Raw genomic sequence first — 87,694 nt, 5'->3', positions numbered from 1 at the left:
TCGGTACGCAGCGGGTTGATCTCCGAGACGGCGCCGACGAACGTGGTCTTGCCCACGCCGAAGCCGCCCGCCACCACGATCTTCGCGCTGGTGGTCGACCGGGCCGAGCCGCCGCTAGAGCTTGCGAAGTCCACTGAGCACCCTTTCGAGCAGAGTCACGTCCGGCGTGCCGCCGGTCTCTCCGTTGCCCGGCTGGTGGATCGCCACCATGCCGGCCTCCGCCAGGTCGGCGACGAGGATCCTGGCGACACCGAGCGGCATCGACAGCAGTGCCGACACCTCGGCGACCGACTTGACCTCGCGGCACAGGTGGCAGATCCGCTGGTGCTCCGGGAGCAGCGTGGCGAGGTGCGCCGGGTCGGCCGTGGTGCTGACCAGCGCCTCGATGGCGAGCTGGTAGCGCGGCCGGGTCCGGCCGCCGGTCATCGCGTAAGGACGCACCAGCGGCTGGTCGCCCTCATGTCCGTACTCGTCGACTGAGGCGCCGTACGGATCGTGAGAGGCGGGGGGCGGGGTCATGAATCCTCCGGGCGTGACAGCAAACCTTCTGCCGTCTGATGGGGCCGGTGGGGGGCCGGGTGGGGCGGCCGGACGGTGAACAGTGCCCAGAGCGGTACGGAGGGGCGTACCGCCCTGTGGGTCAGTCGGTCGGTTCGGATGGGTGTCCGGGTAAGGAACCGGCTAGTGGAGCAGGCTGCCCTGGAGCTCCGCACGGAGATCCGGGGTGAGGACGCTGCCGGCCCGGTCGACCAGCAGCGCCATCTCATAGCCGACGAGGCCGATGTCGCACTCGGGGTGGGCGAGCACGGCAAGCGAGGAACCGTCGGAGACCGACATGAGGAAGAGGAAGCCGCGCTCCATCTCCACCACCGTCTGCGCGACGGGACCGCCCTCGAAGATCCGGGACGCGCCCGCGGTCAGCGAGGTCAGTCCGGATGCGACCGCCGCCAGCTGGTCGGCGCGGTCACGGGGGAATCCTTCGGACATGGCCAGCAGGAGTCCGTCGGCGGAGACCACCACCGTGTGCGACACCCCAGGGGTGTTGTCCACGAAGTTGGTGATCAACCAGTTCAGATTCTGCGCCGCCTGGCTCATCGCGTTCAACTAACGCTCCTGCTGGTGGTTCGGACCGAGGTCGAAGCTACCCGTGGTCGAGTTGTTCGCCTGTCGGCCCTGCTGGATGCCGCGGCGCAGATTGGTCAGCCGGCCGCGGACGTCGTCGGGTGCACGCGAGACCTGGGGGCCGGCCGTGTGGGCCTGCTCCTGTGCGGTCCCGGGTACGAGGTTGGCCTTCGGCACGCGCCGGGGAAGACCGGAGGTGGTGACACCGCCGGCCGCGGGCTTGCGCACCCGCTCGGCCTGGCGCACCAGCTCGTCGTTGGGCGAGGTCCGCCAGGCGGCCCCGCCGTTCTGCCGACCGCCGTCGGCGGGCGCGGACGGCTGGGGGACGACCGGGGTCTGCGTCGTCTGGGCCACGTCCTGCTGCGCCTGCTGCTGCGCCTGCTGCTGCGCCTGCTGCTGGGCCTGGTCCTGGTGGAACCAGTTGGTCTCCAGCGTGTCGTACAGCGGCGTGCGGCCGTCACCGGCACCGGCCGGCGGCAGGGCCTCCGGACGGCGCGGCTGCCCGAGCGCGGGCTGCTGCCGGCCGGGGTCGCCGCCGGTCCGCTGCCGCGGAGCCGACGCCTGCTGAGGAGCCTGCTGCGGGGCCTGCTGCTGGGCCTGCGGTACGAACGGCTGGCGGCCGAACTGCTGCTGCTGGCCGCCCTGGTACGCCTGCGGGGCCTGGTGCTGCGGGGCCTGCTGCTGGGCCTGCGGGGCGCCGAAGTCGGGCCGCGGGAACTGGCCCGTGGAGCCCGGACCCTGCGGGGCACCGAAGTCGGGGCGCGGGAACTGCGCCGTCGACGCCGGGTCCTGGACGCCGCCCTGGTACGCCTGCGGCTGCTGGGCCTGCTGCGGACGACCCTGCTGCGGAGCCTGCGGGGCACCGAAGTCCGGGCGCGGGAACTGGCCGGTGGAGCCGGGACCCTGCGGAGCCGCCGGAGCCCCGAACAGGCCCGCCGCCTCCGGGTCCTCGTGGCCGCGCGGGGCGTCCAGCGGGGACATCTCCTGCTGCGGGCGCCGGACCGGCTGCTGCGCCGGGTCGTTGCCCCAGCTCGCGGCCTGCGGGCGCTGCGGCTGCGGGTTCCCGCCCGGCAGCTCGGCACGCGGGAAGTCGTAACCGCCGGGCTGGCCGCCCTGCGGGGCCTGGCCCTGCGGGGCGTGCTGCGGCGCACCGGGCCCGGCCTGCTGGGCGGACTGGTTGCTCTGGTTGCCCCACACGTCCGTACGGGAGGGGATGGCGCTCGCCGCGCCGCCGATGAGACCGCCGCCGCCGGGACCCGGGCGCAGCGCGTCCGGCCCCTGCGGGGCCTGCGGCAGCTGGCCGGTCTGGTCGAACTGCGCGTTCTGCGGCTGCGGGGTGCGCGACTGCGGGGCGCCCTGCGGGGCACCGTCACGGGCGGGCAGCGCGGCCCGGGGGCTGCTCGTACCGACCTGACCGCGCGGGGCGGCGGCACCGATCCGTCCGGCCGCCGAGGACGGCGCACCGCCCGGACCCGCCGGAGCGCCCGGACGTCCACCGCCGGGGCCGCCGGCCGCACCGGGGCCGCCGGGAAGACGGCCGCCCGGGGCGGAGGCACCCTGGGGCATCGCGCCCTGGCCGCCGGCGCCCGGCTTGGGCATCGGCTTCTTGCCGCCCTGGGCGACGTCGACCGGGAGCATGACGAGCGCGGTGGTGCCGCCCGAGTCGGACGGGCGCAGCTGGATGCGGATGCCGTGTCGCAGGGACAGGCGGCCGACCACGAAGAGACCCATGCGGCGGGAGACCGAGACGTCCACGGTGGGCGGCGACGCGAGCCGCTCGTTGATCGCGGCGAGGTCCTCGGGGGAGAGGCCGATGCCGGTGTCGTGGATCTCGACGAGCACCCGGCCGTCGGGCAGGGCGTGACCGGTGACCCGGACCTTGGTCTGCGGGGAGGAGAACGAGGTGGCGTTCTCCAGCAGCTCGGCGAGGAGGTGCACGAGGTCGTTGACGACCCGGCCGGCGACCTCGGTCGCCGGGACCGCGGCCAGTTCGATGCGCTCGTACTGCTCCACCTCGGAGGCGGCGGCACGGAGCACGTCGACCAGCGGGACCGGGCGGGTCCAGCGGCGGCCCGGCTCCTCGCCGGCGAGGACGAGGAGGTTCTCGCCGTTCCGGCGCATACGGGTCGCGAGGTGGTCGAGCTTGAAGAGCGAGGACAGCTGGTCCGGGTCGGCCTCGCGCGACTCCAGTTCGGAGATGAGCGACAGCTGACGCTGGATGAGGCCCTGGGAACGGCGCGAGAGGTTGGTGAACATCGCGTTGACGTTGCCCCGGAGGAGGGCCTGCTCGGCGGCGAGGCGGACGGCCTCGCGGTGCACGTCGTCGAAGGCCGCGGCCACCTGGCCGATCTCGTCCCGGGAGTGCACACCGACGGACTCGACGGAGGTGTCGACGTCCTGCGGGTCGGACTCGGAGAGCTGCTTGACGAGCTCGGGCAGACGGTCCTGGGCGACCTTGGTCGCGGTGTCCTGGAGCCGGCGCAGCGAGCGGATCATGGACCGGGCCACGACGAAGGCGCCGATGAGCGAGACGCCGAGGACGAGGAGGATCAGCGCACCGTTGATGATGGCCTCGCGCTGCGACTCCTGCCGCAGCTCACGGGCCATCGTCTCCATGTCGCCGAGGAGACCGTCCTCGATGACGTTCATGGCGTTGATCTTGATGCCGTACTCGTCGGTGAAGTTCAGGTGACCGCGACGGGTGCCGCCGGGCATCGCGTCGTCCGCGTTCAGCACGCGCTCGGCGTACTTGTCGGCGGCGACGATCGACGGGTTGGCGCCGGTGAGGGACGCGGTCCGGTCGGCGGCGTCGCCGCCGGTCGACTCGTAGATCGCCTGGAACGACTTGAACTCGACGCCCTCACTGTTGAGCGCGGCGTCGGCGTACAGGCGGTCACCCTGCTGGATGCGGCCCGGGGTCTTGTCGTTCGGCGGGAGCGCGGCGGCGATGATCGCCTGCTGGATGGAGGCGTACTCCTTGGCGGACGAGAACGCGGCGAGCGCGCGGGTCCGCTTGATCATCTCGGGGTTGCTGGTCGCCTGCGCCATGTCCTGGGACAGGCTGAGCAGCGAGCGGATGAGACGGCTGTACGCCTCGACCGTCACCGAGTGGGCGACGCCCTTCTCGTAGGCGTTGCCGCGGATCGTGTTGAGCTGGATGACCTGGGAGGCGATCTGGCTGACGTTCTGGCGGATGCTCCGCAGCGCCTCGTCGCCCTCGGTGGTCGGGATGTCCTCGGTGGCGTCGAGGAACGCCTTGTACTCGCGGTCCGTCTTCCGGCGCGGGTTGGCGACCTGGTAGTCGCTGACCGGGCGGCCGTTGGCGAGCGGACCGGCGGACAGGTCGCGCTCGGACTGCAGCGCCTGCGCGAGGTCGGTCGCCTCTCGGGTCAGCTTGGTGAGCAGCTGCATGTGGTCGAGCTGCTCCATGTCCTGGAGCGACTCGCTGATGCGGATGCCGCCCAGGGTGGTCGCCGCCACCACGGGGAGGGTGAGGAGGGCCACGAGGCGCGTCGAGATGCGCCAGTTGCGCAGGGCTATTCGCGGGCCGACCTCGTTCTCGGCCCGCGGCTTGGCAGCCGTCGCCGACGGCTCGGCCGGAGCGGCCTTGCCGCCCGTGCGCTTGCCGTCGCCGCCGTCGCCGGACGGGCCCTGACCCTGGTTCGGGGTGTGCGGGGCCGAGGGACCGCGGTCGGTCCCGGCACGCGGTTCCTGCTCCGCCGGAGCATCCGCTCGGCTCTGGCGGGCCTGGGGAGAACCCGAGCCATCCCTCTTGAAACGTCCCTGCACTAGCGTCGCAACCTTTTGACCAGGCGTCCTTCCGGGTGAACGGAACGGACGGTGTCGGCGTCAGTCGAGGTACCGGAGTACCCCAGGTGGTCATCGGTGACCGGCGCAGTTCCCCCTTCCCCGCCACTCGGCCGGCGCTGCGTTGCGCCCTCCTGCGCGCCGGCTTGAAACCCGCGGCGGTGCGTGGAATTCCAGCACAGTGCCGGATCTCCAACAAGGGCCCCGTGTCGCGCTGTGAGGGGAATGACAACCCGTGCACGAAGTGTCACCCCATGTAGAAGATGATCACGGAGGATTCGGACTTTTACCCTCCAATGGCCCGGTCCGTCCGTGTGTCCCAGTCGGCATGATCAGGAGCGGAATAGAGCATTCAGTGGCGGAATGTCCCTTTCCGTGACGACCGGCCACCATCCGTAATGCCTGGAATGTCCCCCAGGTGGTGAGCAAACTCACACACAAATCGATGTCTGAGCCATGCATTCGAAGGGAATCGCATGTTTAGCCTGACGCTTTACACCCCTTCGCGCCCGCACGGGGCGCCCGTACCGGAACAAGGTCAGATCACCGCGATGAAGACGACGACGCCCGGCACCACGGCCAACCCCCGCCGTTCCACCCTCGTCCACCTCACGGACGCCGCAGAGCTCGGCCGGGGCGCCCAGCCGGAGTACGCGGTCGAGCTGCCCGGCCGCACGGCCAACCCCCGCCGCACGATCCTCATGCAGCCCCCGGCGCCCTACGAGCCGCAGCCGTACGCCACCGCGTCCCGCTGACCCGGCGCGGGCCCGACCCGCGTCACGCCGCTCGTCACCCTTGTCATCGGCCCGGCTGATATCGCCGGTCGACCGCCCCCGCGCCGCGTTAGCCTGGAGCGTCAGACTCCAGCCAGCACCAAGTGAGGGGCGACAGCACTCGTGCGCATCGCCAGATTCTCGATCGACGGCAATGTGGCCTTCGGCGCCGTCGAGGGCGAGGGAACCGTCGAGTCCGGCGGCCTCGTCCTCGACATCATCAAGGGCATCCCGTACACCGACTTCGAGCTCAGCGGCACCAAGGTCCCGCTGAGCAAGGTACGGCTCCTGCCGCCCGTGCTCCCCAACAAGGTCGTGGCCATCGGCCGCAACTACGCGGAGCACGCCGCCGAACTCGGCAACGAGGTCCCCGACGTCCCCGTCGCCTTCTTCAAGCCCACCACCTCGGTGATCGGCTCCGGCGACGCCATCGAGTACCCCTCCTTCTCCAACGAGCTGCACCACGAGGCCGAACTGGCCGTGGTCATCGGCCGCATGTGCCGAGAGGTGCCCCGCGAGCGCGTGAAGGACGTCGTCTTCGGCTACACCTGCGCCAACGACGTCACCGCCCGCGACGCCCAGCAGCGCGAGAAGCAGTGGGCCCGCGCCAAGGGCTTCGACACCTCCTGCCCGCTGGGCCCCTGGGTGGAGACCGACCTCGACCCGAGCGACCTGACCATCCAGGCCACGGTCAACGGCGAACAACGCCAGCTGGGTCGCACGAGCGACATGATCCGCTCCATCGAGGACCTGGTCGTCCACATCACCGAGGCCATGACGCTGCTCCCCGGCGACGTCATCCTCACCGGCACCCCCGCCGGGGTCGGCCCCCTCAACGTCGGCGACGAGGTCGCCGTCACCATCGAAGGCATCGGCACTCTCACCAATAGGGTGATCAAGCGTGGCTAACGCGAACATCCGCGTCCGTTTCTGTCCCTCGCCGACCGGCAACCCCCACGTGGGCCTGGTCCGCACCGCTCTCTTCAACTGGGCCTTCGCCCGGCACAACGAGGGCACCATGGTCTTCCGCATCGAGGACACCGACGCTGCGCGCGACTCCGAGGAGTCGTACAACCAGCTGCTCGACTCGCTGCGCTGGCTCGGCCTCGACTGGGACGAGGGCCCGGAGATCGGCGGCCCGCACGCGCCGTACCGCCAGTCGCAGCGGATGGACATCTACAAGGACGTCGCCGAGAAGCTGATCGCCGGCGGCTACGCGTACCCCTGCTACTGCACCACCGAGGAGCTCGACGAGCGCCGCGAGGCCGCCCGTGCCGCCGGCCGCCCCTCCGGCTACGACGGCCACTGCCGCGACCTCACCGACGAGCAGAAGGCGGCGTACGAGGCCGAGGGCCGCGCGTCGATCGTCCGCTTCCGGATGCCCGACGAGCCGATCACCTTCACCGACCTGGTCCGCGGCGAGCTCACCTTCACCCCGGAGAACGTGCCGGACTACGGCATCCTCCGGGCCAACGGCGCCCCGCTGTACACCCTGGTCAACCCGGTCGACGACGCCCTGATGGAGATCACCCACGTCCTGCGCGGCGAGGACCTGCTCTCCTCCACCCCGCGCCAGGTCGCGCTCTACAAGGCGCTGATCGAGCTCGGCATCGCCAAGGAGATCCCCTCCTTCGGCCACCTGCCGTACGTGATGGGCGAGGGCAACAAGAAGCTCTCCAAGCGCGACCCGCAGGCGTCCCTCAACCTCTACCGGGAGCGCGGCTTCCTCCCCGAGGGGCTGCTGAACTACCTGTCGCTCCTCGGCTGGTCGTTCTCGGCCGACCAGGACATCTTCACCATCCCCGAGATGGTGGCGAAGTTCGACATCGCCGACGTCAACGCCAACCCGGCGCGCTTCGACCTCAAGAAGGCCGAGTCGATCAACGCCGACCACATCCGGATGCTCGACGTGAAGACCTTCGCCGCGGCCTGCGAGCCCTGGCTCCAGGCGCCGCACGCCAACTGGGCGCCCGAGGACTTCGACCGGGCCGCCTGGGAGGCCATCGCGCCGCACGCCCAGACCCGGATGACCGTCCTCTCGGAGATCACGGCCAACGTGGACTTCCTCTTCCTGTCCGAGCCGGTCTTCGACCAGCCCTCGTGGGACAAGGCGATGAAGGGCGAGCCCGCGGCCCTGCTCACCACCGCCCGCGAGAAGCTCGTGGACGCCGACTGGAACGACCCCGAGTCGCTCAAGAACGCCGTCCTGGCCGCCGGCGAGGCCCACGGCCTCAAGCTCGGCAAGGCCCAGGCGCCGGTCCGCGTCGCGGTCACCGGCCGCACGGTCGGCCTGCCCCTCTTCGAGTCCCTGGAGATCCTGGGCAAGGAGAAGTCCCTGGCCCGCATCGACGCGGCCCTGGCGAAGCTCGCCGCGTAAGGGATTTCGCCGTCGGGGTCCCCGCGCACGGACCGCGCGCTACGGTCGTTCCATGACCATCCGCGCGGTCCTCTGGGACGTGGACGACACGATCTTCGACTATGCCCGCGCCGACCGCGCCGGCATGAGCGCGCACCTGACGGCCGAGGGCCTGGTGGACGGATACGACTCCGTCGACCAGGCCCTCCGTCGTTGGCAGGAGCTGACCGCGCTCCACTGGCGCCGCTTCGAGGCCGGCGGCGTCGACTTCCTGGACCAGCGCAGGGACCGCGTCCGGGACTTCCTGGGGCAGCCGCTGACCGCCGCCGAGGCCGACGACTGGTTCGGGCGGTACGTGGCGCGCTACGAGGCCGCATGGGAGCTCTTCCCCGACGCCGTCCCCGTACTGGACCTGCTGGCCCGTGACTACCGTCACGGGATCCTGTCGAACTCCAGCATCCACAACCAGGAGCGCAAGCTCCGCGTCCTGGGCGTGCGCGACCGTTTCGAGGCCGTCCTGTGCGCCGCCGAGCTCGGTGTCGCCAAGCCCGCCCCGGAGGCGTTCCGGGCCGCCTGCACCGCCCTTGACCTGCCCCCGCACCAGGTGGCGTACGTGGGGGACCAGCCGGACATCGACGCGCGCGGCGCCGTGGAGGCCGGGCTGCTGGGCGTCTGGCTGGACCGCGCGGACACCGGCGGCAGGCCCGAGCTGAACCGGATCACGGGCCTCCACCAGCTCCCGGCCCTGCTCGGCGGGCATACCCGTTTTGGAGCACCGTCCACCTTCGGGTAATGTTCTTCCTGCGCCGAGGGGAACAAGCCGAAAGGCAAGAACCCGGAAAGCGCAAGCCGAGCAAGATCCTCCCTGGTGGGGACGTTGCCCCGGTGGCCTATGGTGTAATTGGCAGCACGACGGTTTCTGGTTCCGTTAGTCTTGGTTCGAGTCCAGGTAGGCCAGCTCGCAGAGCTTTATCTGCAATCGTGGATGGCATCCACAAAGCCCCCGTTGTGTAGCGGCCTAGCACGCCGCCCTCTCAAGGCGGTAGCGCCGGTTCGAATCCGGTCGGGGGTACAGATCCATCCTGTAGGTCACTTGGGTAGCTCCCAGTGGATCTACGGTGACATCACCCGGTTCCGGCCGGGTGGGATCGCTAGGGCCCCCGTTGTGTAGCGGCCTAGCACGCCGCCCTCTCAAGGCGGTAGCGCCGGTTCGAATCCGGTCGGGGGTACGGTGTAACCACCATGGCCTATGGTGTAATTGGCAACACTACGGTTTCTGGTACCGTCATTCTTGGTTCGAGTCCAGGTAGGCCAGCTCGCAGAGCTCATCTGCACCGCGGATCTGATCCGCAAGGCCCCCGTTGTGTAGCGGCCTAGCACGCCGCCCTCTCAAGGCGGTAGCGCCGGTTCGAATCCGGTCGGGGGTACAGAAAGAAGAAGCCCTTCCCTTCGGGGGAGGGCTTCTTCGCTGTTCGGTGCCGTGGGCACAACTCCGGCCCACCGCTGCGGCGTTGAAGCGGTGGGCCGGGTACGAACAGAGGGCGGGGGAACGTCAGCCGGTGCGGCGGAGCGCCTCGGAGAGACGGGCGGCGGCGTCGATGACCGCCTGCGCGTGCATACGGCCCGGGTGGCGCGTCAGGCGCTCGATCGGACCCGAGACCGACACGGCGGCCACCACGCGGTTCGAGGGACCCCGTACGGGCGCGGAGACGGACGCGACGCCCGGCTCCCGCTCACCGATCGACTGGGCCCAGCCGCGGCGCCGCACGCCCGACAGGGCGGTCGCCGTGAAGCGGGCACCCTGGAGGCCGCGGTGCAGCCGCTCGGGCTCCTCCCAGGCCATCAGGATCTGCGCCGAGGAGCCGGCCTTCATGGTCAGCGTCGAGCCGACCGGCACGGTGTCCCGCAGTCCCGAGAGCCGCTCGGCGGCCGCCACGCAGATGCGCATGTCGCCCTGCCGGCGGTAGAGCTGGGCGCTCTCGCCGGTGACGTCGCGCAGATGCGTCAGCACCGGGCCCGCGGTCGCGAGCAGGCGGTCCTCGCCGGCCGCGGCCGCGAGCTCCGACAGGCGCGGTCCGAGGATGAACCGGCCCTGCATGTCACGGGCCACCATCCGGTGGTGTTCCAGTGCCACGGCGAGACGATGTGCCGTGGGTCGTGCGAGTCCCGTCGCCGCGACCAGTCCTGCGAGGGTGGCCGGACCGGACTCCAGGGCGCTCAGGACAAGGGCTGCCTTGTCGAGAACGCCTACGCCGCTAGAGTTGTCCATGCAACGATATTCGCGTCTCACTCTGTGAAACGCAAGTTCAATTTTCCGAGGAACTTGTCACTCTGGTGAGGCGGCCGCACAACGGCCCGCGAAACGGGTCTCTAGTTGTGCCGGCGTAGACGTCGGCCGGAGGGAAAGCGATGGGTAGGACACTCGCGGAGAAGGTCTGGGACGACCATGTCGTCCGGCGCGCCGAGGGCGAGCCCGACCTCCTCTTCATCGATCTGCACCTGCTGCACGAGGTGACCAGCCCCCAGGCGTTCGACGGCCTGCGCCAGAACGGCCGGCAGGTGCGGCGCCTCGACCTCACCATCGCCACCGAGGACCACAACACCCCGACCCTCGACATCGACAAGCCGATCGCGGACCCGGTCTCCCGCGCCCAGCTGGAGACCCTGCGCAAGAACTGCGCCGAGTTCGGCGTCCGCCTGCACCCGCTGGGCGACGTCGAGCAGGGCGTCGTCCACGTCGTGGGACCGCAGCTGGGGCTGACCCAGCCCGGCACCACGGTCGTCTGCGGCGACTCGCACACCTCCACGCACGGTGCCTTCGGCGCCCTGGCGTTCGGCATCGGCACCAGCCAGGTCGAGCACGTGCTCGCCACCCAGACGCTGCCGCTGGCCCGGCCCAAGACCATGGCCATCACGATCGACGGCGAACTGCCCGAGGACGTCACCGCCAAGGACCTCATCCTGGCGATCATCGCCAAGATCGGCACCGGCGGCGGCCAGGGCTACATCCTGGAGTACCGCGGCTCCGCCATCGAGAAGCTCTCGATGGAGTCCCGGATGACCATCTGCAACATGTCGATCGAGGCCGGTGCCCGCGCGGGCATGATCGCCCCCGACGAGACCACCTTCGCGTACCTGAAGGGCCGCGCCCACGCCCCCGAGGGCGAGGACTGGGACGCCGCCGTCGCGTACTGGAAGACCCTGAGGTCCGACGAGGACGCGGTCTTCGACGCCGAGGTCGTCATCGAGGCCGCCTCGCTGGCGCCGTTCGTCACCTGGGGCACCAACCCCGGCCAGGGTGCCCCGCTTTCGGCGCACGTCCCCGACCCGGCTTCGTACGAAGACGCTTCGGAGCGCCTCGCCGCCGAAAAGGCCCTGGAGTACATGGGGTTGACCGCCGGACAGCCGCTGCGCGACATCAGGGTCGACACCGTCTTCGTAGGCTCCTGCACCAACGGCCGCATCGAGGACCTGCGCAACGCCGCGGACCTCCTCAAGGGCCGCCAGGTCGCCGACGGCGTCCGGATGCTGGTCGTCCCCGGCTCGGTCCGGGTCGCCCTGCAGGCCGTCGAGGAGGGCCTGGACAAGGTCTTCAAGGAGGCCGGCGCCGAATGGCGGCACGCGGGCTGCTCGATGTGCCTGGGCATGAACCCCGACCAACTGGCTCCGGGTGAGCGCTCCGCGTCCACCTCCAACCGCAACTTCGAGGGCCGGCAGGGCAAGGGCGGCCGGACCCACCTGGTCTCGCCCCAGGTCGCCGCCGCCACCGCCGTCCTGGGCCACCTGGCCTCCCCGGCCGATCTGTCCGACGTCGCCACCACCGCGGGGGTCTGAGGAACCATGGAAGCTTTCACCACGCACACCGGCCGGGCCGTCCCGCTGCGCCGCAGCAACGTCGACACCGACCAGATCATCCCGGCGCACTGGCTGAAGAAGGTGACCCGCGACGGCTTCGAGGACGGGCTCTTCGAGGCATGGCGCAAGGACTCCGAGTTCGTCCTCAACCGCCCCGAGCGGCAGGGTGCCTCGGTCCTGGTCGCCGGCCCCGACTTCGGCACCGGCTCCTCCCGTGAGCACGCCGTCTGGGCGCTCCAGAACTACGGCTTCCAGACGGTCATCTCCGCCCGCTTCGCCGACATCTTCCGCGGCAACTCGCTGAAGAACGGGCTGCTGACCGTCGTCCTGCCGCAGGAGACGGTGGACGCGCTCTGGGAGCTGACCGAGGCCGACCCGACCGCCGAGATCACCGTCGACCTGGAGCAGCGGAAGGTCCTGGCCGCCGGGATCGACGCCGACTTCGAGCTGGACGAGAACGCCCGCTGGCGTCTGCTGAACGGCCTGGACGACATCAGCCTCACCCTTCAGAACGAAGCCGACATCGCGGCGTACGAGGCGGCCAGGCCGTCCTTCAAGCCCCGTACAATTACGGTCTGAGCAGCGCTTTTCCAAGACTGCGCCCCCCACCTCAAGGTGGGGGGCGCAGTCGCTTGTTGGGACCCTGTCGGGCGACAACTCGCCCTAGATGGCACAATCGGTGCATGGAACGCGACAGCCAACTCGAGCTCTACGAGTCAGTCGCCGCCCGATTGAAGGAAGCGCACACAAGGGTGCGCTCACTGCAAGTCCCGGAGGGCGTAAGGATGGCGCTGTCCCGGAAGCTGCTGGTCGTGACGGCCGCGGCGAAGCACGATCTCAAGGACGCGGCTACGCGTCTGGACCGGTTGATGAAGGACCTCGACGAGGGCCGATTCCCAGAGGACGACTGACACCAGGAACTCCGTAGCGGCTCTTCCGCGTTGCGGCACTAGGGTGATTAGCCCGTTTCGTGTTTGATTTGCGGTATATACATGCCTAACGTGCGAAAAAGCTTGAACACTTTCGTTCTGGCAATGTCTCCGAAGGGGAAGACGTGAACAAGGCGCAGCTCGTAGAAGCGATTGCCGACAAGATGGGCGGTCGTCAGCAGGCCGCCGAAGCCGTCGACCACGTGCTCGACGCCATCGTGCGTGCCGTGGTCGGGGGCGACCGGGTCTCGGTCACGGGCTTCGGCTCGTTCGAGAAGGTCGACCGTCCGGCCCGCTACGCCCGCAACCCCCAGACGGGTGAGCGCGTGCGGGTCAAGAAGACCTCGGTTCCCCGCTTCCGCGCTGGTCAGGGCTTCAAGGACCTGGTCAGCGGCTCGAAGAAGCTCCCCAAGGGCGGCGAGGTCTCCGTCAAGAAGGCCCCCAAGGGCAGCCTCACCGGTGGCGCCTCCGCCACGGTGAAGAAGGCCGCCGCGAAGAGGGCCACCACCGCCAAGAAGGCCGCCGCGAAGAAGGCGACCCCGGCGAAGAAGGCCACGACGGCGGCCGCCAAGAAGGCGACGCCGGCGAAGAAGACCACCACCGCGGCCGCCAAGAAGGCGACCCCCGCGAAGAAGACCACCACCGCCGCGAAGAAGACCGCGAGCAGCGCCGCCAAGAAGGCGACCACGGCCGCCGCCGCCAAGAAGGCGACCAAGGCCGCGGCGAAGAAGACCGCGCCGGCCGCGAAGAAGGCCACGGCGACGAAGGCGCCCGCCAAGAAGACGACGGCGCGCACGACGACCGCCATCATGACCCCCGCCTACAAGCTGGCCGAGCGGAACCGCCCCGGGGGCCGGGGCTCCCACCGTGGGAGCCCGGCCCGCGGCGCGTCCCGGGGAAAGAAAAGGCCCTGGTCGGGGACGTCAGAAGGTCTGGAGCGTCACCAGGGTGATCAGCGGACCGGCCCCGGGGGCGCCGGGCTCCGTCTCGATCCGCACCCGCTGGCCCGGCCGCAGCAGCCGCAGCCCGCCCGCCTCGAAGGCATCCGCCCCGAATTCCACGGGGGTGCCGTCGTCGAGCAGCACACTGCCGCTGCGGGTCTCGGGGTCGTACGTGAACGCGGTCGCCTGCATGAACGGCAGCCTATCCGGCCACCGGCAGCCACCGGGCGGCCGTCCGGGGACCGAGCCCCAGGGCCCGGGCCTCCGCGAGATCGTCCCCGGTGTCCACGTCCCGGCGTACGGAATCCACCCCCGCGAGCCGGATTTCCACCGCCCCCGAAGACAAATGCCGCAACCTCGACGCACCCCCGAATGCCGGTTCCAATTCCACCCCCGGACCCGCCGAGAGGAATGTCGTACCTATTTCGGCGGCATCCGCGAGAAATGCCCTCGGAAAATTCCGGGCCGCGTCCAGTACCCGGGTCAGCTCCGCGGGCCGCAGCGCCGGCAGGTCCGCGTTGAGCGCGGCCACGCGCGCGTACGGCCGCCCGTCCCGTAACGCGCGGACCCCGTGAGCGAGGGCCGCGTTGAGCCCCGCCGCCGGAGTGTCCGGCACGATCCGGGCTCCCAGGGCCGCGAGCGCCGCCCCGGCCGCCGGATCGTCCGTGACGACCACCACATCCCGTACGCGCACGCAGTTCAGCACCGCCCCCACGGTGTCCTCGGCGAACGCCAGCGCGAGCCGGGGGCGCAACCGGGCTCCGGCCGCCGCGGCCAGTCTGCTCTTCGCCAGGGCAAGGGGCTTCAGGGGTACGACCAGCGACCAGTCGTCGTCCGCATCCGTGTTCATCGCGGCCTATTCTGTCCCGCCCACGCGGTCCGCCGCGGGTTCCGGGGCGTACGGTGTCACTCGACAGACCAGGAGCACGGGGCGACACTTGACCCCCTGCCAGCCAGTCCCGGAGAAAGGTGTCCGAGTGTCCCGCCGCAGAATCGGCTTCTGGTACCGCCTCGCGGCGGTCATCGCCAAACCCCCCCTGGTGGTTCTGTTCAAGCGGGACTGGCGCGGTATGGAGCACATTCCGGCCGACGGCGGATTCATCACCGCGGTCAACCACAACTCCTACCTGGACCCGCTGTCGTACGCGCACTACCAGTACAACACCGGCCGTGTCCCGCGCCTCCTGGCCAAGGCGGCCCTGTTCAAGGCCCCCTTCGTCGGCATGATGCTCCGCGGCACCGGCCAGATCCCCGTCTACCGCGAGACGACCAACGCGCTCGACGCGTTCCGCGCCGCCGTCGACGCCATCGAGCGCGGCGAGTGCGTCGCCTTCTACCCCGAGGGCACCCTCACCCGCGACCCCGACATGTGGCCGATGGCCGGCAAGACCGGCGCCGCCCGCGTCGCGCTGCTCACCCGGGCCCCCGTCATCCCGGTGGCCCAGTGGGGCGCCAACCTCGCGATGCCGCCGTACGCCAAGGAGAACAAGCTCAGCCTGTTCCCCCGCAAGACGCTGATCGTGCAGGCCGGTCCGCCGGTCGACCTCTCCCGCTTCGACGGCCTGGAGCCGACCCCCGAAGTGCTCCGCGAGGCCACCGAGACCATCATGGCCGCCGTCACCGCCCTCCTGGAGGAGGTCCGCGGCGAGAAGGCGCCGGCCGAGCCGTACGACCACCGCAGGGCCCGTCTGGACCAGCGCCGCAAGGCCGCCGAGGAGGGCGCCAAGTGACCAGGGCAGCCGTCTTCGGCAACGGATCCTGGGGCACCGCCTTCGCCATGGTGCTCGCCGACGCGGGGTGCGAGGTGAGCCTCTGGGGCCGCCGCCCCGAACTGGCCAAGGAGATCAACGCCACCCGCACCAACCCCGACTACCTGCCGGGCGTCGAGCTCCCCGCGGCGATCACGGCCACCGCGGACCCCGCCGAGGCCGCCCGCGACGCCGACTTCACCGTCCTCGTCGTCCCCTCCCAGACCCTGCGCGGCAACCTCGCCGCCTGGAAGCCGCTGCTCGCTCCGGACACCGTCCTCGTCTCCCTCATGAAGGGCGTCGAACTCGGCACCGCCAAGCTGATGAGCGAGGTCATCATGGAGGTCGCCGACGTCCCCGCCGAGCGCGTGGCCGTCCTCACCGGCCCCAACCTGGCCAAGGAGATCGCCACCCGGCAGCCCGCCGCCGCCGTCGCCGCCTGCGTCGACGAGACGGTCGCCCAGCGGCTCCAGACCGCCTGCATGACCCCGTACTTCCGCCCGTACACCAACACCGACGTGGTGGGCTGCGAACTCGGCGGCGCCGTGAAGAACGTCATCGGCCTCGCCGTCGGCATCGCCAACGGCATGGGCCTCGGCGACAACTCCAAGGCCACGCTCATCACCCGCGGCCTCGCCGAGACCACCCGCCTCGGCCTCGCGATGGGCGCCGACCCGCTCACCTTCTCCGGCCTCGCGGGCCTCGGCGACCTGGTCGCCACCTGCTCCTCGCCGCTCTCCCGGAACAACACCTTCGGCACCAACCTCGGCCGCGGGATGACCCTCCAGGAGACCATCGCGGCCACCAAGCAGACCGCCGAAGGCGTCAAGTCCTGCGAGTCCGTGCTCGATCTGGGCCGCCGCCACGGCGTCGACATGCCCATCACCGAGACCGTCGTCTCGATCGTCCACGACGGCAAGCCGCCGGTCGTCGCGCTCAAGGAACTGATGTCGCGATCGGCCAAGCCCGAACGCCGCTGACCCGCCGCCGACCCGCCTTAGCCCCGCCGCCGGGCCGTCGGCGACCCGCCCGCTGCGCCGTACGCGCGCGGCGGCAGCGGGGCGCTCAGGAGTTCGGGAGTCGCAAGGTACGCTCATCGCGATATGAGCGAGAACACCCAGAGCCCCCGCAAGCCGCGCGTGGCCGTCGTCTTCGGCGGCCGCAGCTCCGAGCACGCCATCTCCGTCGTCACGGCGGGCGCCGTCCTGAGCGCCATCGACCGGGACAAGTACGACGTGCTGCCCATCGGCATCACGACGGACGGGCGCTGGGCGCTCACCGCCGACGCCCCCGAGCGCATGGCCATCGCCGACCGCGCCCTGCCGAACGTCGCCGACCTGGCCGAGTCCGAGGAGGGCGGCGTCGTCCTCTCCGTCGACCCCGCCAACCGCGAGGTCGTCCTCACCGAGCCCGGCGCCGTGCCGAAGGCCCTCGGCGAGGTCGACGTGGTCTTCCCGATGCTCCACGGCCCGTACGGCGAGGACGGCACCCTCCAGGGCCTCCTGGAGCTCTCCGGCGTCCCCTACGTCGGCGCGGGCGTCCTCGCCTCCGCCGTCGGCCAGGACAAGGAGTACATGAAGCGGGTCTTCGTCTCCTTCGGCCTCCCGGTCGGCCCGTACGAGGTCATCCGGCCGCGCGAGTGGGAGCAGAACCCGGCCGCCGCCCGCAAGAAGATCGTCGAGTTCGCCGCCGACCACGGCTGGCCGCTCTTCGTGAAGCCCGCCCGCGGCGGTTCGTCGATGGGCATCACCAAGGTCGACGACCTCTCCGGCCTGGACGAGGCCATCGAGGAGGCCCGCCGCCACGACCCCAAGATCCTCGTCGAGTCGCTGCTGCGCGGCCGCGAGATCGAGTGCGGCGTCCTGGAGTTCGAGGACGGCCCGCGCGCCAGCGTGCCGGCCGAGATCCCGCCGGTCACGAACCACGACTTCTACGACTTCGAGGCCAAGTACATCGACTCGGCCTCCGGCATCGTGCCCGCGCCGATCGGCGACGAGGCCACCGCCGAGGTCCAGCGCCTGGCCGTCGCCGCCTACGAGGCCGTCTCCTGCGAGGGCCTGGTCCGCGCCGACTTCTTCCTCACCGAGGACGGCGAGTTCGTCATCAACGAGATCAACACCATGCCGGGCTTCACGCCGATCTCCATGTACCCGCGCATGTGGCAGGAGAGCGGCGTCGGCTACTCCGAGCTCGTCGACCGGCTGATCCAGGCCGCGCTGAACCGCTCCACGGGCCTGCGCTGACCGGGACGCACCAGAAGACCGTGCCGCCGCCTCTCAGAGGCTCGGGGGCACGGTCTTCCGTACGGGGGCGGCGAGATCCGCGAGCGGCGTGACGTCGTGCGCGTACCGCTCGTCGAGCGTCACCTCGATGTACGTCTTCCGGTACACCGAGGTGAATCGGGGCCCGCTGCCCTCGGGGCGCTCCAGCATCCAGTTCACCTCGTTGGCCTCGATGCCCTGCGCCGTCGGATCGCTCATCTTTTCGGGCCGGGGGACCCCGCAGCGCAGTACGATCGCACCGTCACCCCACCCGGCGGTCAGCTCGGAGCCGGGTTCCGGATCACTCCGTTCCAGCCCCGCCACGGTGTCGGGAAGCTCCTTCGCCAGGGCCTGGCAGAAGGCGGCCTCCGCCGCCGGGGGGCTGGGAACCTCGACGGACGCCGCGGCGCCCGAAGAGGAGCAGCCGACGGCGGCCAGCAGCAGAACACCCGCGGTGGCGGCGGGCAGGCCGAAGGGCCGGTGGGAAGACGTCACCGGCCAAGCGTAGACGGGGGCTACAGATGAACGACCGGGCAGGTGAGGGTGCGCGTGATGCCGTCCACTTGCTGGACCTTGGCGACCACCATGCGGCCGAGATCGTCGACCGTGTCCGCCTGCGCGCGCACGATGACGTCGTACGGACCGGTCACGTCTTCGGCCTGGAGCACCCCCGGGATCTTGGAGATGGTGTCGGCGACGATCGACGCCTTGCCCACCTCGGTCTGAATAAGGATGTACGCCTGAACCACGGAACCTCCAGGGCGACCACGAGGATCTTGTGGGAGAAAGGGACGCCACGGTACCGCGTCGCCGCGGGCCGCGGGGAGACCCGCGCGTTCCGGGGCGCTCGCGGTGTGGCGTACGCAGGACAGAAGTTGACGGTCTACTTGACGGTACCCAGCACGGTGACGGCCCGCGACCCGCGGCGCGCCCAGACGCGCCCCCGCCCGCCGGCCGGCACGAAGACACGAGGTGAGACGCGGTGAAGGGCACAGTCGGAGAACTGGGCGAGTTCGGGCTCATCAGAGAGCTCACGTCCCGGCTCACCTCCACCCCCGCGGTGCGGATCGGGCCCGGCGACGACGCCGCGGTCGTCTCCGCCCCCGACCGGCGGGTGGTGGCCAGCACGGACATCCTCCTCGAAGGACGTCATTTCCGCCGCGACTGGTCGACGGCGTACGACGTCGGCCGCAAGGCCGCCGCGCAGAACCTCGCCGACATCGCCGCCATGGGCGCGGTCCCCACCGCGCTCCTCCTCGGCCTCGTCGTCCCCGCGGAACTGCCCGTCACCTGGGCCACCGAACTCATGGACGGACTCCGCGACGAATGTCAGGTCGCGGGCGCGGCAGTGGTCGGCGGGGACGTCGTCCGCGGCGACACGATCATGGTCTCCATCACCGCCCTCGGCGACCTGCGCAACCACGACCCGGTCACCCGGGGCGGGGCCCAGCCCGGCGACGTCGTCGCCTACACCGGCTGGCTCGGCTGGTCCGCCGCCGGATACGCGGTCCTCTCCCGAGGCTTCCGCTCCCCGCGCGCCTTCGTGGAGGCCCACCGCAGGCCGGAGCCGCCGTACCACGCCGGTCCGGCCGCCGCCGGACTCGGTGCCACCGCCATGTGCGACGTCAGCGACGGCCTCATCGCCGACCTCGGCCACATCGCCGAGGCCAGCAAGGTCCGCATCGACCTGCGCTCCGGGCTCATCGACATCCCCACCCAGATGAACGACATCGGCCAGGCCGTCGGCGTCGACCCCATGCAGTGGGTGCTCACCGGGGGAGAGGACCACGCCATCGTGGCCACCTTCCCGCCCGACGTGAAGCTCCCCGCCCGCTGGAAGGTCATCGGCGAGGTCCTCCACCCCTCGGCGCTGCCCCAGGTCACCGTCGACGGGGCGCCCTGGCACAGCGCCGGAGGCTGGGACCACTTCGGGGAGACGGAGTGACCTCCCGGCCCCCGCTCGTCCTCACCGTCGCCGGATCCGACTCCGGCGGCGGCGCCGGCATCCAGGCCGACCTGAAGACCATGCTGGCCCTCGGCGTCCACGGCATGAGCGTCCTCACCGCCGTCACCGCCCAGAACTCGCGGGGCGTCCACGGGGCCTGGGAGCTGCCCGAGGAGGCCGTACGGGCCCAGTACCGGGCCGTCGTCGACGACATCGGCGTCCAGGCGGTCAAGACGGGCATGCTCGCCTCCGCCGCCCTCGTCGAGACGGTGGCCGAGCTGCTCGCCGGGACGGACGCGCCGGTCGTCGTCGACCCGGTGGGCGTCTCCAAGCACGGGGACCCGCTCCTCGCCGAGAACGCCCTCGGCTCCGTCCGCACGCGGCTGCTGCCCCGCGCCACCGTCGCCACCCCGAACCTGGACGAGGTGACGCAGCTCACCGGCGTCCACGTCGTGCACGAGAGCGACATGCGGACCGCCGCCGAGGCGATCCTGTCGTACGGACCCGAGTGGGTCCTGATCAAGGGCGGGCACCTGCCCACCGGCCGGGACGCCGTCGACCTGCTCACGGACGGCTCCGAGGAGCACTGGCTGCGCGCCCCGCGCCACGACAACGGCCACACCCACGGGACGGGCTGCACGCTCGCCTCGGCCATCGCCTCGGGGCTCGCCAAGGGGCTGCCCGTGCCGGAGGCGGTACGGCAGGCGAAGGAGTACGTGACGGGCGCCATAGCCGCCGGCTTCGCCCTGGGCGCGGGCATCGGCCCGGTCGACCACGGCTGGCGGTTCAGGGACTGAGGGGCCCGTCGGTGGCCACACCGGCGGCCCTTCCGTCTCCGGGCATGGCAAAAGGCCGGTTCACCTAGGTGAACCGGCCTTTCAAGGCAACCGCAGGGGCTGCGCTACGACAGAACGTCGCAATTAGCGCGAGACCTTGCCGGCCTTGATGCACGAGGTGCAGACGTTGAGCCGCTTCGGCGTCCGACCGACCACGGCACGCACACGCTGGATGTTCGGGTTCCAGCGACGAGGCGTACGGCGGTGCGAGTGCGAAATGTTGTTGCCGAAGCCCGGCCCCTTGCCGCAGACGTCGCAGTTGGCAGCCACGGGTCACTCCAAAGACTTCAGATTTACAGTGAAATCCGGCGCACCGGAATCAGGAGTCTGAAGTGGCTTGCCGGGGGATGGCCCGGTGTGAACCAGGCAACCGAAGCAGCATACAACGGCTGGCTCGGTGGAACGAAACTACCACGGTCTCGGCGGACCTCGCCCCGGGCCCAGGTCACGAGCGGGACACCTCGGGTCTACCCTGCGGTGAGCTCACCGCAGAAGGAGGACCCCCCGTTGTCGCGAGCCCTTCAGCCTTTCGAGGAGCTCGTCGAGCTCGACGCCGAAGCGCTCCGGACCTGGTGCGCACGGGCGCTGGACGCCCTCGGCCGGGAGCGCGCGGAGATCGACGCGATCAACGTCTACCCGGTCGCCGACGGGGACACCGGCACCAACCTGTACCTGACGGCGGAAGCCGCCCACCAGGCCGTCGAAGCGGTCTTCGCCGCCTCCGAGCCCGACACCGCCGAGACCGTACGGGTCATGGCGCACGGCGCCCTGCTCGGCGCCCGCGGCAACTCCGGGACCATCCTGTCCCAGATCCTGCGCGGCATGGCCGGGGTCCTCGCCGACGGATGTGACGGTGATCACCTCGCCCGCGCCCTCGCCGAGGCCGCCGCCTCCGCCCGGCAGGCCGTCGCCCACCCCGTGGAGGGCACCATCCTCACGGTCGCGGCCGCCGCGGCCCGGGCCTGCGCGACGGGCGGCCCGCTCGTGGACGTGGCCAGGAACGCCTACGACGGCGCCAGGACGGCCCTGGCGGCCACCTCCGGGCAACTCGACGTCCTCGAACGCGCCGGAGTCGTGGACGCCGGCGGGCAGGGCCTGGTGACGGTCCTCGGCGCGCTCCTGGAGACCGTGACCGGCCGGACGCCGCCCGACCCCTCGACGGCACCCGGCCGCCCCGTCGCACCCCACCCCGGCGAGGAGTGCGCCACCGAAGGCGGACCCGCCTACGAGGTGATCTACCTCCTGGAGGCCGACGACACCGCCGTCGAACTCCTCCGCGGCCGGCTCGACGCCCTGGGGGAGTCCCTCGTCGTCGTCGGCGGCGACGGGCTCTGGAACGTCCACGTCCACGTCGACGACGCGGGCGCCGCCGTCGAGGCCGGCGTCGAGGCCGGACGCCCGCACCGCATCCGCATCACCCACTTCGCGGCCGACTCCGCCGCCGCGGCCGGACCGGCCGAGCGCGCCCAGCGCGCCGTCGTCGCCGTCGTCCCCGGCGCCGGCCTCGCCGGACTCTGCGCCGAGGCCGGCGCGACCACCGTCCAGACCCGGCCCGGCGAACCGCCCGCCCGCGACGAACTCGTCGACGCGATCCGCCGGGCACACGCGCGCGAGGTCGTCCTCCTGCCCAACGACACCGACCTGCGGCAGACCGCCGCGGCCGCCGCCGAACACGTCAGGGCCGAAGGCATCCGCGTCGCCCTCATCCCCACCCGCGCCGCCGTCCAGGGCATCGCCGCCCTCGCCGTCCACGAACCCGACCGGCGCTTCGACGAGGACGTCGTCGCCATGACCGCCGCCGCCGGAGCCACCCGGTACGCCGAACTCGCCGTCGCCGAACGCCAGTCCTTCACCTCGGCCGGCGTCTGCCAGGCCGGCGACGTCCTCGGCCTCATCGAGGGCGACGTCGCCGTCATCGGCCAGGACCTCACCGAGACCGCCCGCACCGTCCTGGACCGGATGCTCTCGGCCGGCGGCGAACTCGTCACCCTCGTCGTCGCCGACGACACCCCGCCCGGCCTCGCCCCCGACCTGGAACGCCACGTCCGCCGCGGCTACCTCGCCGTCGACACCACCACGTACCACGCGGGCGCGGGGGCCCCGCCCCTGCTCATCGGCGTGGAGTGAACCCCGGCCCGGGGGCCGACCCGGGCCGGCGCCGGCCGCGGCCTGGACGCGACTGTCGGTCCCTTGGTGTGGAATGGAACGCGTGCCCGCGCTCGACGAACCACTCAAGAAGTCCCTCGGCCCCGCCACCGCCAAGGTCATGGCCGAGGCACTCGACCTGCACACGGTCGGCGACCTGCTCCACCACTACCCCCGCCGGTACGCCGAGCGGGGGGAGCTGACCACCCTCGCCGACCTGCCCCTCGACGAGCACGTCACCGTGGTCGCCCAGGTCGCCGACGCCCGTGTGCTCACCTTCAACGGCTCCAAGGGACGCGGCCAGCGCCTCGAAGTGACCATCACCGACGGCAGCGGCCGGCTGCAACTGGTCTTCTTCGGCAAGGGCGTCCACAAGCCGCACAAGGACCTGCTCCCCGGCACCCGGGCGATGTTCGCCGGCAAGGTCTCGCTCTTCAACCGCCGCCTCCAGCTCGCCCACCCCTCGTACGAACTCCTCCGCGGCGACAGCGGGGAGGCCGTGGACACCTGGGCCGGGGCCCTCATCCCGATCTACCCGGCCACCACCAAGCTGGAGTCCTGGAAGATCGCCAAGGCCGTCGACGCCGTCCTGCCCAGCGCCGTCGACGCCGTCGACCCGCTCCCCGACGCCCTGCGCGAGGGCCGCGGACTCGCCGAGCTCCCCGACGCCCTGCGGAAGATCCACCGGCCCCGCACCAAGGCCGACATCGCCGACGCCCGCGAACGCCTGAAGTGGGACGAGGCATTCGTCCTCCAGGTCGCCCTCGCCCGCCGCCGGCACGCCGACACCCAGCTGCCCGCCGTACCCCGCCGGCCCACCCCCGACGGCATCCTCGACGCCTTCGACGCCAAGCTCCCCTTCACCCTCACCGACGGCCAGTCGAAGGTCTCCCGCGAGATCTTCGACGACCTCGCCACCGACCACCCCATGCACCGCCTCCTCCAGGGCGAGGTGGGCAGCGGAAAGACGATGGTCGCGCTGCGCGCCATGCTCGCCGTCGTCGACGCCGGGGGGCAGGCGGCGATGCTCGCCCCCACCGAGGTCCTCGCCCAGCAGCACCACCGGTCGGTCACCGAGATGATGGGCGAACTCGCCGAGGGCGGGATGCTCGGCGGCGCCGAGCGCGCCACCAAGGTCGTCCTGCTCACCGGCTCCATGGGCGTCGCCGCCCGCCGGCAGGCCCTGCTCGACCTGGTCACCGGGGAGGCGGGGCTCGTCATCGGCACGCACGCGCTGATCGAGGACAAGGTCCAGTTCCACGACCTGGGCCTGGTCGTCGTCGACGAGCAGCACCGCTTCGGCGTCGAGCAGCGCGACGCCCTGCGCGGCAAGGGCAAGCAGCCCCCGCACCTCCTGGTCATGACGGCCACGCCCATCCCGCGCACGGTCGCCATGACCGTCTTCGGCGACCTGGAGACCTCCGTCCTCGACCAGCTGCCCGCCGGACGCTCCCCGATCGCCAGCCACGTCGTCCCCGCCGCCGACAAACCGCACTTCCTGGCGCGCGCGTGGGAACGGGTCCGCGAGGAGGTCGGGAACGGCCACCAGGCGTACGTCGTCTGCCCCCGCATCGGCGACGAGGAGGACAGGAAGAAGTCCAAGGCGTCCCCGGAGGACGAGGCCGAGAAGCGCCCGCCGCTCGCCGTCCTCGACGTCGCCGAGCAGCTCCGCACCGGCCCCCTCGCCGGCCTGCGGATCGCCGTCCTGCACGGCCGCATGCACCCCGACGACAAGGACGACGTGATGCGCCGCTTCGCCGCCGGCGCGCTCGACGTCCTGGTCGCCACCACCGTCATCGAGGTCGGCGTCAACGTCCCCAACGCCACCGCCATGGTGATCATGGACGCCGACCGCTTCGGCGTCTCCCAGCTCCACCAGCTCCGCGGCCGCGTCGGCCGAGGCTCCGCCCCCGGCCTCTGCCTCCTCGTCAGCGAGATGCCCGAGGCCACCCCCGCCCGGCAGCGGCTCGGCGCCGTCGCCGCCACCCTCGACGGCTTCGAGCTCTCCCGTATCGACCTCGAACAGCGGCGCGAGGGCGACGTCCTCGGGCAGGCCCAGTCCGGCGTCCGCTCCTCGCTGCGGGTCCTCACCGTCATCGACGACGAGGAGGTCATCACCGCCGCCCGCGAGGAGGCCACCACCCTCGTCCTCGCCGACCCCGACCTCACCGCCCACCCGGGCCTGCGCACCGCGCTCGACGCCCTGCTCAGCGAGGAGCGGGAGGAGTACCTGGAGAAGGGCTGACCACCGGCCGCCATAAGCTAGGGGTGCACGCAATGGCTTACGCAGAACGAGGACACCGATGACCCGCGTGATCGCCGGCACGGCCGGCGGGCGCCGCCTGGCCGTGCCGCCAGGCAACGGCACCCGCCCCACCTCCGACCGGGCGCGCGAGGGCCTCTTCTCCACCTGGGAGGCTTTCCACGGCCTCGCCGGGGCCCGGGTCGCCGACCTGTACGCGGGCTCCGGCGCCGTCGGCCTGGAGGCGCTGTCCCGGGGCGCCGCCCACGCCCTCCTCGTCGAGGCCGAGCCCCGCGCCGCCAGGACCGTCCGCGAGAACATCGCCTCGCTCGGCCTGCCCGGCGCCGAACTCCGCACCGGCAAGGCGGAGCAGATCGTGACGGGACCGGCCCCGGCCGATCCGTACGACCTGGTCTTCCTCGACCCGCCGTACGCGGTCGGGGACGCCGAACTCCGCGAGATTCTCCTCACACTGCGCTCGGGGGGCTGGCTGAGCGAGGATGCCCTCGTCACCGTGGAGCGCAGCACCCGAGGCGGTGAATTCGGCTGGCCGGCCGGTTTCGAGCCCATGCGGTCCCGTCGTTACGGCGAGGGAACGTTTTGGTACGGTCGCGCCGCCTCTACGTGCGAAGACGCACGATGACCGGACCGGAGAGCGAGGAACCCACGTTGCGCCGCGCCGTCTGTCCGGGGTCGTTCGACCCCATCACCAACGGACATCTCGACATCATCGCCCGCGCCTCCAAGCTGTACGACGTCGTACACGTCGCGGTGATGATCAACCAGTCGAAGAAGGGCCTCTTCACGGTCGACGAGCGGATCGAGCTGATCCGCGAGGTCACCGCCGACTTCGGCAACGTCGAGGTGGAGTCCTTCCATGGCCTCCTCGTCGACTTCTGCAAGCAGCGCGACATCCCCGCCATCGTGAAGGGCCTGCGCGCGGTCAGCGACTTCGACTACGAGCTGCAGATGGCCCAGATGAACAACGGCCTCACGGGCGTGGAGACGCTGTTCGTCCCCACCAACCCGACGTACAGCTTCCTCTCCTCCTCGCTGGTCAAGGAGGTGGCGGCCTGGGGCGGCGACGTCTCCCACCTGGTCCCCCCGGCGGTCCTCGGCCGGCTGACCGAGCGGCTGACCGGGAAGTGACGCGCGGCCACCGCCGCTGACGCTCCGTCACCTGGTGTCGGACGGGAGCCGACTGCCCTTAAAGTCGTCCCGTCCGTCTCCATCCAGCTGTAGAGAGTGGCGAGCACCCGGTGGACGTACAGAAGAAGCTCGACCAGATCGTCGCGACCGTGCAGGGCGCCCGCTCCATGCCCATGTCGGCATCCTGCGTGGTCAACCGGGCCGACCTGCTCGCCCTGCTCGAAGAGGTACGGGAGGCCCTGCCCGGCTCCCTCGCCCAGGCCCAGGAGCTGATCGGCGGCCGCGAGCAGATGGTCGAGCAGGCCCGTCACGAGGCCGACCGCATCATCGAGGCCGCCCACGCCGAGCGGGGCTCGATCGTCTCCGACACCCAGGTCGCCCGGCAGTCGCAGGAGGAGGCCGACCGCATCCTCACCGAGGCCCGCCGCGAGGCCGAGGAGGTCCGCGCCGAGGCCGACGACTACGTCGACTCCAAGCTCGCCAACTTCGAGGTCGTCCTCAACAAGACCATCGGCTCCGTCGACCGGGGCCGCGAGAAGCTCCTCGGCCGCGGCCCGGGCCTCGGCCCGGACGGCTACGCGGACGAGGACGCCCCGGAGTACAGCGCCGACCCGCAGACCCTGATCCAGCGGGCCGACGAGTACGTGGACGCCAAGCTCGGCGCGTTCGAGGCGGTGCTCAGCAAGACGCTGGAGGCCGTCGGCCGCGGCCGGCAGAAGCTGCACGGCCGGATCGCCACCGACGACCTCGGCGAGCACATGGCGGCCCAGGACGGCCTCAGTGGCGCGGTGCACACCAGCGACGCCGACTACCTGGCCGGCCTCGCGGAGCTCGCCGACCCCGAGCCGGCGCAGTTCCAGCCCCCGCAGCCGGCGCACATCCCCGCCCAGCAGCAGCCCGACCCGTACGGCTACCAGCAGCAGCAGCCGCAGCAGCAGGACCCGGCCTACGGCTACCAGCAGCAGGACCCCTACGCGTACCAGCAGCCCGACCCGTACGCCTACCAGGGCCAGTACGGCTACGAGCAGCAGGCGTACGACCCCCAGGCCCAGCCCCACCAGCCGCAGCAGGCCGCCTCGCTCGACGAGACCAGCTTCTTCGACACGGGCATGATCGACCTGGAGCAGCTGCGCCGGTACGAACAGGGGCACTAGCCCCGGATTGGGCCCTGAGCGAAGCGTCCAGTATCCTGGCTCTTCGGTCGCGCGTATGCCCGCGCCCCTTGCTGCCCACGTTCGGCAGCCTCCTCACGTTGAGAACGATCCGAAAGCAGGAAGAACCCTGAGCACGCGCCTCGACCACCGCAACCCCCTCGTGTTCGACACACACGAGCTGGGGCGGCGTCCTGGTGCCCTCCAGCGGATCTCGCGATCGGTCGAGGCCCCCGGGCACCTCGGCGTCGAAGGAGTGATCGGAGTACCCGAGGGCGCTCCGATGGAAATCGATCTCCGTCTTGAGTCGGTCATGGAAGGGGTGCTTGTCACAGGCACCGCCCGTGCATCGGCCGAGGGGGAGTGCGTAAGGTGTCTGGAGCCCGTCGAGATCGATCTCGACGTGGACTTCCAGGAGATGTTCTCGTACCCCGACTCCGACGACCGGGGCCGCTCCAAGGCGGCCGCGGACGACGAAGCCGAGGACGACGAGGACATGATCCCCCTCGAGGACGGCATGTTCGACCTCGAACCCGTGCTGCGTGATGCGGTGGTGCTCGCACTGCCGATGCAGCCGGTGTGCCGGGAGGACTGTGCGGGGCTGTGTTCCGAATGCGGGACCAACCTCAACGACAACCCGGACCACCACCATGACGCCGTCGACGCTCGTTGGGCGGCACTGCAGGGACTCGCCGGTTCGCTGGGAACCGATGAGAAGGACAACATGAGCGGCAAAGCCTCTGACGGGGACGTCCGAAGCGCCGCCGAGAAGCAGGAGAAGTAGCCGTGGCTGTTCCGAAGCGGAAGATGTCGCGCAGCAACACGCGCCACCGCCGGTCGCAGTGGAAGGCTGCGGTCCCCACCCTGGTTTCGTGTGAGCGTTGCCAGGAGCCGAAGCTGCAGCACATCGCGTGCCCGAGCTGCGGCACCTACAACAAGCGCCAGGTCCTCTCGGTCTGATTGGGCTGGTGAGAGGCGCAATGTCTGAGTCCCGCAAGACGGACGACAAGACGGATCATGCCTCGTCCCACACGCTTCTGGAAGGGCGGCTCGGCTATCGGCTCGAGTCCGCCCTTCTGGTGCGTGCGCTGACGCACCGCTCGTACGCGTACGAGAACGGCGGTCTGCCCACCAACGAGCGTCTGGAGTTCCTCGGGGACTCCGTGCTCGGCCTGGTGGTCACGGACACGCTGTACCGCACCCACCCCGACCTGCCGGAAGGCCAGCTGGCCAAACTGCGGGCCGCGGTGGTCAATTCTCGTGCGCTGGCGGAGGTCGGCCGCGGCCTCGAACTCGGCTCCTTCATCCGGCTCGGCCGGGGCGAAGAGGGCACGGGCGGCCGGGACAAGGCATCCATCCTCGCCGACACCCTTGAAGCGGTGATCGGCGCGGTCTATCTCGACCAGGGCCTCGAAGTGGCCGCCGAGCTGGTGCACCGGCTCTTCGACCCGCTGATCGAGAAGTCCTCGAACCTCGGTGCCGGCCTGGACTGGAAGACCAGTCTCCAGGAGCTCACCGCGGCCGAGGGCCTGGGCGTGCCCGAGTACCTCGTCTCCGAAGAGGGCCCGGACCACGAGAAGATCTTCACTGCTGCCGCCCGCGTCGGTGGTGTCTCGTACGGCACCGGCACCGGCCGCAGCAAGAAGGAAGCGGAACAGCAGGCCGCCGAGTCGGCGTGGTGCGAGATTCGCGCCGCCGCGGACGAACGCGCGGCAGCGGCGAAGGCCGCTGCCGAGTCGGGAACGGGAGAGGTCGCCGACCCCTCTCCTACCGCTCACGGGGCGTCGGCCTGACGGCCCGCGTCCACCGCTTCCCGAGAACCCCGCCCCAGGGCGGGGTTCTCGTCTTTCCGGGGTGCGTGCGCCGGTAGGGTTGAAGCGCTGTCGAAGACGTCATCGAGGAGTCCCCGTGCCCGAGCTGCCCGAGGTCGAGGTCGTACGGCGTGGTCTCGAGCGCTGGGTCGCCGGGCGGACCGTGACCGAGGTCGAGGTGCTGCACCCCAGGGCCGTGCGGCGTCATCCGGCGGGCGGCGAGGACTTCGCGGCCCGGCTGAAGGGGCAGCGGTTCGAGGTGGCGCGCCGGCGCGGCAAGTACCTCTGGCTGCCGCTCGCCGAAACGGGCACGTCCGTCCTCGGCCACCTGGGCATGAGCGGCCAGCTCCTCGTCCAGCCGGAGGCCGCCGCGGACGAGAGGCACCTCAGGATCCGCATCCGCTTCGACGACTCCGCGGGCACCGAGCTCCGCTTCGTCGACCAGCGCACCTTCGGCGGGCTCTCGCTGCACGACCAGACCCCCGACGGGCTGCCCGACGTCATCGGCCACATCGCCCGCGACCCGCTGGACCCGGAGTTCGACGACGCCGCCTTCCACACCGCGCTGCGCGGGCGCCGTACGACGGTCAAGCGGGCGCTCCTCGACCAGTCGCTGATCAGCGGCGTCGGCAACATCTACGCGGACGAGGCCCTCTGGCGGTCCCGGCTGCACTACGACCGCCCGACGGCGACCCTGACGAGGCCGCGTTCGACGGAGCTCCTCGGGCACGTCCGGGACGTGATGAACGCGGCGCTCGCGGTCGGCGGCACCAGCTTCGACAGCCTGTACGTGAACGTCAACGGCGAGTCCGGCTACTTCGACCGCTCGCTCGACGCCTACGGGCGCGAGGACGAGCCCTGCCACCGCTGCGGTACGCCGATGCGCCGGCGTCCCTGGATGAACCGCTCCAGCTACTTCTGCCCGCGCTGCCAGCGCCCGCCGCGCGCGACCGCGTAACGGCGGGCCCGGCCTGTCACGGGGGGAAGGTCACCCCGTGACGGGCGCCGCGCGCTCCGCGTCGTAGCTCTCCCGCGCCGCCTCGACCTCGGGCATGCGGCCCTCCACCAGCGCGATCAGGCCGATCAGCCGTTCCGCGATCTCGCGGCCGAGCGGGGTGAGCCGGTAGTCGACCCGCGGCGGGTTGGTGGGCTGCGCCTCGCGGTGGACGAGACCGTCGCGCTCCAGGGCGTGCAGGGTCTGCGACAGCATCTTCTCGCTCACGCCGTCGACCCGCCGCCGCAGTTCGTTGAAGCGGAACGTCCCGTGGTGCAGGGCGCCCAGGGTCAGGCTGCCCCAGCGGCCCGTCACGTGCTCCAGCGTGCCGCGCGAGGGGCAGGCGCGCGCGAACACGTCGTAGGCGAGGTCGTCAGTCATGCGCCCACCGTACTCCCGCGCAGCGCTTACCGCCACGGCTGCGCCACCCAGGAGCTTGCGCTTTCCAAAAGTTAGTGCTCTACTTCTGGTCGTTCCCCTGCCGACCTTTCGAGGAGCCCCTTGTGACCACGCCCGTCGTCTCCATCGCCTACCACTCCGGCTACGGCCACACCGCCGTCCTCGCCGAGGCCGTCCGCGCCGGTGCCGCGGACGCGGGCGCCACCGTCCATCTCATCAACGTCGACGGGATCACCGACGCCCAGTGGGAGCTGCTCGACGCCTCCGACGCGATCGTCTTCGGCTCGCCGACCTACATGGGCACCGCCTCCGGCGCCTTCCACCAGTTCGCCGAGGCCACTTCGAAGCGCTGGTTCACCGACGCCTGGCTGGACAAGCTCGCCGCCGGCTTCACCAACTCCGGCTCCAAGAGCGGCGACAAGCTGCACACCCTGCAGTTCTTCCAGACCCTCGCCGGCCAGCACGGCATGACGTGGGTCAACCTCGGCCTGAAGCCCGGCTGGAACAGCAGCGAGGCTTCCGAGAACGACCTCAACCGTCTCGGCTTCTTCTCCGGTGCCGGCGCCCAGACCCACACCGACCTGGGCCCCGACGGCGTCCACAAGGCCGACGTCGCCACCGCCGAACACCTCGGCCGCCGCGTCGCCGACACCGCCCGCACCTTCGCGGCCGGCCGCGCCGCCGCCTGATACCCCCGTGCCACGGGAAAGGGCCCCGTCGCCGCAGAGGTGACGGGGCCCTTTCGGATCACACGGTCACCGGTCCCCGATGTGGACGGTGTGCGCGTGCGACGCCGCGGCTGCTCCGTAGGCGCCCGGCCCGACCCGGCGCCGGCGGGCCCGAACCGCCAGGACCGACAGCAGCAAGCCCACCCCGGAGGCGATCGCGAGCAGCAGGCAGGCGCTGGACAAGCCGGCCGCCAGAGCGTCCGCCGCCCCGTCCCCTTCCGAGCGCCGCGAATCTCCCACCGTCGTGTTGACCGTCGCCACGGCCGCCGTGAACGCCGCGGCACCGATGTAACGCGCCATGTTCGAAATACCCGAGGCCGCTCCGACGTCAGCGGCGGCCACCGACGAGGTGGACGCCGAGCTCGCCGGACCGTTGACGAGTCCCAGACCCGCGGCCAGGAGCACGAGCGGCAGGACGAACGCCGCGTACCGCCAGTCGCCCTCGACGAAGGACAGCAGCACGCAACCGCCCGTCGCCGCCGCGAAGCCGAGGGCGATCACGGGTCCGATGCCCAGTAACTGGACCATTCGGGGCACGAGGGGCGTGACCGCGATCAGACCGACCGTCGCGGGCAGCGTGGCCAGGCCCGCCTCGAACGGGCTCAACGCGAGCGTGGCGGGGTTCTGGAAGTAGAGGCTGACCAGATACATCAGACCGTTGATGACGCCCGCGCTCAGCAGGATCCCGACCGTCGCCCCGATCAGTACGCGATCCTTCAGCAGCCGCAGGTCGACCAACGGTGCTTCGACCCGCCGTTCCACCGCGATGAACGCCACGCACGACAGCAACGCCAGCGCGAAGCATCCCAGCACCGCGGCCGACGTCCAACCCCATTCCGCCCCCTCGCTGAGCGCGAGGAGCGCCGGGACGAGGATGGCGGCGATCAGTACCGTCCCCGCGAAGTCGATCGAGCGACTGCGCTCCGGATCGCGGGATTCGGCGACTCCCTTCAACGTGACCGGTACGCAGGCGAGCGCCAGCGCCGCGTCGATCCAGAACAGGCCCTGCCATCCTGTGCCGTCCACCAGCACGCCACCGAGCAGCGGCCCGGCCGCGGCGCCCACCGCCGACGCGCCACCCCACAGCGTCACGGCCCGGACCTGCCCGTCCCCCGATGTGGACACGGACAGCAGGCTCATGCCGCACGCCAGGATCGTCGCCCCCGCCGCCCCCTGGATCGCCCGGCCCGCGATCACCCCGCCTCCGCTGCCGGAGAGCGCGATGAGCACGCAGGAGCCGATGAACAGCGCCAGGCCGCCGAGGAAGACCAGCCGTCGTCCGAACACGTCGCCGAGGGCCCCTGATGTGACGATCACCGCCGCTCCGACCAGCGAATACCCGGTGACGGCCCATTGCAGGGCATCCAGCGACGCGCCGGTGTCCTCGCTGATCGCCGGCAGCAGGATGCTCACCGCCGAGGTGTTCGCGTTGACGACCAAGGTCGAGAGGCACGTCGCGATGAGCACGGCCGCCGACGCCGACCTGCCGGCGTCTCCGGGGACCGCGCCATGTTCCTGGACATCCACAGCGGCAGGTTGACAAGCGGCGCGCTGCCCCGCAGCTCGTCCGCGGCGGCCCACATCAAGAGGGAGGACTGACCTGAGGGAATCTCAGTAGCCGAAGTCCTGCGTCCACCAGGGGCCGCCGTCGCCGAAGTGGACGCCGACGCCGAGGGTCGTGAAGTCGCAGTTGAGGATGTTGGCGCGATGGCCGTCGCTGTTCATCCAGGAGTTCATGACGGCGGCGGCGTCCGCCTGGCCGCGGGCGATGTTCTCGCCGCCGAGCCCCGAGATGCCGGCCTTCTCGGCGCGGACCCACGGGGTGGCCCCGTCGGGGTCGGTGTGGTCGAAGAAGCCGCGGGCGGCCATGTCCGAGCTGAAGTCCCCGGCGAGGTCGGCGAGACGCGCGTCGGTGCGGACCGGCGTGCAGCCCACCTTGCCGCGCTCGGCGTTGACGAGACGGAGGACCTCCGCCTCGGCGGCCTCGCCGCGGTCGGCGGTGGAGCCCGCCTTGGCCGTCGCCACCGGCGCCTCGGTGGTCGGCTTCGGCTTCGGGGCGGGCGCCTTGGTGAGGGGCGCCTTCGTGGTGGGCGCGGCCGAGGTCCTGGGCGTGGTGGGGCGGGCGCTCGCCGACTTGGTCGGGGTGGGGGTCGCCTTGGGGGTCGGCGTCGCCTTCGGGGTCGGGGTCGCCTTCGGGGAGGCGGTCTTGGCGGTGGCGGGCTTCCCGGCCGTCCGCGTACCCGTGGTGCTGCCGCCCGACTCGCCGGCCGGCGTCTGGGTGGTGCCGCCCTGCGTCGTCAGCTCCGGAGCCTGCCGGGCGGTCTGCGTCTGGCGCTCGCTCGTGCCGGCGCTGCCGATCGTGAACGTGTCCCCGCCCGGCAGCAGACCCGAGGCGACGGCGACGGCGCCGACCGCGACCGCCGCGGAGGCGCCGAGCAGTCCGGTGCGCACGGGCGAGCCGCGCCGCTTGCGGCGGGCACCCCCGTGCAGGCGGTCCGCACCGGCCGCGTAGTCTTCTGCGTCGGGTGCGGCGCCGGAGCGACGGTGGCGTCCCATCTGCTCTGCCTTCCTGTACGGGTCTTCGTCGGTCTGGTTCTCGCCGAGCGACGCGTGACCGGTGGGTCCGCGACCGGTGGTCCGCGTGGAGCGGGCGTTTGCCGGTCTTTGCTGATCTTTGCTGGCGGCACCTTTTCGGGCCGGTCGTCGAACGGATCGCGCCCGAACGGGTGAGGCGTGTTCGGTCGGGACTGTAGTCCATGAGGTGCGGGGGGCGATGTGCTCATCTGCGATTCCACCCGTTAGCGTGCAGCCATGAACGACGACGTGCGGATGACCGCCTGGGTGCGCGGCCGGGTACAGGGAGTGGGCTTCCGTTGGTTCACCAGGGCAAACGCGCTGGAGATCGGCGGCATGGTGGGCTTCGCCCTGAACCTCGACGACGGCCGGGTGCAGGTCGTGGCGGAAGGGCCGCGTGAGAATTGCCACCGCCTGCTCGCCTGGCTGCACTCCGACGACACACCCGGACGCGTGGACGGCGTCACTGAGATCTGGGACACCCCGCGCGGCGGCTACGAGGGCTTCGCCATCCGCTGACCGTCACGCGCCGCGCCCCCCGTCCGGTGACCGAGCGAGGCGCCGGACGAACGCGCGGTAACGGCCGCGTGACGGGGAAACCGCCTGGTGGTTGCCAAGGTGCGCCCGTCGTGGAAGGCTGCCGGTTAAGGATGATCGCAACGCCCCCGAGGCGCCGAGTTCGAAGGCCCCGCCGCCCGCTGAGCGGCCGTGGACTCCTCGGTAGCCCTTCAAACGGGGCGTGATCGTGTTGACCGTCAAACTTTTTGGTGAGACTCTGGAATCCCCGCGCACCTTAGCTGTTTGGCAGTGGAACCGGCACGACAAGCAGTACTGCCGAGCACCGCGGGTGCGAATCCCTCACGACCCACACCGCTACGGTCGGTCACTCATTGTGGAGGACCATCCATCATGGCAAAGGCGCTTCTCGGTTACGTCGGCGGCTCCGACCCGCGACTCCTCGCCGAGATGCGACGGCTTCAGCAGCGCGTCCAGGACCTCGAATCCGAGCTGGTACGGATTCAGTCCGAGAACGACTCGCTCGCGGCTGCCGCCGCTCAGCACCAGGGAGAATCGCTGCTCAACAGCATCGACCTCGACGTACCCCAGGCGGAGCCTGCGCTCACCTGACAACCCAGCCCCGAAGGGCCAGGTGGGAAACACTCTCGCCGGCACGACCGCGCTCGGCGCAGCCGGGCACGGCACAGCTGGACACGCAAGGGGCGCTTCGGCGTCCCTTCTTTCTTTCACCCGCCGTTTCCCCCACGTCCCACCCCTCCTCATCCGAGGATCTGCCCTGCGCCTTCGCGGGTGAAACGCACGTGCCCCGGTAGAGTCCCCGGGGTGCACCTCAAGGCCCTGACCCTCCGCGGGTTCAAGTCGTTCGCCTCGGCGACCACCCTGCGGTTCGAGCCGGGGATCACCTGTGTCGTGGGCCCCAACGGTTCGGGCAAGTCCAATGTGGTGGACGCCCTGTCCTGGGTCATGGGCGAGCAGGGCGCCAAGTCGCTGCGCGGCGGCAAGATGGAGGACGTCATCTTCGCCGGCACGACCGGGCGCCCGCCGCTCGGCCGCGCCGAGGTCTCGCTGACCATCGACAACTCCGACGGCGCGCTGCCCATCGACTACGCCGAGGTGACCCTCACCCGGATCATGTTCCGGGGCGGCAGCAGCGAGTACCAGATCAACGGCGACACCTGTCGGCTGCTCGACTTCCAGGACCTGCTCTCCGACTCCGGCATCGGACGCGAGATGCACGTCATCGTCGGACAGGGGCAGCTCGACTCCGTGCTGCACGCCGACCCGATGGGCCGCCGCGCCTTCATCGAGGAGGCCGCCGGCGTCCTGAAGCACCGCAAGCGCAAAGAGAAGGCGCTGCGGAAGCTGGACGCGATGCAGGCCAACCTCGCGCGCGTGCAGGACCTCACCGACGAACTGCGCCGCCAGCTCAAGCCGCTCGGCCGGCAGGCCGCCGTCGCCCGCCGGGCCGTCGTCATCCAGGCCGACCTGCGCGACGCACGCCTGCGCCTCCTCGCCGACGACCTCGTCCACCTCCAGCGGGCACTGACGGCCGAGGTCGCCGACGAGGCGGCGCTGCTCGCCCGCAAGGAGGCCACCGAGGCCGAACTGCGTGCCGCGCTCGCCCGGGAGACGGACCTCGAAGCGGAGGCCCGCGCCCTGGTGCCCCGCCTGGAGCGGGCCCAGCAGAACTGGTACGCCCTCTCCCAGCTCGCCGAGCGTGTCCGCGGCACCGTCTCGCTGGCCGACGCGCGCGTGAAGAGCGCGACCGCCGCACCCCCCGAGGAGCGGCGCGGCCGCGACCCCGAGGACCTGGAGCGGGAGGCGGCCCGCGTCCGCGAGCAGGAGGCGGAGCTCGAAGCCGCCCTGGAGGCGGCCGAACGCGCCCTGGAGGACACCGTCACCCACCGCGCCGGGCTCGAAGCGGCGCTGACGGCCGAGGAGCGCCGGCTCAAGGACCTGGCCCGGGCCATCGCCGACCGGCGCGAGGGCCTCGCCCGGCTGCACGGCCAGGTCAACGCGGCCCGTTCGCGCGCCGCTTCCGCCCAGGCCGAGATCGACCGGCTGGCCACCGCCCGAGACGAGGCGGGGGAGCGGGCGGTCGCCGCCCAGGAGGAGTACGAGCAGCTCAAGGCCGAGGTCGACGGCCTCGACGCGGAGGGCGCCGAGCACGCCGCGCGGTACGAGGCCGCGCGCCGCGAACTGGCCGACGCGGAGGCTGCCCTGAGCGCCGCCCGCGAGGCCGCCGGCACCGCCGAACGCCGCCGCGCCGCGACCAGGGCCCGGCACGAGACCCTCGCCCTCGGCCTGCGTCGCAAGGACGGCACGGGCGCGCTCCGCACGGCCGGCCTCACCGGTCTCCTCGGCCCCGCCGCCGAACTCCTCGCCGTCACCCCGGGGTACGAGATCCCCGTCGCCGCCGCCCTCGGCGCGGCCGCCGACGCGGTCGCCGCCACCGGTCCCTCCGTCGCGGCCGACGCGCTGCGCCTGCTGCGCAAGCAGGACGCGGGCCGCGCTTCGCTCCTCCTGACCGGAGCCCCCGATCCCGCCCCCGCCGACGCGGCGGGCGCCCGCCCCCTCGCCGCGGACCTCGTGCGGGGCCCGGCCGAACTCATGCGCGCCGTACGCCGGTTGCTGGCCGGTGTCGTGGTCGTCGAGGACCTCGACGAGGCCGTCGAACTGATCAGGTCGCGGCCCGAGTCGACGGCCGTGACCGCCGAAGGGGACCTGCTGGGCGCCCACTTCGCGCAGGGCGGCTCCGCCGGGGCGCCCAGCCTGCTCGAAGTCCAGGCATCGGTGGCCGAGGCGGCCGCGGAACTCGAGGAACTGACCGTACGGTGCGAGGAGCTGGCCACCGCGCAGCGCGAGGCCGACGAGCGGCGCCGTACCGCCGGCGCGCGGGCCGAGGAGCTCGACACCCGGCGCCGGGCCGCCGAGCGCGAGAAGTCCGCCGTCGCCCAGCAGCTCGGACGGCTCGCCGGCCAGGCCAGGGGAGCGGCGGGGGAGGCCGAGCGGACCGCGGCGGCCGCCGCCCGCGCCCAGGAGGCCCTGGAGAAGGCCACCGCCGACGCGGAGGAGCTGGCCGAACGGCTGCTCGTCGCCGAGGAGGCCACCGCCTTCGCGGACGGCGAGGACGAGCCCGACACCTCGGTCCGCGACCGGCTCGCCATCGACGGATCCAACGCGCGCCAGACCGAGATGGAGGCGCGGCTCCAGGTCCGTACCCACGAGGAACGGGTCAGGGGCCTGGCCGGACGGGCCGACTCGCTGGACCGCGCCGCCCGCGCCGAACGGGAGGCACGCGCGCGTGCCGAGCAGCGCCGGGACCGGATGCGTCACGAGGCGCGGGTCGCGGGAGCGGTCGCGGCCGGCGCCCGCGCCCTCCTGGCCCATGTCGAGGTCTCGCTCGTCCGTGCCGAGCGGGAGCGCGTGGCGGCCCAGGCCGCCCGGGCCGACCGCGAGGAGGGGCTGACGGCCGCCCGGTCGCGCGCCCGTGACCTCAAGTCCGCGCTCGACAAGCTGACCGACTCGGTGCACCGGGGCGAGGTGCTCGGCGCCGAGAAGCGTTTGCGGATCGAGCAGCTGGAGGCCAGGGCCCTGGAGGAGTTCGGGGTGGAGGCGGCCGACCTGGTCGCCGAGTACGGCCCTGACCAGCCCGTCCCGCCGTCTCCCGTCGTGCGGGGAGCGGACGGGGACGAGGAGGCCGAGGACGGTGCCGGAGCGGGCGCCGAGCCGCGCCCGTTCGTCCGTTCGGAGCAGGAGAAGCGGCTCAAGGCCGCCGAACGGGCCTATCACCAGCTCGGCAAGGTCAATCCGCTGGCCCTGGAGGAGTTCGCGGCGCTGGAGGAGCGGCACCGGTTCCTCTCGGAGCAGCTGGAGGACCTGAAGAAGACCCGGACCGACCTGCTTCAGGTCGTGAAGGAGGTCGACGTGCGCGTCGAGCAGGTCTTCACCGAGGCGTACCGGGACACGGCCCGTGAGTTCGAGGGCGTCTTCTCCCGGCTCTTCCCGGGCGGCGAGGGCCGGCTGATCCTCACCGACCCGGACGACATGCTCACCACCGGCGTCGACGTGGAGGCGCGCCCGCCGGGCAAGAAGGTCAAGCGGCTGTCGCTGCTCTCGGGCGGCGAGCGGTCGCTGACGGCCGTGGCGCTGCTCGTCTCCATCTTCAAGGCCAGGCCCAGCCCGTTCTACGTGATGGACGAGGTGGAGGCCGCGCTCGACGACACCAACCTCCAGCGGCTGATCCGGATCATGCAGGAGCTCCAGGAGTCCTCGCAGCTGATCGTGATCACCCACCAGAAGCGCACGATGGAGGTCGCGGACGCGCTGTACGGCGTGTCCATGCAGGGCGACGGCGTCTCGAAGGTCATCGGCCAGCGGCTCCGCTGAGGCACCACCCAGGGGTGCCCATCGACAGCAACTCATTCAAGTCTTGAACGTATGGGCTTCATGAGAGCTCTTAAAGTCACATGACATCGACTATTGACTTCGAAACTTGAAGGCATAGTCTCTGCAACGTTGCTTTTACCTTCACGTGGTGGGCGGCGTGAAGTTGTGCGCCACTGGAAGGGCTTCCCCCCACCGAGGAGTCCATGTGACCGACACCGCGCAGGCGCCCACGCCGCCGCCTTCCGAAGGCCGAGCGGCCCACCCGGACCACCTCGGCCACGTCATCTTCATCACGGCCTCGGCCGCGATGGGCGGATTCCTCTTCGGATACGACAGCTCCGTCATCAACGGCGCCGTCGAGGCGATCCGCGACCGCTACGACATCGGCTCCGGCACCCTCGCCCAGGTCATCGCCATCGCCCTGATCGGCTGCGCCATCGGCGCCGCCACCGCCGGCCGCATCGCCGACCGGATCGGCCGCATCCGCTGCATGCAGATCTCCGCGGTGCTCTTCGCCATCAGCGCCGTGGGCTCCGCGCTGCCCTTCGCCCTCTGGGACCTGGCCTTCTGGCGGATCATCGGCGGCTTCGCCATCGGCATGGCCTCCGTCATCGGCCCCGCCTACATCGCCGAGGTCGCCCCCGCCGCCTACCGCGGCCGCCTCGGCTCCTTCCAGCAGGCCGCGATCGTCATCGGCATCGCCATCTCCCAGCTGGTCAACTACGGCATCCTCCAGCTCGCCGACGGCGACCAGCGCGGCGAGATCGGCGGCCTGGAAGCCTGGCAGTGGATGCTCGGCGTGATGGTCGTCCCCGCGCTCCTCTACGGCATGCTGTCCTTCGCGATCCCCGAGTCCCCGCGCTTCCTCATCTCCGTCGGGAGGATCGACCGCGCCAAGGAGGTCCTGGCCGAGGTCGAGGGCAAGGGCGTCGACCTCGACCACCGCGTCGACGAGATCGACCGGGCCATGCGCAGCGAGCACAAGTCCACCTTCCGCGACCTGCTCGTCGCCGGAAGCAGGTTCCGGCTGCTGCCCATCGTCTGGGTCGGCATCGGGCTCTCGGTCTTCCAGCAGCTCGTCGGCATCAACGTCGCGTTCTACTACTCGTCGACCCTCTGGCAGTCCGTCGGCATCGACCCATCCAGCTCGTTCTTCTACTCGTTCACCACGTCGATCATCAACATCATCGGCACCGTGATCGCGATGGTCCTGGTCGACCGCGTCGGCCGGAAGCCGCTCGCCCTCGTCGGCTCCGTCGGCATGGCGATCGCCCTCGCCGTCGAGGCATGGGCCTTCTCCGCCGACCTCGTCGACGGCAAGCTGCCCGAGACCCAGGGCGTCGTGGCGCTCGTCGCCGCCCATGTCTTCGTGCTCTTCTTCGCCCTCTCGTGGGGCGTGGTCGTCTGGGTCTTCCTGGGCGAGATGTTCCCCAACCGGATCCGCGCCGCCGCCCTCGGCGTCGCCGCCTCCGCCCAGTGGATCGCCAACTGGGCCATCACCGCCAGCTTCCCGTCCCTCTCGGACTGGAACCTCTCCGGCACCTACATCATCTACACGTTCTTCGCCGTGCTCTCGATCCCCTTCGTGCTCCGGTACGTCAAGGAGACCAAGGGCAAGGCGTTGGAGGAGATGGGCTAACCCCCCGCTGCCCCTCTCCTCACGACGACTGCCCCGGCCGAGGTCTCACGCCTTCAGCCGGGGCAGTACGTCGTCGCAGAACAGCCGCAGGCTCCGCCACCCCTCCTCGACCGGCATCCCGCCGCACAGCGGATGCAGCACGAGACTCTCCAGGCCGAGCGACCGGCACTCCTCCGGGGTGACGACCCGGTAGACCCCCTCCGCCCGCAGCTCCGCCACCGTCGTCGCCGAGGACCGCACCGCCGAGCGGATGTCCTTCGACTGCCAGGAGGCGTACGTCCGCGCCTCGTGGAGGAAGTGCTCCCCGTACTCCGCCCAGGTCAGGTCCGGATCCTCCGACAGATGCAGCAGCGGGGTCTCCTCGGCCGGCATCATCGTCCAGCCCTCCGTGCCGTACTCCGCACACCGCTCCCGGTAGTAGGCGTCCAGCTCCGGCAGGTGCGCGCTCGGGAAGAACGGCAGTCCCAGCCGCGCCGCCCGCCGCGCCGCCGCCCGCGACGACCCGCCGACCAGCAGCAGCGGATGCGGCCGGGTGAAGGGGCGCGGGGTGACCCGTACCGTACGGCCCCGATACGTGAACGGCTCGCCGGTCCAGGCCGCGAGCAGCGTCTCCAGGAGCTCGTCCTGGAGCTTGCCGCGCCGTCCCCAGTCGACTCCGCGCTCCTCGTACTCCTCCGGCCGGTAGCCGATCCCCGCCACCGTCACCAGCCGGCCGCCGCTGAGCAGGTCGAGGACCGCGATGTCCTCGGCCAGGCGCAGCGGGTCGTGCAGCGGGCCGATGATCGCCGAGACGGTGACCGCGATCCTGCGCGTCGCGCCGAAGACCGCGCCGGCGAAGGCGAAGGGGGAGGGGAGCCAGTTGTTCTCGACCCCGTGGTGCTCCTCGGTCTGCACGGTGTCGACGCCGTGCTCGTCGGCGTAGGCGGCCATGGCGAGGGCGGCCCGGTAGCGCTCCGAGAGGGAGTCCGGGGTGGGGCGGGGATCGACGAGGTTGAACCGTACGACGCCGAACGGCATGGGAAGTCCCCCTTCGCGGGTACGCGGAAGGGGGACGTTAGCTGACGTAGCGTCAGATGGAAACGGTCTCGCGCACCTCGGCGGGCGCCACCGCCGCCCTCTCCGGGGTCCTCGGCAGCACCGCGTACAGCACGCCCGCGACCACGATCGTCGCCGCCCAGCCCAGACCGTTCTCACCGATCCACGAGGAGGCGAGCGGGCCCGAGAACCAGTCGACCTTGGTGAACAGCAGTCCCACGAGCAGGGCCACGGCCCACGCCGTCATCGCCTGCCAGGCGAAACCGCCCCGGTACCAGTAGGCACTGGTCCGGGTGGTGTCCATCAGCGCCGTCGCGTCGTACTCCCGGCGGCGCAGCATGTCCACGCCGAAGACCCCGATCCACGCCGAGAACGCCACCGCGAGCAGCGTCAGGAACGAGATGAACGAGCCGATGAAGCTGGTCGCCACCACCATCAGGAGGAAGCCGAAGACCAGGCTGATCACGGCGTTCACGCTGACCGCCGCCGCCCGCGACACCTTGATGCCCAGGGTCTGCGCCGTGAACCCGGCCGAGTACATCGACATCGAGTTGATCAGCAGCATCCCGAGCAGGGCGATCACCAGGTACGGCACCGAGATCCACATCGGCAGCAGCTCGCCGATGAAGGAGACCGGGTCCTGCGCCGACGCCAGGTCCGGCGTGGACACCGCCATCACGGCGCCCATCAGCACCATCGGCAGGACCACGATCCCGGCGCCGCCGACCGTCGACCCGACCACCGCCCGCGAGGAGGCCGTACGGGGCAGGTAGCGGGTGAAGTCGGGGCCCGACGGCACCCAGCTGATGCCGCCCGCCGCGATCGTGCCGATGCCCGCGACCATCATGGCCGTCGAGCCGGCCGGCTTGTCGAAGACCGCCGACCAGTCGGTGTCCGCGACCAGATAGGCCAGGACGAGGACCGAGAAGGCGCCGAAGAGGTACGTGGACCACTTGCTGCACACCCGCAGCGCGTTGATCCCGAGCCCCGAGACGAGGAACGTGCAGGTGACGAAGAGCAGCAGCGTCACCACGATGAGAAGCGTGTTCGACTGCACGCCGAAGAGCAGGTCGAGCACGGTCAGCACCGCGTACGCCCCGGTCACCGCGTTGATGGTCTCCCAGCCCCAGCGGGCCACCCAGATCAGCGCACCGGGAAAGAGGTTTCCGCGCTGACCGAACACGGCACGCGACAGCGCCATGCCCGGCGCCCCGCCCCGCTTCCCCGCGAGCGAGATCACCCCGGTGATCCCGTACGACAGGACCGGCGCGGCGACCGCCACCGCCAGTACCTGCCAGAAGTTCAGACCGTTGAAGACGATCAGACCGGCACCCATCGTGAGCAGCAGCACACTGATGTTGGCCGCGACCCAGGTCGGGAAGAGCTCGCGGACCCGACCGGTCCGCTCGGCGTCGGGGACGGGTTCGAGACCGCGGGTCTCCATGGCGCCGTCGAGCGTCGCGCCTTCGGCTTCGGAGGCGTGGGGCATGGGGGTACTCCGTACGGATGTGGGGGGAGCCACCCAGCGTACGTGCTCCTGCTCCGGTCCCTTCTTGGCCGATACTGGTCAGGTTATGGAACTCATCCTTGCTGTAGTCATCGCTCTGGTCGTCGCGGTCGCCGTGACGAGCGGGCTCGTGATCAGCGGTCGCAAGAAGAAGCAGCTGCCGCCGGCCGAGCCGCCGTCCACCACGCCGACCATCACCGCTCCGCCCGCCGAACCGCACGTCGGCGAGGAGGCGGAGACGCCGCGGGAGGAACCACGCCGCACGGTCGAGGAGGTCGAACTCCCCGCCGAGGAGGCCGCCGAGACGCCGGCCGCCGTCGAGGCCCCCGCCGTCACCGAGCCCGAGGCCCCCGAGATCGAGGTCCCGGAGCCCACCGCCGGCCGTCTCGTACGGCTCCGGGCCCGCCTCGCCCGCTCCCAGAACTCGCTCGGCAAGGGGCTGCTGACGCTCCTGTCCCGCGAGCACCTCGACGAGGACACCTGGGAGGAGATCGAGGAGACCCTCCTCACCGCCGACGTCGGCGTCGCCCCCACCCAGGAGCTCGTCGACCGGCTGCGCGAGCGGGTCAAGGTGCTCGGCACCCGCACCCCGGACGAGCTGCGCGGCCTGCTCCGCGAGGAGCTCGTCGCCCTGCTCGGCCCCGACCTCGACCGCACGGTGCACACCGAGAGCCCCGCGGACGTCCCGGGCGTCGTCATGGTCGTCGGCGTCAACGGCACCGGCAAGACCACCACCACCGGCAAGCTGGCCCGCGTCCTCGTCGCCGACGGCAAGTCCGTCGTCCTCGGCGCCGCGGACACCTTCCGCGCCGCCGCCGCCGACCAGCTCCAGACCTGGGGCGAGCGCGTCGGCGCCCGCACCGTGCGCGGGCCGGAGGGCGGCGACCCGGCGTCGATCGCCTTCGACGCGGTCAAGGAGGGCATCGCCGAGGGCGCCGACGTCGTCCTCATCGACACCGCCGGCCGGCTCCACACCAAGACCGGCCTCATGGACGAGCTCGGCAAGGTCAAGCGGGTCGTCGAGAAGCACGGCCCGCTCGACGAGATCCTCCTCGTCCTCGACGCCACCACCGGCCAGAACGGCCTCATCCAGGCCCGGGTCTTCGCCGAGGTCGTCGACATCACCGGCATCGTGCTGACCAAGCTCGACGGCACCGCCAAGGGCGGCATCGTCGTCGCCGTCCAGCGTGAGCTGGGCGTCCCGGTCAAGCTGGTCGGCCTGGGCGAGGGCCCGGACGACCTGGCCCCGTTCGAGCCGGGCGCGTTCGTCGACGCCCTGATCGGCGACTGACCGGGTTCCGCACCACATGTGAGGGCCCCCGCCATCTCGTGGCGGGGGCCCTCACGCGTACCGGGTCCGGGCGCGCTCGCGGCGACTCCGGGTCAGGAGTGCCGGAAGTGCGTCCGGTGACAGATGTACGCCAGCGTGCCGAGCAGCAGCCGCGCCTGCGGCGGCGCACCCGCCGTGTCCAGCGTCGGCGGCCGCAGCCAGCGCACCGGCCCCAGCCCGCCCAGGTCCGACGGGGGAGCGGTGATGTGGCTGCCCGGCCCCAGACAGTGCAGGTCCAGATCGGCGTCGTCCCAGCCCATCCGGTACAGCAGCTGGGGCAGCTCGGCCGCCGCGCCCGGCGCCACGAAGAACCGCGCCCGGCCGGTCGGGGTCGCGCACACCGGGCCCAGCGGCAGCCCCATGCGCTCCAGGCGCACCAGCGCCCGACGGCCCGCCGCCTCGGCGACCTCGATCACGTCGAAGGCCCGGCCCACGGGCAGCAGCAGCGCCGCGCCCGGGTACGCGGACCACGCCTTCGCGGCGTCGTCGAGCCCGGCGCCCGCCGGGACCGGTTCCGCGTAGGAGAGGGGGTGCGCGCCCGGGGCGGAGCACGCCCGGTCGCCGCAGGAGCACTGGCCGGAGACGGCCCGCGCTCCGGGGGCCACGTCCCAGCCCCACAGTCCTGTGTACTCCGCCACCGCTGTGCACTCCGTGGTGCGTACGCGGCGGCGTGCGCCGGACCGCATCTCACGAATGCCGCCGATCGTGAAACCCATGCCCCCTCCAACGGGTCGAGCGCGCCGGTGGTTACGACCCGGAGCACCGTCGTCACCCTTCGTCACTCTCCGTCGCCCAGTGTGGCGTGCGGTCGTGCGCGGGGTGGTGCGGACCGCTGCGCGCGCCTCTCCGCGCATCCGTCCACTGACTCCGGTTCGTCGCATGTCAAGTGAATCGCGTTCCACGGTCGGCGAGTTCCCCCGAAGGGGTGGCGAATGGTGGCGTTTCTTGAATCGCCCTCGTAGAGGGGTGATCGTAGGGTTACTTTCGGTACTCGAACCCCCCGGGGCCACTCGCGCGCGGGTATGCCGGAGGCAACCCGGTTTCCAGTTCGAAGGAGAGCGAACGCCGGACGGGTGCCGCGAGACACGGCATTCTGATAGGGCTTCGCACGACAGGCAATCAGGTGGATGGGGGCGTTCCAGTGGGCGGCAACGGCGCAGACGGTACGACTGCCGGCAAGCGCCCGAACGAGCAGCTGGGCTCGTGGTTCGTGCGCAGCGGCTGGTCCAAGGGCGAACTCGCGCGGCAGGTGAACCGCCGTGCGCGCCAGATGGGCGCGCACCACATCTCCACCGACACCTCCCGCGTGCGCCGCTGGCTCGACGGCGAGCAGCCGCGCGAACCCATCCCGCGGATCCTCTCCGAGCTGTTCTCCGAGCGCTTCGGCTCCGTCGTCGCCGTCGAGGACCTCGGCCTGCGCACCGCCCACCAGTCGCCGTCCGTCTCCGGCGTCGACCTGCCCTGGGCCGGGCCGCAGACCGTCGCCCTGCTCAGCGAGTTCTCCCGCAGCGACCTCATGCTCGCCCGCCGCGGCTTCCTCGGCTCGTCGCTCTCGCTCGCCGCCGGACCCGCCCTCATCGAACCGATGCAGCGCTGGCTCGTCCCCACCCCCGCCGGCGACGTCGAGCGTCCCGACCCCCTCGCCGACGCCCGCCGCCCCAACCGGCTCTCCGAGATCGAACTCGACCTCCTGGAGTCCACCACCGCCATGTTCCGCAAGTGGGACGCCCAGTGCGGCGGCGGACTGCGCCGCAAGGCCGTCGTCGGACAGCTCCACGAGGTCACCGACCTCCTCCAGGAGCCCCACCCCGCCGCCACCGCCAGGCGCCTCTTCACCTGCGCCGCGGAACTCGCCGAACTCGCCGGCTGGATGAGCTACGACGTGGGCCTCCAGCCCACCGCCCAGAAGTACTTCGTGCTCGCCCTGCACGCCGCCAAGGAAGCCGGCGACAAGCCCCTCGGCTCGTACGTCCTCTCCTCCATGAGCCGCCAGATGATCCACCTCGGCCGGCCCGACGACGCCCTCGAACTCATCCACCTCGCCCAGTACGGCAGTCGAGACTGCGCCACCGCCCGCACCCAGGCCATGCTGTATGCGATGGAGGCCCGCGCCTACGCCAACATGGGCCAGCCCTCCAAGTGCAAGCGGGCCGTCCGGATGGCCGAGGACACCTTCGCCGACGTCGGCCTCGACGGCGAGCCCGAGCCCGACTGGATCGGCTTCTTCTCCGAGGCCGAACTGAACGGCGAGAACTCCCACTCCTACCGGGACCTCGCCTACGTCGCCGGCCGCTCACCGACCTACGCCTCGCTCGCCGAGCCCGTCATGGAGCGGGCCGTCGAGCTCTTCGAGAAGGACCCCGACCACCAGCGGTCGTACGCGCTCAACCTCATCGGCATGGCCACCGTCCACCTCCTCCAGCGCGAGCCCGAGCAGTCCGTCGTCCTCGCCGAGAAGGCCCTCGGGGTCGCCCGCAGCATCCGCTCCGAGCGGGTCAACACCCGGCTCCGCAAGACCGTCGACCACGCCGCCCGCAACTACAGCGACGTCGCCGAGGTCGTCCACCTCACCGACCGGCTCACCCAGCTCCTCCCCGAGGCCGCCGAAGCGGTCTGACCCGGCCCCGCAGGCCCCCCGTACGCCGGCCGCGCCGGACGTCCCGTACTGCCCGACTCGGCTCCCCCGCCGCAAGGTCACACGGACGCCCGACGCGGCCGGTCCGCTTCCCCCGGAGGCGTACGGACGCCACCGCGCCGCGACACGGCCGTTCACGACCACGTAACACGCCCCCCTCCTTCGTCACTGGGCCGAAACATCGAGCGGCATCGACGGAAACCGCGCTGCGCGAATCTCTGGCCCATAACCGGCCACGCCCCTCACGGCCGGCCGCTCCCCGGCCCCGCCCCGCACAGGCCGCATTCGACGACGAGGAGACGCCGATGGCACCAGCCATCACGACCCTGGCAGCAGACGCCCCCGAGCTGTCCGCCGCCAACACCGGGTTCATGCTCATCTGCTCCGCCCTGGTCATGCTGATGACCCCGGCACTCGCCTTCTTCTACGGAGGCATGGTCCGCGTCAAGTCCACCCTCAACATGCTGATGATGAGCTTCATCAGCCTCGGGATCGTCACGATCCTGTGGGTGCTCTACGGCTTCAGCATCGCCTTCGGCACCGACTCCGGATCGCTCATCGGCTGGTCCTCCGAGTACGTCGGCCTCAGCGGCATCGGCATCACCGAGCTCTGGGACGGCTACACCATCCCGGTCTACGTCTTCGCCGTCTTCCAGCTGATGTTCGCGATCATCACGCCCGCGCTCATCAGCGGCGCCCTCGCCGACCGCGTCAAGTTCACCGCTTGGGCGCTCTTCATCACCCTCTGGGTCACGATCGTCTACTTCCCCGTCGCCCACTGGGTCTGGGGCTCCGGCGGCTGGCTCTTCGAGATGGGCGTCATCGACTTCGCCGGCGGCACGGCCGTCCACATCAACGCCGGTGCCGCCGCCCTCGGCGTCATCCTCGTCATCGGCAAGCGCGTCGGCTTCAAGAAGGACCCGATGCGCCCGCACAGCCTCCCGCTGGTCATGCTCGGCGCCGGTCTCCTCTGGTTCGGCTGGTTCGGCTTCAACGCCGGCTCCTGGCTCGGCAACGACGACGGCGTCGGCGCCGTGATGTTCGTCAACACCCAGGTCGCCACCGCCGCCGCCATGCTCGCCTGGCTCGCCTACGAGAAGATCCGCCACGGCTCCTTCACCACCCTCGGCGCCGCCTCCGGCGCGGTCGCCGGACTCGTCGCCATCACCCCGTCCGGCGGCGCCGTCAGCCCGCTCGGCGCGATCGCCGTCGGCGCCATCGCCGGCCTGCTCTGCGCCATGGCCGTCGGCCTCAAGTACAAGTTCGGCTACGACGACTCCCTCGACGTCGTCGGCGTCCACCTCGTCGGCGGAGTCGTCGGCTCCCTCCTCGTCGGATTCTTCGCCACCGGCGGCGTCCAGTCCGACGCCAAGGGCCTCTTCTACGGCGGCGGCCTGGAGCAGCTCGGCAAGCAGGCGGTCGGCGTCTTCGCGGTCCTCGCCTACTCTCTGATCGTCTCCGCGGTCCTCGCGCTCCTCATCGACAAGACGATGGGGATGCGGGTCGACGAGGACGACGAGGTCTCCGGCATCGACCAGGTCGAGCACGCCGAGACCGCGTACGACTTCAGCGGAGCCGGCGGCGGCGCGTCCTCGCGCTCCACCGCCGCCCCCGCCCCGGCCGTCACGGAGAACAAGAAGGTGGACGTATGAAGCTCATCACCGCGGTCGTGAAGCCGCACCGGCTCGACGAGATCAAGGAGGCCCTCCAGGCGTTCGGCGTCCACGGCCTCACGGTCACCGAGGCCAGCGGCTACGGCCGCCAGCGCGGCCACACCGAGGTCTACCGCGGCGCCGAGTACACCGTCGACCTCGTCCCCAAGATCCGCATCGAGGTCCTCGTCGAGGACGACGACGCCGAACAGCTCATCGACGTCGTCGTCAAGGCCGCCCGAACCGGCAAGATCGGAGACGGCAAGGTGTGGAGCGTGCCGGTCGAGACCGCCGTACGGGTCCGCACCGGCGAACGCGGTCCGGACGCACTGTAAGCACACGTGAGGAGCCGCCGGGTGACGAGCCTCGAAGCGAGTGAAGAGACCGAAGATTCGGGACCCGGCGGTTACGCGGCGGCCCGGCTGCTCCTTCTCCACGAGAAGGAGCGGTCCGGGCCGCCGCGCCGTACCGCCCTCGCCCGGCTCACCGACGAATGGCTGGCCGGCCTCTTCGCCGCCGCCGCGCCACCCCGTGGAATCGCCCTCGTCGCCGTCGGCGGCTACGGCCGCGCCGAACTCTCCCCGCGCAGCGACCTCGACCTCCTCCTCCTCCACGACGGCAGCGCCGACAAGGCCGCCGTCGCCGCCCTCGCCGACCGGATCTGGTACCCCGTCTGGGACCTGGGCCTCGCCCTCGACCACTCCGTCCGCACCCCCGCCGAAGCCCGCACCACCGCCGGCGAGGACCTCAAGGTCCAGCTCGGCCTCCTCGACGCCCGGACCGTGGCCGGCGACGCCGGACTCGTCGCCGCCCTGCGCACCACCGTCCTCGCCGACTGGCGCAACCAGGCCCCCCGGCGCCTCCCCGAACTCGACGAACTGTGCCGGGAGCGGGCCGAACGCACAGGGGAGCTGCAGTACCTCCTCGAACCCGACCTCAAGGAGGCCCGCGGCGGCCTCCGCGACGCCCAGGCCCTCCGCGCCGTCGCCGCCTCCTGGCTCGCCGACGCCCCCCGCGAGGGCCTCGACGAAGCCCGCCGCCGCCTCCTCGACGCCCGCGACGCCCTCCACCTGGCCACCGGACGGGCCACCGACCGGCTCGCCCTCCAGGAACAGGACGCCGTTGCCGCCGAACTCGGCCTCCTCGACGCCGACACCCTGCTCCGCCAGGTGTACGAGGCCGCCCGGACCATCTCGTACGCCACCGACGTCACCTGGCGCGAGGTCAACCGGGTCCTCAAGGCACGCTCCGCCCGCCCCCGGCTGCGCGGCCTCCTCGGCGGCCGCGGCGCGGCCGGCCGCACCGGCGGCGGAAAGCCGCCCGTCGAACGTACCCCGCTCGCCGAGGGCGTCGTCGAGATGGACGGCGAGGCCGTCCTCGCCCTCAGCGCCCGGCCCGAACGCGACCCTGTCCTGCCGCTGCGGGCCGCCGCCGCGGCCGCCCAGTCCGCCCTGCCGATCTCCCTGCACGCCGTCCGCCGCCTCGCCGCGGCAGCCAAACCCCTCCCCGTGCCCTGGCCCGCCGAGGCGCGCGAGGAACTCGTCACCCTCCTCGGCGCCGGCGAGGCGACCGTCCCCGTCTGGGAGGCCCTGGAGGCCGAGGGACTCGTCACCCTGCTGCTCCCCGACTGGGAACGCGTCCGCTGCCGGCCCCAGCGCAACCCCGTCCACACCTGGACCGTCGACCGCCACCTCGTCGAGACCGCCGTACGCGCCTCCTCCCTCACCCGCCGCGTCGGCCGCCCCGACCTCCTCCTCGTCGCCGCGCTCCTCCACGACATCGGCAAGGGCTGGCCCGGCGACCACTCCGTCGCCGGCGAGACCATCGCCCGCGACGTCGCCACCCGCATCGGCTTCGACCGCACCGACGTCGGCGTCATCGCCACCGCCGTCCGCCACCACCTCCTCCTTGTGGAGACCGCCACCCGCCGCGACCTCGACGACCCCGCCACCGTCCAGTCCGTCGCCCAGGCCGTCGGCACCCTCGGTACCCTCGAACTCCTGCACGCCCTCACCGAGGCCGACGCCCTCGCCACCGGCCCCGCCGCCTGGTCGTCCTGGCGCGCCTCACTCGTCGCGGACCTGGTCAAACGCGTCGCCGGCGTCCTCGCCGGCGAGACCCCGCCCGACCCCGAGGCCGCCGCGCCCAGCGCCGATCAGGAACGCCTCGCCATCGAGGCCCTCCGCACCGGCGAACCCGTCCTCGCCCTGCGCACCGAACCGGTCGCCGCCGAGCCCGAGGAACCCGAGCCCGTCGGCGTCGAACTCCTCATCGCCCTGCCCGACCAGCCCGGCGTCCTGCCCGCCGTCGCCGGCGTCCTCGCCCTCCACCGCCTCACCGTCCGCGCCGCCGACCTCAGGGCGGTGGAACTCCCCACCGCCCTCGGCTCCGGCTCCGTCCTCGTCCTCGACTGGCGCGTCGCCGCCGAGTACGGCTCCCTGCCCGAGGCGGCCCGGCTCCGCGCCGACCTCGTCCGCGCCCTCGACGGCACCCTGGACGTCCCCGCCCGCCTCGCCGAACGCGACGCCGCCTACCCGCGCCGGCGCGGCCTCACCGCCCCGCCGCCCCGCGTCACCGTCGCCGCCGCCGACTCCCGCCTCGCCACCGTCATCGAGGTCCGCGCCCAGGACGCGCCCGGCCTCCTCCACCGCGTCGGCCGCGCCCTGGAGGGCGCTGCCGTCCGGGTGCGCAGCGCCCATGTCTCCACCCTCGGCGCCAACGCCGTCGACACCCTCTACGTCACCCGCCCCGACGGTTCCCTGCTGCCCGACGAGGAAGCGGTGGACCTGGCCCGCGCCCTGGAGGCGGCGCTGCGGTGACCGCCGCCCCATGGCAGGGGTCGCGCCCCTGCCGGTCCAATTCGACCGGCAAGGGCGGTCGTGTCCTGGGGCCGGATACCCTGGGTGGCGACCATCCCGCCCCGACCCGAGGATCGCGACCACCGTGTTCGATACGCTTTCCGACCGCCTCAGCGCGACTTTCAAGTCCCTCCGGGGCAAAGGCCGCCTCTCCGAGCAGGACATCGACAGCGCGGCCCGGGAAATCCGTATCGCCCTTCTCGAGGCCGATGTCGCCCTGCCGGTCGTCCGCGCGTTCATCAAGAACGTCAAGGAGAGGTCTCTCGGCGCCGAGGTCTCCAAGGCGCTGAACCCCAGCCAGCAGGTCATCAAGGTCGTCAACGAAGAGTTGATCTCGATCCTGGGCGGCGAGACCCGCCGTCTGCGGTTCGCGAAGACCGCGCCGACCGTGATCATGCTGGCCGGTCTCCAGGGTGCCGGTAAGACGACGCTCGCCGGAAAGCTCGGCGTCTGGCTGAAGAGCCAGGGGCACTCGCCGCTGCTCGTCGCGTGCGACCTCCAGCGCCCGAACGCCGTCACGCAGCTCTCCGTCGTCGCCGACCGCGCGGGCGTGGCCTTCTACGGCCCGCAGCCGGGCAACGGCGTCGGCGACCCGGTCCAGGTCGCGAAGGACTCGATCGAGTACGCGCGGACCAAGATGTACGACGTCGTGATCGTCGACACCGCAGGCCGCCTCGGCATCGACCAGGAGCTGATGCAGCAGGCCGCGGACATCCGCGACGCCGTCAGCCCCGACGAGGTCCTGTTCGTCGTCGACGCCATGATCGGCCAGGACGCGGTCAACACCGCCGAGGCGTTCCGCGACGGCGTCGGCTTCGACGGCGTCGTGCTCTCGAAGCTCGACGGCGACGCCCGCGGTGGTGCCGCGCTCTCCATCGCGCACGTCACCGGCAAGCAGATCATGTTCGCCTCCAACGGCGAGAAGCTCGACGACTTCGACGCGTTCCACCCGGACCGCATGGCGTCCCGCATTCTCGGCATGGGCGACATGCTGTCCCTCATCGAGAAGGCCCAGCAGACCTTCGACGAGGACGAGGCCGCCAAGATGGCGTCCAAGCTCGCGTCGAAGAAGGGCCAGGACTTCACCCTCGACGACTTCCTGGCGCAGATGGACCAGGTCCGCAAGATGGGCTCCATCTCCAAGCTCCTCGGCATGCTGCCCGGCATGGGCCAGATGAAGGAGCAGATCGCCAACATCGACGAGCGGGACGTCGACCGCATGGCCGCCATCATCAAGTCGATGACGCCGGGCGAGCGCCAGGACCCGACGATCATCAACGGCTCGCGCCGGGCCCGTATCGCCAAGGGCGCGGGCGCCGAGGTCAGCGCGGTCAAGGGCCTGGTCGAGCGGTTCTTCGAGGCCCGCAAGATGATGTCCCGCATGGCGCAGGGCGGCGGCATGCCGGGGATGCCGGGCATCCCGGGCATGGGCGGCGGCCCCGGCCGGCAGAAGAAGCAGATCAAGCAGGCCAAGGGCAAGCGCAAGAGCGGCAACCCGATGAAGCGGAAGGCCGAGGAGCAGGCCGCAGCCGAGCGCCGCGACCAGGCGCAGGCGGGCGGCGCGTTCGGTCTGCCGGCGGCGGGGCAGGCCCCCAAGGACTTCGAGCTCCCGGAGGAGTTCAAGAAGTTCATGGGCTGACGGTCCGTATGAAGAGGGGCCCGGGCGGTGCGAAACCGCCCCGGGCCCCTTCTCACCCCTCCGGACCGCCCGCGATGCCGGGTTCGTCCCGCTCTTCGATACTGGGGCCATTGCCGCCCCGAGGAGAGCCACGTGGCCAACCCCGTACCCCCGCGCGACCGGACCGATCAGCCCTGGCGCTCGGAAGGGGCCCCGCCACCCCCGTCGCCGAAGAAGCGGATGCCGGGAGGCTGGGGCAGCCTCATCCTCACCGCGCTCGTCGTGTACCTGCTGGCCAACATCGTCCTGTCGTTCTTCAACGACGGCGACGGGCCGACGATCTCGTACACCGAGTTCGACAAGCAGGTCGCGGCCGGGAACGTCACGAAGATCTACTCCAAGGGCGACGCGATCCAGGGGCAGCTGAAGAACAAGCAGCCCGTCCCCGACGGCAAGGGCGACTACACCAAGTTCACCACCCAGCGGCCGGCGTTCGCCGACGACGACCTGTGGGCGCAGCTCACCAAGCAGAACGTGGTCGTCACCGCCGAGCCGGTCGTCCAGGAGCGCAGCTTCCTCGCCAACCTCCTCATCTCGCTCGCCCCGATGCTGCTGCTCGTGGTGCTGTGGGTGTTCATCGCCCGCCGGATGAGCGCGGGCATGGGCGGTGCGGGCGGCGGCATGCTCGGCCGCAAGACCCCGCCCAAGCCGGTCGAGCTGGAGGGCGGCAAGCGGACCACCTTCGCCGACGTGGCCGGCATCGACGAGGTCGCGGGCGAGCTGAACGACGTCGTCGACTTCCTCAAGAACCCGCAGGCGTACCGCGAGATGGGCGCCAAGATGCCCCGCGGCGTACTCCTCGCCGGTCCTCCCGGCACCGGCAAGACCCTGCTGGCTCGGGCGGTGGCCGGCGAGGCGGGGGTGCCGTTCTTCTCGGCCTCGGCCTCCGGGTTCATCGAGATGATCGTGGGCGTCGGCGCCTCCCGGGTCCGGGAGCTGTTCGCCGAGGCCCGCAAGGTCGCGCCCGCGATCATCTTCATCGACGAGATCGACACCATCGGCCGGGCCCGCGGCGGCGGCTCGGGGATGGGCGGACACGACGAGCGCGAGCAGACCCTCAACCAGATCCTCACCGAGATGGACGGCTTCACCGGCTCCGAGGGCGTCATCGTGCTCGCCGCGACCAACCGCGCCGACGTCCTGGACCCCGCCCTCACCCGGCCGGGCCGCTTCGACCGGATCGTCCACGTCAACCCGCCCGACCGGGACGGCCGCGAGGCCATCCTCAGGATCCACACGCGGGAGATCCCGCTCGCCAAGGACGTCGACCTGGAGCACGTGGCCCGGACGACCCCGGGCATGACCGGCGCCGAGCTCGCGAACCTCGCCAACGAGGCCGCCCTCCTCGCGGTCAAGCGCGAGCAGCGGGCGGTCACGCGGTCCGATCTCTCCGACGCCCTGGAGAAGGTCCAGCTCGGCGCGGAACGGCCGCTGGTGATGCCGGCGGAGGAGCGGCGCCGGACCGCGTACCACGAGAGCGGCCACGCCCTGCTCGGCATGCTCCAGCCGGGCGCCGACCCGGTCCGCAAGATCACCATCGTGCCGCGCGGCCGGGCCCTCGGCGTCACCCTCTCGACCCCCGACGCCGACAGGTACGCCTACACCGAGGACTACCTGCGGGGCCGGATCATCGGCGCCCTCGGCGGCATGGCGGCCGAGCAGGTCGTCTTCGGCGTCATCACCACCGGCGCCGAGAGCGACCTCGAACAGGTCACCAACATCGCGCGGGGCATGGCGGGGCGCTGGGGCATGAGCGAGCGCGTCGGCCGTCTCACGGCCATCCCGAGCGACGCCCAGCAGGCGTACGGGCTGTCGGCGGCCCCCGCGACCCTCGACACCGTCGACGAGGAGATGCGCCGCATCGTCGACGAGTGCTACGAGAGCGCGGTACGGCAGCTCCGCGAGAACCGCGACAAGCTCGACGCCCTGGCCGCCGCCCTCCTCGCGAACGAGACCCTGGAGGAGGAGGCGGCCTACCGCGCCGCCGGCATCGTCCGGGCGGGCAAGGACTACACCTGACGGCGCCTGCTCCGGTCCGGGCGGGGTGGACGACTCCTGACGCCCGGGCCGGCCCGGGGTGGCGTGGCCGCGGCCCGGCGCCGCCCGGTCGGCCCGGGGTGGCGGCTACGGCACGCGGGCCACGACGTACCGGAAGACGTTCGGCATCCAGACCGTCCCGTCCGCGCGCACGTACGGCGCGAGCGCCTCCTCGATCTCCTTCTCGACCTGCGAGAGGTCGGTCGCCCGCACGGCCTCGTCGAAGGCGCCCGTGGAGAGCAGCCCGCGCACCGCGCTGCCCTCGTTCGCGTACCCGAAGGGGCAGGCCACCCGGCCCGTGCCGACCGGTCGCAGCCCCGCGCCGGCCACCAGTCGGTCCAGGTCCGCCCTGACCCCCGGCAGGCGGTCCGCCAGCCGCGCCGCGACCCGCAGCACCGGCTCCGTGGCGCACCGCTCCGGCGGTCCCCACCCGCCGAGCACGACGGCCGAGCCCGGTTGCGCCGAACGGGTGAGCGCCGTGAGCTCCGGGAGGGAGCCGTCCTTCGCGTGGAAGGCCGTGAACACGTCGTATGGGAGCTCCTCGGGCATCCCTTCCGTGACGACGACGTCCTGCGGCAGCCGCTCCCTGGCGAGCTCCACGCGCGCGTGGTCCCGGTCCACGCCGGCCACCCGCGCGCCCCTCGACGCCGCCATCAGCAGCGCCAGGCCGGAGCCGCAGCCGAGGCCGAGGACCCGGGATCCGGCGCCGACGCCGAGGCGCTCGTACACCGCCTCGTAGAGCGGGACGAGCATGCGTTCCTGGATCTCGGCCCAGTCGCGCGCGGGGTGGTGCGGGACGAGCGTAGGTGTCATGGAAAGAGCCCCAATCCGTGCCTGGACGACAGCCCCCCGTAGTCAGGGAACTGCGCATCACGGGCCGCGTCCAGTGCTCGCGCCGGACCGATCGGCCCGGGGGGAGGGGTGGTGCCGGGCACCACGCCCGGACCCGGTAATGTCCCTGCAACACGGCTCGGCCGTACCGGTCCCGGCTCAGGCCCCGGCCCGGGGGCCCCTTTCAGGGGGCGCGCGTAGCTCGGCTACGCGCCGGGGCGTATGCGCTACTACGCACCAGCTTGACGCCCCCTGCGCGGCTTCTCCGCAGATCGGCGCACTGGCCCTCGTCAGGACGCATCAACGGCAACTGACGGGTACGTGCAAAATATTTGGGTTGCCCCGGAATGGAACCCGGGGGCACTTCGGCTCGTTGTACGCGACGTGAGCACGACACCACCTGTTCTCGCCGCAGAGCTGGCACAGGCGTGGGCCGACATTCAGCGGCACCACCCCGAGCTGCCCGATCTTGCCGCGCCCGAGTCCCTGATCGGAGAGTCCTCGTCCGCCTGTGGCGCCGAACTCTCCTTCGAACGACTGCTCCACGAGGCAGTCCACGGCATCGCCGCCGCCCGAGGGGTCCGCGACACCTCCCGCGCCGGCCGCTATCACAACCGCAGATTCCTCGCGATCGCCGAGGAGATGGGCCTGGACCACCCCGAGGAACCGCACGCGAGCAGCGGCTTCTCCCTGGTCACCCTCAACCCGGAGGCCCGGCGCCGCTACCGGCCGACCATCGAGCGGCTCCAGCGGGCCCTCAAGGCCCACACGGTCGCCACGGCCGCCGACACCAAGCGGTCCTTCCGCGGACCGGCCGCCCGGCACGGTTCCTCCGGCGGCGGCGTCCGCGTCAAGGCCGTCTGCGACTGCGGGCGGAACGTGCGCGTGGTGCCGTCCGTGCTGGCCCAGGCCCCGATCGTCTGCGGCGGCTGCGGCAAGCCCTTCCGGATTCCGGAGACGGTGGGCGCCGCCACCTGACCCGGCGGCGTGTGGCACAATGGCTAGCTGTACTCGACAGTCGCATAGGACCCCTCTCTCCTCCGGCTGACGCGTCCATCGGGCATCCGAGTACCGCAACCCCACGTGGCATCTCAAAGTGCCCAACCACGTCAAGACCAGGAGACACCACTCCAGTGGCAGTCAAGATCAAGCTCAAGCGCCTCGGTAAGATCCGCCAGCCGCACTACCGCATCGTCGTCGCCGACTCCCGCACCCGTCGGGACGGTCGCGCGATCGAGGAGATCGGCCTCTACCACCCGACGTACAACCCGTCGCGTATCGAGGTCGACTCCGAGCGTGCGCAGTACTGGCTGTCCGTCGGCGCCCAGCCGACCGAGCCGGTCCTCGCCATCCTGAAGCTCACCGGCGACTGGCAGAAGGCCAAGGGCCTCCCGGCCCCCGAGAAGGCGCTGCTCGTCCCCGCCACCAAGGAGGCGAAGCGCGCCTCGTTCGACGAGTTCGCGAAGACCCTCGAGGCCGGCGACGACAAGGGTGAGGCCATCACCCCGAAGGCCAAGAAGGCCGACAAGAAGGCTGACGAGGCCGAGGCCGCGTCGACCGAGTCGACCGAGGCCTGAGCATGCTCGAGGAGGCTCTCGAGCACCTCGTGAAGGGCATCGTCGACAACCCCGACGATGTGCAGGTCGCCTCGCGCAACCTGCGCCGCGGCCGCGTGCTCGAGGTCCGGGTGCACCCCGACGACCTCGGCAAGGTGATCGGCCGCAACGGCCGCACCGCGCGTGCGCTGCGTACCGTCGTGGGCGCCATCGGCGGCCGTGGCATCCGGGTCGACCTCGTCGACGTGGACCAGGTCAGCTGAGAAGTCGGCCGCATCGGTTGAATGATGTGCCGGCAACGGGCCGGGGAGGGCTTACGAGCCCGCCCCGGCCCGTTGTCGTTTTCGTCGTACGAGCTGTGTGACAGGAGAGTGTGGAGCAGTGCAGTTGGTAGTCGCGCGGATCGGCCGCGCCCACGGCATCAAGGGCGAGGTCACCGTCGAGGTGCGGACCGACGAGCCCGAGCTCAGGCTCGGCCCCGGCGCCGTCCTGCTCACCGACCCGGCCTCCGCCGGGCCGCTGACCATCGAGTCCGGCAAGGTCCACAGCGGCAAGCTGTTGCTGCGCTTCGAGGGCGTCCGCGACCGCAACGCCGCCGAGGCCCTGCGCAACACCCTCCTCATCGCCGAGATCGACCCCGAGGAACTGCCGGAGGAGGAGGACGAGTACTACGACCACCAGCTCATGGACCTCGACGTCGTCCTCGCCGACGGCACCGAGATCGGCCGGATCACCGAGATCTCCCACCTGCCGTCCCAGGACCTCTTCATCGTCGAGCGGCCCGACGGCACCGAGCTGATGATCCCCTTCGTGTCGTCGATCGTCACCGAGATCGACCTGGAGGAGCAGCGGGCCGTCATCGACCCGCCGCCCGGCCTGATCGACGACCGCGCCGAGATCGTCTCCTCCCGCGACGCCGAGCAGGGTGACGACGCATGAGGCTCGACGTCGTCACGATCTTCCCCGAGTACCTCGAACCGCTGAACGTCTCCCTCGTCGGGAAGGCCCGCGCCCGCGGACAGCTCGACGTCCACGTCCACGACCTGCGTGAATGGACGTACGACCGGCACAACACGGTCGACGACACCCCGTACGGCGGCGGCCCCGGCATGGTCATGAAGACCGACCCCTGGGGCGACGCGCTCGACCAGGCGCTCGCCGACGGCTACGAGGGCGGCGCCCACGGCCCGGTCCTCGTCGTCCCGACCCCCAGCGGCCGCCCCTTCACCCAGGAGCTCGCCGTCGAGCTCTCCGAGCGGCCCTGGCTGATCTTCACGCCGGCCCGCTACGAGGGCATCGACCGCCGCGTCATGGACGAGTACGCGACCCGCATGCCCGTCTACGAGGTCTCCATCGGCGACTACGTGCTCGCCGGCGGCGAGGCCGCCGTCCTCGTCGTCACCGAGGCCGTCGCCCGCCTCCTGCCCGGTGTCCTCGGCAACGCCGAGTCCCACCGCGACGACTCCTTCGCGCCCGGGGCCATGGCCAACCTCCTGGAGGGCCCCGTCTACACCAAGCCCCCCGAGTGGCGCGGCCGGGGCATCCCCGACGTCCTCCTCAGCGGGCACCACGGCAAGATCGCCCGCTGGCGCCGCGACGAGGCGTTCCGCCGCACCGCGGCCCACCGCCCCGACCTCATCGAACGCTGCGACCCCGCGGCCTTCGACAAGAAGGACCGCGAGATCCTCTCGATGATGGGGTGGGCGCCCGAGCCCGGCGGCCGATTTTGGCGCAGGCTCGAAGACGTGGAAGAATAGGCCGCTGTCGTCCGTCCGGCGTGCGCCCCTGCCACAGGGGGAACGACGCCGCACGAAGCGGACGACTCCCCGATTCACCTTCGAACGTACCGCTGATGACCTGTGGCATCAGCGAGGAAAGAGACCTCCATGGCCTCCCTGCTCGACCAGGTCAACGCGGCCGCGCTCCGCTCCGACCTCCCCGCCTTCCGCCCCGGCGACACCGTGAACGTCCACGTGCGCGTCATCGAAGGCAACCGCTCCCGCATCCAGCAGTTCAAGGGTGTCGTCATCCGCCGTCAGGGCTCGGGCGTCAGCGAGACCTTCACGGTCCGCAAGGTCTCGTTCTCCGTCGGCGTCGAGCGCACCTTCCCGGTGAACAGCCCGATCTTCGAGAAGATCGAGCTCGTGACCCGCGGTGACGTCCGTCGCGCCAAGCTCTACTTCCTGCGTGAGCTGCGCGGCAAGGCTGCCAAGATCAAGGAGAAGCGCGACCGCTGAGCTTCGGCTCCCGGCACGCTCGACGCTTCCGACTCCTCCCACAGGCAGGCCGGATAGGCTCTGCCAGCGATGGACACCGAAGCACAGCACCCGGAGCGCGACCCCTCTTCCGACACGGAGGAAGGGTCGCGCTCCGCGCGCGTTTCCGAGGCCCCCGCGCCCCGGCGGGACCCCGGGCACACGACGGCCCCCGAGCCCGGGCGGGACCCCGCTCCCGAGCCGCACCGGCGCGCGCCCTCGTGGCGGCGCACCGCCCTCGTCGGCGGCGCCTGCGTGGCCTTCCTGCTGCTCCTGAGCCACTTCGTGATGCAGCCCTTCCTCATCCCCAGCGGCTCCATGGAACCGACGCTCCAGGTCGGCGACCGGATCCTGGTCAACAAGCTGGCGTACCGTTTCGGCAGTGAGCCGCGCCGCGGTGACGTCGTCGTCTTCGACGGCACCGGCTCCTTCGTACGGGAGGAACCGGAGGTCAACCCGGTCAGCGGACTCCTGCGCGGCGCCGGGGCCGCCCTCGGGCTCGCGGAGCCCGCCGAGACCGACTTCGTGAAGCGGGTCGTCGGCACCGGCGGCGACCGGGTGGTCTGCTGCGACAAGAACGGCCGGATCACCGTCAACGGCGTCCCCGTCGAGGAGCGGTACGTGATGTTCGGCGACCAGCCGTCCAGCGTGGCCTTCGACATCGTCGTCCCTCCCGGCCGGCTCTGGGTCATGGGCGACCACCGCAGCCAGTCCAGCGACTCCCGCGACCACCTGGGCAACCCCGGCGGCGGGATGGTCCCCGTCGAGAAGGTCGTCGGACGCGCCGGCTGGATCGTGTGGCCCTTCGGCCGCTGGTCCGCCCTGCCCGCCACGGAGGCGTACGACGCCGTACCGGCCCCGACGGCCGGCGGACACGGGGCGGGGGCGCATGGGTAGCCGCGGCCGCCCCGCGCACGGCCCCGACGCAGGCCAGGGCGCGCCCCTGCCCGGCCGGGCCGAGCGGCGCAGGCTGGCCCGCAAGGTCAAGCGGCGCCGGCAGCGCTCCGCGATCCGGGAGATCCCGGTCCTGATCACGGTGGCCGTGCTCATCGCCCTCGTCCTCAAGACCTTCCTGGTCCAGGCGTTCGTCATCCCCTCCGGCTCGATGGAGCAGACGATCCGGATCGACGACCGCGTCCTGGTCGACAAGCTCACCCCGTGGTTCGGCTCCCGCCCGCAGCGCGGCGACGTCGTCGTCTTCAAGGACCCCGGGAGCTGGCTCCAGCAGGACACCGCGCCGCCCTCCGACGACCCGATCGGCGTCAAGCAGGCCAAGCAGGCCCTGACCTTCATCGGGCTGCTGCCCTCGGCCGACGAACGGGACCTCATCAAGCGGGTGATCGCCGTCGGCGGCGACACCGTCCGCTGCTGCGACAAGGACGGGCGGATCACCGTCAACGGCGTACCGCTGGACGAGCCGTACCTGCATCCGGGGAACCAGCCGTCCGAGATCCCCTTCGAGGTGAAGGTCCCGCAGGGCCGGATCTTCGTCCTCGGCGACCACCGCTCCGACTCGGCCGACTCGCGCTACCACCTGGACGAGGAGGGGCACGGCACGGTCTCCGAGGAGCAGGTCGTCGGGCGTGCCGTGGTGATCGCCTGGCCCTTCGGGCACTGGCGGCGCCTGGAGGAGCGGCAGACCTTCACCGCCGTACCGGACGCCCGTACGGGTTCCGCTACCGCGCTCGGTCTGTCGCATAGTGTGTCCCAGCGGAATCTGAACGGATTGCCCGGGCTCCCGACCCCTGCGGAACTTCTGCTCGTTATGGGAGTGGTGGGCCTGTCCCTGTTCCGGGGCAGGCGTTCGCACGGAGTGAGGAGTGGATGTGGGGGATTTGGCCGTCGGCGCACGATCCGGACACGATGAGCCCGAGAAGAGGGCCGACGAGGCCACCGGCGATGGTGTGACGGGTGACGACGTGACGGGTGACGGGGTGCCGCACGACGAAGCGGAGGACAGGCCCAAGGGCCCGAAGAAGCAGCGTTCCTTCTGGAAGGAACTGCCGCTCCTCGTCGGTATCGCCCTGGTACTCGCCCTGCTGATCAAGACCTTCCTGGTGCAGGCGTTCTCGATTCCCTCGGAATCGATGATGAACACCCTGCAGAAGGGCGACCGGGTCCTCGTCGACAAGCTGACCCCCTGGTTCGGCTCCGAGCCCGAGCGCGGCGAGGTCGTCGTCTTCCACGACCCGGGCGGCTGGCTGGAGGGCCAGCAGGCGCCCAAGCCCAACGTCGTGCAGAAGTTCCTCAGCTTCATCGGCCTCATGCCGTCCGCCGAGGAGAAGGACCTCATCAAGCGGGTCATCGCCGTCGGCGGTGACACCGTCTCCTGCAAGGAGGGCGGCAAGGTCGTCCTCAACGGCGTGGCGCTGGACGAGACCTCGTACCTCTACCCCGGCTCCGTGCCCTGCCAGGACTCCTTCGGCCCGATCAAGGTCCCCGAGGGCCGGATCTGGGTCATGGGCGACAACCGGCAGAACTCGCTGGACTCCCGCTTCCACCAGCAGCTGCCCGGTGGCGGCACCGTCTCCGACGACGAGGTCGTGGGCCGCGCCGTCGTCATCGCCTGGCCGGTGACCCGCTGGGCGACGCTTCCCGTCCCCGACATCTTCGACCAGCCGGCCCTCAACCAGGCCATGGCCGCCGCCCCCCTCGGCGCGGCCGGTCTGGCCGGAGCGCTCCCGCTGGTGCTGTGGCGCCGGAAGAAGCGCACCGCGGGGCATACCGCCGAGTAGCAACCCGCGGGTAGGGTGCCCCGGAACGTCGCCGGACCTCTGGGGTGCACATGAGCGGAAACAAAGGGACCCAGGGCGGCCGCGGCCGCCTCGGCAGCGTGCTGTCGGGGCTGGCCGTGGCCGTCGGCTGTCTGCTCTTCCTGGGCGGCTTCGTCGGGGGAGCGCTGATCTACCAGCCGTACAGCGTCCCCACCGACTCCATGACCCCGACCCTCGACGTCGGCTCCAAGATCCTCGCCCAGCGCATCGACGGCGCCGACGTGCGGCGCGGCGACGTCGTCGTCTTCACCGACCCGCTCTGGGGGAACTCGCCCATGGTCAAGCGGGTCGCCGCGGTGGGCGGCGACACCGTCGCCTGCTGCGACCGGGACGGGCGGCTCACCGTCGACGGCAGGCCCGTCGTCGAGCCGTACCTGAGGCCGGGACCCGGCGGCCGGACGCTCGCCTCGGGCCAGGAGTTCTCCGTGACCGTCCCGAAGGACAGCCTGTTCCTCCTCGGTGACGACCGGCACACCTCGCTGGACTCCCGTACCCACATCCAGGAAGCCGGACAGGGCTCGGTGCCCCGGTCCTCGGTCGTCGGCAGGGTCGACGCCGTCGTGTGGCCCGCCAAGGGCCTCCTGGAGCCGCCGAAGGGCTTCGCCGCCCTCCCGGGCGGCACCTCGACCCCGGGGCCGTTCCAGGCCCTCTTCACGGCGATCGTCGCCGGGTGTGTACTGATCCTCGCGGGAGCCGCGTACGGACCGGTGGCCCGGCTGGTGACCCGCCGGCCGGCCGGACAGCGGCAGGGGAAGCGGGAGAAGGTGGGCGTGTGACGGAGCGCGCGACGGGCGCGGAGCCGGAAGCCGGTGCCGGAGCCGGTGCCGGCTCGGCGGAGGGCGCCGGGTGGCGGCAGGTCGCGCGGGTCGTGCTCCTCGATGCCGACGACCGCATCCTCCTCATGCACGGATACGAGCCGGACGACCCGGCGGACACCTGGTGGTTCACGCCGGGCGGCGGCCTGGAGGGCGAGGAGACCCGGGAACAGGCGGCACTGCGCGAGCTCGCCGAGGAGACCGGCATCACCGACGTCGACCTGGGGCCCGTGCTCTGGAAGCGGCACTGCTCCTTCCCCTTCGACGGGCGACGCTGGGACCAGGACGAGTGGTACTACCTCGCCCGCACGCGCCGCACGGAGTCCTCGCCCCGGCCGCAGGCCCTCACGGAGCTGGAGACCCGCAGTCTCGCGGGCCTGAGATGGTGGACCTCCGCCGAACTGTCGGCGGCGCGTGAGACGGTGTACCCGACCAGGCTCGCCGAGTTGCTGCACAGGCTGCTCGACGAGGGGCCTCCGAGTGCACCGGTGGTTCTCGCCCCGGAAATCGTTTAGGGGCGCGCACGGCTGGCGCACAATAGGGGGACGCACGGCTGAAGGGGAACATGCCATGAGCGCCGAGGACCTCGAGAAGTACGAGACCGAGATGGAGCTGAAGCTCTACCGGGAGTACCGCGACGTCGTCGGGCTGTTCAAATACGTGATCGAGACCGAGCGGCGCTTCTACCTCACCAACGACTACGAGATGCAGGTGCACTCGGTCCAGGGCGAGGTCTTCTTCGAAGTCAGCATGGCCGACGCCTGGGTCTGGGACATGTACCGGCCGGCCAGGTTCGTCAAGCAGGTCCGCGTCCTGACCTTCAAGGACGTGAACATCGAGGAGCTCAACAAGAGCGACCTCGAACTCCCCGGAAGCTGAACCCCGGGCGGGAGCAACGGCTGAGCCCCTGGGGTGGCCCGGGGGACGGCCCTGGGGACTGCTCCGTGGAGGATCACTCCCAGGAGTGACCTGGTTCTCCACAGCCTCCGCGCCGTACACAGCGCCGCACGCGGTCCGGGCACCTCCGTCACATTCGTGGCGGAGGTGGTACCGCATGAACAAGACCCAAGCCCTCGGACGGTACGGAGAAGAGCTGGCGACCCGCCGGCTCCTCGCGGCCGGCATGCAGATCCTCGCCCGCAACTGGCGCTGCGGCCGCACCGGCGAGATCGACATCGTCGCCCGTGACGGCGACACCCTCGTCGTCTGCGAGGTCAAGACCCGGCGCGACGGCACCTACGAACACCCGATGGCCGCCGTCACACCCCGCAAGGCCGAGCGGCTCCGCCGCCTCGCCGCCTGCTGGGTCGACCGCAGCGGCGTACCGGCACCCGCCGGCGGCATCCGCATCGACCTCGTCGGCATCGTCCTGCCCCGCCGCGGCGGACCCGTCCTCAGCCACGCCCAGGGGGTGGCGTGATGGGATTCGCCCGCACCTGCTCCGTCGCCCTCGTCGGCGTCGAAGGCGTCGTCGTCGAGGTCCAGGCCGACCTCGAACCCGGCGTCGCGGCCTTCACCCTCGTCGGCCTCCCCGACAAGAGCCTCAGCGAAAGCCGGGACCGGGTCCGCGCCGCCGTCGTCAACTCGGGCGCCGAATGGCCCCAGAAGAAACTGACCGTCGGACTCAGCCCGGCCTCCGTCCCCAAGAGCGGCAGCGGATTCGACCTCGCCGTCGCGGCCGCGGTGCTCGGCGCCGCCGAACGCGTCGACCCGCGCGCCATCGCCGACCTCGTCCTCATCGGCGAACTCGGACTCGACGGACGCGTCCGGCCGGTCCGCGGCGTCCTGCCCGCCGTCCTCGCCGCCGCCGAAGCCGGCTACCGGCAGGTCGTCGTCCCCGAACAGATGGCCGGCGAGGCGTCGCTCGTCCCCGGCATCTCCGTCCTCGGCGTCCGCAGCCTCCGCCAGCTGATCGCCGTCCTCACCGACGAACCCGTACCCGACGAGGAGGCGACCGAGGAGGGCCGGCCCGACGCCATGCTCGCCGGACTCCTCGTCCCCGGCGCCGGCATCGGCACCGGGCTCGCCGCGGACCCCGCCGAAGGGCCCGACCTCGCCGACGTCGCCGGCCAGCACCGCGCCCGCCGGGCCCTGGAGATCGCCGCCGCCGGCAGCCACCACCTCATGCTCTCCGGCCCGCCCGGCGCCGGGAAGACCATGCTCGCCGAACGGCTCCCCGGCATCCTCCCGCCCCTCACCCGGAAGGAGTCCCTCGAAGTCACCGCCGTCCACTCCGTCGCCGGCATCCTCCCGCCCGGCGAACCCCTGGTCCGCCGCGCCCCCTACTGCGCGCCCCACCACTCCGCCACCACGCAGTCCCTCGTCGGCGGCGGCAACGGCCTGCCCAGGCCGGGCGCGGTCTCCCTCGCCCACCGCGGGGTGCTCTTCCTCGACGAAGCGCCGGAGTTCTCCGGCAAGGTCCTCGACGCGCTGCGCCAGCCCCTCGAATCGGGGCACGTCGTCATCGCCCGCGCGGCGGGCGTCGTCCGCCTCCCCGCCCGGTTCCTCCTCGCCCTCGCGGCCAACCCCTGCCCCTGCGGGCGGCACAGCCTCCAGGGCGCCGGCTGCGAATGCCCCTCCGCGCTCATCCGGCGCTACCAGGCACGCCTCTCCGGCCCGCTGCTCGACCGCGTCGACCTGCGGGTCCAGGTCGAACCCGTCACCCGCGCCGACCTCCTCGGCCAGGGCGGCCGGGGCGAGACCACCGCGGCGGTCGCCGAACGCGTCCGGGAGGCCAGGGCCCGCGCCGCCGCCCGGCTCGCGGACACCCCCTGGAGCGTCAACAGCGAGATCCCCGGCCACGAACTCCGTACCCGCTACCCCGCCGCACCCGGCGCCCTCGCCACCGCCGAACACGACATGGAGCGCGGCTTCCTCACCGCCCGCGGCCTCGACCGGGTGCTCCGCGTCGCCTGGAGCGTCGCCGACCTCGCCGGGCACGACCGCCCCGACGGCCAGGACATCGCCCTCGCCCTCGAACTGCGCACCGGCATCGCCCGCGGAGTGCCCGTGGGAGCGGGGGAGTACGCATGACCACGATCCCCTCCCCGGCCGCCGGCACGGACGAGCGGCTCGCGCGTGCGGCCCTCACCCGGGCCGTCGAACCCGGCGACGAACACGCCGGCCGGTGGCTCCGCCGCTACGGGGCCGCCGGCTTCCTCGACCGCCTCCTCCGTCCGGGCGAACACCGGGCAGAGCACCGGGCACAGCACCGCGGAGCGCACCGGGGAGAACAACCCGACGGCGGACCGGGTGGCGCTCCGGGCGACCCTCTCTTCCCCGGCACCGGCGCGCGACGGGTCGACGGCTGGCGGCGGCGTGCCGCCACCGCCGAGCCCGCCCGGGACCTCGACACCGTCCACGGCCTCGGCGGCCGCTTCCTCGTCCCCGGCGACACCGAATGGCCACGGCAGCTCGACGACCTCGCGGACGCCCGGCCCCTCGGCCTCTGGGTCAGGGGCCCCGCCGACCTGCGGACCTGGGCACTGCGCTCCGTCGCCCTCGTCGGAGCCCGCGCCTGCACCCCGTACGGCGCGCACACCGCCGCCGACCTCGCCACCGGCCTGGCGAGGAAGGGCTGGGTCGTCGTCTCCGGAGCGGCCTACGGCATCGACGGCGCGGCCCACCGGGGAGCCCTCGCCGCCGGCGGGGCCACCGCCGCCGTCCTCGCCTGCGGCATCGACACCCCCTACCCCCGGGGCCACGACCGGCTCATCCGGCGGGTGGCGGACCAGGGACTCGTCATCGGGGAGCTGCCGCCCGACAGCCACCCCACCCCCAGCCGCTTCATCCTCCGCAACCGCGTCATCGCCGCCCTCACCCGGGGAACGGTCGTCGTCGAGGCCCAGCACCGCAGCGGCTCCCTGGTCACCGCCCGCGCCGCCGCCCGGCTCGGCCGCCACGTCATGGGCGTGCCGGGCCCCGTCACCAGCGCCCTCTCCGCGGGCGTCCACGAACTCCTGCGCGGCGACGCCGTCCTCGTCACCGACGCCGACGAGATCGTCGAACTCGTCGGCGACATGGGCCAGCTCGCTCCCGCCCGCCGCGGCCCCGTCCTGCCGCGCGACCTCCTCGCCCCCGCCCTGGCGCACGTCCTGGAAGCCGTGCCCGCCCGCGGCCCGACCCCCACCACCGTCATCGCCGACCGCGCCGGAACCACCCCCGACGACACCCTCGTCAAGCTGTACGAACTCCATTCCCTCGGCTTCGTCGAACGGCACGGAGAGGGCTGGAGGTTGACGAACACCGCCACAGAAGCGTCGAACGCACGGCGAGGCGGTGCTTGACCTGGAGCATTCGGGTGAAAGGGTGAAGCCGATGAACAATCGCGTTCTCTCGGCCGCACCCGAGGGGCCGACACGCGCCACGGCCCGGGTTCGAAGATGCGACCGACAGCGTCCACCCGGAGCGGCGCCATCCGCCGATGTTCGCTCACCGCGACAGCACACTCACGCTACGCTCACCAGGATTCCCACCAGGACACCCCCACCGACACACCCGACAGCAGAACGGCTCAAGGCAACGCATGCCCCAGCACACCTCCGGGTCTGACCGCGCTGCGGTGCCCCCAGCGGCCCGGGGCACCGTGCGACCGCCCGCACCGACCTCGCTCGACGAACTGTGGCGGTCGTACAAGGACACGGGCGACGAGCGCCTGCGGGAGCAGCTGATCCTGCACTACTCGCCCCTGGTCAAGTACGTCGCCGGACGGGTCAGCGTGGGGCTGCCGTCCAACGTGGAACAGGCCGACTTCGTCTCCTCCGGGGTCTTCGGCCTCATCGACGCCATCGAGAAGTTCGACGTCGAGCGGGCGATCAAGTTCGAGACGTACGCCATCACCCGCATCCGCGGCGCGATGATCGACGAGCTCCGCGCCCTGGACTGGATCCCGCGCTCCGTCCGGCAGAAGGCCCGCAACGTCGAGCGCGCCTACGCCACCCTCGAAGCCCAGCTCCGGCGCACCCCCTCCGAGAGCGAGGTGGCCGCGGAGATGGACATCAAGCTGGAGGAACTGCACGCGGTTTTCAGCCAGTTGTCCCTGGCGAACGTGGTCGCCCTGGAAGAGCTGCTGCACGTCGGCGGCGAGGGCGGCGACCGGCTCTCCCTGATGGACACCCTGGAGGACACGGCCGCCGACAACCCCGTCGAGGTCGCCGAGGGCCGCGAGCTGCGCCGACTGCTCGCCCGCGCCATCAACACGCTCCCCGACCGGGAGAAGACCGTCGTCACGCTCTACTACTACGAGGGCCTCACCCTCGCCGAGATCGGACACGTCCTCGGCGTCACCGAGAGTCGCGTCAGCCAGATCCACACCAAATCCGTGCTGCAGCTCCGAGCCAAGCTGGCCGACGTCGGACGCTGAGCGTCCGAGGCCGGTCGTACAGTGGAGCCGTGCCCAGGATTCGAGCGGCCTCGGTGGCCGAGCACCGGACGATGCAGCGCGGCGCCCTCCTGGACGCCGCGCGTTCCCTGCTGTCCGAGGGCGGGACGGAGGCACTGACCTTCCCCGCACTCGCCGAGCGCACGGGCCTCGCCCGGTCCTCGGTGTACGAGTACTTCCGGTCGCGCGCCGCCGTCGTGGAAGAGCTGTGCGCCGTCGACTTCCCCGTGTGGGCGGCCGAGGTCGAGGCCGCCATGGCCGGCGCCCCGACGCCCGGCGGCAAGGTCGAGGCGTACGTCCGCAAGCAGCTGGAGCTGGTCGGGGACCGGCGCCACCGGGCGGTCGTCGCCATCTCGGCCAGCGAGCTCGACGACGGCGCCCGCGAGAAGATCCGCGCCGCCCACGGCGGGCTCGTCGCCATGATCGTCGAAGCCCTGGCCGCCCTGGGCCAGCCGCAGCCCCGCCTCGGCGCCATGCTCCTCCAGGGCGTCGTGGACGCCGCCGTCCGCCGGATCGAGCTCGGCGCCGCCGAGGACCCGGCGGAGATCGCCGAGGCCGCGGTGACCATGGCGCTCCACGGCGTCAACGGCACGACGGCCTGATCGCCGTACGTCCGGCGCGTCGACGGCACGGCGGCCCGGTCGCCGCGCGCCCGGCCGGGCCGAGGCGTCAGCCCGGTCCGACCGGCAGCAGACGGGACGGGGCGCGGTCCGTCAGGAGCAGCGGGTCCAGATAGCGGGTTCCTCTGAGGAGGCCCCAGTGGAGACACGACACCGGACAGTGCGTGCCGGCCGCGACCCGGGCGATCGGGGTGCCCGCGCGGACCGGGGTGCCCGCCCGCACCAGCGGGACCACCGGGCTGAAGGTGGTCCGCAGCGGGGGAGCGCCGGTGCCCGGAAGGGTGAGGGTGACGACTCCCCGGCCGCCCACCGGGCCCGCGAACGAGACCGTTCCGGCGGCCGGGGCCGACACCGGGGTGCCGGGCGCGGCGGCGAGGTCGACGCCGCGGTGCCCCGGGGCGTACGGGCCGGGCGGCGGCTGCCAGCCGCGGACGATCACGGGCGGCGGCGGGCCCACCGGCCACAGCAGGCCGAGGGTCAGGATCCAGGTGACGAGTCGCATGGGACGAGGCTCCCCGGGCCTCGCGGCCCGGTGGAGCAGCGGACGGTTTCCGTGGACCGCTCGCGGGTTGTGGACAGGGCCGTCACCCGAGGTGCCCGGGGTCCCGTACACTTCCTATGGCGACCCGGGTCACCGGGTCGACTTCGCACGCCCCGCCACTGCCCTCACCGGCCGTGGCAGCGCCTTTCGGTCCCTCGTGGGCATGGCGCGTCGGGGCGTCAGGAACACAACCGAGAAACCCAAGGAGATGGCCATGGCCGTCGTCACGATGCGGGAGCTGCTGGAGAGCGGCGTCCACTTCGGTCACCAGACCCGTCGTTGGAACCCGAAGATGAAGCGCTTCATCTTCACGGAGCGCAACGGCATCTACATCATCGACCTGCTCCAGTCGCTGTCGTACATCGACCGCGCCTTCGAGTTCGTCAAGGAGACCGTCGCGCACGGTGGCTCCATCATGTTCGTCGGTACGAAGAAGCAGGCCCAGGAGGCCATCGCCGAGCAGGCGACGCGTGTCGGCATGCCGTACGTCAACCAGCGTTGGCTCGGTGGCATGCTCACCAACTTCTCCACCGTCTACAAGCGTCTGCAGCGCCTCAAGGAGCTCGAGCAGATCGACTTCGAGGACGTCGCCGCCTCGGGTCTCACCAAGAAGGAGCTCCTGGTCCTCTCCCGCGAGAAGGCCAAGCTGGAGAAGACCCTCGGTGGTATCCGCGAGATGTCCAAGGTGCCCAGCGCCGTCTGGATCGTGGACACCAAGAAGGAGCACATCGCCGTCGGCGAGGCGCGCAAGCTCAAGATCCCGGTCGTCGCGATCCTCGACACCAACTGCGACCCCGACGAGGTCGACTACAAGATCCCGGGCAACGACGACGCGATCCGCTCCGTCACCCTGCTCACCCGCGTGATCGCCGACGCCGTCGCCGAGGGCCTCATCGCCCGCTCCGGCGCCGCGACCGGCGACTCGAAGCCGGGCGAGAAGGCCGCCGGCGAGCCCCTCGCCGAGTGGGAGCGCGACCTGCTCGAGGGTGAGAAGAAGGCCGACGAGACCGTCGAGGCCCCCGCCGCCGAGGCCCCCGCTGCCGAGGCGCCCGCCGCCGAGGCCGCTCCGGCCGAGGTCGTCGAGGCCGCTGCCGAGGTCACCGAGGCTCCGGCCGCGGACGCCGAGCAGGCCTGACCTTTCAGGACCTTCGGGTGAGACGGCGGGGGCTCACGAAGCCCCCGCCGTCGACCCGTGGACCCGCCCGAATCTTTCAGACTTCGAGAGAGAAACAGACTCATGGCGAACTACACCGCCGCTGACGTCAAGAAGCTCCGCGAGCTCACCGGCGCCGGCATGATGGACTGCAAGAAGGCCCTGGACGAGGCCGACGGCGACGTCGACAAGGCCGTAGAGGCCCTGCGCATCAAGGGCCAGAAGGGTGTCGCCAAGCGTGAGGGCCGCTCCGCCGAGAACGGCGCCGTGGTCTCCCTCATCGCCGACGACAACACCTCCGGCGTCCTCGTCGAGCTGAAGTGCGAGACGGACTTCGTCGCCAAGGGCGAGAAGTTCTCCGCCGTCGCCAACGCGCTCGCCGCGCACGTCGCCGCGACCGGCCCGGCCGACATCGACGCGCTGCTCGCCTCCGAGATCGAGGCCGGCAAGACCGTCCAGGCGTACGTCGACGAGGCCAACGCCAACCTCGGCGAGAAGATCGTCCTGGACCGCTTCGCGCAGTACTCGGACGGCTTCGTCTACGCGTACATGCACCGCACGATGCCGGACCTCCCGCCGCAGATCGGTGTCCTCGTCGAGTTCGACAAGGCCGACGCCGCCGTCGCCAAGGGTGTCGCCCAGCACATCGCCGCGTTCGCGCCGAAGTACCTCACCAAGGAAGAGATTCCGGCTGAGGTCGTCGAGACCGAGCGTCGCGTCGCCGAGGAGACCACCCGCGCCGAGGGCAAGCCCGAGGCCGCGCTCCCGAAGATCGTCGAGGGTCGTCTGAACGGCTTCTTCAAGGACGCGACGCTGCTCGGTCAGCCGTACGCCCTTGACAACAAGAAGTCCGTCCAGAAGATCCTGGACGAGGCCGGTGTCACCCTGAAGCGCTTCACGCGCATCAAGGTCGGCATCTGAGTCCGTACGCGAACGCGACGGACACCGGACCCCGGTAGGGTCTGAGGCAGTCGTCCGCGCCCGCGCAGGACGACCGCAGATCTGACGAGGAGGCCATTGCCGTACGGGATACCGCGAGGACCCAAGGCAATGGCCTCCTTCGTATGTGCACGAGGAGATCTCCATGAACCAGGGCGCCGTACAGGGCGACGACAACAACGGCGACAAGGTCGGCCGCTACATGCTGAAGCTGTCCGGAGAAGCCTTCTCCGGCGGTACCGGCCTGGGCGTCGACCCCAATGTCGTGCACGCCATCGCGCGTGAGATCGCAGCCGTCGTCCGCGACGGCGCGGAGATCGCGGTGGTGATCGGCGGCGGCAACTTCTTCCGCGGCGCCGAGCTCCAGCAGCGCGGCATGGACCGGGCCCGCTCCGACTACATGGGCATGCTCGGCACCGTGATGAACTGCCTCGCGCTCCAGGACTTCCTGGAGAAGGAGGGCATCGACTCCCGCGTCCAGACCGCCATCACCATGGGTCAGGTCGCCGAGCCGTACATCCCGCTGCGCGCCGTGCGCCACCTGGAGAAGGGCCGTGTGGTCATCTTCGGTGCGGGCATGGGCATGCCGTACTTCTCCACGGACACCACCGCAGCCCAGCGTGCCCTGGAGATCGACGCCGAGGCCCTGCTCATGGGCAAGAACGGCGTGGACGGCGTCTACGACTCCGACCCGAAGGTCAACCCCGACGCGGTCAAGTTCGACGCACTGGAGTACAGCGAGGTGCTCTCCCGCGACCTCAAGGTCGCCGATGCCACCGCCATCACCCTGTGCCGGGACAACAACCTCCCGATCCTCGTCTTCGAACTGCTCACCGAGGGCAATATCGCTCGCGCGGTGAAGGGTGAGAAGATCGGCACGCTCGTGAGCGACCAGGGCACCCGGGCCTGACCCGAACCGGGGAACCGCCCCGCAAGGGGATGGACAGAGCCCTGCCGGTCGTACACCGTGCAGGACACAACGCGACGACACGCAGGAGCATGTGGTGATCGAAGAGACCCTCCTCGAGGCCGAGGAGAAGATGGAGAAGGCCGTCGTGGTCGCCAAGGAGGACTTCGCCGCGATCCGCACCGGCCGTGCGCACCCGGCGATGTTCAACAAGATCGTGGCCGACTACTACGGCGCCATCACCCCCATCAACCAGCTGGCGTCCTTCTCCGTCCCGGAGCCGCGGATGGCCGTGGTGACCCCGTTCGACAAGAGCGCGCTGCGCAACATCGAGCAGGCGATCCGGGACTCGGACCTCGGTGTCAACCCGAGCAACGACGGCAACATCATCCGGGTGGTGTTCCCCGAGCTGACGGAGGAGCGCCGCCGGGAGTACATCAAGGTCGCCAAGGGCAAGGCCGAGGACTCGAAGATCTCGATCCGCTCGGTGCGCCGCAAGGCCAAGGAGACCATCGACAAGCTCGTCAAGGACGGCGAGGTCGGCGAGGACGAAGGCCGCCGCGCCGAGAAGGAGCTCGACGACACCACCGCGAAGTACGTCGCGCAGGTGGACGAGCTGCTCAAGCACAAGGAAGCCGAGCTGCTCGAGGTCTGATGAACGACTCTTCCTGGGGGGCCCCGGCCGGTTCCGGCCGTGGGGGACCCGACCAGGGGCCTGCCCCGGCGGGTCCCGCATACGATCGGCAGCCGTCGGCGCAGACTCGGCCCATGCCCATCGTGCCCGACGTTCCCGCCGGCGGATTCCAGGACGGTCACGGTCGGGGGGCCGCTCACCCGAGCGGTCCCCTGTTCCGTGACGAAACGCCGCACGAGCACCCGCAGGAGCCCATGCCCAGCCCCACCCCGCCTCCGCCGCCCGCGCCGACGGCGCCACGGCAGAAGAAGAGCGCGGGGCGCAATCTGGGCGCGGCCATAGGGGTCGGGGTCGGCCTCGGGGCCGTCATCATCGCCTCGCTGTACATCTGGGCGCCGGCGTTCATCGGCGTCATAGCGGTCGCCGTGGTCGTCGGGCTGTGGGAGCTCACCTCCCGCCTCCAGGAGCGCAAGGGGATCAAGGCTCCGCTGGTGCCGCTCGCGGTCGGCGGTGCGGCGATGGTCGTCGCCGGCTACGTCCGCGGTGCCGAGGGCGCCTGGGTGGCGATGGCGCTGACGGCGCTCGCGGTGCTGGTGTGGCGGATGACGGAGCCCCCCGAGGGCTACCTGAAGGACGTCACGGCGGGCGTCTTCGCCGCGTTCTACGTGCCGTTCCTGGCGACGTTCGTGGCGCTGCTGCTGACCGCCGACGACGGCCCGCAGCGGGTGCTGACCTTCCTGATCCTGACCGTGGTCAGCGACACCGGCGCGTACGCGGTCGGCTGGCGCTTCGGCAAGCACAAGCTGGCCCCGCGGATCAGTCCCGGCAAGACCCGCGAGGGTCTGGTCGGCGCGGTGGCGTTCGCGATGGCGGCGGGCGCGCTGTGCATGGAGTTCATGATCGACGAGGGTGCCTGGTGGCAGGGCCTGATCCTCGGTCTGGCGGTGGCGGCGAGCGCGACGCTCGGCGACCTCGGCGAGTCCATGATCAAGCGTGACCTGGGCATCAAGGACATGGGAACGCTGCTGCCGGGGCACGGCGGCATCATGGACCGCCTCGACTCGCTGCTCCCGACGGCGCCGGTGGTGTGGCTGCTGCTGGCCCTGTTCGTCGGGACGAGCTGAACCGAACGTTCCGTGAGACGGGCCCGCTGCCTTCGTGGCAGCGGGCCCGTCGGCGTTCCGGTGTCCGCCATGTGGGGGAAGCCGGAGGCGGGTCGGCGGCCCGGAGGCCCGGCGCGGGAAGGATGTCGGGCATGACAGCACCCACGGTGAGCCCGACCGAGCGGCCCTCCGGGTCCCTCTCGGTCCTGCTGACCCTCGCGGCGGGCCAGTTCCTCATGGCGCTCGACAGCTCCGTCATGAACGTGTCCATCGCGACCGTGGCCGAGGACGTGGGCACCACGATCACCGGCATCCAGGGCGCCATCACCGCGTACACCCTGGTGATGGCGATGCTCATGATCCCCGGGGGCAAGGTCGGGACACTGATCGGCCGCAAGCGGGCCTTCATGATCGGCTGCTGCGTCTACGGCGCCGGCTCGCTCACCACGGCCCTCGCGCCGAACCTCCCCCTGCTGCTCTTCGGCTGGTCGTTCCTCGAAGGCGTCGGGGCGGCGCTCATCATGCCCGCGATCGTGGCCCTCGTGGCCGGAAACTTCCCCACCGAGCGACGCCCGATGGCGTACGGCGTCGTCGCGGCGGCGGGCGCCGTCGCGATCGCGGTCGGGCCCCTCATCGGCGGCATCGCCACGACGTACTTCTCCTGGCGCTGGGTCTTCGCCGGCGAGGTCCTGGTGGTGCTGGTGATCCTCGTGTTCGCCCGCCGCATCGCCGACGCCGTCAGCGAGGAACGCCCCCGCATCGACCTCCTGGGCGCGCTGCTCTCCGCGGCCGGACTCGGGGTCTTCGTGTACGGCGTGCTGCGCTCGGGCGAGTGGGGCTGGGTACGGCCCAAGGCCGACGCGCCCGCCTGGCTCGGGGTGTCGCTGTGCGTGTGGCTGATGCTGGCGGGCCTGCTGCTGATCTGGTGCTTCCTGCGCTGGGAGTCCCGGCTCGTCGCACGCCACCGGGAGCCGCTCATCCACCCGGACATGCTGCGCAACCGCCAGCTGACCGGCGGCCTGACCATGTTCTTCTTCCAGTACCTCGTCCAGATGGGCGTCTTCTTCGTCGTCCCGCTCTACCTGTCGGTCGCGCTCGGGCTGTCCGCGCTCGGCACCGGCGTCCGGATCCTGCCGCTGTCGGTGACCCTGCTGGCCGCCGCCCTGCTGATCCCCCGGTTGTTCCCCGCTGCCTCCCCGCGCCGGGTGGTGCGGATCGGGGTCTTCGCCCTGCTCGCCGGCGCGATCGTGCTGATGGCCGCGCTCGACGCCGACGCCGGGGCGGGGGTCGTCACCGTGCCGCTGCTGCTCGTCGGCTTCGGCATGGGCGCACTCGCCTCCCAGCTCGGCGCCGTCACCGTGTCCGCCGTCCCGGACCGCCAGAGCGCGGAGGTCGGCGGCATCCAGAACTCCGTCACCAACCTCGGCGCCTCCATCGGCACCGCCCTCGCCGGCTCACTCATGATCGCCGCCCTGACCTCCTCCTTCCTCGCGAGCGTCCAGCAGAACCCGGCGATCCCGGCCGAGGTGAAGGAACGGGCGGTCGTGGAACTCCAGAGCGGCGTCCCCTTCCTCTCGGACGACCAGCTCACCGAGGCCCTCGACCAGGCCGGAGTCGCCCCGGAGGTGACCGACGCCGCCCTCGAAGCCAACGCCGAAGCCCGCCTCGACGGCATCCGCGCCGCCCTCGCCATCCTCGCCGCCGCCTCCGTCCTCGCCCTCTTCTTCACCTCCCGCATCCCCGCCACCCCACCGGGCCCCCCATCCCCCTGACCACCCCTCCCCGCCATGCGCCTGGCGAGATAGGGCCCTGACCTGCACGTTCAGTGCGGACCGGGGCCCTGTTCAGCTCACGGGGCCGTCTCGGGGCCGTGAGGGTTCCGAGACGCGGGCAGAAAGAGCCCGTCCACGGCGCTCCGAGTCCGCTCACGGCTCGCCGGCATGCCGTCGAGCGATCCGGGTGTAGCCCGCCAGACGACCCGTTCGCCTCGGCTCTGGCAGCTTCGCGCATGGCTGTGTCGTCCTCGCAGGTGCCTTCTTGGCTGGCGCCTCCTGTCACCGTGAGGGCCTGTCCGTCAGGCAGCCAGCTGCGGCCAACGAGCTCGGGTGCCGTAAGGCCGAATCCCTGGCGACCACCGCTAATGGGGTTCTTGTGGCTGATGTCGATCGCCCAGCAGCGGTCCTGGGCCGCCGAACGCGCCCTTCACGCCGACACCGTGCAGTCGAAAACGAGCCATAGCAAGGTTCATGGAGTCGACTCTGAAGAACAGTCATGATGGTTTATCGGGAACGAGTGGGTATCGGCCCCATTCGAGTTGGCAGACTGTGCGAAGCGGGCTTGACCCTGAGCTCGGATCCCTGCATGATCACTCAGTTCCTGTACGTAGTGGTCATTTTCCTTTATGGAGGGTAAACGCGTATTTCAGCTTCCGGAATTGCCGTCATCGCCGCGCTGGCGCTGATACCTGCGGTTGGTGGAGCGTCCATGGCTAGCGCAGGGGATGTCTCGACTCAGGCACTCTCCTGCCCGAGTTCCGGCAACATTACGGCTGGCACGAAATGCACCACCCTCAGCAATGGCGTGCTCTGGATCGGAGAAACCAGTACGGGAAGTTACATCGACGTTCAGTATTACAAGTCCGGGGGTAGCGCCATCACCGCGAGACTGGGCTATCTCCGGCGCGGCGCCAACACCTGGGCCGGCTGGAAGAGCATGTCTGCCGGAGCTCAGTACAGCAACCAGTGGTCGGGTAGCGTCCGGCTGCTACCCGACCAACGGGCTCCTCAACACCAGTGGCGGTGCCACGTACCAGACCCCCGCCGCCGACCCCTGCTGAAACCCTCGAAGCCCCTTCCGTTCCGGGCGACCTCCTGCGTCTGAGCGGCGGGGGATGACCGAGGAGTAACTTCCTGTGGCTACGTAGAGAGTGATCAGTTGCTGTACGCCGTCTTCAACGGGCATGGAATGTTCGTGTTCTTGGTCACTCTGACTTCTGCCGTGATCGGAGTTCTGGGATACCGAACTGCTCCTGCAAGTTCAGAGAAACCCGTCCTGCGTGGGCTATTCGCCGCCGCGGTGACTGCCGTAGTGAGCCTGACTCTCTGGACGACTGGATCTCCCGACCAGCAGGCTCGTACCTGTGTTGTCAACCGCGACCTGGTCGAACCGTTCACGACGGATCAGGGACTACTGAATGCATGCCTTTTCATGCCCATTGGCCTCCTTGGCGTCTTGGCCACAAGGCACGTGCTGGGCACGCTGATCGGCGGAGTGCTTCTCACCGTATCCATTGAAACCCTGCAAGCGGTCCTCACCTTCCTCGGCCGTGGGTGCGACACCAGTGATCTCCTCATGAACACCCTCGGGGTCGTCGCTGGTGCGCTCTGCGGATGGGCAGTTTCCTCCTTTGACAGGCCGCCGGCAGTAGTGCTCAGACGCCCGCTGGTTGCCGGCAACAGGATCGCTGCCCTCGGCACGTCCCTGGCGCTCGCTGGGACATGGTTCCTTTTCATCACCCCGGAAGTCGTCTCTTACACGGTCGGCATCGGTCGCGCCAGCTCGGAGCAAGAGACTGCCGTCGAGGTCGAAATCCGAAAATTCTTTGGCGATCACTACGAAATCAGTCAAGTGCAGTTCGCAAGGGGCCCCGAGGATATGGGGACCGTCATGGCTCAGCTGGTCGGGGGTGGATCTGTAGAGCTCAGCTGGCCTGATAGGCGCAAGTTCACTGCATACCTTGACATGTCGAACACCGGTGATCCCAGCGGCTATTTCGTACCCGGCAGGAGCGGGTCTCCTTCGAGTATCCAGGAGGCCGCAAAGACTGCCCGATCCTACGCTGAGACAAGTGCGCCTTGGGGCCTTGAGGGCTCGGTGCCGAGCAGCGTAGCTGTGGGCGAAAAAGCTGAACTCGGTTGGATGACAAGCTGGCGCCGCCGCAATGCCGACGGAGTTCTCATGCCCATGCGCCTGGATGTACAGGTGGATCGTTCCGGGAGGGTCACCCAGCTGATCGCGCTTAACATCGCCGACCCAGCGCTCCCGGTTCCTCGCATCACCAAGGATCAAGCCGTCTCCGCCCTTGTGACACAGTCCGGAGCGACTGGTAAGGGCATCCCGCAAAAGCCCAACGCGTCGGCAGAGCTGCTGGCAGAAGAGCGCGATGGGAAATGGATCCCGACGTGGCTGGTGGAAGTTCAGGGAACGCAGCTGATCTCGGGTTCAGTGGATGCCGTGTCCGGGCGGGTGATCGAAGCAGTCGAATAGAGGGGACCGTAATTCGGAAGGCTTTGGGTGCGGGGTTGGCCGGCGGATCGGGTGGCTGCGGAGAGCGTCCGACGCGATCGGGCGGTGAGCTTGATCGCGCGCGTGGGTGTCGTGGTGGGGCCGTTGGTGACGCGGTCGTCGCTCGGGTGTGTGCGCCCTCTCACGTTCCGTGGAAGGGGGCCCGTTCCGGGGCCGTCCGGGAGCGTCCGAGGCCGGCCCCGGGCGGCCCGGGGCGACCGGGGGCGGGTGCCGGAAGCCCTGGGAACTGGGAAGTGTCTGCGACACTGGTAGCACCATGCCCAAGCCCGGAGAACTCACTTTCGTCGCCCCCCGCGGAGCCAAGAAGCCGCCGCGGCACCTGGCCGACCTCACGCCTGCCGAGCGGAAGGAGGCAGTCGCCGCGATCGGCGAGAAGCCGTTCCGTGCGAAGCAGCTGTCCACGCACTACTTCGCGCGGTACGCGCACGATCCCGCGGAGTGGACGGACATTCCGGCCGCTTCGAGGGAGAAGCTGGCGGGGGAGCTGCTGCCCGATCTGATGTCGGTGGTGCGGCACATCTCGTGCGACGACGACACGACCCGCAAGACCCTGTGGCGGCTGCACGACGGCACGCTCGTGGAGTCGGTGCTCATGCGCTACCCGGACCGGGTGACCATGTGCATCTCCTCGCAGGCCGGCTGCGGGATGAACTGCCCGTTCTGCGCGACCGGGCAGGCGGGGCTCGACCGGAACCTGTCGACCGCCGAGATCGTGCACCAGATCGTGGACGGGATGCGGGCCCTGCGGGACGGGGAGGTGCCCGGGGGACCGGCGCGGCTCTCCAACATCGTGTTCATGGGCATGGGCGAGCCGCTCGCCAACTACAAGCGCGTGGTCGGTTCGATCCGACGGCTGACGGACCCGGAGCCGGACGGCCTCGGTCTGTCGCAGCGCGGCATCACCGTCTCGACCGTCGGTCTCGTGCCCGCGATGCTGCGCTTCGCCGACGAGGGCTTCAAGTGCCGGCTCGCGGTCTCGCTGCACGCGCCGGACGACGAGCTGCGCGACACCCTGGTGCCGGTCAACACGCGCTGGAAGGTGCGGGAGGTCCTCGACGCGGCCTGGGAGTACGCGGAGAAGTCCGGGCGCCGGATCTCCATCGAGTACGCCCTGATCCGGGACATCAACGACCAGGCGTGGCGGGGTGACCTGCTCGGCCGGCTGCTCAAGGGCAAGCGGGTGCACGTCAACCTGATCCCGCTGAACCCGACGCCGGGTTCGAAGTGGACGGCGTCGCGTCCGGAGGACGAGAAGGCGTTCGTGGAGGCCATCGCGCGCCACGGGGTGCCGGTGACCGTGCGGGACACCCGCGGTCAGGAGATCGACGGTGCCTGTGGACAGCTCGCGGCCGCCGAACGCTGACCTTGTAGTCTGAGGTCGAACACATCTCCATATTCCGACAGGGGAGCGCCACAGCGCTGAGAGTGCGGTCACCGTAGGACCGCAGACCCTCTGAACCTCGCCCAGGTCATTCTGGGTAGGAAGTTCGGTCGTAACTCAAGCTGTTGCGCCCTGCCCACCTTCGGGTGGGCGGGGCCGCGTCTCTTCCTGGTCACACCCAGGAGGAAAATCCAGTGAGCATCAAGAAGGCCGCCGCCGCAGCGCTCCTCGCGGCGCTCGGCGTCACCAGCCTGGCCGCGTGCGGCACCGACGACGTCCGGGACGCGGCCGGCAAGACCGGCGGGCCCGCGCCCAAGACCGTGACCCTGGTGAGCCACGACTCGTTCAACGCCTCCAAGGAGGTGCTGGCGGCGTTCACCCAGCAGACCGGGTTCACCGTCAAGGTGCTGAAGAGCGGCGACGCCGGCGAGGCCGTCAACAAGGAGATCCTGACCAAGGGCTCCCCGCAGGGTGACGTCTTCTTCGGCGTCGACAACACCCTGCTGTCCCGTGCCCTCGACAACGGGATCTTCGTCCCCTACGAGGCGAAGGGCCTGGACCGGGTCCCGGCCGCGTACCAGCTCGACAAGGAGCACCGGGTCACGCCGATCGACTCCGGTGACATCTGCGTCAACTACGACAAGAAGTACTTCGCCGACAGGAAGCTGGCGCCGCCGGTCACCTTCGACGACCTGGCGAAGCCGGCGTACAAGGACCTGCTGGTCGTGGAGAACCCCGAGCGGTCCTCCCCGGGCCTCGGCTTCCTCCTCGGCACCGCCGCGAAGTACGGCGACGACGGCTGGCAGGACTACTGGAAGAAGCTCAGGGCCAACGGCGTGAAGACCGTCGACAGCTGGGAGCTCGCCTACAACCAGGAGTTCTCCGGCTCGGCCGGCGGCAAGCAGGCCAAGGGCGACCGGCCGCTGGTCGTGTCGTACGCCTCCAGCCCGCCGGTCGAGGTGCTGTACGGCGAGCCGCAGCCGAAGGTGGCGCCCACCGGGGTCTCCACCGGCACCTGCTTCCGGCAGACCGAGTTCGCGGGCCTGCTGAACGGGGCGAAGAACCCCGAGGGCGGCAAGGCGCTCATCGACTTCCTGATCTCCCGGAAGTTCCAGGAGGACATGCCGCTGCAGATGTTCGTGAACCCGGTGGCGAAGGACGCGGCGCTGCCCGAGCTGTTCACGAAGCACGGCGTGGTGGTCGAGAAGCCGGAGACCATGGTGCCCGAGAAGATCGCCGAGAAGCGCGACGCGTGGATCCAGCAGTGGTCGTCGCTCGTCCTGAAGTAAGGCGCGGCATCGAAGCGGATCGTGCCGTCACGGCACGGCGCGGCCTCAAGGGGAGCGCGGCGCGGCTGGGACTGATGGCCCTGCCCGTCGCGTTCTTCGGGATCTTCTTCGCGTGGCCCGTCGCCTCGATCGTGGAGCGCGGGCTGCGGCCGGACGGCACCTGGAGCTTCGGCCCGATCGGCTCGACGCTGAGCCGGCCGGACATCCTCGACGTGCTCGGCTTCACCACGTGGCAGGCGCTCGCCTCGACCGCGCTGACGCTGCTCGTGGCGCTCCCCGGGGCGTACGTGTTCGCCCGCTTCGACTTCCCCGGCAAGAACGTCCTGCGGGCCGTCGTCACCGTGCCGTTCGTGCTGCCGACCGTCCTCGTCGGCACGGCGTTCCTGGCGGTCGTCGGCCGTGGCGGGCTCACGGACGAGCTGTGGGGGCTGCGGCTCGACACCAGTGTGTGGGCCATCCTCCTCGCCCACGTCTTCTTCAACTACGCGGTCGTCGTGCGTACCGTCGGCGGCCTCTGGTCCCAGCTCGACCCCCGCCAGGAGGAGGCCGCCCGGGTCCTCGGCGCCTCGCGCTGGACGGCCTGGCGGACGGTGACGATGCCCGCGCTGGTGCCGGCGGTGTCGGCCGCCGCGCTCATGGTGTTCCTCTTCACCTTCACCTCGTTCGGTGTCGTGCAGATCCTCGGCGGGGACGCGTACTCCACCCTGGAGGCGGAGATCTACCGGCAGACCGCCCGGCTGCTCGACCTGCGGACGGCCGCCGTGCTGACGCTCGTCCAGTTCGTGGCGGTCGGCGCGATCCTCGGCGTGCACGCCTGGACCGTACGGCGGCGGGAGACCGCCCTGCGGCTCGTCCCGCCGGAGCGGACCGCGCGCCGGCCGCGCGGGGCGGGGCAGTGGACGCTGCTCGCCGCGGTGCTGCTCTCCGTGGCGCTGCTGATCCTGCTGCCGCTGGGCGTCCTGGTGGAGCGCTCGTTCGCCGGATCGGGCGGGTACGGGCTCGGCTACTACCGTGCGCTGGGCTCGCTCGACGAGAGCGGCACGTTCCTGGTGCCGCCGCTGGAGGCGATCGGGAACTCGCTGCGGTACGCGGTGGCCGCCACGGCGATCGCGGTGGCGATCGGCGGACTCGCGGCGGCGGCCCTCACCCGCCGTGCCGGACGGCTCGTCCGCGGCTTCGACGCGCTGCTGATGCTGCCGCTCGGCGTCTCGGCCGTCACCGTCGGCTTCGGCTTCCTCATCACCCTCGACGAGCCGCCGTTCGACCTGCGGGCCAGCTGGATCCTCGTCCCCCTCGCGCAGGCGCTGGTCGGCGTCCCCTTCGTCGTACGGACGATGCTGCCGGTACTGCGGGCGGTGGACGAGCGGCTGCGGGAGGCCGCGGCCGTGCTCGGCGCGTCGCCGTGGCGGGCCTGGCGGGAGGTCGACCTGCCCCTGGTACGGCGGGCGCTGCTCATCGCCGCCGGGTTCGCCTTCGCCGTGTCGCTCGGCGAGTTCGGCGCGACCGTCTTCATCGCGCGGCCCGACAGCCCGACGCTGCCGGTCGCGGTGGCCCGGCTGCTCGGCCGGCCGGGCGAGCTCAATTACGGCCAGGCCATGGCCCTCTCGACGATTCTGATGGTGGTGTGCGCGGTGTCCCTGCTGCTGCTCGAACGGCTGCGCACCGACCGGACCTCCGGGGAGTTCTGATGCTGAGGCTTGACGGGGCGACCGTACGGTTCGGCGAGCGGGCCGCGCTCGACGCCGTGGACCTGGAGGTCGCCGAGCACGAGATCGTGTCCGTGCTCGGCCCCAGCGGCAGCGGCAAGTCCACGCTGCTGCGGGCCGTGGCCGGGCTCCAGGCGCTCGACGCCGGCCGGGTGCTGCTCGCCGGCGCCGACCAGGCGGGGGTGCCGGTGCACCGGCGTGGCGTCGGGCTGATGTTCCAGGACCACCAGCTGTTCCCACAGCGCGACGTCGCCGGCAACGTCGCCTTCGGGCCCCGGATGCGGGGTGCCGGCCGGGCCGAGCAGGCGGAGCGGGTGGCCGAGCTGCTCGACCTGGTCGGTCTTCCCGGGGCGGAACGCCGCTCCGTGGCCGCGCTCTCCGGCGGCGAGCAGCAGCGCGTCGCGCTCGCCCGGGCGCTGGCGCCCCGGCCCCGGCTGCTCATGCTCGACGAACCGCTCGGCCAGCTCGACCGGGGGCTGCGCGAGCGGCTCGTCGTCGAGCTGCGCGACCTCTTCGGCCGGCTCGGGACGACGGTCCTCGCCGTCACCCACGACCAGGGCGAGGCGTTCGCCCTCGCCGACCGGGTCGTGGTCATGCGGGACGGCCGGATCGCCCAGTCCGGCGCCCCGTTCGACGTGTGGTCGCGGCCCGCCACCGAGTTCGTCGCCCGCTTCCTCGGCTTCGACAACGTGGTGGCCGCACGGGTCACCGGGACGGTCGCGGAGACCGTCTGGGGCCGGATCCCGGTGCCGGACGGCTCGCCGCAGGGCGAGCGCAGGCTCCTCGTCCGCCCGGGCGGCGTACGGCTCGTGACGGAGGGCCCGCTCTGGACCGTGGAGTCCCGGACCTTCCGCGGCGACCGTGTCGCCGTACGGCTCCGCCCCGCCGACGGCCCGCCCCTGGAAGCGGAGTTCGCGCCGCGGGACGCGCCCGCCGAGGGCACCGCGGCGGGCGTGGACTTCCGCGTGGAGGACGTGGTGGTGCTGGGCGGGGAGTCCTGGGGGGTGTCCGGGAAGTAGCGCCTGGCCCGGCGGGCAGACGGCGCTACTTTCCGGACACGACCTGGGCACTGCCCCGCCCGCTCGCCGGGACACCGTCCCGGCACCACTCGCAGGCCCTGCGGGTCGCTCGCTGGTACGCGCGGGTGGCGCGGGCCAGGGCGAGGCCGTAGCCGCAGAAGCCGCCGTAGGCGACGACGAACACCCAGGGGGCGTGGTCCCCGAGGCCGACGCTGATCGTGCCCGTCCACGTCAGGACGCCGACGGCGGCGAGGAAGACACCGAACGGGGCGAGCGCGCCCGCCCCCGCCCAGCCGAGCGCCAGCAGCGGCAGCCGGGGCAGCCGACGCCCCCACGCGCGGGTCAGCGCGAGGGCGAGCGCCATGCCCAGGAGAGCCAGGACCGCGGTGATGTCGACCCCGTGGTCGTACAGCCGGATGCCCAGGTCGCTCGTGTACCGCGGGTCGACGCCGGGGCGGCCGGTGCCCGTGAAACCGGCGGTGAGGCCCAGCGCCCAGGCCGTCTTCAGCGCGGCGTACGGGACGAGCGCGGCGACGGCGACGAGACCGGCGCGGCGGGCGAGCCCGGGTTCCGGGGCGTGGTCGGAGGGGCCGTCGGCCCGAGGCGTGGCGGCGCGGCCGGGGTGGGCAGCGGGCGTGGTGCCGGTTCCGGGCCCGGTCACGGTCCCGGGCCCAGTCCTGGTCACAGCCAGGGGCTCGGTTACGGTCCGGAGCTCGGCCCCGGCCCCGGCCCCGCCCTCGGCCCCAACCCCAGCCCCAAGCGCCGGGTTCCGGGCCGGTGGAGTCGTGGTCGGGTGCGGGGTTCGGCCGCAGTGGGGGCAGGTGGCGAGGGCATGGCGGCGGTGGGCGAGGGCGGCGCAGCCCCACAGGACGGCGCCGAGGACGGCGAGGGCCTGGTTGGCGAGGGCTGCCCAGTCGATCGGAGGCTGGTTGCGGGAGAGGAAGAAGAGCAGGTGGACGGGGCTGAGGAGGGCGGCGAAGCCCGAGGTGAGACAGAGCGCGACGACCGCCCAGGCCACCGATGACAGCCGCCGGAGGTCCGGCCGGCGGAGCAGGGCGTACGCGAGGAGGGCGGCGGTCCCGTACAGCGCCGCCGCGGCCGCCTCGGCGCCCGTGCCGGTGGCCTTGGCCAGCAGCGCGTAGCCGAACGCGGGGCCGGTGACGGCGGCGACGGCCGCGCCGGTGGCGTACAGCAGCGACCACGCGAGTGCGGCGCGGCCGGCCCAGGACGGCCAGGCGGCCAGGAGCGTCTTCGGTGTCATGGCCCGAGCCTTCCGGTGGAGGGCTCCGGGGACGTCCGCCCGTGGGCGGGTCCGCCTCCGCCGCGCGGCGGAGGCGGGTGTCAGGTCTTCGCCAGCCGCTCCAGGGCCGCCGGGGCCTCGTCCACGGAGTCCACCAGCGCGATCCGGGCCGCCATCGGGCGGTCGGCGGCGAGCGCCTCCAGGAGGGGCCAGGCGGGCAGGTGCCCGGTCCAGTGGGCGCGGTCGACGAGGACCATGGGGGCGGGGGCGCCCAGGGACTCGTAGTACTGGGGGGTGGCGTCGGCGAAGATCTCCTGGACGGTGCCGGCGGCGCCGGGGAGGAAGACGACGCCGGCGGTGGAGCGGGCGAGGAGGCCGTCCTCGCGCAGGGCGTTGGCGAAGTACTTGGCGATGTGGGTGGCGAAGGGGTTCGGCGGCTCGTGGCCGTAGAACCAGGTGGGGATGGCGACGGAGGCGCCGCCGCCCGGCAGCCGGTCCCGTACGGCGAAGGCGGCGCGGGCCCACTCCGTCACCGAGGGGACGAAGGAGGGGACCCGGGCGAGCATGCCGAGGGCCTCGGGCAGGGCGGGGTCGGGGAACGGGGCCAGGTAGGCGCCGAGGTTGGCGGCCTCCATCGCGCCCGGCCCGCCGCCGGTGGCGACGGTGAGACCGGCGCGGGCGAGGGTCCGGCCGAGCCGGGCGGCGCCCGCGTACCCTGCCGTGCCGCGGCCGGTCGCGTGGCCGCCCATGACGCCGACGACGCGCGCTCCGTCGAGGAGTTCGTCGAGGGCGTCGGAGACGGCGTCGTCGTGGAGGGAGCGGAGCATCGAGGAGAAGATGTCGCCGTCGGCCCTGGTCCGCCCGAACCACGCGTACGCGCGCGCGTCCGGCGTCCCCTCGTATCCCTCGTCGGCGAGTCCCTCGAAGAGCTCGCCGGGGGTGTAGAGCCGCGCCCGGTAGGGGTCGAAGGGCAGGTCGGGCACGGGCGGGAAGACGAGCGCCCCGTCGGCGCGGACCTTGGCTGCGGCTTCCGGCAGCATCGGGCAGCCGAGGAAGACGGCGTCGGTGGTGGTCGCGGAGAGCAGGGCGAAGGTCCGGTCGATCAGGTCGACCGACTGGACGCGCAGGCCGGTGAGGGAGCCGGGCCGGGCGAGTGCCGCGTCGAACTCGTCGAGCGTGTGGATCTCGTGTCCGTGTCCGCGCGGGCCGGGCGGGCGGTGTGCCGGGGGGAGCGTCGCCATGGGCCCACGATAGGGGCCGTCCGCCCCGGGCCGCCCACCGACGGGGGGACGCCTCGGGCCGCCCTTCGTCGGTGGGCGGACGGCCCGGGGCGCGCGGGCCGGTCAGCCGGTCAGCGGCAGGGCGGCGAGTTCCGCCACCGCCCAGGTGAGGGGCAGGAAGACGGCGAGCAGGGCGCCGGCGCGCATCAGGGCCGCCGAGCGCAGGACGGTGGGCGGGGCGCCGAGACGCAGGAGGGCCTCGGTGGTGTGGGTGCGGCACTGCTTGGACTCCAGGGCCGCCGTGAGGAGCGTGGCCGTGGTGCAGGCGAGGACGAGGGCCGCGCCGAGGCCGGTGAGCGGGCCGAAGGCGTCCGGGCCGGTGTGCGCGTCGTACACGGCGGCGGCCGCGAAGGTGCCCGAGATCACCGCGCTGACGACGCCGAGCGGGCGGCCGATACGGCGGGACTCGTCCATGAGGACGCGTCCGGCGAGCAGCCGGGTGGCGCCCGGCCGGAACGCCTGGAGGAGGCGGCCGCAGCCGTGGGTGAGGCCGGGGCCGGCCAGGGCGAGCCCGACGGCGGTCAGGACCCAGCCGGCGAGGACGCCCACCGGGCTGCCGTCGAAGCGGCCGGGCATCGGGACGCCGTCCCCGCCGCCGCGCCCCGCGTACGTCTCGACCGCGAGGCCGACCGCGACCAGCGCGACGCCCCACGGCAGGCCGGACGGTACCGGCCTCTCCGCGCCCTCCGTGCCCTCCCGGGCGTCGGCGGCGGTGCGCGGGCGGAGTGCCAGGCCGGCCGCGGTGGCGGCGGCGACCGGGAGGACGGCGAGGAGGGTGAGGGCCGCCGCGAGCGGCATCGGCTGGTCGGCGGCGAGCAGGTCGGCGGCCGCGCCGTCGAACGGCAGACCGGTGATGTCGCCGCGCAGGTGCAGGTAGAACAGGAGCGCGACCATGGAGCCGAGCGTGCAGGCGACGGCCGT

General features: G+C 71.6%; 82 protein-coding genes, 5 tRNA genes, 2 pseudogenes and 1 riboswitch (1 of these 90 running past the window's edge). Of the genes and pseudogenes, 67 read left to right on the top strand and 22 right to left on the bottom strand.

Annotation, left to right across the window (positions count from 1 at the left end; translation table 11 throughout):
• The 4 genes and pseudogenes from ACFVZH_RS19780 to ACFVZH_RS19765 all read right to left on the bottom strand — a co-directional run.
• Window positions 1–134, bottom strand: a pseudogene (locus ACFVZH_RS19780) (ATP-binding protein); the annotation flags it as partial.
• Entirely contained in the window at window positions 115–519 is a 405-nt protein-coding gene (locus ACFVZH_RS19775; protein WP_017235980.1) for a DUF742 domain-containing protein, read from the bottom strand. The pseudogene ACFVZH_RS19780 and the gene ACFVZH_RS19775, both read right to left, overlap by 20 nt.
• A 162-nt stretch (window positions 520–681) precedes the next feature.
• Window positions 682–1,095 carry a roadblock/LC7 domain-containing protein gene (locus ACFVZH_RS19770; protein WP_030496942.1) on the bottom strand — a complete coding sequence of 138 codons (414 nt, stop codon included), beginning with the start codon at window positions 1,093–1,095 and terminating at the stop codon, window positions 682–684.
• Between the two features lie 9 nt (window positions 1,096–1,104).
• Window positions 1,105–4,911, bottom strand: coding sequence for a nitrate- and nitrite sensing domain-containing protein (locus ACFVZH_RS19765; protein WP_384898648.1), 3,807 nt, complete (start codon window positions 4,909–4,911; stop codon window positions 1,105–1,107).
• A 569-nt stretch (window positions 4,912–5,480) separates the two neighbouring features.
• Here ACFVZH_RS19765 and ACFVZH_RS19760 point away from each other — a divergent pair.
• From ACFVZH_RS19760 to ACFVZH_RS19720, 9 genes are all read left to right on the top strand, one after another.
• Window positions 5,481–5,684 (top strand): hypothetical protein, encoded by a 204-nt coding sequence (locus tag ACFVZH_RS19760; RefSeq protein WP_384898647.1) that lies wholly within the window; start codon window positions 5,481–5,483, stop codon window positions 5,682–5,684.
• A gap of 141 nt (window positions 5,685–5,825) precedes the next feature.
• Window positions 5,826–6,611 carry a fumarylacetoacetate hydrolase family protein gene (locus ACFVZH_RS19755; protein ID WP_384898646.1) on the top strand — a complete coding sequence of 262 codons (786 nt, stop codon included), beginning with the start codon at window positions 5,826–5,828 and terminating at the stop codon, window positions 6,609–6,611.
• Complete coding sequence (gene gltX, locus ACFVZH_RS19750) at window positions 6,604–8,079, top strand: glutamate--tRNA ligase (protein ID WP_384898645.1); 1,476 nt, start codon at window positions 6,604–6,606, stop codon at window positions 8,077–8,079. Before ACFVZH_RS19755 ends, gltX begins: the two co-directional genes overlap by 8 nt.
• Before the next feature lie 52 nt (window positions 8,080–8,131).
• On the top strand, window positions 8,132–8,851 hold the full coding sequence (locus ACFVZH_RS19745) for an HAD family hydrolase (protein ID WP_384898644.1): 720 nt from the start codon (window positions 8,132–8,134) through the stop codon (window positions 8,849–8,851).
• Window positions 8,852–8,944: 93 nt separating this feature from the next.
• Window positions 8,945–9,016 (top strand) — tRNA-Gln (locus ACFVZH_RS19740).
• A gap of 41 nt (window positions 9,017–9,057) precedes the next feature.
• Window positions 9,058–9,130 (top strand) — tRNA-Glu (locus ACFVZH_RS19735).
• Window positions 9,131–9,214: 84 nt separating this feature from the next.
• Window positions 9,215–9,287, top strand: a tRNA-Glu gene (locus ACFVZH_RS19730).
• 14 nt (window positions 9,288–9,301) lie between these two features.
• Window positions 9,302–9,373 (top strand) — tRNA-Gln (locus ACFVZH_RS19725).
• A 39-nt stretch (window positions 9,374–9,412) separates the two neighbouring features.
• Window positions 9,413–9,485: transfer RNA gene (locus ACFVZH_RS19720), tRNA-Glu, on the top strand.
• A gap of 125 nt (window positions 9,486–9,610) precedes the next feature.
• Here ACFVZH_RS19720 and ndgR read toward each other — a convergent pair.
• Entirely contained in the window at window positions 9,611–10,327 is a 717-nt protein-coding gene (ndgR, locus tag ACFVZH_RS19715; RefSeq protein WP_016432448.1) for an IclR family transcriptional regulator NdgR, read from the bottom strand.
• A 140-nt stretch (window positions 10,328–10,467) separates the two neighbouring features.
• Between ndgR and leuC the strand changes: the two genes are divergently transcribed.
• The 3 genes from leuC to ACFVZH_RS19700 all read left to right on the top strand — a co-directional run bounded on the left by leuC (window position 10,468) and on the right by ACFVZH_RS19700 (window position 12,824).
• Window positions 10,468–11,892 (top strand): 3-isopropylmalate dehydratase large subunit, encoded by a 1,425-nt coding sequence (gene leuC / locus ACFVZH_RS19710; RefSeq protein WP_384898643.1) that lies wholly within the window; start codon window positions 10,468–10,470, stop codon window positions 11,890–11,892.
• A gap of 6 nt (window positions 11,893–11,898) precedes the next feature.
• Window positions 11,899–12,492 carry a 3-isopropylmalate dehydratase small subunit gene (gene leuD, locus ACFVZH_RS19705; RefSeq protein WP_384898642.1) on the top strand — a complete coding sequence of 198 codons (594 nt, stop codon included), beginning with the start codon at window positions 11,899–11,901 and terminating at the stop codon, window positions 12,490–12,492.
• 104 nt (window positions 12,493–12,596) lie between these two features.
• Window positions 12,597–12,824 carry a hypothetical protein gene (locus ACFVZH_RS19700; RefSeq protein WP_030325570.1) on the top strand — a complete coding sequence of 76 codons (228 nt, stop codon included), beginning with the start codon at window positions 12,597–12,599 and terminating at the stop codon, window positions 12,822–12,824.
• 47 nt (window positions 12,825–12,871) lie between these two features.
• Here the strand turns inward: ACFVZH_RS19700 and ACFVZH_RS19695 are convergent, their stop codons facing one another.
• Window positions 12,872–13,045, bottom strand: coding sequence for a hypothetical protein (locus ACFVZH_RS19695; protein WP_384898641.1), 174 nt, complete (start codon window positions 13,043–13,045; stop codon window positions 12,872–12,874).
• Here ACFVZH_RS19695 and ACFVZH_RS19690 point away from each other — a divergent pair.
• Window positions 12,968–13,669 (top strand): annotated as a pseudogene (locus ACFVZH_RS19690) (HU family DNA-binding protein); the annotation flags it as partial. The gene ACFVZH_RS19695 and the pseudogene ACFVZH_RS19690 sit on opposite strands and share 78 nt — an antisense overlap.
• Before the next feature lie 96 nt (window positions 13,670–13,765).
• Here ACFVZH_RS19690 and ACFVZH_RS19685 read toward each other — a convergent pair.
• Together ACFVZH_RS19685 and cofC are read right to left on the bottom strand one after the other, a co-directional pair.
• Window positions 13,766–13,975, bottom strand: coding sequence for a hypothetical protein (locus tag ACFVZH_RS19685; protein WP_384898640.1), 210 nt, complete (start codon window positions 13,973–13,975; stop codon window positions 13,766–13,768).
• A gap of 10 nt (window positions 13,976–13,985) precedes the next feature.
• Window positions 13,986–14,633 carry a 2-phospho-L-lactate guanylyltransferase gene (gene cofC, locus ACFVZH_RS19680; RefSeq protein ID WP_384898639.1) on the bottom strand — a complete coding sequence of 216 codons (648 nt, stop codon included), beginning with the start codon at window positions 14,631–14,633 and terminating at the stop codon, window positions 13,986–13,988.
• A 127-nt stretch (window positions 14,634–14,760) separates the two neighbouring features.
• Between cofC and ACFVZH_RS19675 the strand changes: the two genes are divergently transcribed.
• The 3 genes from ACFVZH_RS19675 (at window position 14,761) to ACFVZH_RS19665 (ending at window position 17,774) form a co-directional block, all read left to right on the top strand.
• Window positions 14,761–15,513: a lysophospholipid acyltransferase family protein gene (locus tag ACFVZH_RS19675; protein ID WP_384898638.1), complete on the top strand. Its 753-nt coding sequence runs from the start codon at window positions 14,761–14,763 to the stop codon at window positions 15,511–15,513.
• Entirely contained in the window at window positions 15,510–16,511 is a 1,002-nt protein-coding gene (locus tag ACFVZH_RS19670; RefSeq protein WP_384898637.1) for an NAD(P)H-dependent glycerol-3-phosphate dehydrogenase, read from the top strand. Before ACFVZH_RS19675 ends, ACFVZH_RS19670 begins: the two co-directional genes overlap by 4 nt.
• Before the next feature lie 123 nt (window positions 16,512–16,634).
• Window positions 16,635–17,774 (top strand): D-alanine--D-alanine ligase family protein, encoded by a 1,140-nt coding sequence (locus ACFVZH_RS19665; RefSeq protein WP_384898636.1) that lies wholly within the window; start codon window positions 16,635–16,637, stop codon window positions 17,772–17,774.
• Between the two features lie 33 nt (window positions 17,775–17,807).
• On the opposite strand, the gene ACFVZH_RS19660 is transcribed toward ACFVZH_RS19665, so the two are convergent.
• A complete protein-coding gene (locus ACFVZH_RS19660; protein WP_384898635.1) occupies window positions 17,808–18,287 on the bottom strand; it encodes a DUF3515 domain-containing protein in 480 nt (159 codons plus the stop codon).
• A 20-nt stretch (window positions 18,288–18,307) separates the two neighbouring features.
• On the bottom strand, window positions 18,308–18,541 hold the full coding sequence (locus tag ACFVZH_RS19655; RefSeq protein WP_030551081.1) for an Lrp/AsnC family transcriptional regulator: 234 nt from the start codon (window positions 18,539–18,541) through the stop codon (window positions 18,308–18,310).
• Window positions 18,542–18,774: 233 nt separating this feature from the next.
• Between ACFVZH_RS19655 and ACFVZH_RS19650 the strand changes: the two genes are divergently transcribed.
• Both ACFVZH_RS19650 and thiD read left to right on the top strand, forming a co-directional pair.
• Window positions 18,775–19,737 (top strand): thiamine-phosphate kinase, encoded by a 963-nt coding sequence (locus ACFVZH_RS19650; RefSeq protein ID WP_384898634.1) that lies wholly within the window; start codon window positions 18,775–18,777, stop codon window positions 19,735–19,737.
• Window positions 19,734–20,534 (top strand): bifunctional hydroxymethylpyrimidine kinase/phosphomethylpyrimidine kinase, encoded by an 801-nt coding sequence (gene thiD, locus ACFVZH_RS19645; RefSeq protein WP_384898633.1) that lies wholly within the window; start codon window positions 19,734–19,736, stop codon window positions 20,532–20,534. Before ACFVZH_RS19650 ends, thiD begins: the two co-directional genes overlap by 4 nt.
• Before the next feature lie 123 nt (window positions 20,535–20,657).
• On the opposite strand, the gene rpmB is transcribed toward thiD, so the two are convergent.
• Entirely contained in the window at window positions 20,658–20,843 is a 186-nt protein-coding gene (gene rpmB / locus ACFVZH_RS19640; RefSeq protein ID WP_015036441.1) for a 50S ribosomal protein L28, read from the bottom strand.
• A 237-nt stretch (window positions 20,844–21,080) separates the two neighbouring features.
• Between rpmB and ACFVZH_RS19635 the strand changes: the two genes are divergently transcribed.
• The 9 genes from ACFVZH_RS19635 to mutM all read left to right on the top strand — a co-directional run bounded on the left by ACFVZH_RS19635 (window position 21,081) and on the right by mutM (window position 30,029).
• Window positions 21,081–22,700, top strand: a complete 1,620-nt coding sequence (locus tag ACFVZH_RS19635; protein ID WP_384898632.1) for a DAK2 domain-containing protein — start codon at window positions 21,081–21,083, stop codon at window positions 22,698–22,700.
• A 73-nt stretch (window positions 22,701–22,773) separates the two neighbouring features.
• The gene (recG, locus tag ACFVZH_RS19630) at window positions 22,774–24,963 is read left to right on the top strand and encodes an ATP-dependent DNA helicase RecG (RefSeq protein WP_384898631.1); all 2,190 of its coding nucleotides are present in this window, start codon (window positions 22,774–22,776) and stop codon (window positions 24,961–24,963) included.
• A gap of 58 nt (window positions 24,964–25,021) precedes the next feature.
• Complete coding sequence (gene rsmD / locus ACFVZH_RS19625; RefSeq protein ID WP_384898630.1) at window positions 25,022–25,603, top strand: 16S rRNA (guanine(966)-N(2))-methyltransferase RsmD; 582 nt, start codon at window positions 25,022–25,024, stop codon at window positions 25,601–25,603.
• A gap of 26 nt (window positions 25,604–25,629) precedes the next feature.
• The gene (gene coaD / locus ACFVZH_RS19620) at window positions 25,630–26,109 is read left to right on the top strand and encodes a pantetheine-phosphate adenylyltransferase (protein WP_367824343.1); all 480 of its coding nucleotides are present in this window, start codon (window positions 25,630–25,632) and stop codon (window positions 26,107–26,109) included.
• A 110-nt stretch (window positions 26,110–26,219) separates the two neighbouring features.
• Window positions 26,220–27,263 carry an ATP synthase F0 subunit B gene (locus ACFVZH_RS19615; RefSeq protein WP_384898629.1) on the top strand — a complete coding sequence of 348 codons (1,044 nt, stop codon included), beginning with the start codon at window positions 26,220–26,222 and terminating at the stop codon, window positions 27,261–27,263.
• A 55-nt stretch (window positions 27,264–27,318) separates the two neighbouring features.
• Window positions 27,319–28,044: a YceD family protein gene (locus ACFVZH_RS19610; RefSeq protein ID WP_384898628.1), complete on the top strand. Its 726-nt coding sequence runs from the start codon at window positions 27,319–27,321 to the stop codon at window positions 28,042–28,044.
• A gap of 2 nt (window positions 28,045–28,046) precedes the next feature.
• On the top strand, window positions 28,047–28,220 hold the full coding sequence (gene rpmF, locus ACFVZH_RS19605; RefSeq protein ID WP_015036448.1) for a 50S ribosomal protein L32: 174 nt from the start codon (window positions 28,047–28,049) through the stop codon (window positions 28,218–28,220).
• A 20-nt stretch (window positions 28,221–28,240) separates the two neighbouring features.
• Window positions 28,241–29,053, top strand: coding sequence for a ribonuclease III (rnc, locus tag ACFVZH_RS19600; protein WP_384898627.1), 813 nt, complete (start codon window positions 28,241–28,243; stop codon window positions 29,051–29,053).
• A gap of 115 nt (window positions 29,054–29,168) precedes the next feature.
• Complete coding sequence (mutM, locus tag ACFVZH_RS19595; protein ID WP_384898626.1) at window positions 29,169–30,029, top strand: bifunctional DNA-formamidopyrimidine glycosylase/DNA-(apurinic or apyrimidinic site) lyase; 861 nt, start codon at window positions 29,169–29,171, stop codon at window positions 30,027–30,029.
• Between the two features lie 30 nt (window positions 30,030–30,059).
• Here mutM and ACFVZH_RS19590 read toward each other — a convergent pair whose 3' ends face one another.
• Window positions 30,060–30,446 (bottom strand): winged helix-turn-helix transcriptional regulator, encoded by a 387-nt coding sequence (locus ACFVZH_RS19590; RefSeq protein WP_384898625.1) that lies wholly within the window; start codon window positions 30,444–30,446, stop codon window positions 30,060–30,062.
• A 122-nt stretch (window positions 30,447–30,568) separates the two neighbouring features.
• Here ACFVZH_RS19590 and ACFVZH_RS19585 point away from each other — a divergent pair, with 122 nt between their 5' ends.
• Window positions 30,569–31,153 carry a flavodoxin family protein gene (locus tag ACFVZH_RS19585; protein WP_384898624.1) on the top strand — a complete coding sequence of 195 codons (585 nt, stop codon included), beginning with the start codon at window positions 30,569–30,571 and terminating at the stop codon, window positions 31,151–31,153.
• Between the two features lie 66 nt (window positions 31,154–31,219).
• Here ACFVZH_RS19585 and ACFVZH_RS19580 read toward each other — a convergent pair whose 3' ends face one another.
• Both ACFVZH_RS19580 and ACFVZH_RS19575 read right to left on the bottom strand, forming a co-directional pair.
• Window positions 31,220–32,719 (bottom strand): MFS transporter, encoded by a 1,500-nt coding sequence (locus ACFVZH_RS19580; RefSeq protein ID WP_384898623.1) that lies wholly within the window; start codon window positions 32,717–32,719, stop codon window positions 31,220–31,222.
• 84 nt (window positions 32,720–32,803) lie between these two features.
• The gene (locus tag ACFVZH_RS19575; protein WP_384898622.1) at window positions 32,804–33,748 is read right to left on the bottom strand and encodes a CAP domain-containing protein; all 945 of its coding nucleotides are present in this window, start codon (window positions 33,746–33,748) and stop codon (window positions 32,804–32,806) included.
• Window positions 33,749–34,003: 255 nt separating this feature from the next.
• Between ACFVZH_RS19575 and ACFVZH_RS19570 the strand changes: the two genes are divergently transcribed.
• From ACFVZH_RS19570 to ACFVZH_RS19555, 4 genes are all read left to right on the top strand, one after another.
• On the top strand, window positions 34,004–34,285 hold the full coding sequence (locus ACFVZH_RS19570; protein WP_384898621.1) for an acylphosphatase: 282 nt from the start codon (window positions 34,004–34,006) through the stop codon (window positions 34,283–34,285).
• Between the two features lie 390 nt (window positions 34,286–34,675).
• Complete coding sequence (locus ACFVZH_RS19565) at window positions 34,676–34,894, top strand: hypothetical protein (RefSeq protein WP_015036455.1); 219 nt, start codon at window positions 34,676–34,678, stop codon at window positions 34,892–34,894.
• A 213-nt stretch (window positions 34,895–35,107) separates the two neighbouring features.
• Entirely contained in the window at window positions 35,108–38,674 is a 3,567-nt protein-coding gene (gene smc, locus ACFVZH_RS19560) for a chromosome segregation protein SMC (protein ID WP_384898620.1), read from the top strand.
• Between the two features lie 205 nt (window positions 38,675–38,879).
• Window positions 38,880–40,313: a sugar porter family MFS transporter gene (locus tag ACFVZH_RS19555; protein ID WP_384898619.1), complete on the top strand. Its 1,434-nt coding sequence runs from the start codon at window positions 38,880–38,882 to the stop codon at window positions 40,311–40,313.
• 45 nt (window positions 40,314–40,358) lie between these two features.
• Here ACFVZH_RS19555 and ACFVZH_RS19550 read toward each other — a convergent pair whose 3' ends face one another.
• Together ACFVZH_RS19550 and ACFVZH_RS19545 are read right to left on the bottom strand one after the other, a co-directional pair.
• Window positions 40,359–41,330 (bottom strand): LLM class flavin-dependent oxidoreductase, encoded by a 972-nt coding sequence (locus ACFVZH_RS19550; RefSeq protein WP_384898618.1) that lies wholly within the window; start codon window positions 41,328–41,330, stop codon window positions 40,359–40,361.
• A 52-nt stretch (window positions 41,331–41,382) separates the two neighbouring features.
• Window positions 41,383–42,837, bottom strand: a complete 1,455-nt coding sequence (locus tag ACFVZH_RS19545; protein ID WP_384898617.1) for a cytosine permease — start codon at window positions 42,835–42,837, stop codon at window positions 41,383–41,385.
• 85 nt (window positions 42,838–42,922) lie between these two features.
• Between ACFVZH_RS19545 and ftsY the strand changes: the two genes are divergently transcribed.
• On the top strand, window positions 42,923–44,146 hold the full coding sequence (gene ftsY / locus ACFVZH_RS19540; protein ID WP_384898616.1) for a signal recognition particle-docking protein FtsY: 1,224 nt from the start codon (window positions 42,923–42,925) through the stop codon (window positions 44,144–44,146).
• A gap of 92 nt (window positions 44,147–44,238) precedes the next feature.
• On the opposite strand, the gene ACFVZH_RS19535 is transcribed toward ftsY, so the two are convergent.
• Window positions 44,239–44,901: a bifunctional DNA primase/polymerase gene (locus ACFVZH_RS19535; protein WP_384898615.1), complete on the bottom strand. Its 663-nt coding sequence runs from the start codon at window positions 44,899–44,901 to the stop codon at window positions 44,239–44,241.
• A 425-nt stretch (window positions 44,902–45,326) separates the two neighbouring features.
• Between ACFVZH_RS19535 and ACFVZH_RS19530 the strand changes: the two genes are divergently transcribed.
• From ACFVZH_RS19530 to ftsH, 6 genes are all read left to right on the top strand, one after another.
• A complete protein-coding gene (locus ACFVZH_RS19530) occupies window positions 45,327–46,802 on the top strand; it encodes a hypothetical protein (protein WP_384898614.1) in 1,476 nt (491 codons plus the stop codon).
• 323 nt (window positions 46,803–47,125) lie between these two features.
• Window positions 47,126–48,472 carry an ammonium transporter gene (locus tag ACFVZH_RS19525; RefSeq protein WP_384898613.1) on the top strand — a complete coding sequence of 449 codons (1,347 nt, stop codon included), beginning with the start codon at window positions 47,126–47,128 and terminating at the stop codon, window positions 48,470–48,472.
• The gene (locus ACFVZH_RS19520; RefSeq protein ID WP_004924863.1) at window positions 48,469–48,807 is read left to right on the top strand and encodes a P-II family nitrogen regulator; all 339 of its coding nucleotides are present in this window, start codon (window positions 48,469–48,471) and stop codon (window positions 48,805–48,807) included. The genes ACFVZH_RS19525 and ACFVZH_RS19520 overlap by 4 nt, the downstream gene beginning before the upstream one ends.
• A gap of 21 nt (window positions 48,808–48,828) precedes the next feature.
• Entirely contained in the window at window positions 48,829–51,291 is a 2,463-nt protein-coding gene (locus ACFVZH_RS19515; RefSeq protein ID WP_384898612.1) for a [protein-PII] uridylyltransferase, read from the top strand.
• A gap of 124 nt (window positions 51,292–51,415) precedes the next feature.
• Window positions 51,416–52,969 (top strand): signal recognition particle protein, encoded by a 1,554-nt coding sequence (gene ffh, locus ACFVZH_RS19510; protein ID WP_384898611.1) that lies wholly within the window; start codon window positions 51,416–51,418, stop codon window positions 52,967–52,969.
• Window positions 52,970–53,101: 132 nt separating this feature from the next.
• Window positions 53,102–55,027 (top strand): ATP-dependent zinc metalloprotease FtsH, encoded by a 1,926-nt coding sequence (gene ftsH / locus ACFVZH_RS19505; RefSeq protein ID WP_384898610.1) that lies wholly within the window; start codon window positions 53,102–53,104, stop codon window positions 55,025–55,027.
• Window positions 55,028–55,132: 105 nt separating this feature from the next.
• Here ftsH and ACFVZH_RS19500 read toward each other — a convergent pair whose 3' ends face one another.
• Window positions 55,133–55,858 (bottom strand): class I SAM-dependent methyltransferase, encoded by a 726-nt coding sequence (locus ACFVZH_RS19500; protein ID WP_384898609.1) that lies wholly within the window; start codon window positions 55,856–55,858, stop codon window positions 55,133–55,135.
• A 402-nt stretch (window positions 55,859–56,260) separates the two neighbouring features.
• Here ACFVZH_RS19500 and ACFVZH_RS19495 point away from each other — a divergent pair, with 402 nt between their 5' ends.
• From ACFVZH_RS19495 to ACFVZH_RS19415, 17 genes are all read left to right on the top strand, one after another.
• A complete protein-coding gene (locus tag ACFVZH_RS19495; RefSeq protein ID WP_033204778.1) occupies window positions 56,261–56,854 on the top strand; it encodes a hypothetical protein in 594 nt (197 codons plus the stop codon).
• A gap of 155 nt (window positions 56,855–57,009) precedes the next feature.
• Window positions 57,010–57,453 (top strand): 30S ribosomal protein S16, encoded by a 444-nt coding sequence (rpsP, locus tag ACFVZH_RS19490; RefSeq protein ID WP_267046083.1) that lies wholly within the window; start codon window positions 57,010–57,012, stop codon window positions 57,451–57,453.
• A 2-nt stretch (window positions 57,454–57,455) separates the two neighbouring features.
• Entirely contained in the window at window positions 57,456–57,695 is a 240-nt protein-coding gene (locus ACFVZH_RS19485) for an RNA-binding protein (protein ID WP_003958958.1), read from the top strand.
• A gap of 118 nt (window positions 57,696–57,813) precedes the next feature.
• Window positions 57,814–58,371 (top strand): ribosome maturation factor RimM, encoded by a 558-nt coding sequence (gene rimM, locus ACFVZH_RS19480; protein WP_384898608.1) that lies wholly within the window; start codon window positions 57,814–57,816, stop codon window positions 58,369–58,371.
• Entirely contained in the window at window positions 58,368–59,189 is an 822-nt protein-coding gene (trmD, locus tag ACFVZH_RS19475) for a tRNA (guanosine(37)-N1)-methyltransferase TrmD (protein ID WP_384898607.1), read from the top strand. Before rimM ends, trmD begins: the two co-directional genes overlap by 4 nt.
• Window positions 59,190–59,318: 129 nt before the next feature.
• Window positions 59,319–59,669 carry a 50S ribosomal protein L19 gene (gene rplS / locus ACFVZH_RS19470; protein WP_384898606.1) on the top strand — a complete coding sequence of 117 codons (351 nt, stop codon included), beginning with the start codon at window positions 59,319–59,321 and terminating at the stop codon, window positions 59,667–59,669.
• A 69-nt stretch (window positions 59,670–59,738) separates the two neighbouring features.
• Window positions 59,739–60,584, top strand: a complete 846-nt coding sequence (gene lepB, locus ACFVZH_RS19465; RefSeq protein ID WP_384898605.1) for a signal peptidase I — start codon at window positions 59,739–59,741, stop codon at window positions 60,582–60,584.
• A complete protein-coding gene (lepB, locus tag ACFVZH_RS19460) occupies window positions 60,577–61,554 on the top strand; it encodes a signal peptidase I (protein WP_384898604.1) in 978 nt (325 codons plus the stop codon). Before lepB (ACFVZH_RS19465) ends, lepB (ACFVZH_RS19460) begins: the two co-directional genes overlap by 8 nt.
• Entirely contained in the window at window positions 61,523–62,422 is a 900-nt protein-coding gene (gene lepB, locus ACFVZH_RS19455) for a signal peptidase I (RefSeq protein WP_384898654.1), read from the top strand. Before lepB (ACFVZH_RS19460) ends, lepB (ACFVZH_RS19455) begins: the two co-directional genes overlap by 32 nt.
• 50 nt (window positions 62,423–62,472) lie before the next feature.
• Window positions 62,473–63,237 carry a signal peptidase I gene (gene lepB / locus ACFVZH_RS19450; RefSeq protein ID WP_384898603.1) on the top strand — a complete coding sequence of 255 codons (765 nt, stop codon included), beginning with the start codon at window positions 62,473–62,475 and terminating at the stop codon, window positions 63,235–63,237.
• Window positions 63,238–63,329: 92 nt separating this feature from the next.
• Complete coding sequence (locus tag ACFVZH_RS19445) at window positions 63,330–63,791, top strand: NUDIX hydrolase (RefSeq protein ID WP_384898653.1); 462 nt, start codon at window positions 63,330–63,332, stop codon at window positions 63,789–63,791.
• Between the two features lie 55 nt (window positions 63,792–63,846).
• Window positions 63,847–64,155, top strand: a complete 309-nt coding sequence (locus ACFVZH_RS19440; protein WP_005311352.1) for a DUF2469 domain-containing protein — start codon at window positions 63,847–63,849, stop codon at window positions 64,153–64,155.
• Window positions 64,156–64,330: 175 nt separating this feature from the next.
• Complete coding sequence (locus tag ACFVZH_RS19435; RefSeq protein WP_384898602.1) at window positions 64,331–64,696, top strand: YraN family protein; 366 nt, start codon at window positions 64,331–64,333, stop codon at window positions 64,694–64,696.
• Window positions 64,696–66,309 carry a YifB family Mg chelatase-like AAA ATPase gene (locus ACFVZH_RS19430; protein WP_384898601.1) on the top strand — a complete coding sequence of 538 codons (1,614 nt, stop codon included), beginning with the start codon at window positions 64,696–64,698 and terminating at the stop codon, window positions 66,307–66,309. Before ACFVZH_RS19435 ends, ACFVZH_RS19430 begins: the two co-directional genes overlap by 1 nt.
• Window positions 66,306–67,562, top strand: coding sequence for a DNA-processing protein DprA (dprA, locus tag ACFVZH_RS19425; RefSeq protein WP_384898600.1), 1,257 nt, complete (start codon window positions 66,306–66,308; stop codon window positions 67,560–67,562). The genes ACFVZH_RS19430 and dprA overlap by 4 nt, the downstream gene beginning before the upstream one ends.
• Before the next feature lie 239 nt (window positions 67,563–67,801).
• Window positions 67,802–68,638 (top strand): RNA polymerase sigma factor WhiG, encoded by an 837-nt coding sequence (gene whiG / locus ACFVZH_RS19420; RefSeq protein ID WP_384898599.1) that lies wholly within the window; start codon window positions 67,802–67,804, stop codon window positions 68,636–68,638.
• Window positions 68,639–68,709: 71 nt separating this feature from the next.
• Window positions 68,710–69,258, top strand: coding sequence for a TetR/AcrR family transcriptional regulator (locus tag ACFVZH_RS19415; RefSeq protein ID WP_384898652.1), 549 nt, complete (start codon window positions 68,710–68,712; stop codon window positions 69,256–69,258).
• Window positions 69,259–69,325: 67 nt separating this feature from the next.
• Here the strand turns inward: ACFVZH_RS19415 and ACFVZH_RS19410 are convergent, their stop codons facing one another.
• A complete protein-coding gene (locus ACFVZH_RS19410) occupies window positions 69,326–69,778 on the bottom strand; it encodes a murein hydrolase activator EnvC family protein (protein ID WP_384898598.1) in 453 nt (150 codons plus the stop codon).
• 253 nt (window positions 69,779–70,031) lie between these two features.
• Here ACFVZH_RS19410 and rpsB point away from each other — a divergent pair, with 253 nt between their 5' ends.
• The 11 genes from rpsB (at window position 70,032) to ACFVZH_RS19355 (ending at window position 84,253) form a co-directional block, all read left to right on the top strand.
• On the top strand, window positions 70,032–70,952 hold the full coding sequence (gene rpsB, locus ACFVZH_RS19405; protein WP_384898597.1) for a 30S ribosomal protein S2: 921 nt from the start codon (window positions 70,032–70,034) through the stop codon (window positions 70,950–70,952).
• Between the two features lie 102 nt (window positions 70,953–71,054).
• Window positions 71,055–71,891: a translation elongation factor Ts gene (gene tsf / locus ACFVZH_RS19400; protein WP_384898596.1), complete on the top strand. Its 837-nt coding sequence runs from the start codon at window positions 71,055–71,057 to the stop codon at window positions 71,889–71,891.
• A gap of 163 nt (window positions 71,892–72,054) precedes the next feature.
• A complete protein-coding gene (gene pyrH, locus ACFVZH_RS19395; RefSeq protein ID WP_384898595.1) occupies window positions 72,055–72,819 on the top strand; it encodes a UMP kinase in 765 nt (254 codons plus the stop codon).
• A 94-nt stretch (window positions 72,820–72,913) separates the two neighbouring features.
• The gene (gene frr / locus ACFVZH_RS19390; protein ID WP_026057589.1) at window positions 72,914–73,471 is read left to right on the top strand and encodes a ribosome recycling factor; all 558 of its coding nucleotides are present in this window, start codon (window positions 72,914–72,916) and stop codon (window positions 73,469–73,471) included.
• A complete protein-coding gene (locus ACFVZH_RS19385; protein ID WP_384898594.1) occupies window positions 73,471–74,574 on the top strand; it encodes a phosphatidate cytidylyltransferase in 1,104 nt (367 codons plus the stop codon). The genes frr and ACFVZH_RS19385 overlap by 1 nt, the downstream gene beginning before the upstream one ends.
• Window positions 74,575–74,705: 131 nt before the next feature.
• Window positions 74,706–76,325 carry an MFS transporter gene (locus ACFVZH_RS19380; protein WP_384898593.1) on the top strand — a complete coding sequence of 540 codons (1,620 nt, stop codon included), beginning with the start codon at window positions 74,706–74,708 and terminating at the stop codon, window positions 76,323–76,325.
• A gap of 1,162 nt (window positions 76,326–77,487) precedes the next feature.
• Complete coding sequence (locus ACFVZH_RS19375) at window positions 77,488–78,819, top strand: VanZ family protein (protein ID WP_384898592.1); 1,332 nt, start codon at window positions 77,488–77,490, stop codon at window positions 78,817–78,819.
• A gap of 295 nt (window positions 78,820–79,114) precedes the next feature.
• On the top strand, window positions 79,115–80,221 hold the full coding sequence (gene rlmN, locus ACFVZH_RS19370) for a 23S rRNA (adenine(2503)-C(2))-methyltransferase RlmN (protein WP_352020819.1): 1,107 nt from the start codon (window positions 79,115–79,117) through the stop codon (window positions 80,219–80,221).
• Window positions 80,222–80,250: 29 nt separating this feature from the next.
• Window positions 80,251–80,361: riboswitch (TPP riboswitch) on the top strand.
• Window positions 80,362–80,433: 72 nt separating this feature from the next.
• Window positions 80,434–81,528, top strand: a complete 1,095-nt coding sequence (locus tag ACFVZH_RS19365) for a thiamine ABC transporter substrate binding subunit (protein ID WP_384898591.1) — start codon at window positions 80,434–80,436, stop codon at window positions 81,526–81,528.
• 74 nt (window positions 81,529–81,602) lie between these two features.
• Window positions 81,603–83,216, top strand: coding sequence for an ABC transporter permease (locus ACFVZH_RS19360; protein ID WP_384898651.1), 1,614 nt, complete (start codon window positions 81,603–81,605; stop codon window positions 83,214–83,216).
• Window positions 83,216–84,253 (top strand): ABC transporter ATP-binding protein, encoded by a 1,038-nt coding sequence (locus tag ACFVZH_RS19355; RefSeq protein WP_384898590.1) that lies wholly within the window; start codon window positions 83,216–83,218, stop codon window positions 84,251–84,253. The genes ACFVZH_RS19360 and ACFVZH_RS19355 overlap by 1 nt, the downstream gene beginning before the upstream one ends.
• Window positions 84,254–84,278: 25 nt before the next feature.
• On the opposite strand, the gene ACFVZH_RS19350 is transcribed toward ACFVZH_RS19355, so the two are convergent.
• The 3 genes from ACFVZH_RS19350 to ACFVZH_RS19340 form a co-directional block, all read right to left on the bottom strand.
• On the bottom strand, window positions 84,279–85,514 hold the full coding sequence (locus ACFVZH_RS19350) for a hypothetical protein (RefSeq protein ID WP_384898589.1): 1,236 nt from the start codon (window positions 85,512–85,514) through the stop codon (window positions 84,279–84,281).
• 80 nt (window positions 85,515–85,594) lie between these two features.
• The gene (locus ACFVZH_RS19345; RefSeq protein WP_384898588.1) at window positions 85,595–86,734 is read right to left on the bottom strand and encodes an LOG family protein; all 1,140 of its coding nucleotides are present in this window, start codon (window positions 86,732–86,734) and stop codon (window positions 85,595–85,597) included.
• A gap of 102 nt (window positions 86,735–86,836) precedes the next feature.
• Window positions 86,837–87,694: the 3' portion of a hypothetical protein gene (locus tag ACFVZH_RS19340; RefSeq protein ID WP_384898587.1), read on the bottom strand. Its footprint extends 300 nt past the window's final position; only the last 858 of its 1,158 coding nucleotides appear in the window; the start codon falls outside the window, past its right edge — the gene reads right to left on this strand; it ends in the stop codon at window positions 86,837–86,839.

Origin of the sequence: Streptomyces sp. NPDC059534, assembly GCF_042743475.1 — a bacterium.
In the GTDB taxonomy this organism is placed as follows: Bacteria; Actinomycetota; Actinomycetes; order Streptomycetales; family Streptomycetaceae; genus Streptomyces.
Note: the sequence above shows the minus strand (reverse complement) of the source record. Positions and strands in the feature narration are given on the sequence as shown.

Bases quoted from the DNA above. Each gene is read 5' to 3' on its own strand.
- ACFVZH_RS19430 (WP_384898601.1), top strand. From the start codon at position 64,696: ATGGGATTCGCCCGCACCTGCTCCGTCGCCCTCGTCGGCGTCGAAGGC.
- ACFVZH_RS19665 (WP_384898636.1), top strand. From the start codon at position 16,635: ATGAGCGAGAACACCCAGAGCCCCCGCAAGCCGCGCGTGGCCGTCGTC.
- ACFVZH_RS19545 (WP_384898617.1), bottom strand. From the start codon at position 42,837: ATGCCCCACGCCTCCGAAGCCGAAGGCGCGACGCTCGACGGCGCCATG.
- recG (WP_384898631.1), top strand. From the start codon at position 22,774: ATGGAACGCGTGCCCGCGCTCGACGAACCACTCAAGAAGTCCCTCGGC.
- ACFVZH_RS19590 (WP_384898625.1), bottom strand. From the start codon at position 30,446: ATGACTGACGACCTCGCCTACGACGTGTTCGCGCGCGCCTGCCCCTCG.
- rsmD (WP_384898630.1), top strand. From the start codon at position 25,022: ATGACCCGCGTGATCGCCGGCACGGCCGGCGGGCGCCGCCTGGCCGTG.
- trmD (WP_384898607.1), top strand. From the start codon at position 58,368: ATGAGGCTCGACGTCGTCACGATCTTCCCCGAGTACCTCGAACCGCTG.
- ACFVZH_RS19685 (WP_384898640.1), bottom strand. From the start codon at position 13,975: ATGCAGGCGACCGCGTTCACGTACGACCCCGAGACCCGCAGCGGCAGT.
- ftsY (WP_384898616.1), top strand. From the start codon at position 42,923: ATGGAACTCATCCTTGCTGTAGTCATCGCTCTGGTCGTCGCGGTCGCC.
- pyrH (WP_384898595.1), top strand. From the start codon at position 72,055: ATGAACCAGGGCGCCGTACAGGGCGACGACAACAACGGCGACAAGGTC.
- ACFVZH_RS19360 (WP_384898651.1), top strand. From the start codon at position 81,603: ATGGCCCTGCCCGTCGCGTTCTTCGGGATCTTCTTCGCGTGGCCCGTC.
- ACFVZH_RS19610 (WP_384898628.1), top strand. From the start codon at position 27,319: ATGCCCGCGCCCCTTGCTGCCCACGTTCGGCAGCCTCCTCACGTTGAG.
- ACFVZH_RS19355 (WP_384898590.1), top strand. From the start codon at position 83,216: ATGCTGAGGCTTGACGGGGCGACCGTACGGTTCGGCGAGCGGGCCGCG.
- ACFVZH_RS19700 (WP_030325570.1), top strand. From the start codon at position 12,597: ATGGAACGCGACAGCCAACTCGAGCTCTACGAGTCAGTCGCCGCCCGA.
- lepB (WP_384898604.1), top strand. From the start codon at position 60,577: ATGGGTAGCCGCGGCCGCCCCGCGCACGGCCCCGACGCAGGCCAGGGC.
- rpsB (WP_384898597.1), top strand. From the start codon at position 70,032: ATGGCCGTCGTCACGATGCGGGAGCTGCTGGAGAGCGGCGTCCACTTC.
- ACFVZH_RS19435 (WP_384898602.1), top strand. From the start codon at position 64,331: ATGAACAAGACCCAAGCCCTCGGACGGTACGGAGAAGAGCTGGCGACC.
- ACFVZH_RS19485 (WP_003958958.1), top strand. From the start codon at position 57,456: ATGCTCGAGGAGGCTCTCGAGCACCTCGTGAAGGGCATCGTCGACAAC.
- ACFVZH_RS19385 (WP_384898594.1), top strand. From the start codon at position 73,471: ATGAACGACTCTTCCTGGGGGGCCCCGGCCGGTTCCGGCCGTGGGGGA.
- ACFVZH_RS19550 (WP_384898618.1), bottom strand. From the start codon at position 41,330: ATGCCGTTCGGCGTCGTACGGTTCAACCTCGTCGATCCCCGCCCCACC.
- ACFVZH_RS19410 (WP_384898598.1), bottom strand. From the start codon at position 69,778: ATGCGACTCGTCACCTGGATCCTGACCCTCGGCCTGCTGTGGCCGGTG.
- ACFVZH_RS19745 (WP_384898644.1), top strand. From the start codon at position 8,132: ATGACCATCCGCGCGGTCCTCTGGGACGTGGACGACACGATCTTCGAC.
- ACFVZH_RS19570 (WP_384898621.1), top strand. From the start codon at position 34,004: ATGAACGACGACGTGCGGATGACCGCCTGGGTGCGCGGCCGGGTACAG.
- lepB (WP_384898605.1), top strand. From the start codon at position 59,739: ATGGACACCGAAGCACAGCACCCGGAGCGCGACCCCTCTTCCGACACG.
- ACFVZH_RS19520 (WP_004924863.1), top strand. From the start codon at position 48,469: ATGAAGCTCATCACCGCGGTCGTGAAGCCGCACCGGCTCGACGAGATC.
- ACFVZH_RS19775 (WP_017235980.1), bottom strand. From the start codon at position 519: ATGACCCCGCCCCCCGCCTCTCACGATCCGTACGGCGCCTCAGTCGAC.
- leuC (WP_384898643.1), top strand. From the start codon at position 10,468: ATGGGTAGGACACTCGCGGAGAAGGTCTGGGACGACCATGTCGTCCGG.
- leuD (WP_384898642.1), top strand. From the start codon at position 11,899: ATGGAAGCTTTCACCACGCACACCGGCCGGGCCGTCCCGCTGCGCCGC.
- lepB (WP_384898603.1), top strand. From the start codon at position 62,473: ATGAGCGGAAACAAAGGGACCCAGGGCGGCCGCGGCCGCCTCGGCAGC.
- rlmN (WP_352020819.1), top strand. From the start codon at position 79,115: ATGCCCAAGCCCGGAGAACTCACTTTCGTCGCCCCCCGCGGAGCCAAG.
- ACFVZH_RS19380 (WP_384898593.1), top strand. From the start codon at position 74,706: ATGACAGCACCCACGGTGAGCCCGACCGAGCGGCCCTCCGGGTCCCTC.
- ACFVZH_RS19345 (WP_384898588.1), bottom strand. From the start codon at position 86,734: ATGGCGACGCTCCCCCCGGCACACCGCCCGCCCGGCCCGCGCGGACAC.
- rplS (WP_384898606.1), top strand. From the start codon at position 59,319: ATGGCCTCCCTGCTCGACCAGGTCAACGCGGCCGCGCTCCGCTCCGAC.
- ACFVZH_RS19350 (WP_384898589.1), bottom strand. From the start codon at position 85,514: ATGACACCGAAGACGCTCCTGGCCGCCTGGCCGTCCTGGGCCGGCCGC.
- tsf (WP_384898596.1), top strand. From the start codon at position 71,055: ATGGCGAACTACACCGCCGCTGACGTCAAGAAGCTCCGCGAGCTCACC.
- ACFVZH_RS19415 (WP_384898652.1), top strand. From the start codon at position 68,710: ATGCAGCGCGGCGCCCTCCTGGACGCCGCGCGTTCCCTGCTGTCCGAG.
- cofC (WP_384898639.1), bottom strand. From the start codon at position 14,633: ATGAACACGGATGCGGACGACGACTGGTCGCTGGTCGTACCCCTGAAG.
- dprA (WP_384898600.1), top strand. From the start codon at position 66,306: ATGACCACGATCCCCTCCCCGGCCGCCGGCACGGACGAGCGGCTCGCG.
- ndgR (WP_016432448.1), bottom strand. From the start codon at position 10,327: ATGGACAACTCTAGCGGCGTAGGCGTTCTCGACAAGGCAGCCCTTGTC.
- ACFVZH_RS19525 (WP_384898613.1), top strand. From the start codon at position 47,126: ATGGCACCAGCCATCACGACCCTGGCAGCAGACGCCCCCGAGCTGTCC.
- rnc (WP_384898627.1), top strand. From the start codon at position 28,241: ATGTCTGAGTCCCGCAAGACGGACGACAAGACGGATCATGCCTCGTCC.
- ACFVZH_RS19760 (WP_384898647.1), top strand. From the start codon at position 5,481: ATGAAGACGACGACGCCCGGCACCACGGCCAACCCCCGCCGTTCCACC.
- ACFVZH_RS19770 (WP_030496942.1), bottom strand. From the start codon at position 1,095: ATGAGCCAGGCGGCGCAGAATCTGAACTGGTTGATCACCAACTTCGTG.
- ACFVZH_RS19565 (WP_015036455.1), top strand. From the start codon at position 34,676: ATGGCAAAGGCGCTTCTCGGTTACGTCGGCGGCTCCGACCCGCGACTC.
- ACFVZH_RS19535 (WP_384898615.1), bottom strand. From the start codon at position 44,901: ATGGGTTTCACGATCGGCGGCATTCGTGAGATGCGGTCCGGCGCACGC.
- whiG (WP_384898599.1), top strand. From the start codon at position 67,802: ATGCCCCAGCACACCTCCGGGTCTGACCGCGCTGCGGTGCCCCCAGCG.
- ACFVZH_RS19440 (WP_005311352.1), top strand. From the start codon at position 63,847: ATGAGCGCCGAGGACCTCGAGAAGTACGAGACCGAGATGGAGCTGAAG.
- ACFVZH_RS19575 (WP_384898622.1), bottom strand. From the start codon at position 33,748: ATGGGACGCCACCGTCGCTCCGGCGCCGCACCCGACGCAGAAGACTAC.
- ACFVZH_RS19500 (WP_384898609.1), bottom strand. From the start codon at position 55,858: ATGACACCTACGCTCGTCCCGCACCACCCCGCGCGCGACTGGGCCGAG.